General features: G+C 63.4%; 93 protein-coding genes (2 of these 93 cut by a window edge). 40 read left to right on the top strand and 53 right to left on the bottom strand.

All coding sequences use genetic code 11. From position 1 onward, the window contains the following. On the bottom strand, positions 1–1,396 hold the 5' portion of the coding sequence (gene mtrB, locus AC25Y4_RS08570; protein ID WP_488120455.1) for an MtrAB system histidine kinase MtrB. The gene continues 173 nt to the left of window position 1, outside the view; only the first 1,396 of its 1,569 coding nucleotides appear in the window; it begins with the start codon at positions 1,394–1,396; the stop codon falls past the left edge of the window. Positions 1,397–1,480: 84 nt separating this feature from the next. Then, entirely contained in the window at positions 1,481–2,161 is a 681-nt protein-coding gene (gene mtrA / locus AC25Y4_RS08565; RefSeq protein WP_488119971.1) for an MtrAB system response regulator MtrA, read from the bottom strand. 130 nt (positions 2,162–2,291) lie between these two features. On the opposite strand from mtrA, the gene AC25Y4_RS08560 reads away from it, so the two are divergent. The 5 genes from AC25Y4_RS08560 to AC25Y4_RS08540 all read left to right on the top strand — a co-directional run bounded on the left by AC25Y4_RS08560 (position 2,292) and on the right by AC25Y4_RS08540 (position 8,052). Then, complete coding sequence (locus AC25Y4_RS08560; protein WP_488119970.1) at positions 2,292–3,554, top strand: DUF7847 domain-containing protein; 1,263 nt, start codon at positions 2,292–2,294, stop codon at positions 3,552–3,554. Next, entirely contained in the window at positions 3,551–4,279 is a 729-nt protein-coding gene (locus AC25Y4_RS08555) for a DUF4129 domain-containing protein (protein ID WP_488119969.1), read from the top strand. The genes AC25Y4_RS08560 and AC25Y4_RS08555 overlap by 4 nt, the downstream gene beginning before the upstream one ends. Beyond that, on the top strand, positions 4,276–5,619 hold the full coding sequence (locus tag AC25Y4_RS08550; protein WP_488119968.1) for a DUF4350 domain-containing protein: 1,344 nt from the start codon (positions 4,276–4,278) through the stop codon (positions 5,617–5,619). The genes AC25Y4_RS08555 and AC25Y4_RS08550 overlap by 4 nt, the downstream gene beginning before the upstream one ends. Before the next feature lie 77 nt (positions 5,620–5,696). Beyond that, positions 5,697–6,725, top strand: coding sequence for an AAA family ATPase (locus tag AC25Y4_RS08545; protein ID WP_488119967.1), 1,029 nt, complete (start codon positions 5,697–5,699; stop codon positions 6,723–6,725). Between the two features lie 19 nt (positions 6,726–6,744). After that, the gene (locus tag AC25Y4_RS08540; RefSeq protein ID WP_488119966.1) at positions 6,745–8,052 is read left to right on the top strand and encodes a DUF58 domain-containing protein; all 1,308 of its coding nucleotides are present in this window, start codon (positions 6,745–6,747) and stop codon (positions 8,050–8,052) included. 322 nt (positions 8,053–8,374) lie between these two features. Here the strand turns inward: AC25Y4_RS08540 and AC25Y4_RS08535 are convergent, their stop codons facing one another. After that, positions 8,375–8,602, bottom strand: a complete 228-nt coding sequence (locus AC25Y4_RS08535) for a DUF3499 family protein (RefSeq protein WP_488119965.1) — start codon at positions 8,600–8,602, stop codon at positions 8,375–8,377. 174 nt (positions 8,603–8,776) lie between these two features. Here AC25Y4_RS08535 and AC25Y4_RS08530 point away from each other — a divergent pair, with 174 nt between their 5' ends. Continuing rightward, positions 8,777–9,094, top strand: a complete 318-nt coding sequence (locus tag AC25Y4_RS08530; protein ID WP_488119964.1) for a metallopeptidase family protein — start codon at positions 8,777–8,779, stop codon at positions 9,092–9,094. 264 nt (positions 9,095–9,358) lie between these two features. On the opposite strand, the gene AC25Y4_RS08525 is transcribed toward AC25Y4_RS08530, so the two are convergent. From AC25Y4_RS08525 to AC25Y4_RS08505, 5 genes are all read right to left on the bottom strand, one after another. Beyond that, a complete protein-coding gene (locus tag AC25Y4_RS08525; RefSeq protein WP_488119963.1) occupies positions 9,359–10,822 on the bottom strand; it encodes a DUF5719 family protein in 1,464 nt (487 codons plus the stop codon). Further along, entirely contained in the window at positions 10,812–14,021 is a 3,210-nt protein-coding gene (locus AC25Y4_RS08520) for a glycosyltransferase family 2 protein (protein ID WP_488119962.1), read from the bottom strand. The genes AC25Y4_RS08525 and AC25Y4_RS08520 overlap by 11 nt, the downstream gene beginning before the upstream one ends. Before the next feature lie 91 nt (positions 14,022–14,112). Then, a complete protein-coding gene (locus tag AC25Y4_RS08515; RefSeq protein WP_488119961.1) occupies positions 14,113–14,433 on the bottom strand; it encodes a WhiB family transcriptional regulator in 321 nt (106 codons plus the stop codon). 149 nt (positions 14,434–14,582) lie between these two features. Beyond that, the gene (gene galE, locus AC25Y4_RS08510; protein WP_488119960.1) at positions 14,583–15,560 is read right to left on the bottom strand and encodes a UDP-glucose 4-epimerase GalE; all 978 of its coding nucleotides are present in this window, start codon (positions 15,558–15,560) and stop codon (positions 14,583–14,585) included. Between the two features lie 276 nt (positions 15,561–15,836). After that, positions 15,837–15,974: a hypothetical protein gene (locus AC25Y4_RS08505; protein WP_488119959.1), complete on the bottom strand. Its 138-nt coding sequence runs from the start codon at positions 15,972–15,974 to the stop codon at positions 15,837–15,839. A 134-nt stretch (positions 15,975–16,108) separates the two neighbouring features. Here AC25Y4_RS08505 and AC25Y4_RS08500 point away from each other — a divergent pair, with 134 nt between their 5' ends. Next, complete coding sequence (locus tag AC25Y4_RS08500) at positions 16,109–17,068, top strand: GlxA family transcriptional regulator (protein ID WP_488119958.1); 960 nt, start codon at positions 16,109–16,111, stop codon at positions 17,066–17,068. A 259-nt stretch (positions 17,069–17,327) separates the two neighbouring features. Here the strand turns inward: AC25Y4_RS08500 and manA are convergent, their stop codons facing one another. Next, positions 17,328–18,611: a mannose-6-phosphate isomerase, class I gene (manA, locus tag AC25Y4_RS08495; protein WP_488119957.1), complete on the bottom strand. Its 1,284-nt coding sequence runs from the start codon at positions 18,609–18,611 to the stop codon at positions 17,328–17,330. A 146-nt stretch (positions 18,612–18,757) separates the two neighbouring features. Between manA and AC25Y4_RS08490 the strand changes: the two genes are divergently transcribed. After that, positions 18,758–19,936 (top strand): acyl-CoA dehydrogenase family protein, encoded by a 1,179-nt coding sequence (locus AC25Y4_RS08490; protein ID WP_488119956.1) that lies wholly within the window; start codon positions 18,758–18,760, stop codon positions 19,934–19,936. A 162-nt stretch (positions 19,937–20,098) separates the two neighbouring features. Here the strand turns inward: AC25Y4_RS08490 and AC25Y4_RS08485 are convergent, their stop codons facing one another. Beyond that, positions 20,099–21,625: a hypothetical protein gene (locus AC25Y4_RS08485; RefSeq protein ID WP_488119955.1), complete on the bottom strand. Its 1,527-nt coding sequence runs from the start codon at positions 21,623–21,625 to the stop codon at positions 20,099–20,101. Between the two features lie 333 nt (positions 21,626–21,958). Between AC25Y4_RS08485 and AC25Y4_RS08480 the strand changes: the two genes are divergently transcribed. From AC25Y4_RS08480 to AC25Y4_RS08470, 3 genes are all read left to right on the top strand, one after another. Further along, complete coding sequence (locus tag AC25Y4_RS08480; protein WP_488119954.1) at positions 21,959–23,386, top strand: O-antigen ligase family protein; 1,428 nt, start codon at positions 21,959–21,961, stop codon at positions 23,384–23,386. Between the two features lie 18 nt (positions 23,387–23,404). After that, the gene (locus tag AC25Y4_RS08475; RefSeq protein ID WP_488119953.1) at positions 23,405–24,712 is read left to right on the top strand and encodes an O-antigen ligase family protein; all 1,308 of its coding nucleotides are present in this window, start codon (positions 23,405–23,407) and stop codon (positions 24,710–24,712) included. 176 nt (positions 24,713–24,888) lie between these two features. Next, on the top strand, positions 24,889–26,775 hold the full coding sequence (locus AC25Y4_RS08470) for a DUF4012 domain-containing protein (RefSeq protein ID WP_488119952.1): 1,887 nt from the start codon (positions 24,889–24,891) through the stop codon (positions 26,773–26,775). Positions 26,776–26,784: 9 nt separating this feature from the next. On the opposite strand, the gene AC25Y4_RS08465 is transcribed toward AC25Y4_RS08470, so the two are convergent. Then, positions 26,785–27,306 (bottom strand): VanZ family protein, encoded by a 522-nt coding sequence (locus AC25Y4_RS08465; protein ID WP_488119951.1) that lies wholly within the window; start codon positions 27,304–27,306, stop codon positions 26,785–26,787. 270 nt (positions 27,307–27,576) lie between these two features. Here AC25Y4_RS08465 and AC25Y4_RS08460 point away from each other — a divergent pair, with 270 nt between their 5' ends. The 4 genes from AC25Y4_RS08460 (at position 27,577) to AC25Y4_RS08445 (ending at position 32,643) form a co-directional block, all read left to right on the top strand. Next, positions 27,577–28,788, top strand: a complete 1,212-nt coding sequence (locus AC25Y4_RS08460) for a glycosyltransferase family protein (protein WP_488119950.1) — start codon at positions 27,577–27,579, stop codon at positions 28,786–28,788. A gap of 204 nt (positions 28,789–28,992) precedes the next feature. Beyond that, positions 28,993–30,015 carry a glycosyltransferase gene (locus AC25Y4_RS08455; protein WP_488119949.1) on the top strand — a complete coding sequence of 341 codons (1,023 nt, stop codon included), beginning with the start codon at positions 28,993–28,995 and terminating at the stop codon, positions 30,013–30,015. Then, positions 30,012–31,118, top strand: a complete 1,107-nt coding sequence (locus tag AC25Y4_RS08450) for a hypothetical protein (protein WP_488119948.1) — start codon at positions 30,012–30,014, stop codon at positions 31,116–31,118. The genes AC25Y4_RS08455 and AC25Y4_RS08450 overlap by 4 nt, the downstream gene beginning before the upstream one ends. 37 nt (positions 31,119–31,155) lie before the next feature. Beyond that, positions 31,156–32,643 (top strand): MOP flippase family protein, encoded by a 1,488-nt coding sequence (locus tag AC25Y4_RS08445; RefSeq protein ID WP_488119947.1) that lies wholly within the window; start codon positions 31,156–31,158, stop codon positions 32,641–32,643. Between the two features lie 217 nt (positions 32,644–32,860). Here AC25Y4_RS08445 and AC25Y4_RS08440 read toward each other — a convergent pair whose 3' ends face one another. The 8 genes from AC25Y4_RS08440 to AC25Y4_RS08405 all read right to left on the bottom strand — a co-directional run bounded on the left by AC25Y4_RS08440 (position 32,861) and on the right by AC25Y4_RS08405 (position 43,028). Then, entirely contained in the window at positions 32,861–33,823 is a 963-nt protein-coding gene (locus tag AC25Y4_RS08440; RefSeq protein ID WP_488119946.1) for a hypothetical protein, read from the bottom strand. Positions 33,824–34,453: 630 nt separating this feature from the next. Continuing rightward, the gene (locus tag AC25Y4_RS08435) at positions 34,454–35,704 is read right to left on the bottom strand and encodes an oligosaccharide repeat unit polymerase (protein ID WP_488119945.1); all 1,251 of its coding nucleotides are present in this window, start codon (positions 35,702–35,704) and stop codon (positions 34,454–34,456) included. Positions 35,705–35,849: 145 nt separating this feature from the next. Next, on the bottom strand, positions 35,850–36,854 hold the full coding sequence (locus AC25Y4_RS08430; RefSeq protein ID WP_488119944.1) for a polysaccharide biosynthesis protein: 1,005 nt from the start codon (positions 36,852–36,854) through the stop codon (positions 35,850–35,852). A 215-nt stretch (positions 36,855–37,069) separates the two neighbouring features. Further along, positions 37,070–37,990 (bottom strand): glycosyltransferase, encoded by a 921-nt coding sequence (locus AC25Y4_RS08425; RefSeq protein ID WP_488119943.1) that lies wholly within the window; start codon positions 37,988–37,990, stop codon positions 37,070–37,072. Next, positions 37,987–39,219 carry a hypothetical protein gene (locus AC25Y4_RS08420; RefSeq protein ID WP_488119942.1) on the bottom strand — a complete coding sequence of 411 codons (1,233 nt, stop codon included), beginning with the start codon at positions 39,217–39,219 and terminating at the stop codon, positions 37,987–37,989. Before AC25Y4_RS08420 ends, AC25Y4_RS08425 begins: the two co-directional genes overlap by 4 nt. A gap of 52 nt (positions 39,220–39,271) precedes the next feature. Further along, positions 39,272–40,234 (bottom strand): glycosyltransferase family 4 protein, encoded by a 963-nt coding sequence (locus tag AC25Y4_RS08415; protein ID WP_488119941.1) that lies wholly within the window; start codon positions 40,232–40,234, stop codon positions 39,272–39,274. Next, the gene (locus AC25Y4_RS08410; RefSeq protein WP_488119940.1) at positions 40,231–41,328 is read right to left on the bottom strand and encodes a glycosyltransferase; all 1,098 of its coding nucleotides are present in this window, start codon (positions 41,326–41,328) and stop codon (positions 40,231–40,233) included. Before AC25Y4_RS08410 ends, AC25Y4_RS08415 begins: the two co-directional genes overlap by 4 nt. A gap of 98 nt (positions 41,329–41,426) precedes the next feature. Further along, positions 41,427–43,028 carry a sugar transferase gene (locus AC25Y4_RS08405; RefSeq protein WP_488119939.1) on the bottom strand — a complete coding sequence of 534 codons (1,602 nt, stop codon included), beginning with the start codon at positions 43,026–43,028 and terminating at the stop codon, positions 41,427–41,429. A 516-nt stretch (positions 43,029–43,544) separates the two neighbouring features. On the opposite strand from AC25Y4_RS08405, the gene AC25Y4_RS08400 reads away from it, so the two are divergent. Continuing rightward, a complete protein-coding gene (locus tag AC25Y4_RS08400) occupies positions 43,545–45,293 on the top strand; it encodes a glycosyl hydrolase (protein ID WP_488119938.1) in 1,749 nt (582 codons plus the stop codon). Between the two features lie 93 nt (positions 45,294–45,386). On the opposite strand, the gene AC25Y4_RS08395 is transcribed toward AC25Y4_RS08400, so the two are convergent. Next, positions 45,387–46,856 carry a sugar transferase gene (locus AC25Y4_RS08395; protein ID WP_488119937.1) on the bottom strand — a complete coding sequence of 490 codons (1,470 nt, stop codon included), beginning with the start codon at positions 46,854–46,856 and terminating at the stop codon, positions 45,387–45,389. A 487-nt stretch (positions 46,857–47,343) separates the two neighbouring features. On the opposite strand from AC25Y4_RS08395, the gene AC25Y4_RS08390 reads away from it, so the two are divergent. Then, the gene (locus AC25Y4_RS08390) at positions 47,344–49,452 is read left to right on the top strand and encodes an acyltransferase family protein (protein WP_488119936.1); all 2,109 of its coding nucleotides are present in this window, start codon (positions 47,344–47,346) and stop codon (positions 49,450–49,452) included. Positions 49,453–49,516: 64 nt separating this feature from the next. Here the strand turns inward: AC25Y4_RS08390 and AC25Y4_RS08385 are convergent, their stop codons facing one another. Beyond that, positions 49,517–50,791, bottom strand: coding sequence for a lipopolysaccharide biosynthesis protein (locus tag AC25Y4_RS08385; RefSeq protein WP_488119935.1), 1,275 nt, complete (start codon positions 50,789–50,791; stop codon positions 49,517–49,519). Between the two features lie 10 nt (positions 50,792–50,801). Next, a complete protein-coding gene (locus tag AC25Y4_RS08380; RefSeq protein ID WP_488119934.1) occupies positions 50,802–51,611 on the bottom strand; it encodes a glycosyltransferase family protein in 810 nt (269 codons plus the stop codon). A gap of 108 nt (positions 51,612–51,719) precedes the next feature. Between AC25Y4_RS08380 and AC25Y4_RS08375 the strand changes: the two genes are divergently transcribed. From AC25Y4_RS08375 to AC25Y4_RS08360, 4 genes are read left to right on the top strand one after another with little or no spacing between them, the layout of a single operon-like run. Beyond that, positions 51,720–52,682 carry a GDP-L-fucose synthase family protein gene (locus AC25Y4_RS08375; protein WP_488119933.1) on the top strand — a complete coding sequence of 321 codons (963 nt, stop codon included), beginning with the start codon at positions 51,720–51,722 and terminating at the stop codon, positions 52,680–52,682. A gap of 28 nt (positions 52,683–52,710) precedes the next feature. Then, positions 52,711–53,664, top strand: a complete 954-nt coding sequence (locus AC25Y4_RS08370) for a glycosyltransferase family 2 protein (RefSeq protein ID WP_488119932.1) — start codon at positions 52,711–52,713, stop codon at positions 53,662–53,664. Positions 53,665–53,674: 10 nt separating this feature from the next. Next, positions 53,675–54,403, top strand: coding sequence for a glycosyltransferase family 2 protein (locus AC25Y4_RS08365; RefSeq protein WP_488119931.1), 729 nt, complete (start codon positions 53,675–53,677; stop codon positions 54,401–54,403). Positions 54,404–54,408: 5 nt separating this feature from the next. Next, on the top strand, positions 54,409–54,774 hold the full coding sequence (locus AC25Y4_RS08360) for a DUF2304 family protein (protein ID WP_488119930.1): 366 nt from the start codon (positions 54,409–54,411) through the stop codon (positions 54,772–54,774). A gap of 190 nt (positions 54,775–54,964) precedes the next feature. On the opposite strand, the gene AC25Y4_RS08355 is transcribed toward AC25Y4_RS08360, so the two are convergent. Then, positions 54,965–56,866, bottom strand: a complete 1,902-nt coding sequence (locus AC25Y4_RS08355) for a hypothetical protein (protein WP_488119929.1) — start codon at positions 56,864–56,866, stop codon at positions 54,965–54,967. 141 nt (positions 56,867–57,007) lie between these two features. On the opposite strand from AC25Y4_RS08355, the gene AC25Y4_RS08350 reads away from it, so the two are divergent. Further along, positions 57,008–58,606 (top strand): DUF2142 domain-containing protein, encoded by a 1,599-nt coding sequence (locus AC25Y4_RS08350; RefSeq protein WP_488119928.1) that lies wholly within the window; start codon positions 57,008–57,010, stop codon positions 58,604–58,606. Positions 58,607–58,655: 49 nt separating this feature from the next. Here the strand turns inward: AC25Y4_RS08350 and AC25Y4_RS08345 are convergent, their stop codons facing one another. From AC25Y4_RS08345 to AC25Y4_RS08320, 6 genes are all read right to left on the bottom strand, one after another. Next, the gene (locus AC25Y4_RS08345) at positions 58,656–59,639 is read right to left on the bottom strand and encodes a GDP-mannose 4,6-dehydratase (protein ID WP_488119927.1); all 984 of its coding nucleotides are present in this window, start codon (positions 59,637–59,639) and stop codon (positions 58,656–58,658) included. Beyond that, a complete protein-coding gene (locus AC25Y4_RS08340; protein ID WP_488120454.1) occupies positions 59,636–60,670 on the bottom strand; it encodes a glycosyltransferase family 4 protein in 1,035 nt (344 codons plus the stop codon). Before AC25Y4_RS08340 ends, AC25Y4_RS08345 begins: the two co-directional genes overlap by 4 nt. 71 nt (positions 60,671–60,741) lie before the next feature. Then, positions 60,742–61,770, bottom strand: coding sequence for a GDP-mannose 4,6-dehydratase (gene gmd, locus AC25Y4_RS08335; protein WP_488119926.1), 1,029 nt, complete (start codon positions 61,768–61,770; stop codon positions 60,742–60,744). Positions 61,771–61,898: 128 nt separating this feature from the next. Then, complete coding sequence (locus AC25Y4_RS08330) at positions 61,899–62,690, bottom strand: glycosyltransferase (RefSeq protein ID WP_488119925.1); 792 nt, start codon at positions 62,688–62,690, stop codon at positions 61,899–61,901. A gap of 167 nt (positions 62,691–62,857) precedes the next feature. Continuing rightward, complete coding sequence (locus AC25Y4_RS08325) at positions 62,858–63,886, bottom strand: glycosyltransferase family 2 protein (RefSeq protein ID WP_488119924.1); 1,029 nt, start codon at positions 63,884–63,886, stop codon at positions 62,858–62,860. Beyond that, complete coding sequence (locus tag AC25Y4_RS08320) at positions 63,886–66,372, bottom strand: glycosyltransferase (protein ID WP_488119923.1); 2,487 nt, start codon at positions 66,370–66,372, stop codon at positions 63,886–63,888. Before AC25Y4_RS08320 ends, AC25Y4_RS08325 begins: the two co-directional genes overlap by 1 nt. Positions 66,373–66,591: 219 nt before the next feature. Between AC25Y4_RS08320 and AC25Y4_RS08315 the strand changes: the two genes are divergently transcribed. The 6 genes from AC25Y4_RS08315 to AC25Y4_RS08290 all read left to right on the top strand — a co-directional run bounded on the left by AC25Y4_RS08315 (position 66,592) and on the right by AC25Y4_RS08290 (position 74,130). Further along, entirely contained in the window at positions 66,592–67,944 is a 1,353-nt protein-coding gene (locus AC25Y4_RS08315; RefSeq protein ID WP_488119922.1) for a glycosyltransferase family 4 protein, read from the top strand. Positions 67,945–68,086: 142 nt separating this feature from the next. Beyond that, complete coding sequence (locus AC25Y4_RS08310) at positions 68,087–70,090, top strand: glycosyltransferase (RefSeq protein WP_488119921.1); 2,004 nt, start codon at positions 68,087–68,089, stop codon at positions 70,088–70,090. An 86-nt stretch (positions 70,091–70,176) separates the two neighbouring features. After that, a complete protein-coding gene (locus AC25Y4_RS08305) occupies positions 70,177–71,079 on the top strand; it encodes an ABC transporter permease (protein WP_488119920.1) in 903 nt (300 codons plus the stop codon). Between the two features lie 15 nt (positions 71,080–71,094). Further along, complete coding sequence (locus tag AC25Y4_RS08300) at positions 71,095–72,348, top strand: ABC transporter ATP-binding protein (protein WP_488119919.1); 1,254 nt, start codon at positions 71,095–71,097, stop codon at positions 72,346–72,348. Positions 72,349–72,382: 34 nt separating this feature from the next. Then, the gene (locus tag AC25Y4_RS08295; protein WP_488119918.1) at positions 72,383–73,228 is read left to right on the top strand and encodes a glycosyltransferase family 2 protein; all 846 of its coding nucleotides are present in this window, start codon (positions 72,383–72,385) and stop codon (positions 73,226–73,228) included. Further along, on the top strand, positions 73,225–74,130 hold the full coding sequence (locus tag AC25Y4_RS08290; RefSeq protein WP_488119917.1) for a hypothetical protein: 906 nt from the start codon (positions 73,225–73,227) through the stop codon (positions 74,128–74,130). Before AC25Y4_RS08295 ends, AC25Y4_RS08290 begins: the two co-directional genes overlap by 4 nt. 67 nt (positions 74,131–74,197) lie before the next feature. On the opposite strand, the gene AC25Y4_RS08285 is transcribed toward AC25Y4_RS08290, so the two are convergent. The 7 genes from AC25Y4_RS08285 to AC25Y4_RS08255 form a co-directional block, all read right to left on the bottom strand. Further along, a complete protein-coding gene (locus AC25Y4_RS08285) occupies positions 74,198–76,156 on the bottom strand; it encodes a cell wall-binding repeat-containing protein (RefSeq protein ID WP_488119916.1) in 1,959 nt (652 codons plus the stop codon). 81 nt (positions 76,157–76,237) lie between these two features. Then, positions 76,238–77,797: a DUF2142 domain-containing protein gene (locus tag AC25Y4_RS08280; RefSeq protein ID WP_488119915.1), complete on the bottom strand. Its 1,560-nt coding sequence runs from the start codon at positions 77,795–77,797 to the stop codon at positions 76,238–76,240. A gap of 135 nt (positions 77,798–77,932) precedes the next feature. After that, positions 77,933–78,796 carry a glucose-1-phosphate thymidylyltransferase RfbA gene (gene rfbA, locus AC25Y4_RS08275; protein ID WP_488119914.1) on the bottom strand — a complete coding sequence of 288 codons (864 nt, stop codon included), beginning with the start codon at positions 78,794–78,796 and terminating at the stop codon, positions 77,933–77,935. A 2-nt stretch (positions 78,797–78,798) separates the two neighbouring features. Continuing rightward, positions 78,799–79,407, bottom strand: coding sequence for a dTDP-4-dehydrorhamnose 3,5-epimerase family protein (locus AC25Y4_RS08270; RefSeq protein ID WP_488119913.1), 609 nt, complete (start codon positions 79,405–79,407; stop codon positions 78,799–78,801). Positions 79,408–79,484: 77 nt separating this feature from the next. Then, positions 79,485–80,480, bottom strand: a complete 996-nt coding sequence (locus tag AC25Y4_RS08265; RefSeq protein WP_488119912.1) for an acyltransferase family protein — start codon at positions 80,478–80,480, stop codon at positions 79,485–79,487. Positions 80,481–80,571: 91 nt separating this feature from the next. Then, entirely contained in the window at positions 80,572–82,662 is a 2,091-nt protein-coding gene (locus AC25Y4_RS08260) for an acyltransferase family protein (RefSeq protein WP_488119911.1), read from the bottom strand. Between the two features lie 54 nt (positions 82,663–82,716). Beyond that, on the bottom strand, positions 82,717–84,654 hold the full coding sequence (locus AC25Y4_RS08255) for a cell wall-binding repeat-containing protein (RefSeq protein ID WP_488119910.1): 1,938 nt from the start codon (positions 84,652–84,654) through the stop codon (positions 82,717–82,719). A gap of 201 nt (positions 84,655–84,855) precedes the next feature. On the opposite strand from AC25Y4_RS08255, the gene rfbB reads away from it, so the two are divergent. The 4 genes from rfbB to AC25Y4_RS08235 are packed head-to-tail and all read left to right on the top strand — an operon-like array spanning position 84,856 to position 88,590. Next, positions 84,856–85,842, top strand: coding sequence for a dTDP-glucose 4,6-dehydratase (gene rfbB / locus AC25Y4_RS08250; RefSeq protein WP_488119909.1), 987 nt, complete (start codon positions 84,856–84,858; stop codon positions 85,840–85,842). Positions 85,843–85,854: 12 nt separating this feature from the next. Beyond that, positions 85,855–86,709 (top strand): dTDP-4-dehydrorhamnose reductase, encoded by an 855-nt coding sequence (gene rfbD, locus AC25Y4_RS08245; protein WP_488119908.1) that lies wholly within the window; start codon positions 85,855–85,857, stop codon positions 86,707–86,709. After that, positions 86,706–87,872, top strand: a complete 1,167-nt coding sequence (locus tag AC25Y4_RS08240) for a glycosyltransferase family 4 protein (protein WP_488119907.1) — start codon at positions 86,706–86,708, stop codon at positions 87,870–87,872. Before rfbD ends, AC25Y4_RS08240 begins: the two co-directional genes overlap by 4 nt. 40 nt (positions 87,873–87,912) lie before the next feature. After that, on the top strand, positions 87,913–88,590 hold the full coding sequence (locus AC25Y4_RS08235) for a Pr6Pr family membrane protein (RefSeq protein ID WP_488119906.1): 678 nt from the start codon (positions 87,913–87,915) through the stop codon (positions 88,588–88,590). Positions 88,591–88,684: 94 nt separating this feature from the next. Here AC25Y4_RS08235 and AC25Y4_RS08230 read toward each other — a convergent pair whose 3' ends face one another. The 4 genes from AC25Y4_RS08230 to AC25Y4_RS08215 all read right to left on the bottom strand — a co-directional run bounded on the left by AC25Y4_RS08230 (position 88,685) and on the right by AC25Y4_RS08215 (position 93,308). After that, complete coding sequence (locus tag AC25Y4_RS08230) at positions 88,685–90,121, bottom strand: flavin monoamine oxidase family protein (protein WP_488119905.1); 1,437 nt, start codon at positions 90,119–90,121, stop codon at positions 88,685–88,687. A 90-nt stretch (positions 90,122–90,211) separates the two neighbouring features. Beyond that, on the bottom strand, positions 90,212–91,573 hold the full coding sequence (locus AC25Y4_RS08225) for an LCP family protein (protein WP_488119904.1): 1,362 nt from the start codon (positions 91,571–91,573) through the stop codon (positions 90,212–90,214). Beyond that, on the bottom strand, positions 91,570–92,037 hold the full coding sequence (gene purE, locus AC25Y4_RS08220) for a 5-(carboxyamino)imidazole ribonucleotide mutase (RefSeq protein ID WP_488120453.1): 468 nt from the start codon (positions 92,035–92,037) through the stop codon (positions 91,570–91,572). The genes AC25Y4_RS08225 and purE overlap by 4 nt, the downstream gene beginning before the upstream one ends. 104 nt (positions 92,038–92,141) lie before the next feature. Continuing rightward, on the bottom strand, positions 92,142–93,308 hold the full coding sequence (locus tag AC25Y4_RS08215) for a 5-(carboxyamino)imidazole ribonucleotide synthase (RefSeq protein ID WP_488119903.1): 1,167 nt from the start codon (positions 93,306–93,308) through the stop codon (positions 92,142–92,144). Between the two features lie 144 nt (positions 93,309–93,452). Here AC25Y4_RS08215 and AC25Y4_RS08210 point away from each other — a divergent pair, with 144 nt between their 5' ends. Beyond that, on the top strand, positions 93,453–94,010 hold the full coding sequence (locus tag AC25Y4_RS08210) for a GtrA family protein (protein ID WP_488119902.1): 558 nt from the start codon (positions 93,453–93,455) through the stop codon (positions 94,008–94,010). Here AC25Y4_RS08210 and AC25Y4_RS08205 read toward each other — a convergent pair. Continuing rightward, the gene (locus AC25Y4_RS08205; RefSeq protein ID WP_488119901.1) at positions 93,987–94,550 is read right to left on the bottom strand and encodes a PH domain-containing protein; all 564 of its coding nucleotides are present in this window, start codon (positions 94,548–94,550) and stop codon (positions 93,987–93,989) included. The genes AC25Y4_RS08210 and AC25Y4_RS08205 overlap by 24 nt on opposite strands. A gap of 7 nt (positions 94,551–94,557) precedes the next feature. Then, entirely contained in the window at positions 94,558–95,430 is an 873-nt protein-coding gene (locus tag AC25Y4_RS08200; RefSeq protein WP_488119900.1) for a biotin--[acetyl-CoA-carboxylase] ligase, read from the bottom strand. A 231-nt stretch (positions 95,431–95,661) separates the two neighbouring features. Between AC25Y4_RS08200 and AC25Y4_RS08195 the strand changes: the two genes are divergently transcribed. Further along, a complete protein-coding gene (locus AC25Y4_RS08195; RefSeq protein ID WP_488119899.1) occupies positions 95,662–97,275 on the top strand; it encodes an acyl-CoA carboxylase subunit beta in 1,614 nt (537 codons plus the stop codon). Positions 97,276–97,284: 9 nt separating this feature from the next. Then, positions 97,285–97,530, top strand: a complete 246-nt coding sequence (locus AC25Y4_RS08190) for an acyl-CoA carboxylase subunit epsilon (RefSeq protein ID WP_488119898.1) — start codon at positions 97,285–97,287, stop codon at positions 97,528–97,530. Between the two features lie 282 nt (positions 97,531–97,812). On the opposite strand, the gene AC25Y4_RS08185 is transcribed toward AC25Y4_RS08190, so the two are convergent. From AC25Y4_RS08185 to AC25Y4_RS08170, 4 genes are read right to left on the bottom strand one after another with little or no spacing between them, the layout of a single operon-like run. Beyond that, positions 97,813–98,847, bottom strand: coding sequence for a hypothetical protein (locus AC25Y4_RS08185; protein ID WP_488119897.1), 1,035 nt, complete (start codon positions 98,845–98,847; stop codon positions 97,813–97,815). Then, positions 98,844–100,178 (bottom strand): sensor histidine kinase, encoded by a 1,335-nt coding sequence (locus tag AC25Y4_RS08180; RefSeq protein ID WP_488119896.1) that lies wholly within the window; start codon positions 100,176–100,178, stop codon positions 98,844–98,846. The genes AC25Y4_RS08185 and AC25Y4_RS08180 overlap by 4 nt, the downstream gene beginning before the upstream one ends. Next, on the bottom strand, positions 100,165–100,866 hold the full coding sequence (locus tag AC25Y4_RS08175; RefSeq protein ID WP_488119895.1) for a response regulator transcription factor: 702 nt from the start codon (positions 100,864–100,866) through the stop codon (positions 100,165–100,167). Before AC25Y4_RS08175 ends, AC25Y4_RS08180 begins: the two co-directional genes overlap by 14 nt. Before the next feature lie 42 nt (positions 100,867–100,908). Beyond that, positions 100,909–102,237: a class I SAM-dependent RNA methyltransferase gene (locus tag AC25Y4_RS08170; RefSeq protein WP_488119894.1), complete on the bottom strand. Its 1,329-nt coding sequence runs from the start codon at positions 102,235–102,237 to the stop codon at positions 100,909–100,911. 33 nt (positions 102,238–102,270) lie between these two features. On the opposite strand from AC25Y4_RS08170, the gene AC25Y4_RS08165 reads away from it, so the two are divergent. Then, positions 102,271–102,918 carry a Maf family protein gene (locus AC25Y4_RS08165; RefSeq protein ID WP_488119893.1) on the top strand — a complete coding sequence of 216 codons (648 nt, stop codon included), beginning with the start codon at positions 102,271–102,273 and terminating at the stop codon, positions 102,916–102,918. 98 nt (positions 102,919–103,016) lie between these two features. Beyond that, on the top strand, positions 103,017–104,801 hold the full coding sequence (locus AC25Y4_RS08160) for an acetyl/propionyl/methylcrotonyl-CoA carboxylase subunit alpha (RefSeq protein WP_488119892.1): 1,785 nt from the start codon (positions 103,017–103,019) through the stop codon (positions 104,799–104,801). Positions 104,802–104,944: 143 nt separating this feature from the next. Here the strand turns inward: AC25Y4_RS08160 and AC25Y4_RS08155 are convergent, their stop codons facing one another. Beyond that, entirely contained in the window at positions 104,945–106,381 is a 1,437-nt protein-coding gene (locus tag AC25Y4_RS08155) for an NAD(P)H-quinone dehydrogenase (RefSeq protein WP_488119891.1), read from the bottom strand. 114 nt (positions 106,382–106,495) lie between these two features. Here AC25Y4_RS08155 and AC25Y4_RS08150 point away from each other — a divergent pair, with 114 nt between their 5' ends. Both AC25Y4_RS08150 and AC25Y4_RS08145 read left to right on the top strand, forming a co-directional pair. Then, on the top strand, positions 106,496–107,329 hold the full coding sequence (locus AC25Y4_RS08150) for a purine-nucleoside phosphorylase (RefSeq protein WP_488119890.1): 834 nt from the start codon (positions 106,496–106,498) through the stop codon (positions 107,327–107,329). Positions 107,330–107,454: 125 nt separating this feature from the next. Then, positions 107,455–109,131, top strand: a complete 1,677-nt coding sequence (locus AC25Y4_RS08145; RefSeq protein WP_488120452.1) for a phospho-sugar mutase — start codon at positions 107,455–107,457, stop codon at positions 109,129–109,131. Positions 109,132–109,168: 37 nt separating this feature from the next. On the opposite strand, the gene AC25Y4_RS08140 is transcribed toward AC25Y4_RS08145, so the two are convergent. Further along, on the bottom strand, positions 109,169–110,152 hold the full coding sequence (locus tag AC25Y4_RS08140) for a DMT family transporter (protein ID WP_488119889.1): 984 nt from the start codon (positions 110,150–110,152) through the stop codon (positions 109,169–109,171). Here AC25Y4_RS08140 and AC25Y4_RS08135 point away from each other — a divergent pair. Then, a complete protein-coding gene (locus AC25Y4_RS08135) occupies positions 110,151–111,554 on the top strand; it encodes an aminotransferase-like domain-containing protein (RefSeq protein WP_488119888.1) in 1,404 nt (467 codons plus the stop codon). The genes AC25Y4_RS08140 and AC25Y4_RS08135 overlap by 2 nt on opposite strands. Before the next feature lie 39 nt (positions 111,555–111,593). Here AC25Y4_RS08135 and AC25Y4_RS08130 read toward each other — a convergent pair whose 3' ends face one another. From AC25Y4_RS08130 to AC25Y4_RS08110, 5 genes are all read right to left on the bottom strand, one after another. Further along, the gene (locus AC25Y4_RS08130; RefSeq protein WP_488119887.1) at positions 111,594–111,866 is read right to left on the bottom strand and encodes a PTS sugar transporter subunit IIB; all 273 of its coding nucleotides are present in this window, start codon (positions 111,864–111,866) and stop codon (positions 111,594–111,596) included. Next, positions 111,863–112,375: a PTS sugar transporter subunit IIA gene (locus AC25Y4_RS08125; RefSeq protein ID WP_488119886.1), complete on the bottom strand. Its 513-nt coding sequence runs from the start codon at positions 112,373–112,375 to the stop codon at positions 111,863–111,865. The genes AC25Y4_RS08130 and AC25Y4_RS08125 overlap by 4 nt, the downstream gene beginning before the upstream one ends. A gap of 41 nt (positions 112,376–112,416) precedes the next feature. Next, positions 112,417–113,538 (bottom strand): adenosine deaminase, encoded by a 1,122-nt coding sequence (locus AC25Y4_RS08120; protein WP_488119885.1) that lies wholly within the window; start codon positions 113,536–113,538, stop codon positions 112,417–112,419. A gap of 87 nt (positions 113,539–113,625) precedes the next feature. Beyond that, the gene (locus AC25Y4_RS08115; RefSeq protein WP_488119884.1) at positions 113,626–114,945 is read right to left on the bottom strand and encodes a thymidine phosphorylase; all 1,320 of its coding nucleotides are present in this window, start codon (positions 114,943–114,945) and stop codon (positions 113,626–113,628) included. Continuing rightward, positions 114,942–115,343: the 3' portion of a cytidine deaminase gene (locus AC25Y4_RS08110; RefSeq protein ID WP_488119883.1), read on the bottom strand. It continues 33 nt past the right edge of the window; only the last 402 of its 435 coding nucleotides appear in the window; its start codon lies off the right edge, out of view; it ends in the stop codon at positions 114,942–114,944. The genes AC25Y4_RS08115 and AC25Y4_RS08110 overlap by 4 nt, the downstream gene beginning before the upstream one ends.

The raw sequence follows: 115,343 nt of genomic DNA, 5'->3' as shown, positions 1-115,343 counted from the left end.
GTGAAATGGCCAGGCCGAGACCCGTGCCGCCGATGGTGCGCTGCCTGGAGGGGTCTGCGCGCCAGAACCTGTCGAAGACGTGAGAGACGTCGGACTCGTCCATGCCGAGCCCGTAGTCACGCACCGACAGCGCGACAGCACTCTGGTTGCTGTCGACAGACACCACGATCGGCCGTCCTTCCCCGTGCTCGATGGCGTTGCCGATCAGGTTCAGCAGGATGCGACGGATGCGACGCGGGTCGACTTCTGCGTTCAGATGCCCGCCAGGAGCCACGAAGCGCAGGTCGCTGCCCTTCGACTCTGCCAGGGTGCGCATGCTGTCGATGGCGTCTTCCGCGAGGTGGACCAGGTTGGTCGGCTCTGTCTCCAGCTGCACAGATCCGGCGTCGTAGCGGCTGATCTCCAGTAGGTCACCGAGGAGCCCCTCGAAGCGTTGCACCTGGGTGTGCAGCAACTCTGTGGTTCTCCGGGTGGCCGGGGGGAACGTCATCCGCTGGTCGTACAACACGTCACCGGCCAGACGAATCGTGGTCAGCGGCGTGCGCAGCTCGTGTGACACGTCGGAGACGAAGCGTTGTTGCACCTCGGAGAGTTCTGCAAGCTCCTTGATCTGGCTTTGCAGGCTGTCGGCCATCCCGTTGAACGAGCGCGCCAGCGTGGCGATCACGTCTTCGCCCTTTTCTGGGATCCGCACCTCCAGGTCACCGGAGGCCAGTTTCTGGCTGGTCTCCGCCGCAACCCTGATCGGTGTGACGACGAACCTGACCACGATCCAGGTGACGGCGCCGATGAGGAGGATAAGCACGATGTCGGCGATCACGAGCGTGCGCTGCACGAACGCCAGGGTGTTCTCCGCGTCGGCCATGCTGTACCCGATGTACAGCTCGTAGCTGCCGGCGACGGGCACCGTGAGCTGGGAGCCGACCACGATGCCGGGGATCGTCGTCCCGTCGGCCGTCGTCAGCGTCACCGACTGCCAGAACTGCTCGCCAGGGTTCTCCTGAACGGATGTCCGCAGCTCCTCCGAAATCACGCTGCGGGATTCCCCGAAGGTGGAGAAGTCCTGCGGGGTTGCCACTGACGGCTCCTGGCCTGGCACGCGGAACACCGCCATCAGGCTCGACGACGACGCAGCGGTGATGGTGGTTTGCGTGGTGCGGAGCAGCGACTGCACCTGCACTTTGTCGGCGGCATCCGATGAATCGAGCAGGCCCTGTGCCGCGGTGGTCGCCCGGTGGGAATCGGCGAGCACCTGGTTGAGGCGCGACTGGAACAGGTCGTTGCCGATACTGATCGACATGTAGACGCCAACCAGCACGATGGCAACGCCAGACAGCACGAGGGTGACGGAGACGGTACGGAAGTGCAGCGACGACCGCCAGGTCGCCCTGAACATGGCCGGCCAGGAGCGCCACGAACGCCAGAAGGTCGACCGGGTAAAGGGGAATCCGCTCGATTCGTGCTGCAGAGTCACAAGGTCCTAGACGACAGCGCCGGCCCGATAGCCAACGCCGCGCACCGTCATCACGATTCGGGGGCTGTCCGGATCGTCTTCGACCTTCGCCCTGAGGCGCTGTACGTGCACGTTGACCAGCCTGGTGTCGGCTTTGTAGTGGTAGCCCCAGACCTGCTCGAGGAGCATTTCCCTGGTGAAAACCTGTTGCGGCTTCGACGCCAGCGCGAGCAGCAGGTCGAACTCGAGCGGCGTCAGGTTGATGCGCTGGTCACCACGCGTCACCTCGTGGCCGGCAGGGTCGACGACGAGGTCGCCGATCTGCAGGTTGACGGATGTCTCGACAGCGGCCGGTCGCAGCCTGGTCCTGATCCTGGCAACGAGTTCCTTGGGGTTGAACGGCTTGACGATGTAGTCGTCTGCGCCCGACTCCAGTCCCTTGACGACATCTGTGGTGTCAGATCTGGCCGTCAGCATGATGATGGGGGTGCCGGACTCTGCGCGGATCAGGCGGCACACTTCGATGCCGTCGAGGCCGGGCAGCATCAGGTCGAGCAGCACGAGATCGGGCTTGGCCGCACGGAATGCCTCGAGGGCGCTGCCGCCGTCTGCGCAGAAGAGCGCGTCGAAGCCTTCACTCTGCAGGACGATGCCAATCATCTCTGCCAGAGCGGTGTCGTCATCGACTACCAAAATACGAGCGTTCATAGATCCGTTTCCCTGAGCCGCACGCGACAAGCGCGTGGTCGGCGACCATTCTTGGCATAAGAGTAGTCGAGTAGGCAGAGCCTAGCCGCGTCCACCGGATTCTGCGCCACGAATATGCCAGCATGAGTACGTGACAGACGCACAGAACTGGCAACCACCGACGGATGGCCAGCCCGCAGATGCTGCGGGCGTTCCCCCCGTCGTTCCACCGACCGTGCCGGCAGCCCCCCAGTACGGGGAGTATCTGCCGCCTGCGGGCGCGCCGCAGCCCGCGTCGTATCCCCCGGCGTCGCCATACGTCCCGCAATATGGGCAGCAGTACGGCCAGCAGCAGCCAGGGTGGACCCCGCCGCCGAAGCCAGGACTGATTCCGCTGCGCCCACTCGGGTTCGGCACGCTGCTGTGGGCGCCATTCCAGGTGCTGAAGCGCAACCCGAAGGCCACCTTCGGTAGCGCACTGCTTGTGCAGGGCATCATCACCCTGGTGTCGCTCATCGTGATCGGGCTGGCCACCTTCTTTGCCGTCAGCCGCATCGACGCCGCTCCACTCGACGAGCGTGACGCCGTCGAAGCCGGATCCATGGCCATGATCGTGGTGTCGGCCATCATTCCCGTCCTCCTCTCTGTCATTGCCTCCGCCCTGCTCCAGGGCGTCATCGTGATGGAGGTCGCCAGGGCGACGCTTGGGGAGAAGCTGAAGCTCGGCCCCCTGTGGCGGGCCGCTGGCAAGCGACTGTGGCCGTTGGTCGGCTGGACGCTGATCCTGTCATTCGCGCTGTTGATCGCCATCGGCATCCTGGCTGGCGGCATCGCGCTGCTCGCCATGGCCGGCGGCATCGGTGTTGCCATTGCCGTGGTCGTCGGCATCATCGGCGGGCTCGGACTCATCGCCCTGGCGGCCTGGCTCTACACCCGCACTTCCCTGGTGCCGAGCCTCATTGTGTTGGAGCGTCTCAGCATCCGCTCGGCGATTCGCCGGTCGTGGGCGCTGACGATCGGCTATTTCTGGCGCACGCTCGGCGTGCAGTTTCTGGTGGCGGCGATCGTCAACGTCGTCAGCCAGGTCGTGAGCACGCCGCTGTCGCTGTTGTTCTCTGTCGCGATGTCGCTCGTCGACCCCAATGCCTCGTTCGACGCGTACATCCCGTCCATCGTTCTCTACGTGCTGATCCTGTTCGTGGCGCTCGTGCTGGGGGCCGTCGCCGCCGTGGTGCAGTCGGCGACGACCGCGCTCATTTATATTGACCTTCGGATGCGCAAGGAGGGCCTCGACCTCGACCTGCAGCGGTTCGTCGAGCAGCGGGCAGCCGGGGCCAATCCGGCCGACCCGTACACGTCGCCGGCCGGCTACGTCTCGCCCACCGCTGCTGCCCCTGGTTCGCCCTGGGCATGATTGGTGTCCTGGCAATACCCGTCGACCCGAACGCCCCTGACGCCAGGGAGCTTCTGCGGGAAGAGCTGGCCAAACCCGAGTATGCGGCGGCGAGGCCGACCTGGTTCGACACGCTCTCCCAGGGCTTCTTCGACTGGTTGCAGTCGCTGACGCTGCCGAGCGGGGAGGGTCTCGGCGCCTGGATCCCCGTGATCCTCACGGTGCTGTTCGCCGGCATCCTGGTCGTGGCCTTTCTGATCTTCGGCCTGCCGCGCCTTCGCCGACGCAGCCAGCTCGCCGCTGAACTGTTCGGCGACGACGATCGGCGCTCTGCCGCAGACATGCGTCGCGCCGCGCAGGCCGCGGCGGCCGCCGGCGACTGGAGCCTGGCGTGCGCAGAGATGTTCCGCGCCATCGCGCGCGGACTGCAGGCGCGCACCATCGTTGTCGTCTCCCCCGGCACGACGGCGCACGATTTCGCCCTGACCGCCGCCGCTGCCTTCCCCGCAGAGCATCACGAGTTGCAGGGCGCTGCCGCGGTCTTCGACGGCGTTCGCTATCTCGGGCGTGATGGCACGGAACCCGAGTTCCGATCGCTGGTTGCCCTGGACGAGCGCCTGCGTGCGGCCCAGCCGACATTTGTGGACGCCATGGCATCCGCTGCATCGTCCGCATCCACCGCATCCTCCGCATCCTCCGCATCCTCCGACGAGCGTTCCACCACGGATTCGGCGGCGCACTCGTGACGGCGGGCCCTCTCGCGACTGCTGTCGCCCCGTCGGCGACTGCCGCCCCGTCGACCACGCTCACCGTGCGTGCGTTCAGCCGCAAGGCCGGCTTCTGGGTACTCGCCGGCATCGTGGCCATCGTGGTCTCCATCGTCGCCGCGCTCATTGCCGGCGGGAGCGGGACAACCGGCGTGCCGCTCGGCGCCACGAATCCGGCACCGGCTGGCAGCAAGGCGCTGGTCGAGGTGCTGCGAAACCAGGGCGTCACGGTCACGGTCGTCGACACCCTCGAGCAGGCGACGGATGCCGTCTCCTCCGAATCGAGCACCATCTTCTTCTCCGACCCGGCCGCTTACCTCACGGCAGAGCAGCTTTCAGAGCTCGGCACCCTGGCGCCCCGGCTGGTCATCGCCGCGCCGGATTTCACCATGCTGCAGACCTTGGCGTCCGGCGTCGGCTTCGGCGGGGTGTCCGACGCAGACACGCTGGCGGCAGAGTGCGACGTGCCTGTGGCCGAGCGGGCAGGCAGCATCACCCCCGGGGGCAGCACGTTGTCGCTGGCCGGCGTCACTGCCGGAGCAACTACGAACGGGGCTGCCGACGCGGCATCCGCTTTCGTCGGGTGTTTCCCGAGCTCCGCTGATCGCTACTCTGTGGTGCAGGGGCCCGTCGTGCTGGCCGGCGTCGCACAGGACGGCAATGCCGCCGCTGAGCGCTCCCTCACCCTGGTCGCAACGACAGAGGTCTTCGACAACGAACACATCGTCGAGTACGGCAACGCCGCCCTCGCCCTCGGCCTGCTCGGCGAGAGCGATTCGCTGGTCTGGTACCTGCCGACCATCGCCGATGTGCCAGCCACCGGCCCGCCGTCGCTCGGCGAACTCACCCCCGGCTGGGTCACCCCCGTGCTGGTGCTCCTGGTGGTCACCGCTCTCGCTGCCTTCGTCTGGCGTGGGCGCCGCTTCGGTGCGCTCGTGGCGGAGAACCTGCCCGTCATCGTCACCGCGAGCGAAACGATGGAAGGTCGCGCGCGGCTGTACGCCCGCAACTCTGCGCGGCTGCGGGCCGCCGACTCCCTGCGCGTTGGCACGGTACGCCGACTGGCCTCCCTCGTCGGGCTGCCCAGAACGGCCACGCTGGGCGAGGTGATCGGGGCCGTTTCCGCCCTCACCGGCCGCGCTCCTGCCGACGTCGGCACCATTCTCGTTGGAGCCACACCGGCCTCCGACCGCGAGCTCGTCACCCTGTCTGACCAGCTGGAGGAACTCGAACGCCTCACCAGACGACTGACCGACCCCGGCCAGATATCCGACCCCGGCCAGGCATCCGTCACGCCGCAGCAACCGACAGACCGATGACCGCCTAGACCTCCGACAGACAGACCCGCGACCAACCAGACCAGCGCATCCGCTCGCCCAACCGGAAGAATGGACACATGACCTCTCCAGCACCGACCTCCGCAGCGTCCCACGCCGCACCGTCCCACGCTGCATCGTCCGGCGGCACGGCGAGCTCCGACGATCTGCGCCAGGCCCTCGCCCAGGTGCGTACCGAGGTGGGGAAAGCGGTTGTCGGCCAGGACGGCGCCGTCACCGGCCTGATCATCGCGCTGCTGGCGCGCGGGCATGTGCTGCTTGAGGGCGTGCCTGGGGTGGCGAAGACACTGCTGGTGCGCTCGCTCAGCCACGCGCTCAGCCTCGACACCAAGCGTGTGCAGTTCACGCCGGACCTGATGCCGGGCGACGTCACCGGCTCGCTCGTCTACGACGCCAAGGTCGGCGAATTCGAGTTTCGCCGCGGGCCGGTGTTCACCAACATCCTGCTGGCCGACGAGATCAACCGCACTCCTCCGAAGACGCAGTCCGCGCTGCTCGAAGCGATGGAGGAGCGCCAGGTGAGCGTCGACGGGCTGTCGCTGCCACTGCCCGATCCGTTCATCGTTGCCGCGACGATGAACCCCATCGAGTACGAGGGCACCTATACGCTGCCGGAGGCCCAGCTCGACCGCTTCCTGCTGAAGCTCGTACTCGACGTGCCGGAGCGTGACCTCGAAGTCGAGGTGCTGCGCCGGCATGCGGCCGGGTTCAACCCGCGCGATCTCTCGGCGGCCGGCGTCACGCCGGTGCTCGGCGCCGCGCAACTGGCCGCGGCCCAGGCGGCCGTGGCATCCGTTGCCGCCAGCGCCGATGTGCTCGCCTACCTCGTCGACCTGGCGCGGGCGACCCGGCGCAGCCCGTCGGTCAAGCTCGGCGTGAGTCCCCGCGGCACGACGGCACTATTGGCCGCGGCCAAGGCGTGGGCCTGGCTCGGTGGCTACGACGCCATCACACCCGACCACATCCAGGCCATGGTGCTGCCCGTCTGGCGGCACCGCATCCAGCTGCGCCCTGAGGCTGAGCTGGAGGGCGTGGCCAGCGACACGATCCTGCGCTCGATCATGCAGCAGGTCCAGGTTCCGCTCTAGTGCCGGTGCGCCGCCTCTCATGACCGTAACCGGCCGATTCGCCCTGCTCCTCGCCCTCGGCGTGGTGCCGATCGTGCTGCTCGGGGGTACGAGCGCGCAGGCATTCACGGTGCTCTGGCTATGGCTGCTGCTGGTGGTCGTCGCCGGCTGCATCGACCTCGCCCTCGCCGCCTCCCCCCGTGCGCTTGCGCTCGCCCGCCGGCTGCCGGCCCGTGTCAGGCTCGGCGAGAGCGTCACCAGTGAGCTGTACATCACGAACAACGGCAAGCGGATGCTGCACGCCAGCATCCGCGACGCCTGGCAGCCGTCGGCCGGCGCCGGCAACAACCGCACCCGGCTGGACATCCCCACCGGCGAACGGCGCCTCGTCACGCTCACGCTCACGCCGTTCCGGCGCGGTGAGCGCCGGGTGGGCCAGGTCACCGTCCGCTCGTTCGGCCCGCTCGGCCTCTGGGCCAGGCAGGCCACCCTGGTGGCGCCCGGGCGCATCCGCGTGCTGCCACCATTCAACGCGCGCAAGCACCTGCCGTCGCGCCTGGCCAGGCTGCGCGAGCTCGACGGGCGCACGAGCGTCATGATCCGCGGCCAGGGCACCGAGTTCGATTCGCTGCGCGAGTACGTTCGGGGAGACGATGTGCGCTCCATCGACTGGCGCGCAACGGCACGCCGGGGCGACGTCGTGGTGCGCACCTGGCGCCCGGAGCGCGATCGCCGCGTGGTCATCGTCGTCGACACCGGACGCGTCTCCGCCGCCAGGGTCGGCGACGAACCGCGGCTCGACACGGCATTCGAGGCTGCACTGCTGCTCGCCGCCCTCGCCACTCGCGCCGGCGACCGGGTTGATTTCGTGGCCTACGACCGCCGGGTGCGGGCGCGAGTCCAGGGCGCGCAGGGCGCAGAGCTGCTCTCACGCATGGTGGATGCCATGGCGCTCGTCGAACCGGAGCTCATCGAGATGGACTGGTCCGCGGTGCCAGGCCAGGTGCGCAGCATCACCAACCAGCACGCCTTCGTGGTGCTGGTCACCCCGGTCGACGCAGCAGGCGCATCGACGAGCCTGCTCGCCGTGCTCCCCCAGTTGACGCGCTCGCACACCGTTGTGGTGGCATCCGTCACCGACCCCCTCATCGTGCAGGCCAGTCGCGAACGCGGCAACCGCGAAGAGGTGTACCGGGCCGCGGCGGCCGAACGCTCGATGCTGGACATCACGCGGGTGTCGGCGGCGATCAGGCAGCAGGGCGCGGAGGTGGTCTCCGGAACACCGGATGCCTTGCCGCCCGCGCTGGCCGACCACTACATTGCGTTGAAGGCGGCTGGCCGGCTGTAGCCGCCCCGCCGGTCGAGGAGCGAGCGCTAGCGAGCGTCTCGAGACCCGCCGCCGGTCGAGGAGCTCGCGCCGCGACCCCGCCGGTCGAGGAGCGAGCGCCAGCGAGTGTCTCGAGACCTCGCTGGCCGTCCCTAGAACTCGCCAACGCGCATCCGTTCGGTCGGCCATCTGAGGCGGCGGTCCGGCATGTAGTGAAAACAGGATGAATCGGCCATGTGTCATCGAAAACAGGACGGATCGGCCTGTTTCAGATCGCGCATCCTGTATTCGCGACACCGCCGCCGCCCGAAATTCGGTGCGGGTTCGGCCCATCGTGTGGCGGCTACGCCTCCACGTCGCCGAACAGTTCGCCCATCACTCTGTGGCGGACAACCTGCCACCCCTTTGGCGCCGACGTGCGCTCACTGTGCCTGGCGCACAGGTCGTATCCGTGCGGCTCTGGCATGGCGGAGAGCGGGCCGAGCACCGCCATCGAATCTGCGTAGACAAACGTCATCGTCGCCACTGCGGGGGCAGCGCAGGCGATACGGGAACATGGCCGGGTAGACATCGTCATTCAGAGTACTCCGGCAGGGCGCCGAAGTAGGATGGCGACATGCAAAGGTCGAGCGGTTCTGTCTTTCCTGAGCCGCAGCCTCGGGCTCGCGGGTTCGACAGGCACGGGCGTGGTTTGCGCAGTTCGGCGACGGGCCCGTACCTTCCGCCGCTCCGCACACGCACCGATTTGTTCGATCTGACGGTGGCATCGACGGTCGACTACCTGCGTGGTGTGTGGCCGGCTGAACTCTCCACCGCACGCTTCGAGGTGGCCGCCGGACCGGCATCCGTCGTTCCCGACGCCGGCGTTGAGCGCTGGGCAGTGTTCCCCTCGGAACGCCGCGTCGTGTTCTACCGGCTGCCCATCCAGCGCCTGAGTCACCTGCACCGCAACGACGAACTCCACCAGCGGATGGCCATCGAGAGTTGCGTCTTCCGCGGTATCGCCGAGCTGCTCGGCAAGGATCCGTGGGACCTGGCGCCGGAGCGGTTCCGCCACTTCTAGGTCGCGCGCGGCATCCGCTCACTTCATTTGTCTCGGCTCGCATTTCACACAGCGGATGCCACTCCAAGCGGAGATTTTGCGACTCGCCGAGGCGCGGCGCCACTTTCACGCGGCGTGTCGCATTTTCTCCGCCTGAACGCGCGGAATTCGTGACGCGTGCTCCTGAACGCTGAACGCTAACGCGCAGATTTCGAGACGCGTGCTCCTGCGTCGCGCGCTCCTCAATCAGCGGGGAGGGCCAGCGAGCAGCGCCTGCTCTGACGGCTAGTGGGCGAAGACGCGGATCTCCGAGGCGAGCGAGCCGGGCGGACGAAGGCTGAACGCCGAGATCTGTCCATCGCCGAGATAGCTCACCGAGGCGGAGATTCCCTCGCCGCCCGTCACCGCATAGATACCGGATGCCTGCACGGTAGCCACCGCAGAGCCGCTGGCGGGAACCGTGACCGTGGTCGCATCCCCACCGGCGTTCGGGGTGATCGTGATGGCGGCATCCGCTGTGTCTGGATTGAAGAGGTGCAGCGTCGGCGATGGGCCGGGGGCGACGGCGACCAGGAAGTCAGCGGCCAGGGCCTCTGAAGCGACGAACCAGGCGAAGTCCTGCGCGGTGGTTCCGGCCGCCTGCGTCTGGGCCGCGGCAACGATGGGTTCGTCGGAGTCGATGGTAACCGTGAAGCTGCCGGGCGACAGCGATTCAAGCGGAACCTCGGTGGCGACACCGGGCTGCAGGTCAACCTGCAGCGACGTGCCCGTGGCAGAACCGTCCTCGCTGGCGAGTCCGATCTGCACGGTGGAGCCCTCGTCACCCGGCACCAAAAGGCGGATGCTCGGGGCAGCCGTTCCCCCGCTGTCAGTCGAGCTGGCGCCGGCCGCTGCGGCAGACACCGTCATTCCCGTGATGACCTGGCTCGTCGCCGGTCCTGACGTCGCGCCGATCATCTCGACGCCGCGCGGCACGATGCCGTGAATGACGCTCTGCTCAAGCGTTGCGGTAACCTGGCCGCCACGTGAGGACACCTGCACGACGGGCGACTTGACGTTGGGAGCGAGACCGGCGAGCGAAATGATCCGCTGCGTTCCCGGCTGGACCAGGATGCCGGTCGCGCCCGGCGCACTCACGACGCCGGTCTCCGAGTACACCACGAGGTCGACGGTCGCGGCGACTTCCGTCGGGTTGCTGAGCAGCAGCAGGCTGGTGTTTCCGATGTCGGTGGAGCCGCCGACCAGCCACGCGTCGGCCGACGCCTCTGTGCATGCGGCAGCCGCGAAGCCGCCGATCGTCTCGCTGGCTGCGGTCTGCGACTGGCTGCCAGCGACGAGCGGCACCGTCATGTCGCCGTCCTCCGCGGGCACGGTGACCAGCACGGGTGCGCCATTCTCGGCGCCCTTGGCGTTGTCGACCGCGTCGATATCAGCAGCGGATGCCTCAATCACCTCACCAAGATCGGCGCTGTCGGTCACGGCTCGCGCGGCGTACACGCTGGTGGCGGCGCCAACGGAGGTGGCAGCATCCGCTTGGCTGGAATCCTCAGCCAGGGTCAGCAGGGGACCTGGACACACCCGCTGCAGCTCAGCGGGTTGCGGCACCACGAGAGCGGATGGCGGCGAGGCCGCGACGCTCGGCCAGGTGATGAGGGTCGATGCGCTGACGGCAACGACGGCGATACCAATACCGATGACTCCGGCGACCGCTCGAGCGCCCGCCAGGGCAACTCCGCGCTTACTTGGCATCGTGGTTCTCCTCGTGCTGAATATGCGGGTATGCGCCGGTGGGGGTCGCCGAATCGGCTGCACCTGAATCGGCAGCGTCTGAATAGGCAGCGTCTGAATGGGCAGAGTCTGAATAGGCAGAGACAGGCGCAGTGCCAGCAGCATCGATGGATGCCACCTCGACCGAACGCGTATCGACGTCGCCCTGGTCGCGACTTCCGGTCTCAATCGCCCCGGTGTCAATCGCGCCCGCATCGATTTCCCCGGTATCGACGGGCCCAGTGCCGTTCGCACCGTTCCGCGCGCGCCTGCCGGTGCCCGAGCCCACATCCCGTGAGCGCTCGGCGCGCTTCAGCTTGGCCGTCGCCCGCGCGTTCTGGCGGATGGCATCGCGGTTGGCCTGGCGAACAGCCTCGCGGCCTGCCCCGGTGGGAATGGAGAGCAAGATGGTCGCACCGATGACCACGAGCGCAATGATCGTGAAGATGAGGCCGATGACGCCGCCGGCATTCACCGGGATCGCTCCGGCGTCCGGGTCGACTGCACCGTCGTTCCGCCACAGCTGGCCGAATGCGGTCTCGCCGACCTGGGCAAGGGCTGCGTTGGCGTTCAGCGCGGTGTTCGCCCTGAGCTCGGTCGCTGCAGCATTGCTCGTGGGCTTCACCGTGGTGCCCAGCACGCCGGGCTCGACCGCCGGCGGCCGAAGCAGCACGAAGCGGATGCCGAACTCGGCAAGTCCCTCAGAGGCATCCAGACCGCTGCGGGAGACGAGGTTGCCGGCCAGCACAGCCAGCTCCTCCTGCTCGCTACTCAGCGCTGTTTCCGTGCTGGCGAGCGTTGACTGGGCGTCGAGGGTGTCACCGTTGCCGCGGATGACATTGGCCAGGATGCCGCCGTCGGGCTGCGGCACGATTTCGAGCGTGCCGAGGCGCGGGTCGGTCTGCGCCTCAGCGCTGACGAAGGCGGGGAGAGTGCGCTCAGACCCTGCGCTGACCACCGAGGTGCCGAGCTGGAGGGAAGCGGCCAGCGGCGCGGCAACGACGGCGACCGTGAGCGCGACGACGAGCGCGGGCACCAGGGCGAACCGCCTGATGTTGCGGAGCGTGTAGATGACGGCACCGATGATGCCGAGCCAGTAGAGGCTGAGGCCTGAGCCCGTCCAGACGCCGACCGACTCTGAGCCCGCGGTGGCGACCGCGATGTGGCTGGCGGCAACGGCCGTGCCGAAGCCCAGCAGCGCGGCGACGAGCGAGAACGTTGCGGCCCGGGAGCCGGGGAGGAAGAGCGCGGCCAGGGCGAGCAGTGCCAGCGGGGCCAGCAGCGCTGGGATCACGATCTGGGCCGTCGCCAGGGGCACGCCGGCCGCAACCAGCAGCGTCGCCCAGCCCCCCAGGTCGCCGGTCGGGAAGCCCATCAGCAGTTGCCACACCGAGACATCCGCTGAGGGAATCGGCACGCCGGGGTCTGCGATGAGGGCGAGCCAGTTGCCGCGGAGCGTCTGGTCCCAGATGAGGGGCAGCGCCAGGGCCAGTGCCGGCAGCGGGATGCCGATGAAGCGCATAATGGAGCGGCCGCTCGTCACGACGCAGATGAGCCAGCCGATGAGCAGTGCGGGTGCGAGCGACGGCGCGCATGCCACGATGACGGCGAAGAGCAGTGCGGCAGACGCAGAGGCCGACCAGGAACGAGCGGCGGCCAGCCCGGCGAAGAACAGCCACGGCAGCACGAGGTGCACGATGATGTCGGCGGGGCGCCCGGTGGCCAGCGCTGTCAGGAACGGCGGCGACAACACCCACAGCGCTGCGGCGATGGCGCGGAGGCTGCCGCGCTGGGTGAGCCGGGTGGCGGCCATCCAGGCCCCGAATGCCGCGAGCGGAAGGGCCAGCAGGTACAGCAGCACGAGGGCGAACGACGTGTCCCAGAATGTCAGCGAGCCGAGAATGGCCACAACGGCCGCGAACGGGTCGGCCGCACCGACGAATCCGAGCCCGATGTCACGCCAGCCATAGAGCGCGTTCTGCCACAGCGTCGTGAGCTCAGCGCTGAGTGGCAGCAGCCCGCCGCCGGTCAGCGAACCTGCGCCGAGCAGCGGCGCGAGCAGGATGACGCCGGCAAGCGCGGCAACGATGATGGTCCAGGCCCCGCCGGTGGCGAAGAAGTGGATTTCAGGACGCAAGCCCCGAAGCGTGGTGGCGCTGGCCTCGCGGCGCAGGGCGTTGCGGCGGCGCACCTCGGCAGACGGCACCCGCAGTGGCGCGAGCGCTGCCCAGCCGACCTTCTTCGTTGCCGCGAGCTTCTTGCGTGCGTTGCGCACCCGCATCCCGTTGAATGCTGCCCCGAACGCGGCAGCGAACTCACCGAGAATGGCGCCTGGCTCCTTGCGCAGCAGCTGCCACACCGAGCGGATGATGGCGAGCGGCACCAGGGACAGCCAGTGGAAGATGAGCGCTCCGACGGGCGCGTAGACGAGCCGGCGGTGTAGCTGGGCCGAGCGTTCTGCCCGAATGCGCTTGCGACGTTGACGCCCGCTCGACGAGCCGTTCGGACCCGCGACACCGTCGCCGGCCGAGGCGACCCTGGCGGCGGGAACAACCGAGACACGGTGGCCTGCGAGGCGAACGCGGATGCAGAAATCAAGGGAATCGTCGACAACGGGCAGTCCGGGGTCGAAGCCGCCGAGCTGGTCCCAGACGACGTGGCGCACGAGCATTCCGCCGGCGGCCACGGCCATCACGTCGCTCAGTCCGTCGTGCTGCGCCTGGTCGAGTTCGTTCTCCACCAGGGTGACAGTCGCGCCGAGCGGCGTGACGGATTCGCCGAATTCGTGGATGTAGTCTGCCGCATCCCATTCCATGACCTTCGGACCGGCAACGGCAACGGATGGCGCAATCTCGAGTCCGCCGAGAAGCTGCGCGAGGGCATCCGCTTCTGGAGCGCTGTCCTGGGCTAGCAGCCACAACATCTCGTGATCTGACTCTGGGTGCCCGGTCATCCGCACGGCGACGGCGATGGCCTGCCCGAACGTGAGGTCGGCATCCGCGCTCAGGAAATGAGTGGGACCGAAATCAGCGAGCAGCGTGCTGGTGGAGTCGGTCGACCCGCAGTCGACGACGATGACCGTGTCTGGCTGGCGCGTTTGAATGCTGAGCGCCTCGAGAGTTCGCTCAAGGTGCTTCGCGCCATTTCGCGCGACAAGGATGGCGGTGACTCTCGGTTGCATAACGGGGACAGCCTAGATCGGAGAGTGCCTGGCATCGATGATGCGGGTGGGCGCGCCACAAATAGACCCGCGAATGGGTGTGAAAAGTGGGCTAAACAGCGCGCTTCCGCAGTTTGCGACGCTCGCGCTCCGACAGGCCGCCCCAAATTCCGAAGCGCTCATCGTTGGCGAGGGCGTACTGCAGGCACTGGTTGCGAACCTCGCACGAGGCACAGATCTTCTTGGCGTCCCTGGTCGAGCCACCCTTTTCAGGGAAGAAGGCTTCAGGGTCGGTCTGCGCACAAAGCGAATCAGACTGCCAAGCGAGGGAGTTGTCATCCCCAGTGTTCGGTCGTACCCCGGGTACTCCCAGACGAACAGGATCGATGAACCAGTCATCGGGTACCCCGGGACGATATTCTGATGCCGACATATCGCCTCCCCCCTTGTGCCATCGTCCACGAATTGAACGACACGACTAATTACACCCGTGTAGTTCATGTTTCGTCAAGTCGCAGATGCTAAACCCTCAATAATGAATAGAAGGTTTAGGCGCGCCGGGAATGGTCGGGGAGTTTAGTTTCAGACGGCGGCACCAGCGGATGCGGCCTGCCGGGATTCCCACGCGCTCTGCACCATCTCTTCCAGGGTGTGCCGCATGGCCCAATCCAGGTCGCGGGCGGCCAGCTCCCCAGAAGCCACGATGCGGTCGGGGTCGCCGGCGCGACGCGGTGCGATCTCCGGCGTGAAGTCGATGCCGGTGACCGCTGCAACGGTGCTCATGATCTGGCCGACGGACACGCCGTCGCCGCTGCCGAGGTTGTAGACGGCCTCGATCGAGTCGCCGGCATCCAGTCGACGGGCGGCAGCCACGTGGGAGATGGCGAGGTCGGCCACGTGGATGTAGTCGCGCACGCAGGTGCCATCCGCCGTGTTGTAGTCGTTGCCGTTGATGCGCGGGGTGCGGCCGGCCAGCAGCGCCTCGAACACCAGCGGGAAGAGGTTGTGCGGGCTGGTGTCGCGGAGTTCACGGGCTCCTGAGCCGACAACGTTGAAGTAGCGCAGCGAGGTGTGGGCGAGGCCGGCAGCGACGCCCTGGTCGCGCAACAGCCATTCGCCGATGAGCTTGGACTCGCCGTAGGGCGATTCGGGGCTCTTCGGGGTGGCCTCGGTGACGAGGTCGGTGTGCGGCGTGCCGTAGACGGCGGCGCTGGAGGAGAAGACGATGCGGGAGACATCCGCTTCTGCCATGGCGGCCAGCAGCACGGCTGTCGCGGTGACGTTCTGCTCGTAGGTGTGCAGCGGGCGCTGCACTGACACTCCGGCGTACTTGTATCCGGCCACGTGCACAACGCCTGAGATGTCGTACTCGGCGAAGGTGCGGCGCAGGAGGTCGGCGTCGAGGATGGTGCCCTGTACGAAGGGAACGCCGGCAGGTACGAACTCGGCGTGGCCGCTCGACAGGTCGTCTACGACAACGACATCGATTCCATCAGCGAGGAACGCACGAACCACGTGCGACCCGATGTAGCCTGCTCCGCCGGTGACCAACCATGCCATGTGTGCCTACTCGCATTCCGTCGACGCCCAGTGCGATCGACGTCACCACCCTATCGGGGGGTGCAGCACTCTCCCGTGATTGAGGAACGAGCGCCAGAGAGTGTCTCGACATTTCGTTGATTGCGGAGTGCCCGAGGAACGAGGCCACGTCTCGAAATCATCGCGGGCGTCGTTGGTTGAGGAGCGCCCGAGGAACGAGGCCGCGTCTCGAAACCACATCTGCTCACGACACCACATCTGCTCGCGAGGTTTCGAGGCGGCCGTGACCGGCCTTCCTCAACCGGCGGAGTGGTGCATGCCGCTGTTGCGTTCCCGCAATTCCGGCGTGCCATAGCCATCGCCACGCAGCCGACGCACGCTCTCGATTGCTCCCCACAACCCAATGGCCCCGAGGGCCAGCATCAGAATTATCATGGCAGAAACGCTATGCATTGCGATTAACTGCCGCGAGTGGCAGGATTGCCAGTAATCGACATATTCCTGCCATCTGCGTGACCGCTGACGGCATCCGCTCTCCAGGTCAGATTCGTCAATCAAGGAGCGAGACAATGCTCAACAAGATCGTCTGCGTTGCACTGCCAGGCATGGCGCCATTCGAGTTCGGCGTGATCTGCGAGGTCTTCGGCATTGACCGGAGCGACCAGGGCGGCCCGGTCTTCGATTTCCACGTCGGCGCCGCAGAGCCGGGCCCCATCCGCACCAAGCTCGGCTTCGACATCGTGGTGCACGAAGACCTCTCAGGCGCAGCGGATGCCGACCTCGTCGCCATCCCTGCCTACCAATACGGCACCGAGGTTCACCCAGAGATCCTGCGGGTCGTCCGCGAGGCAGAGGCACGCGGCGCCTGGGTGCTCAGCGTCTGCAGCGGGGCGTTTGTGCTGGGGGCCGCCGGCATCCTTGACGGCCGCCGCAGCACAACGCACTGGATGTACACCGACCAACTTGCCCTCGAATACCCGCAGACGATCGTCGACCCCGACGTATTGTTCGTCGAGGACGGCAAGGTCGTCACCGGCGCTGGCACGGCGGCCGGCATTGACGCCGCGCTGCACATCGTGCGCAAAGATCTCGGCGCCGCAGCCGCCAACATCATCGCCAGGCGCATGGTGGTGCCGCCCCAGCGCGACGGCGGGCAGTCGCAGTTCATCCAGACGCCGGTCGTCGAATGCCAGAGCGACTCGTTTGCGGCCATCACAGAGTGGATGCTCGGCAACCTCGACCAGGACCTGACGGTCGACCAGTTGGCCCGCAAGTCGCTGATGTCATCGCGCACGTTCGCCCGTCGGTTCAGGGCCGAGCTCGGCACGACCCCGACGGCGTGGCTCAACCGACAGCGCCTACTGCGCGCGCAGCAGCTACTGGAGGAGACCACCAGCAGCCTGGAGTCCATCGCCGCCGACACCGGCTTCGGCGGGGCTGCGGTCATGCGCCATCACTTCGTGAAGGTGCTGCAGACCACACCGACGGCGTACCGCCGCACCTTCGGGGCGCGCGTTCTCGCCAGCTGACGGGTCTCGAGACGGCCTGGCGGCCTCCTCGACCACCGGCATCCGCTGATTGAGGAGCGACCGAGGAACGAGCACGCGTCTCGAAATCCGCTCTCGCCGCATCCTGGCGCGCGAAAACGCGCTGGGCGCGCGTTTAACCGCGCGCCCAGCGGAAAAGCGCGCGCCCAGATGAAATCAGCACGCGAGGCCGCGTCTCGAAATCGCCGCGACGAAGGGTCTCGAGACGGCCTGGCGGCCTCCTCGACCAGCGGCGGGAAAGCTACTGCGGCATCGCCAGGAAGACCTCGCCGACGCCGGCGAACGTCACGGTGCCCTCGTCGGGCGTGATGAAGACGGCCTCGCCGCGCTTCAGTGCCATCGACGATGACTCCCCCGCCACCAGGAACCCACCCGTGAGGCACAGGGCGATCGCCGGTCCGGTCAGCTCCACCTGGCGCATGGGAGGGAGGGCGCCGGCGGCAGCGGCATCCGCTTCAATGTGCACGAGCTGGAATTCGGGCACAGGCGGCGTGAAGACGCTCACGCCGGGCGAAACCTCACGCGGCGCCAGGTACGGAACCGGCAGCGGTGCGAAGTCGAGCACGTCGAGCAGTTCGTCGACGTCGATGTGCTTGGCGGTGAGGCCGCCGCGCAGCACGTTGTCGGAGGCCGCCATCAGCTCAACGCCGAACCCGAACAGGTAGGCGTGGATGTTGCCGGCTGGCAGGTACAGCGCCTCGCCGCGCTTGAGGGACACGCGGTTGAGCAGCAGCGAGAGCACGATCCCCGGGTCGCCGGGGTACGCGACAGAGAGCGAGCGTACGGTCTCAAGCTCGCTGAGGAAGCTGATGTGGGCGCCGCCGTCGGCCAGGAACAGTGCCTGCTCGGCGAGCGCCACGACCCGTTCGACCAGCCAGACGACTTCACCGCTGTCTTCGCCGCGTCCGTCGCGCAGCAGCCACTCGACCACGTCGTGCAGGGCGTCGTCGCCCACCAGTCGGCGCTCGAGGGTATCGAGGGCTTCGGCCTGCGGGGCATCCGTTGTGGCGTCGATGGCGCGCAGTTCGTCGAAGATCCGGTGGATCTCGGCGATGGTGCGGAACCCGCAGAGCGCCTCGAAGGTCTCACTCAGCGCGTAGATGAGTTCTGGTTTGGGGAACGGATCTTTGTAGTTGCGGTCGAAGCCGTCGATCGGCATCCCGGCGGCGTTCTCCAGCGCGAAACCGAGGCGCGCCCGTTCTGCTGAGGGGTGCGCTTGCAATGAGAGGGGCTTGGCCGCCGCCAGGAGCTTCAGCAGGAACGGCAGTTGCGGCGTCTCTCCGGTGGTCGTCGTTCCGTGCTTCTCGCCCAGGGTGTCAACGGGGGCCGCGGCGATCCACTCCTTGAGGTCGCGGGCGCCACCGACCTGCACCGGCTCAGCAATGATCGAGGGCGACCCGATGTGGGCGCCCAACCATAGTTCGGCTTCCGGGGCGCCCGACGGCGCGCGCCCCAGGGCTGCGGCGATGGCATCCGTCGCGCCCCACGCATACCCGCGCGGTGTATTGGTGATGCCCACAAACATGGTTGGCTCCTGACCTACTCCGTTTAGACCAAACTACCAATCGCTTTGAGCGGACATGCCCGGACTTCTAGGCTGACCTCGGACGGGGGTCACCCCTCGGCTACGACCGCACGAGGCGGCCGCATACTATGCAACGGAGCGCAGGCATGACATTTGAGCTACTCGACAGCGATTTCTACAGCTACGAAAGCCTCTTGACCGAACGGGAGCAGTCGGCGCTGGCCGACATCCGGGCCTACCTCGACACCGACGTCAGGCCCATCGTGAACGGATGCTGGGATCGTGCCGAGTTCCCCTCCCAGATCATCAAGCCCCTCGCCAACCTCGGAATCTTCAGCTTCGCGTGGCCGGAGACCGCCCCGTTTGAGTCGTCAGCCGTGTTCCGTGGTTTCGTGGCCATGGAACTGGCGCGCGTCGACGCATCCGTTGCCACCTTCGTCGGCGTGCAGAACGGCCTGGCCATGGGCTCGATCTCGGTGACCGGGTCGCAGGAGCAGCGCGACGAGTGGCTGCCGAAGATGGCGTCCGGCGAGATTGTCGGAGCGTTCGCACTGACCGAACCACTGTCGGGCTCCGACTCGGCACAGGGGCTCACCACCATCGCCACGCGCGACGGGGACAGCTGGATCCTCAACGGCCAAAAGCGCTGGATCGGCAACGCCACGTTCTCCGACATCACCATCATTTGGGCGAAGGATGCCGAAGACGGGCGGGTGTTGGGGTTCATCGTCCCGACCGACACCGAGGGCTATTCCGCCACGAAGATCGAGGGCAAGATCAGCCTGCGCAGCGTGCAGAACGCTGACATCACGCTTGAGAACGTGATCGTGCCTGAGCGCAACCGCCTGCAGAACGCGAATTCGTTCAAGGACACCGCCAAGGTGCTGCGCCTCACCCGCGCCGAGGTTTCCTGGGCGGCTGTCGGTAATGCCATCGGAGCATATGAGGCGGCCGTTGCATATTCCAAGGAGCGCATCCAGTTCGGCAAGGCAATCGGCGGGCACCAGCTGGTTCAGGACCTGCTGGTCAAGAGCCTCGGCAACATCACCGCGAGCCTTGGCATGGTGGTGCGCGTCTCGGAGATGCTCGACGCCGGCACCCAGCGCGATGAGCACTCCGCGCTGGCCAAGGCATATACGACGTCACGCATGCGCGAGACGGTGGCCTGGTGCCGCGAGCTGTTCGGCGGCAACGGCATCACGCTCGACTACGACGTGGCACGCCACTTCGCCGACGCAGAAGCGATCTATTCCTACGAGGGCACCCAGGAGATGAACACCCTGATTGTGGGCCGCACCATCACGGGCAAGGCCGCGTTCGTCTAACCCGTCGTAGCCATCTCCCCCGCTGATTGAGGAGCGACCGAGGAACGAGGCCGCGTCTCGAAATCGGATCACGGTGGTCTCAAGACGGCCGCGAGCGGCCTCCTCGACCCACGAAGGAGGGCCCGGTTCCACTGGAACCGGGCCCTCATCGTGTCTGCTGCTCTATCGAGCGGATCGTACCGAACGCCAGCGGACGATGAACCAGGCAGCCGTGCCTGCCAGCAGCAGGGCGAGCACCAGCACGATGGCGGGTGCGGCTCGCCCGGCGGTCACGCTTTCTGCACCGTCCTTGAGCTGAACGGTGCCGGCAGCAACCTGGCTATTGCCATCCTGGAGCTTCACGGTGCCGACGGCGAGTTCTGATGCGCCTGCCGAGAGTTCACCGGCCCCGGCGGAGAGCTTGCCGGTTCCAGTGGCCAGTGTCGCGGAGCCGACAGCTAGTGCCTTCGTGCCGCCCGCGAGGGTGGTTGCACCGGCGGAGAGCGTCTGCGCCCCGCTCTGCAGGGTGCCCGCACCCGTTGCGAGCTTGTCTGCCCCTGTGGAGAGTGCACTGGCTCCGATAGCAACGGTGTCGACGCCGGTTGCCAACGAGGAGGCGCCGACGGCGAGTTTGCTTGTTCCCTCGTTGAGCGACTGCGCCCCGGCGGAGACAGACCCGGTCCCTGTTGCGAGAGTTGCAGCTCCCGCGGACAGTGAGCCGGTGCCTGCGGCCAGGTCTGTGAGACCAGAATTGAGGTTCTGGGAGCCGGTGGTGACCAGTCCTGCACCTGCACTGAGCTGCTGGAGTGCGCCGTTCAGGTCGCTGGCACCCGTGCTGACCTTGGCCGCGCCGGCGTTGACCTGCTTCGCTCCCCCTGACAGCTCTGCAGACTTGACCGCGAGCGCCTGCAAGTTGGCGGTGACGGTCGCGGCGTCGATAACGCCGGCTTGTGCACCTGCGGCCAGATTGGCGATCGCTGTGGCGAGACCTTCCGCACCGACAGCCACGACGTTCGCACCGGCAGCCACGTTGGCCGCCCCGACAGCGAGGCCCAAATCAGGGTGCGCCGTGGCACCGGATGCCTGAGCGAGACCTGACGAAACTTGGCTCGCACCAGCAACGAGGCTGGCCGAACCGTCACGCAGTTGTACCGCGCCCGCGTCGACAGCGCCAGCACCAGCAGCGAGTGCGGCAGCACCGGCAGCGGCCTGACCGGCGCCCGCAGCCAGCGCGGCAGCGCCGTTCGCTGCCGACGATGCGCCTGAGGCGACAGACTGCGCTCCTGCGTTGGCGGTTCCTGCGCCGATGGCGAGCCGGTTGGCGCCGTCGAGGCTGGTGAGCGAGCCGTTGAGCAGGTCATCGGCGCCGGCTGCTGCCTTCGCAGCCCCGGCAGCAACGCTTTGGGCGCCGACATCGGCCCGGGTTGCGCCCGCTGCCAATTCAGCCGCGCCGCTCTCGGCCGTGGCGGCTCCGTCACTCAGGGTCGACGCTCCGGCCGCGAGCTCTGTCGCACCGTCGGCGACCTGGGTAGACCCGTCCTGGGCCTTGCTGGCGCCCGAGGTGAGTTCGGCGGCGCCGCTGGCCAGCTTCCCCGTTGTGAGGAAGAAGAACACCAGCATGGCGACCAATAAGAGGCTCACCGCGATGGCGGCGATGCGAAGGCCGACGCCGCTGCGGCTGGCGGTGGGAAATGCTGCAGAACTCATCATTGAGTACTCCTGATAGTGGGTTCGCGAAGGCGCGCACGAAGGCGCGCGCACGCTCTTATGCGGAGAGGGTGCAGGAAACGAAAAATCAGCGCTGGTCGGGTGAAAAAGTGGTCCGGGTCGAGGGTCAGGCACTGAAGTGTGATGACCGTAGCAGCACACATCACACCCCGTCTGGCAGTTGCAAATTTTCTGCGATCCGCTCCAACACAAGCGGATACGGCTGCGTTCACGTTGTCGAGTTCCTACAAGGAAAAAGTCAAACTGTGATCTTTGCCCACCGGACACTGCGAGCGGTCGCCCAAGGGAGCGGCTCGACCGCACTACCCTAGGAACATGCCAGCCGTCCGCAGCCGCTTCGCCGTTCGTACGCTTGCGACGCTGACGTTCTTCACGCTGCTGGCCGGCCAGTTCTGGCGCAATCTGCTCGGGTGGTGGGGTTTCGGCGCCGTGGGCGTGCTCGTCCTTGTCTGGTGCATCGTGGCGCTGGTGCAGCTGAAGCCCGACTGGATGTGGCGCAGCTTTCCCAAATCACTCGTTGCCTTCGTCGCATTGTCTGCGCTGTCGATTGCCTGGTCGTTCTACCCTGGGGCAAGCGCGATCGGGGTGCTGCTGCAGCTGGTCACCACAATCGTCGCCCTGTTCCTCGCCCTGGCTCTCACCTGGGCAGAACTGCTCCGCACCCTGTCAGCGGCACTGCGCTGGATTCTCGGACTCTCCTTGTTATTCGAATTCGTCGTTGCCGTGTTCGTGCGTCACGCCGTGCTGCCGTTCTGGGTGGACTACGGCACGGAGAAGATCCCGATGGCGTTCTACTGGTCTCGCGGACTGCTGCTCAGTGGCGGACCGATCGAAGGAATCGTTGCCAACCGCAACCTGCTCGGATTTGTGGCGCTGCTGGCTGTGATCGTTTTCGCCATTCAGCTGCGGGCCCGAACGGTGAAACGCAGCTGGGGCATCGTCTGGCTGGTTCTTGCCGTCGCCATGCTGGCGCTCACCCGGTCGGCCACGGTGACGATTGCCGGTGTTGCCGTTGTCGTCGTGCTGCTCTTTGCACTGTGGACGCGTGCCGCCGGTCCGAACCATCGTCGACCTGTCTATGCGACGGCCACCGCGCTCATCGTCGTCGGTATCGCGGCCGTCGCAACGCTCAGCCCATTCGCGCTGAAGCTGCTCGGCAAGAGCGAGGACCTCACCGGACGCTTTGACATCTGGAACAGCGTGATCGCCCTGGCGAGCCAGCGCCCCGTCTTAGGCTGGGGATGGGTGAGCTACTGGGCGCCATGGGTCGAGCCGTTCAACGGTCTCGCCGTGCGGAAGGGCGTCACCTACCTGCAGGCGCACAACGCCTGGCTGGACGTGTGGTTGCAGCTCGGCATTGTCGGGTTGATCGTGTTCGCCGCTCTCGTGCTCTCCACGCTCTGGCGCTCCTGGTTCCTCGCAGTGGATGCTCCGCTGGTCGAAACCCCCTCGCTGGTCGAGGAGGCCGTCCACGGCCGTCTCGAGACCGGCTCACGCGATTTCGAGACGCTCGCTGGCACTCGCTCCTCAATCACCGGGGAGGCTCCCTCCCCAATCAACGAGGGTCGATACGTACCGGGGCCTGTCCCGGCATCCGCTCTCATGCCGCTGCTGATCATGGCCGCGCTGGTCGCCCAGAGCGTGGCGGAGAGTCGCATTTTGATTGAGTCCGGTTGGGTGCTGCTCGTGGTGCTGGCCGTGACGACGAAACGGCAGCAGCGCACCAATGCGCCGATGCCGTAGCGGTAGCGTAGATCCCCTATGACCACGCGCCGCAAGTTCCCCGCAGTGGAGCCATTGTGGCTCTTGCTGGCTTCGCCGCGGTTTGCGTCGTCGCTCACCCAGGTCATCATCGGCGTCGCGTTCTCCACGCACCTCATTCGCAGCACGATGGGCTGGCCAGGCCTGATCGGCATTCTGGTCGCCACCGTCGTGCTGGCCGCGCTGTCGATGGTCGCTCGCCGCGACACCATTGAATGGCATGGCTTGCTCCCGGTCTCGATCTTGCTGTTCCTCGGCTGGGCGGTGGTGTCGCTCGCCTGGAGCAACTACCCCAGGTCCACAGCGGTCGGCGTCGCCTATCTGCTGGCGGTGGCCTTCCTCGGCATCTACGTCGCGCTCGTGCGCGACACCATTCAGATCACGCGGGCCGTTGGCAACGTGCTTCGCGTGCTGCTCGGCCTGTCCATCGTCCTTGAGGTGCTCTCGGGGCTGCTGCTTGATGTGCCGATCGCGTTCCTCGACATCCGCGGCAACATCTCGCACCTCGGACCCATTGAAGGCATCTTCGGTTCGCGCAACATGCTGGCACTCGTCGCCCTCATCGCCGGCGTGACCTTCGTCATCGAGTGGCGCGCCAGGTCGGTGCCGCGCAGCGTGGGGATCGGTTCCATCTGGCTGGCAGCCATCTGTCTCGTGCTCACCCGCTCACCCGTGATGATCCTGGCCGCGCTGGCGATGCTCGTTGCTGCCGCCGCGCTGTACTGGTTGCGACGAACCCCGGCCGAAAACCGATGGATGCTGCAACTCGGTCTGCTGACGACGGCCCTCGTCGTGCTCGTCGTGGCCTGGATCAGCCGCACACGCATCCTGCAGGCCATGAACGCCGGCAGTGAGTTCGACGTGCGATACACGCTGTGGCGCGAGATGTGGCGGATGACGAAGGTGCATCCAATTGAGGGCTGGGGCTGGGCCGGTATCTGGCCGCACGAGGTGACGCCCTACGGCTGGCTGGATTTCAGCACCAACCAGACGCACGCATCCGGTCTCAATGCATACCTTGATGTCTACCTGCAGCTGGGCTTCGTCGGTTTCCTGCTTTTCCTTGCGTTGGTGATTCTCGCGTTCGTGCGCTCGTGGCTGTTGGCCTCAGACAAACGACCCGTCGTTTTTGTCTGGCCGGCACTCGTGTTGGTGATCCTGCTCACGACGAGCCTGGCCGAGAGCAACATCCTCGGGGAGTTTGGTTGGCTGCTGCTCATCATCTGCGCGGTCAAGGCTGCGCAGGGCATGAGCTGGCGCACAGCGCTGATGCGCAAGTCACAGGTCACTCCTCCGCCGGTCGAATAGCCTCACTGCTCCCCCTCCCCCGCTGATTGAGGAGCGCCCGAGCCTGCGAGGCCGCGTCTCGAAATCCCGCAGCACTCCCCGCGCGAAATCCCCGATTGCTGGGCAAATGCCTCGATCTCCCGACCCACAGCCTTCCTTCAGGGAGGATCGCCAGCTCATGCACTAGCGTGCATACAGTGACCGATTCCAGTACCGGCCGCGCACGACGCGCGCGCAAGAGCAGCGACGCGCTTTCGTCGACACCCGAACCCACTGCGGTGGGGCGCCACGCGCGCAAGCACCGCGGATCGCGGAAAAAGGTCATCATCCTCGCGACCAGCGGGCTGGTCATCGTGGGTGTGCTCGTGGCCGGCGGCTGGCTCGCCTCCCGTGTACTCACCGCTAAGACGGCTCTCGAAGAGGCCCAGGGTCTCGTCGGTACCGTGAAAGACCAGGCCACCAGCATGGACTTCGCCGGCATCGGCGACACGTCGAAGAAGCTGTCCGTACTCACGACCACGGCCGTTGAACAGACCGAGGACCCCACCTGGCGAGCAGCTGAGCTCATCCCGGTGCTCGGTTCCAACCTGACGGCCGTGCGAGAGCTCGCTGAAACCGTTGACTCAATTGCTCAGGACACAGTCGCACCCCTGGCCAGCGTTGCAGCCGGCCTCAGCATGGATCTGTTGAAGCCCGTCGACGGCAAGCTCAACATCGACCCGATCGTGCAGCTGAGTAAGGCCATGGGCCCGGCAGCGACCGCGTTCCATGCGTCAACGGTGAAGGCGGCCGCGATCGACTTCGACGGCACGATCGGTCAGGTCGAGGCTGCCGGCGAAAAGGTGAACGGGATGCTGGCCACGGCCGACCCGCTCGTTGCCCAGGTGAACGAGATCCTGGCCGTCGCGCCAGGAATGCTCGGTGCGGAGGGCCCTCGGAAGTACCTCCTCATCTTCGAGAACCTCGCCGAGACCACGGCCCTCGGCGGGACCGCGGCAGCGCTGTCGGAGGTCACAGTCGACAACGGCGGCATCAGCATCAGCCGACAGGCGTCCAGCCAGGACTTCCCGTGGCGCACCGACAACCCCGTGATTCCGATCGACCCCGCAGTATCCGCGGTGTTCAACCCCAACATGTACCTGGCTCTCAACTTGGCGACGAGCCGGCCCGATTTCCCGACGGCCGCACAGATCGCATCCGCTTTCTGGCAGCAAGATATCGGCGGCACGCCTGATGGGGTCATCTCAATTGATCCGGTAGCCCTCTCCCACATTCTCGGCGCTACCGGCCCGGTTGCAATGGCCTCGGGCGAGCAGCTGACCGCTGAGAACGCTGTTGCGCTCCTCCTCAACGAGGTCTACTTCCGTTACCAGGGCGAGGACGGCCCCGATCAGACGGATGCGTTCTTCGAAGACGCGGCCAAGACTTTGTTCGGCGCCATCATGAGTTCAGGCTCAGACCCGAAGACCCTGCTCGAGTCCGTCATGAAGGGTGTTGAAGAGCACCGCATCATGGCGTGGAGCTCACACCCCGCGGAGCAGGCGATCCTCGCCGATTCGCCGATGTCGGGCATCTTGCCGACCACTAACCACGAGGCCAGCATCACCGGTGTCTTCTTCCGCGACATGTCGGTGTCAAAGATGGACTTCTACCTGAGGACCGCTGCAACTCTCACAACGGATGCCTGCACGTCACCTACGCCCACATTCACCACCTCGGTTGACCTGCACTCGAACATCACCGAGGAGCAAGCCGATGAACTGCCCGCATACGTGGCTAGCGGCGTGTTGAAGGATGGGAAGTTCAAGACCCAGGTGTTCGTGTACGGCCCGCCCGGCACGACGTTGTCAGCGAACTCCGTCACCGTTGGCGGAGATGCTGAGACTTTCGTTGACATCACCGGCACTGATCTCGGCCGCCCTGTCGCTACCTTCTTTGTGATGCTGGCACCAGGAGAGACCAAGACGGTCAGCGCCACGTTCACCGGCGCCGAAGACACCTATGCGGCGCCCGCCGTCTGGACGACACCAATGCTGAACCCGACGGCCGTCACCGTCCAAGCCGAAGGTTGCGCGGCCCAGTAGGGCCGGCCGCTACCGAGCGAATTCTCGCTGCAGGGTGCGCTGCTCCCACAACGCCCGTTCGATGAGCTTCTCATCGCGGTGATAGACGAGCGCGCGCAACACGACGGCGATCAGGACGCCAACCACGGCGCCGATTGAGTTCGACAGGATGTCTCCCCAACTTGCGAAGCGTTCGGAGAGCAGAGCGCCCTGGGTGAGTTCGATGGCACCGGATAGCGCGGGGCAGATGATGAGCGCCAGCCACCACACCTTGGTGGGTAACAGCAGCGTGATCAAAAACCCAAGCGGGATGAACATCACGATGTTCGCCGAGAACTCGAGCTTGTTGTAGCCGAACCATTCGGGTACACCATTGCGGTGCAGCACTGCGAGCACCTTGTCGATCGCGCCCTGATAGCCCTGGTCGAGTGGGGTCGGCGACAACGTCGCGGCCAACACGACGACGGCATAGGCCAGCAGCGCAAAGAATGCCAGCCATTCCCTGGTCCGGCTCTTGGGCGGCGCCTCGTCTTGCAATCCAAATCCACGCATGCGGACCATCGTATGCGCACCGTCACGGTGCTTCACGATTTGCAGGCGATGGGATCCGCTGAGCTGTTGCAGCACCCGGCACCCGGGGACATGTCTTGCAGAATCAGAGGGACTGGTAGATTGTGACACGAACTGTTAACTGTATGGTTTTTCCCTTGTCACTCAGTGTTTCTGACTTCCTGACAGGCGTGGCGTTACGTGCCCGGACTAACGTCACCCTGCTCCGCAGACGACGACTCAAAGGGGAGATGCGCTTGGTTGACTACTGACATGTCAACGGCACCACTGATCGCGAGGGCACAATCATGGCATGGCCATCGGACAGATTCAACAGACGATGGGACCTTTATGGTTAGTGACGGATCCAGCTCCTCCACGCACGTTCAGGTTCTGTTCGCGAGCCACACATTTGATGGCGGAGTCTTCAAAGTTGGCAGTCATCACCTGGCAAAGCACCTCTCAGCCAGTGGCTTTAAGGTCGCCCACGTCTCCACGCCGGTATCTCCATTCCACTTCACGCGGAAGTCGATTGACCCGGCTCGGCTTGCTATCTCCCGGGCGGGTGCCCATAAGGATGACTCCGGAGTCCTCCAACTCATCCCTCGAGTGGTGCTTCCATTGCAGCTTCATCCTGCCCCGCTGACAGTCCAGCGCATTCTCCGCCGAATTGGATGGGATCATCCTGATTACCTGTTCATCGACCAACCGCTCTTCAGCGGTCTTGTCACGCCACAATCGACTTCTACCGTCATCTATCGGCCGACAGACATCTACACAAGCGGGGTGAGAGCCAAGCGTCAAAACGACATACTACGCAGCGCGAACGGGGTTGTCGCGACATCGAGCGCCGTCCTTGAGAGCCTGAATATTGGCCCCGATATTCCAACTCTCGTTCTGGAGAATGGCGTCGATTCCGAACATTTCTCTGCTCGATCAAACCGCCGGAGACAGGGAATCATATATGCAGGATCACTCGACCACCGCTTTGATTGGGAGGCCGTCATGTTGGTGGCGAATGAGTTCCCCGAGGTCGAAATCACTATCGCTGGGCCCGCAAGAGTTGACTTTCCTTCCCTCCCCCAAAACGTAAACTGGATTGGCAGTGTTGCCTACGAGGAGCTGCCGGCCCTCCTTGCTCGAGCTTCAGTGGGGATGCTGCCGCTCTCTGGCGCCACCGAAAACGCTGGCCGGAGTCCTATGAAGTACTACGAGTATCTAGGTGCGGGGCTACACGTAGTAGCGGCTTCGACGGAGACCCTGAAGACTCGCCTCGCCGCAGGGGTCGAACTGTATTCGACGCATGCCGAGCTAATTGAGATGACACGACGAGCGTTGGCTCAGCCACACGAGAATTCTTTGGGCGCCGTCGATGCCGCCGCGCAGGACTGGTCGATGAAGGCGAGTACGCTGATGTCCTTTGCACATGACGTTCGTCGCCGCCAGTTCAGCCTGAACCGAACATCGGAAAGCACTACATTTTGACTAATGAATGCGCGTGCTCCAACCTCGCCGCGCTCGAGGTATCGGCCAGCCGACAGGTTGACTGTGGTAGCTGAAATCTCAAATACGGACAACCATCAAGCACCAATTGTCGCGGTGTGGCGTTCGACGTGGTTGCAGGGTTCTGAGACGTTCATACGCAGCCAGATGGAATCCCTGTCCCGATGGGTGCCGGTGGCCATTGGTGTGAAGAAACTGGACTCCCCGACTTCAGCATCTTCTGATCGGATCGTCTTCTCTGGAGGACGGATCGACACATTGAATCGTAGATTCTTCAAGATCGTGGGCCACCATCCGCGTCTGAGAAATGCAATAGTCCAGAGCAAGGCCAAGCTAATCCACGCACATTTTGCGGACGACGCAGCTTTCGTGATGCCAACTGCCCGGAGGCTTGGATTGCCACTGGTAGTTACCGTGCATGGATACGATATCGGGGTCATCCCGCAACGCCCCGGAATTGCCGGTCGAGTCCAACGACGGCGCTTACAGTCGGTCTTCAAATACGCAACACAAGTTATCGCTGTGTCCCAAGCTATCGCTGATCGGCTATTGGCCTTCGGCGTACCCCAGGGAAAGGTCGTGGTGCACCACATCGGGATTGAAATTGGGGAAACGACGGCTACGGAGACTCGCTCGAAGAACCTCCTGTTTGTGGGAAGGCTTGTTGAAAAAAAGGGACTCGACGACCTCCTAGACGCTCTCGCAGGATCCTCGTTGTCCGATAGATCTTTGACTATTGTGGGCGACGGCCCACTTCGGCCGCGATTGGAGGCAAAAGCGAGGTCGCTTGGATTGGAGGCGGCCTTCCTTGGGCACCAGTCGGCTCCAGCGGTGCGCGAACTCATGCGTAGCCACCGAATCCTGGTGGCGCCGTCAAAGACCGCCCCGAACGGTGACGTTGAAGGGCTTCCTATCGTATTGCTTGAGGCTGCGGCGTCCGGAATGGCAGTCGTTGCCTACGATCACAGCGGAATTCGCGACGCGGTTGATGCAGGATCATCAGGAATCCTCGTCGACGAAGGCAACGTCGATGCCCTCCAGAAAGCAGTCGAAAAACTCGTGAGGGACAGCAGCCTCACCAGCCATCTGGGGCAACAAGGAGTCGCCTGGGTCCAAAGCGAATTCAACATTGCAGAGAGAACACCCTTTTTAGAAGCCATATATGACTCAGCAATTCTGAAATACGCGAACAGAAAGCACTCGCAATGAACGTTTTTCAAATGGGCAGCATACGCATAGCATTCGACGGGGAGGACGAGGTTACCCAGCATCTCCGAGATGAGTTCTCAGTCTTGCCAAATGCTGATTCTGCGGCCGACATTGTCTGTGAGCGCGTTGGATCGCTCTCGGAGCTCGGCGCCTTCGGCGCGAAGTTTGGGCGCGTCTGGGTGTCTGATACCGGATATCGCGTGGATATGGGGAATTGGTCGGCATCGGTCGACTTTCAGCAGTCCGTAACCCGGGTGCGGTTCGTGATACTCAATACCGGACGTCGTCATCGAGTGTTGAAGCGCTCCCCGATTGCCATTCAGCGAGTCGCGAATTGGAACTACCTCACTGTTGATGAAGAAAACGCAAAGGGACTCGTCTACGACGTTCTTGATCAGGCAATTCAATTGACACAATTGAATGTCGGACAAACATTTGCCCATTGCAGCGCAATCGAGAAGGACGGCGCGGTTACTGCTATTGGTGGTTGGGGCGGAGTAGGAAAGACCTCAAGCGTTATGTCCTTGGTTTCGAGCGGCGAATACCGGTTCCTGAGTGACGATCTCGGACTAATTGGAGCCGACGGCACCTTCTATCGTTCGCCAAAACGTATGCAAATTTACCCGTACAATCTTGTCGACCTCGACGCAGCTTCAAATCGTCTCTTGGATTCTCGGAATCGCATCGATCTCGCGCAATGGCATGCTCGTTCAAATGTACTGGGGCACAAAGCAGTACGCCGCCGGGTCTCCGCGGAGGATTTCTTCGGCCCATCCGCAGTGGCGAAGCAAGGAACCGTTCACTCATATGTTCATCTAGAGCGAGGAGATTTTGAGGCTCCTACTTTGATTCGCGTGAGCCCGGTCGACATAGCAACTCGCACAAGCCATGTCCTTCTGCACGAGCTGAACCCGCTGGCAGAGGTTGGCGCGGCCGCTGGGGGATCTGGGACGTTGCAGCGCTTGCAGAGTGAAACGTGGAGAGCGCAGAGCGAGACGATTCTGACGAAGGCCCTTTCAGATTCAGAGTGCTACGTCCTCAACGTCCCCGAAGCGACACAGCCCAACGCGCTTTCAGCCGTTGTGCGGAATCTCATCCCGTGAGGCTGCCGGGCAGTGATGCAAGAGGCGTCCTGGCATCGTGAGCCTGCGACTACGAGTACTGAAAGCGGCTAAATGGACGACGATGTCATTCGTCGCGGTTTTTGTTGCTCAGTTTCTTCAGTACGTTGTCCTCGCACGCTTTTTGGAAAGTTCCGCACTGGGCCTTGTCGCCATCGTCACGTTGATCAACGGCCTTGCCGAGATTGTCCTGGGCATGGGCATTTCGCAGGCTGTAATCCAACGAGCTCGCATCAGTTCACGCGAGCTTTCCTCTTTGTTCTGGCTGAACCTACTGATCGGCGCTGCAATCGCTGGCTGCGTCTATCTGAGCAGCGATGTGGTTGCAGGCTTCTTCGGTACCCCTACCGCGGCACACCTCATACAACTCACCGCTGGCATCTTCGTCTTGTCGAGCCTCGGACAGGTACACCGCGCAACGCTCGAAAAGCGACTCCAGTTCAGACGAGTAGGAATCATTGAGACTTGCGCAGCTGCGATTCTGCTGACGGCGACACTGGCCTTCGCATTCACCGGATACCAGGCCTACTCAGCGGTACTTGGACTACTCATAAGCACTGGATTCCGCTCAGCCGCGATGCTGGCCCTCGGGCGCCGCTTTTTTCGTCCTCGTTGGCATTTCCGACTTGTGGAAACTAGGAGATTCATCTCGTTCGGCTTGTTACAGACGGCAGATTCTCTCCTCACATATGCGACATCGAACATAAGCACAATTGCTATTGGTCGCTCCGTAGGCGCCTCCGCGATGGGTGGATACAACCTGGCGTACAACGCCGCAGTGAACATGCCCTCTCGAATAAACCCAATCGTTACGCGGGTCATGTTCCCGGTCTTCGCAAGAATCCAGGATGATCGAGAACGTATGTCTGACAACTACGAAAAGGTAATGACCGTTGCGGGGCTCGCGAGCATCCCCGCGCTTGCCGGATTGTCCATCGTGTCGTCCGATTTTGTAGTCGCTGTATATGGCGAGAAATGGGCTTGGATTGCGCCATTGATACCGATCCTTTGCCTGGTCGGCATGCTGCGTTCGCTTGGCAACCCTGTTGGCTTTGTTCTCATGGCTACGGACAACATGGCGCTGAGCCTAATCATGAACGCGGTTAAGGCTGTGATAGTCATCCCGCTAGTAGCCATAGGCGCGTCCATTGCGGGAACCTTTGGCGCCGCTTATGGCCTACTCTTGTCGCAGATCGCAAGCTACGCACTGACTTATCTTGTTCTTCGTCGAGTCCTAGGTATCAGCGTCCCCCGTTATCTTCGTGCCCCCCTCATTGCAGGCCTAGTGACCCTTCCGATGTGCCTTGTCCTAACGGCGATCGGCCTTTGGACCTCCATCTCGGATTTGGGGACTTGGCCATCGCTAACGCTAAAGGTGGCGGTTGGCGTGTGCGCACTGATCTCGACAATCCTCCTTGCCAAGAAGACCATTCTCGCTGAGCTGGGTCTTGTGCCCAATCGTATGAATGGTCGAGAAGCCCTGCCCCGCCCGGCAAGCACCCCATAGCCGCGGTTTCACCTAAGCCCTGTGGTATACAGCGTCGACGGCCGCCAGGACAGATAGGTAAGAAAGAGCGCGTATCGGGGGGCGGGCGGTCAGGTCATGGCTCACGCGGGCGCCGACTCTTCCCAACACGACTGAAATCGCTGCCTACGCCACGAACGCCGTTGCCTCCACCATCGATGAGACATGACCGCGGCTGGACAGGCAGTCCCCCGCCGTACTACTTCGATAAAGTCTTTACAGCCGCTTTGGGGCCACGAAGGGACCGCAATGTCCGCACGATTGTGGGCCAATATAGGGCAAAAGCTAATCCTGCCATGGAGACCAGAACGAGAAAAAGAAGCACTCCCTGGTTGAACAGGAAGCCTCTCCAGAAGTCAGCGAACCCGTAGAGCAGAACTGCAGAGATAGCGGCAGCGACGGACTTGTACTTTGCGAAAACCCCGAATACGAACCCGGCGATTGCTAATGCACAAAGTATGTAAAACAGACCCCACCAGCCGAACTGGGCATACGTGTCGGCAAAAGCCGAGTTTGCATTGAAATTCTCTGCGACGCTGACGAGGTCGTCATACCTACCAGAAACTGTCCCGTCACCGAACGGCAGTTTCTTAAAGTCAAGGAACGTGGGCAGGATCGCATGCAGAGAAGTAATAGGACCGCCCCAAACGGTAAAATCACCCTCCGCGATTGCAGTCGACACACCGATCGATACTTGAGCAGGCGCGCCTAGATAAGCCGCGATTTGAAAGAAATTCATCGCAATCGGATTGTCCACCCCATACTCCTCGTACGTTCCCGCGGTCCTCACGTAATTGAGAACCGTCAGGACGAGACCAAGTACAACGACAGCGGCGATCAGCACCCACACTTTTATACGAACAATCTGCGCTGTTCGAACAAATAGGAAGAGGTAGACAACGACCGCCACGATTAGTGAGAGTCTCGAGGCTAGCGTGACGCTGGCTAGGAGAAGCAGGATATTCCAAATAGCGAGCCCAAGGGGTGCGCGCTTCCGTTGCCAGAGTAGAACACCGATGGGAGCAGCTATCGCCGTCGCATATCGCAGAGTAGCAAGACCAGTCCCATGAGGAAGCGCTGCCGCGGCGACATTGACGTTCCGGGTAACTATCATCTGCCATAGCGAAACCTCGCTGGCGATCACAACGACAGAAAAGACCACGCCGATTGTCGCCGCGACCGACAAGAACCAGTAGAAGCGAAGCTCAAGACTCGGGGATGTTTGGAATTGCTCCAACTGCGGAACTGAAGGAGTTCGGTTCCCAAGTCTCACAAATTGCCAAATAATAAGGAAACAGGCGCTGTACCATCCGATCAAGATGACTACGCCCAAAAAGCTGACTTGACTGCGAGACGCAAATCCTCGCAACAGCTCTGATTGGCCAGGGATTATCCAGACGGCAAAACTTGCCAGAACCGATACAAGAAGTAGCGTGGCCGGTCTAAGAATCCACTCGAATCGCGTCAACTGCCGCGGCCCCCAACTGTTGCGGTCTAACGGTTCGCGACCAATAGCAGCCACAACCAATCAATCAGATATCTTTGATCACGATACTGCACGACCAGCCCTCCTCCCGACCAGCGGCGTGGCCGCGGGACACATGTTTGTTGCCGACCAACAGCAACAAGGTGTTCCGGCCACTAAATGCCGTGAGGTTGAATGTTGGTCACGAGTTCGGCCACCACGACGGGTGCGACTGACACCGTGGGAATCGCTCCGAGCACCTCGTCGGAGCGGAGGGTCGAGCACCCGCTCGCGCGGCACCAGGGCGATAGGCGACCCGCTGGGTTGTTAGCCGGCTTTAACTACCCGATTTCCGCGCTTGCGGGAAAAGTCGACAAGTCGAGGCACGGTCAATGCGAACACGGCGGCAGCCCCAATCGCGAACAGTAGGAAGAGTAGGAACCCCTTGTTAAACATGAAGATCCGCCAGTACTCAAAGAAGCCGTAGAGCAGAACAGCAGAGAAGCAAACTATGACTGATCTATATCGAGCGAACACTCCAAAACCAAATGCACCGAGGGCCAGGACCACAAGGGTATAGAACAAACCCCATGCTCCAAAAGAAGCGTACGTATCGGCAAAGGCAGAGTTTGTCGAGAGATTGTTGGCGATGCTTACTCGGTTGTCGTAGCGATCTGAAACCGAACCTGATTGCGTCGAGCTCTTGTCGATAATGAGAAAACTTGGCGTGACCGCCCGCAACGAGCTGACAGGATCGCCGCTGACACTAAAGCTGCCGTCGGCGATCAGATTTGAAACCCCGACGGAGACTTGAGCCGGCGCACCAAGATAGGACGCAACCTGGTAGTAGTTCATCGCTATCGGGTTGCTTATCCCGTTCTCTTCATAGTCATTCGCACTTCTGATGTAGGTGAAGGCCGTCAAACTCGCACAGGCCACCACTATCGCGACGACTACAGCCCAGGGCTTGAACAACTGCTTACGAGACGTTCGGAAGTGGATCATGGCGTAGGCCAGGACCGCGACAATTAGCGATATTCTCGACGCGAGAGCAATGTTTATGACAAGCAAAACAACGTTAATAATCGCCAGACTCGCGGGTGCCGTCTTGCGTTGCCACAAGTAGATTCCGACAGGTGCCGCAATAGCAGTTGCATAGCGAAGGGTTGCCAGACTCGTCTGCCCGGGAAGAGCATGTACCAGCTTATTAACCTGGCGACCAGAAACTGCATCGATTATCGAAACTTGTTGGGCGATGCCTATGAGTGCGGCAAATATCCCTACGATCGCTAGGCCGGTTAGGAACCAATAGAAGTAGCGAGCCAGTCTCGGCTCATTTTCAAAGCGGAGTAGGGACTGAAAAGGACGAACTCGCGCGCCGACCGCTACCGCAATCACAATGATGAGAGCACAGAGGCCATACCAGCCGACCAAGATAGAGATACCGCCGAGTGTTGGCTGGCTTCGCTCGTCGAACCCTCTTAGGGCCTCTGAACTTCCCGGTATCAGCCAGACTGCAAAGCTCGCCAGAACCGTGGCGGCGAGAATAACTGACGGGCGCAACAGCCGTTCAAACATGAGCTTCCCTGACCTTTGGCATACTACCGACCGCATGGACAGGGTGGCGTTTGGATATTTTAGCGCTACGCGGGTTTTCGCAGTCATGGGTCAGCTGTTGGGTTAAGCGCAGGACCGACCGTATGTGGTAATTGGACGGACCCATTCACGACTTCCTGTAGAGATTCCAGAGCAGAAGTACCTGCGGGACAAGGGCAACGGCTTCACCAAAGACTAGCGCCCAGGCAGCACCCTGCGCCCCAAAGAAAATCGAACCGACGAGGACAGCGGGGATTGCTGCAATAACCCCAATCGTGGTGAAAATGGCGAGGTTTCGAGCTCGTTGCAAGGCGAGAAGGCAGACTAAGCCGACCACCTGCGCCATAACAAGAAACACAAGCACGAGCGCGAACGCCACGGAGATCGAAGCGTTGGGCAGAATCTCCCCGTCACTGAGTACCCCCGCGAACCAGGGGAGGCAATACGCGAAGACGGTTCCGGCGAACGCTGTTGCGATCAGTCCGGCCATGAACGCAATCTTTATCCTCCGCCGTACGGTGCGAGAGTCCGGACCAGGCACCCACCCCTGAAGAAACTGCACGACCGGAGAGAATGCGGTCGTCGCGAACCTCAATACCTTGTCGGCGAGAGCGTAAACGGGGAGTGCCGTCGGCGCCGCGACCGCGACAATCGCCATCGGGAGGCTGATGTACACCGCCGACACTCCGGCAATTGCTATTCCATGGGACTGTCCGCGGAGGAGCGTGAGCACTGTAGGACCGTTGTGAAGCGACTTATAGAACCCGACTCCACGGCAGATTCGCCGCGAAGAGAGCACTATCCCGGCCGCAATTCCAAGCAGCTGCAGAGTCGGAAAGACGAAAAGGTCTGCGCCAAATACTAAAGCAAGTGTTCCAAGAATCGTGCCGACAACTCGTGGAAGTGAATCAAAAAGCAGGAATCCGTATGGTTGACCAGAGCCTGTGAAATACCAGCCGGCCAGCAAACCTGTGCACGTGAAGGCGGCTGCGGTCAGGGCCGATTCCAGCTTGTACTCACTCGCAAATAGCGTTGCGAGGACAATTGCAACGATGAGCCCAGGAACAGCCAAGAACAGTCGCGCCTTCAACGAGTTCGCATAAATCGCAGCCCTCTCTGCCGTGTGTGCCATTGCAACCGCGGTGGGGCCGGTCGTTCCCCAGCCAAAGCCGACAGCGACACCGCACCCAGTTCCAATCGCTTGCCCAAGTGCCAAACTCGCCCACGGAATTGCGCCTGAGTGCCCAATTACTACCGGGATCGATAGAAGAGTAACTACTGCAGTGAGCCCGACGGACAGTCCGTAGCCCAATACTCGCCCGACGTTGCTACGCATTCTTACCTGCGTCACTGCGGGCGCCCCAGCGAGGCCTGCCTCGAAAGCGCGGCCTTGCCGAAGTTGCCAGCCAGTCCGTCATACACGCCCAACAACACCCCGAGTAGCTGCGTTCCTTTCCGTGGTCCGAACATCAAAGACAGGAGAGTCGTCCGCGCCTCGAGCACCCATTCGCGCAACATCCACGCCGGATCGGTCCAAAAGTATTTCCGATATAGAGCGACGCGGTTTCGGGAAATATAGTAGCGACGGAGGGCAGAGTGATATGAGAATCTCACGGGCTTGCCACCGATCCTTACAGCTCGCCCGCGCACGCGCACATGCATAAGCGTGCCTACCTCGTGAAGCATCTGACAACCCGCGCCGACCAAAACCATCGATCCCGCTGCGAGCATCCTAAAGACGAACTCTGTGTCGACGCAGTCAATGAACAATGACTCGTCAAGCTCACCATGGACGCGAAGAGTTTCCGTGGGAATAAGCATTCCCGACGCGGCGACTTCCAGCGTGGTGTTAAATCCACGAGAGGTATTGCGGATCGTAACGTGCCAGTCGTTGAACTGTTCGGCGCACACTGCTCCCACGCTCACACCCGCTTCAATCGCCGCGTTGTATGTAGCAATTGCATTGCGGCAGTAGTTCTCACCGATGGTCGAGTCCTGGTCAACAGTCAGAATGAATGCCAAATCTGGGTCTCGAGCACATGCTAGCTGGAAACCGCGATTTGAGGCAGCAGCGATTCCGGCGTTGTCCTGGACGAAGACTACGACCCGATCCATCCCGGTAAACGGCGCCAAAATGTTCCCATCATCCGACCCGTCGTCAACGACTACCACGAAGTCGACCTGTCGAAGTACCTCTTGGACGCGAATTGGAAATTCGGAATCAGGATTGTGTACTGGGATAACTGCGGCAACCCCGCTCACGATCATCGACGTACCTTTGAGGCCCCCAAAAGGCGTCCCCTGAGCCAAGAGAATTGAGCTGGTAGCGATTTTTTGAGGCTGTTGTACTCGTCGGGGAAGGCGTATTTCATCGCGATGGCTGCGTCGCCCGCGCTCGTGCCGATCCTTGAAGCCCAAGATCCTCTCTTCCAGCTCTTGAACGCCTTCGCATCCGCTGGGATGAACGGCGACGGGAGGCTCTCCTCGGCCAATAGTGCTTTGCGATACGCGCGACGCGTGCGCTTCTTCAGCACCTTGCCGCTAGTGTCCCGCTCGAATCCATAGCGAGGGCTTGTGCCCAGGGTTGCTCGCGCCTCGAGCACCCTCTTTGCGTAGGTCCGACTCAGCTGGGAGAGCGCGTCGCTTCCAATCCCGGCACTCTTCAGGTCGATGTTGAGGCGGACGCTTATGGCTTCCGGATCGAGGGGGTCGAATCCGCTGAAATGGAAAAGCCGCAGCGAATCGCCGGATTCTCGAATCAGCCAGTCCTCGCAGCTCTGTTCAAAGGACCTCTCGTGTAAGTTCCAAGGCCCCACGTTATATCCGTAGTGGCGAAGCGAATGCGCGCCGTAGAGCGTTGCTCCGATGTCGGTCCACTTCTGATCGACGAAGATTCCGAGCAGCGGGTATATAAGGCACTCACGTTCCAGGTGGCTCCACCACCAGTCGAGGAAATCAATACCATTTCGCCCCACCGCACAAAACCCGAGATTGTGCACGCCAACAGTCAAACTGTGCACTTCCGTGATGTGTGCATCTCCAGGTTTGATCGGCTGCAGAAAATGCGGAGTCAGCACGATACCAAATTCATCGAGAAGTGGCTCAAGTTCCGTGAGCGGCGAAACCACGAACGTGTCGGGATCCAAATACACTGCTTGCTCGTATACACCGAGTAGCTGTTTAAGGAACAAGGGCTTAACTGCTGTCGAAAACTCGACCACGTCGTAGATCGTTGCGAGATTCAAAACTTCCGCATCCGTCAGTCCCAAGGCTGCGGTGGATACAACGCTCAGATGCGGCCGGCCTGCTTCCAGGTCCTTCCGGTCAGCATCGACCACGAGGATAACCAGATCCCGCTCCGGCTCGATCTCCCGGATGCTTGAATATAGGGCCATCGCCTGAGGCAAGTAATTCTGCGCGACCACCGTGCAGTAGACACCGCGCGGACCTTCCGGTTTGTGCGCGTTTTGCAGACCTACAAGTGACAAAATATCCAACTCCCTTAACCGACCAAAATTCTTACGTGGACCGCTCGCTGGCCCTTCGCGCCTAATCCCCAAGCTGTATGAGAGTAGTTGACACGACAGCTGCGACCTTTGACCATGTGAAATTATTTGGATCTATGTGTCCAGCTGGAAAACGCTCCTCGTCCGCGATCTCGCTCATGCAGGCTGCCCAGCTCTTTGCATCATCTGCCAGAGAGATCGCATGCCCACCGCCCGCGCAGATCTCGCGAACGCTATCGCAGCCCTCGTAGAAAATGACAGGGCTACCGGACAGAGCTGCTTCAAGTACGGGGAGCCCAAATCCTTCAAGCAAGGAGGGCTGGAGTGTTGCGCGAGCGCCTCGATACAGAGCAGCGAGGGCCTCATCGTCGAGGCCAGAAAACACCTTCACCCGCTCTACGACGTCGTGTCGGGCGGCCAACTGTTCGACGCCCACACGGTCAGGCGTGACCAGGTAGAGGTCGACCCCATCAATGAATTTCAACGCCCTAACGATGGTGTCGACGTTCTTATGTCCTCTTAGATTTCCGACGTATAAGAAGTAAGGGCGAGCTGCGAAATATGTATTCCCGGCTGGCGTGAACACCGGAGCGCTCGCATTTCCTGCATTAACCACGTTCACCGCCGGGTCGTCGATCCACGCCTCAATGTGCCGCTTCGACGTTTCCGACACCGTGATGACATGCCGGTTCCTCTTTATTAGGGGCTTCAGGAACAGGTTGTAGTACGGCTTGTATTTCCCAGCACCAGGACCCTGAAGATGGATCAGGTCGTGGACGGTGACCGTCTGTGGAACGTTTCGAAGAAATCCGTTGTAGCCCGGTGAATAGATGGCTGACGGCTTCGCCCCGTGCACCTTCACCCTCTTGGTGAGAAAGTCGTGAGGCGACGAAGGACTTCCTGACGGCTCGATCTGAGCCCAGGGCACAGTCAAGCGCGCAAGCACCTCGGTCGCATAACGCCCAATGCCGTTCTGGCCACTCCAGCGACTGTCAGCGACGATCATGCCTGAATCCAATCTCGTACTTTTTGCTCAAAGACGCTGGTGTCGAATTCCCAAGCGCGAGAAACGCACGCTGAAGAATTAGACAACGCTGCCCTGTCAACGGCTTCGCGTAGCGCAGACGGCGCAAATGAGTGGACCAAGGCCCCGGTGACGCCATGAATGACGCTTTCGGAAGCGCCTCCGATTGCGTTGGCTATGACTGGCGTGCCCGTGGCCATCGCCTCCACCGGCATGATCCCGAAATCTTCAACGGACGGGAACACATATGCGAGTGCCCGACGATAGAGCTGATTGAGGAGTGCATGTGACGGTCGCGGCACAAAGGTAACGACTCCGGGGTGCTCGTTCGCAAGTGCGCGGAGGCGCGGCTCGTCCGGTCCCTCGCCAGCCAGAACTACTTGAACCCCCGCTGCGACACCAGCCGCTATCGCCACTTCAAGGCGCTTGTACGGAACGAAGCGGGATGCACCCAGGATGAAGGTCGACGGGAGACTGGCCAGGACCAATTCCTCGGCAATGGTCAATGCGTCACGCGAGTCATCAGCAAATGCGGCTACACGCACGGGCGGATAAATTACTTGGCTCTCCCGACCCCACGCCATTTCAATGCGCTGTTGAATGAAGGCGCTGTTGGCTGCGATGCTGAATGCGCCTTGAGCGCGCCTTCTATCTAGTGTTTTGAGCGGCATTGAGATGGCTCGCGCCATCAAATTGTTGCCCCTGCCGTCGAGCTCTGGAGCCCAGATGTAGCGTGCAGGAGTATGCACATATACATACTTTCGTGCGGTCTTCGCGGGGCCGGAGAACCGAGCATGATGAGCGAAGAGATGGCTGCTGCACAGCACCCAGTCGGCATCCGCGTCAGGCAGATTTCTCCACACTGCGGGCATGAATGGAAGAGCGAGTGCCTTGCTCCGTCGAAGCGGAGTACGGGCAAGCCACGTCTCGCGCACCCTGCCGGCCTCGAACCGTGACGGTAAGTCGTCCCACAGACACACGATCGGCGCGTCGGGAAAGACCGCGGCGATTGTCTCGACGACGTTCTCCGAGCCGCCGGTCTTGGCCAACCACTCGTGGACGATTAGTCCTGTCATCGATAATTTCCTATGTGAATGAGAATGCAACTGAGAGGGGAGACTCCGATTAGATTATCCAGATCTGAAGCCGCTACCAACTTGTGAACTGTGAGCCACTAGTGGGCGTCGTCTCCGGGAGCAACGACTGCTTTCACCGTTCGCCACAAGATCACGAGGTCACCGGTCATAGACCAGTTCTCGACGTAGTACAGATCAAGTCGGATCGAGTCTTCCCACGAGAGTTTCGACCGGCCGCTCACCTGCCATAGGCCACTCATCCCGGGCTTCATAAACAGCCGTCGATGCGCCGCGTTGTCGTACAGGGCAACTTCCGCTTCCCGTTGCGGCCGAGGACCGACGAGACTCATTTGCCCTCGAAGCACGTTTATGAGTTGAGGTACTTCGTCGAGAGAATACTTGCGAATGAATCGGCCGACCGGTGTGATCCTCGGGTCGTTCATTACTTTGAAAAGCGGCTTGTCAGACGTGCCCTGTGCATCGAGAAGGCTCGCCAGTTGGTCGTCCGCGCCTTGCACCATCGACCGGAATTTCAGCATCCCGAAAGGGTTCCCACGCAGCCCGATCCGCTCTTGGGTGTAGAGGATGGCGCCGGGGCTCGAGGCTCGCACCGCAATCGCGACACCAATGAGCACGGGAGAGCTCACGAGCAGAATCGCAGCTGATCCGACGACGTCGAAGATCCGCTTCGCCACCTGCTTGCGGCCAGCGAACTCTGGAAAATCAACATGGATGAGCGGCAGGCCCGCGACGGGGCGTGCGTGAATACGTGGCCCGGCAACGTCAGTGAGAGCGGGGGCCACGATGAGGTTCACGTCTCGATCTTTGAGACGCCACCCAAGCTCTCGCATGTGCTGCGGGCTCAGGTCATCCGCGGCAGACACGATCACGGTATCGATCTGGTGGGCGTCGATGGTGCGCAGAGCGTCGGCGAACGTTCCAAGCACCGGCACGCCCGGGATAAGTTCGCGGTCAACTGCTCCTGATCGCGTCAGGGCTCCAACGGCATGGAGGCCTGTTGAGCCGTCCCGTTCGATCGATGAGGCAACGTGGTGCGATTTATTCCGCTGGCCGATCAACAGCGTGCGTGAAACATACGCGCCGCGCCTTTGTTGGCGCCTGAGCCACTGCCGCCAGACCCAACGACTGAGCAAAAGTAGCAGGAGGCCGCCGGGGAGGGCCGTAAGAAAGTATCCGCGCCCCAGATCGGCTTTGAGAAGAAATGCGACGATGGCGAGAATGCCAAAGAGACGCACCGTGGCATCAGCGAGACGCTTGTACTCCGTCGTACCAGAGCCGATGTTCTTATGGTCTCTCGTGGCAAAGAGATCGAGAAAAATCAACCACAGGAGTACCAACAGGAGCGAAACCACGGTGTAAGTGAGGCTCAGATCTCGTGCCGGTAGTTCCTCAAAAGAAAGCGCAGAACCGCGGTCGCTGATCCAAAACAGTTGTGAGGCAAAAACGGCGAGCGCTACGACGGCAAGGTCGCTGACGAAAAGCCGTTTTGCATAGGCGCGCTGCCAGGTATTGCGAATCGTGGACGTAGCGACGGCCTGGATTGTCATTGTGAGTTGCTCGCCAGACCGTGGCTGCGTACACGCCGACCGCTCTCGAGCACGCCAGTCCCCCTGCAGATTGCTTGTCCACCCAACGCCAAAAGGCGGTCCCACCAACAAATCAGGTTCATTCTGACACATACCCCGCCCTCCCATACTCGGCGCGCCGCCGGCGCCTTGTGCCTTGCCGCGACAAAACATGACATGCGCTTCGCTGGGAGCATCGTTGGCGCGAGCTACAGATAGCCTGTGAAGCACATTGACCGCCGAGCGACCGTGACTGCGTTTTGCTCAAACTCGCCCAGGAGATTGATGAACATCGTTGCTCGAATCCGCACGTGGCCCCGCCTGCGCGTGATTGTTGTCAGTGCCGTCGTTGTGGTCGTGGTCGGGGGTGTTCTCGTGGCCCTGAATTTTCCCTCCGCGAGTTCGAAAGCAGAAACATCCCGCACATCGACGAAGTCAGCAGAACCGGCTCTCCCTCAACCTGACACCGCGTATGTAAACGCGACTTTTGCTGGTTGGACGCCTGACGAGAATTCGGGCGCGGTATATAGCGCCGAAGTTGGGGCCGCAGATGATGGGGGAATCTCGCTCCGGGTCGATCAAGCAGCGGCCGCAGGAGACTCCGCAGCCTCGCTCCACCAAACCGTTGTGGTGAAGCCGTCCACCACGTACGAGTTCCACGCACTTATTGCAGCGGCTGATCTCGATGCAACGGAGTCGGGGGTCGCCATCCAGATGGGGTTGGCTGTCCCTGAACGCTTCGAGTTTCCAACGGCGACAGCTGGCTGGGCCGAGGTGACGTGGTCGTACGACACTGCCGAAGACGAATCAGAGTTGCCACTCGTCCTCGCCGCGACGGGCTCAGTCACTGGCTATCGGATCGACAATCTCAGGCTGACCGAGGGCGCGACTTCCGACGATCTGCTGGTGAATGGCTCGTTCGAGGAGTACTCGGCACCCACCCAAATCACCAACAAGTCGCTCATCATGGAGACGTCCCTCGCCGGCATCGGACTGGCCTGGCGCACCTCGAGTGTGGCGTGGAACGTCACTGACGAAACTGGCACTGTGGTTGCAAACGGAGACCTTCCCGTAGCCAATGGGTTGGCACTGATCGCTCTCAAGGAATTGTCCCAGGGTTACTACAGCGCAAACCTTGCCAGCGGTGATGGTTCCATCACAGCACAACAGGTCAGCTTTATGATCTTGGATGAACCAGATGCGCCGTCCACTACCGACGACCGCTTCGGCATCGGCGTGCACATCAATGTTCCTCGATACGACAATTCTGAGACTGCCGCAGCCCAGCTCGGGTTCCGTCACGCTCGAACCGATGCGTACTGGTCAGAGTCAGAGTTTTCACCGGGCGACTATCTATTCCCGCTCGACGAGGACGCCAAAACTGAGGCATTCAAAGCCGCCGGTGTTTCAATGCTCCCTCTCAGCGTTTACGCCAATCCGCTCTACGACGCTGGGCGAACTCCGAGCAGCCTTGCGGGAATCAGCGCATACGCGAACTACACGTCCGCACTTCTCGGCCATTTCCAGCCGGACGCGGTCGAGGTCTACAACGAGTTCAACTGGAATCTCAACACGAGCGCGTGTGGCAAGACAGCCGACTGCTACATGCAGCTGCTGCAGCCCACCGCCGACAAAATCAGGGCCGAGCACCCTGGAACTACAATCGTCGGCCCGTCAACTGCCCACTTCGACGACACCTTCATGACCGAGTTCTATCAGGCGGGCGGCCTGAACTACCTGGATGCGGTCAGTTTCCACCCATACGACGAGCTCAACGTCGGCGCTGAGACTTTGTTGCCCATCCTCAAGCAGGCGAACGAGCGAATCAGGGAGTACAACGACGGCCAGCCGAAACCGATCTGGCTCACCGAACTGGGATGGACATCCGGGAAAGTCGGAGAACTAAACCAAGCGAACTACCTCGTTCGCGGCCAGACTATCGCCTTCGCGAACGGAGTCGAACGTTTTTACTGGTACGACCTCGTGAATGACAACCTCGACCTCACAGATGGAGAAGGAAACTTCGGCCTGTTGCGACAGTTCAATGACGCGACTCCGGCCTTTGCCCCGAAACCCGCTGCAATGGCGCAGGCCATGCTCGCGCGCAAGATTGCGGATAAGCCATTCGCGGCTCAGGATTCCCTCGACGGCTCGACATTCTCGTACGTGTTCGGTGACGGTGCAGCTGCCACGCGCGTGGCGTGGGCCACATCGCCGGCAACCGTGACGTATGCGACAACCAAACCGGTCACCGTTACCACGGAGTTTGGCAAGACGTCAATGCTCACTCCCATTGACGGCCACGTCAGCGTCGAGTTAAGCGATCAGCCTGTCTACCTTGACGGCTCGCTCACTGGCGCGGCAATCGCAGCGCCGTAGAAGGACGCATCAACTGGGGCTGCTTGTGCGGAGAAACCCGAGCGGCCCCAGCCGGCTGCGCTGCTAGACAGGACTGCAGCCGGCCCGGATTGCCTAGTGCGCGTCGATTCCCGGGGCGACAACTGCGCGCACCGTCCGCCACAAGATCACTACATCGCCCGTCATGGACCAGTTTTCGACGTAGTAGAGGTCCAGGCGAATAGCGTCGTCCCACGACAGTCGCGAACGTCCGCTCACTTGCCACAACCCGCTCATGCCCGGCTTCATGAAGAGTCGGCGGTGAGCCGTGTCGTCGTACAGGGCCACTTCGGCCGCGCGCTGCGGGCGCGGACCGACGAGGCTCATGTGGCCGAGCAGTACGTTGAACAGCTGCGGGAACTCATCGAGCGAGTACTTGCGAATGAACTTACCGACAGGAGTGATGCGCGGGTCATTGAGTACTTTGAACAAGGGCGTGTCCGACGTGCCTTGCGCGTCGAGGAGGCTGGCGAGCTGATCGTCAGCGCCCTGCACCATGGAACGGAATTTCAGCATTCCAAACGGGTTGCCGCGCAGGCCGATGCGCTCCTGGGTATAGAGAATGGGTCCTGGACTCGTGCTGCGCACGGCGATGGCCACCGCGATGAGCACAGGCGAACCCACGACGATGAGGGCAGCAGAGCCGACGATATCGAAGATCCGCTTGGCCGTTTGCTTGCGTCCCTCGAACTCGGGGAAATCAACGTGGATAAGGGGTAGACCGGCAACGGGGCGAGCATGAATTCGGGGCCCCGCGACGTCGGTGAGGGCCGGCGCGACGATGAGGTTGACCTTGCGCGCTTCTAGGTCCCAGCCCAGCTGGCGCATGTCGGCCGGACTGATGTCATCAGCGCCGGTAAAGACGACGGTGTCAATGTCCAGCTCGTCAATACAGCGCAGCGCGTCGACGAACGACCCGAGCACTGGTACGCCCTGGACGAGATCATGCGTTGAATCGCCCGATCGCGTGAGCGCCGCGACGGCAAACAGACCGGTTGAACCGTCGCGTTGGATGGACGCCGCGACATGCCGTGCCTTGTCTCGTTGCCCGATGAGGATTGTTCGTGACAGGTAGAGACCGCGCTTCTGCTTGCGCCGCAGCCACTGCCGCCAGGCCCACCGCGACGCCAGAAGCAGGACGATGCCGAGTGGAAGGGCCGTCAGGAAGTATCCTCGGCCTAGTTCAAGCCTGAAGAGAAATGCAGCAATTGCGAAAACACCGAAGAGTCGAATAGTGCCGTCGGCTATGCGTTTGTATTCGATTGTTCCCGAGCCTAGGTTCTTGTGCTCCCTGGCTGCGTAGAAATCGAGGAACAACATCCATGTGACCACCACGACGACTGACACCACTGTGTAGGTAACGGCAAATGCGAAGGGGGACGTAGCGTCCAGGGCGAGCTGTGCCACACCGTCACCAACCCAAATTGACTGCGACAGGAAAACAGCAATGACGAGAACGACAAGATCGCTGACGAACAGGCGTTTGGCGTAGGACCGCTGCCACGTATCCTCGCGAGTAGTGAAAGTCGATTCCTCAACTGTCATGAGGCACCGTGGCTCGGCGTTAAAAATCGCGGATGCTTCGGGCTCAAATCGGGTTCCCCTCAAACTGCGAGCGACCCTCAGCTCTGAGATCCCCCAAGGCCGCATTTTGTCACCATCCTTACACAGGCAACAGCCAGGGCTTTCTCCTGAGATCAGGGGTATGCGGCGTGTCGCATGAATGCAACCCGCGCGCACCCCGACTTTTCGCTATCCGATTCTCCCCGAAGTGGGGCCAACGCGCGATGCGCAGCGCAGCTAGCAGAGCCACGAAGTGCACGATCAGCCCGGCAATCAGCCCGACCGATAGCGCCAGTGCTGCGCCGTATTCAATGCCCACCGGTACGAAGAGCGCGGCCGGCGCTACGAGCGACGCCACTCATCGAAAGCCTCGCCAGCATCGGACTAGCTGAATTGTGGCATGGCGATAGAGGAAGGGCACGAGCCGATAGGATCACCGAGTGGCCGCCACGGCCGACTCGGGGGAACATTGACGACGACACTGCTGCCGACTTCAAAACGGCGCGGCCATACGCGTCAGGAAAAGAAGCCACAGCGCGGCGATATTCAGGCACTTAGAGCGCTCGCGGTCGGCCTGGTTCTGCTCAACCACTTGTGGCCAGAGCACCTGACAGGCGGCTACATCGGGGTCGACATCTTTTTTGTGATCTCGGGGTTCCTCATCACGTCTCATTTGCGGCGCGAAATCACGTCAACCGGTCGAATCAAACTCGCCAACTTCTGGGCGCGACGCGCAACGCGCCTGCTCCCTGCCGCAATGACCGTGCTGCTCTTCTCGGTAGTCGTCGCAACCTTCTGGTTGCCGGTGACGAATCGTCAGGCTGCTTTCGATCAGATCGGCGCGGCCGGCGCATACTTTCTGAACTGGATGCTGGCAGCGTCATCGCTCGACTACTTTGCTCAAGGTGCGGCGCTGTCGCCGGTGACTCACTACTGGTCGCTGTCGGTGGAGGAGCAGTTCTACATCGTCTGGCCGATCCTGCTCCTGCTCGGCGTGCTCGCCACAATGAGGAGCACGAACCGTGTGCGCAATGCGGCGCTCATCGCAGTGGTTGCGGTTGTCGGAATCGCCTCGTTTGCATGGGCCGTGCACAGCGTCTCGACACAGCCGGCTGCAGCGTACTTCGAGACGACAGGACGAGCGTGGGAGTTCGCGGCTGGTGCCCTGGTCGCGTTTGTCCCGGCAGCCTCGCAGAAGGTGCGCGCGGTTGCGATCCCTGGCGCATGGGCCGCGTGGGGCGCTCTCGCACTGGCCGCATACTTCTTCGGGCCAGAAAGCGGTGTGCCAGGATTCAAGGCACTCGTGCCCGTCCTCGCTACGGCAGCGATCATTTGGGCCGGTGACATCAAACATCCGTGGGCGCCGCACGACCTGACCTCGTTCAGGCCAGTGCAGGTCTTGGGCGACCTCTCTTATTCGGTGTACCTGTGGCACTGGCCGCTGATCATTGCGGCACCGTTCTTCCTTGACCGCGACATCACCGCCCGCGACAAAATCGTCATCATCGCGATAACCGTCGCGCTTGCCTACACCACGAAACGATGGATCGAAGATCCCCCTCGAGAAATTGCACGCACCCGGAAATGGAAGCCGCGCTGGATCCTCGTCGGCACCGCAGCGTCCGTGGCGATCCTGCTCATCATCACCAACATCGGATCATCGTCATGGGACCGACGCGCGCATGCCGCAGCGGAACGTGTCTACGAACTGTCCCTGAACCCCGATGAGTGCTTCGGAGCTCAAGCGGCCCTGTCGGGCGCGAACTGCGGCGCCTCGAACGTGCTGACAGATCCCGACCTCCCGCTGATACGGCCGCAGCACCAGGTGAATCCGCTCAGCAATGGCGGCCTCTGCATGGCCGACCGCGGCGAGTCTGAAGTGGTGTCCTGCTCATTCGGCGCCGCCGAAGGAAACCAGATCCACAACGTCGCCCTCATCGGAGATTCACACGCCGGCGTCTGGTCGACCGCGCTCAATGCGATAGCTGAGCAGCGGGGCCTCCGCATTACCGCGTACCTGGCATCCGCGTGCGCACCGACGCTTGATCGATCAGTGCAATACCCAGACGCGTTGAGCGCGGAGGGATGTCAGACATGGCGCGAGGCAGCGATCGCTGCAGTGACCAACGATCCGTCGATCGATGTGGTGGTCACGTCTAGCAACGACCGTAGCCACGCGCACGTCGCGACCGATGGTGAACGCACAATGGACAACGGAGACGGATACGTGGCCGCGTGGAACCAGTGGATCGACGCCGGCAAGGCCGTCATTGCAATCAACGAAGTTCCGCAGCACCCGTCGAACGTGCCGGACTGCATTGCGAGCAGCCACGAGAAGACGGACCCGTGCACAATGCCTGCCGACACGGTGAACAGTCCCGGCCCTCTCGCTCAGGCCGCAGCGAAGATGCACTCCGACGCATTCACCTTTCTCAACTACCAGTCCGTGTTCTGTGACGCCGAGAGCTGCCACAGTGTCATTGGCGGCATCCCGGCGTATCTGGATTCCGATCACATTAACTCAGCATTCGCGCGAACCTTCGCGCGCGAGCTGTTGACGGCTACGGCTTTTGGTTAGCGGAGTCGCGACAGCACCGGTGCGATCCCCAACGATAGTGCGATAGGGAGGCCCTGTCTGCAACCTATCCGGACAGTGGTGAGTTGGGGGCGACACGCGCAGCCCGCAGCGCAATAAAGTGCACGATCAGGCCAGCAATCGGTCCGATTGACAGCGCGAGTGCTGCGCGGTATTCGATGCCCACAGGCACAAAGAGCACAGCCAACGCCACGACGGATGCCACGATCCAGCCGAGGGTATAGGCGCGGTGATTGTTTTGGGCGAGCAGGGCCGGCCCCGTGACGCAAAGGGCGCCGATGAAGCCCGACGACACAACCAGAGGCACCAGCGCCCCGGCCGGCAACGCATAACCAGCACCCATGAAGGTGCGCAGCGCCCACGTGCCCCAGAGTGCGGTGACTGCGGCGCCCACAACCATCACGGCGGCGATCAGCACCGAGGCTTGCCCGATCAACTTTCCGACTCCGGCAGGGTTACTGGTGAACCGAGTGATCAGATAGCTCTGCAGCGCCATCATAGGCACCAGAATCGGTGCCCTGGTCAGGGTAATTGCGAAGATCAACTTCCCAAGCATTGTTGCTTCGTTGTCGCTGGCATAAAACGCCAGCACCAGCGGGAAACCATTGATGAGGACTGCCGTCGCGGATGCCGCCACCAGCGTATGGCCGGAGTTGATCGCCAGTTGACGGTACGTCATCCGCGACCGGGCGACCACGCGGAGCGTGCGCGGAGCGCAGAGAAAAACGATCAGGATCGACAACGGGAACGGCAGGATGACGACCCAGGCGAGCGCTACCGGGTCTCCCCCAGCGGCGAGCACGATGAGCACACCCGCGAGTCGGAGAACTCCGTCGAGGACGATGGTGCCGGCGAGCAGGCGCCACCGCTCTGACCCGGCAAGTGCACCACACATAGTCGCAACGACCGCGTTGCAGGCAGAGCCAATGGCAATCTGCAACGACAGGCCGGAATAGCCCTCGCTGAGGGTTGCCGGCGCCCACCAAAAACTTGAGGCGAAGACGACAACGCCGACGATGAGGCCGGCCACAGCGCCGAACACCCAGAGAGAACTGCGGGGAGGAGCGACATCCGCAATCGCCAGTGATTCAGCGGTGGCGCGGGTGGATTCCTGCTGCAGCCCAAACAGGATCCCGACGACCAAGTAGAGACCAGACCAGAAGACGCCGAAGTATGAGTAGAGCTCGGGGCCGAGCCCGCGCGCTGCCGTGAACGTCACCAGGAAACCGGCGACGCCCGTGATGCCCGTCGCCACCAGAACCCACAGCACGTTCTGCGCGCTCGCAGGTCGCTGTGGCGTTGAGATCTCGGCGGTCATCATGATGCCGAGTCTACGATCCGACGCGGGCAACTCGCCGTGCACTCGCTGTAACCCGCTTGGCCGCGAACTGTGACGCCCATCGGATCGGGAGCACCCAGAGCGGTGAGATGGGTCGGAGCGCGGCCGGGAGATGGCGGCGCTTGATCAGCTCAGACTCCGCGCCGGATGCATCCCGGTTGGCCACGGTCAGCGACTCCGGATGCCAGCGGAACGCTGAGACGGATGTGCGAGTCCACACAAAACGGCCCACTTTACGCAACTTGAGGAAGACATCCAGATCCATCGCGTATTTGTATTCGACGTTGAAGTTGCCGACGTTCGCGAGGGCATCCAGCCGAATCATGGTGCCGGGGTGCGGAATGAGGTCTGGGCCCCAGGCCAGCAGAAGCGGGGCCAGCGGCCCGGCATTGCTCACCGCGATGGTGCGTCCCTGAGGATCGATGTAGTCGCAACCGCCGAACGACAAGACGGCGTCTGGGTTGGCATTGAGCAGGGCGCGGAGGGTTGCGAGGCCGTGGGGCCTGAACAGGTCGTCGTCGCCGATCCAGGCGTAGAACTCTTCGTCGGTTCTGGCCGCAATGCCAGAGTTGATCGCGCCGGTCAGTCCCTGCCTGGGATCGTCGATGAGCACGGCGCCGAACGACTCAGCGAGGGCGCGCGCTTCGGTGGCTTTCGGTGGAATGACAACCGCGAGGGTGAGGTCGACACTGGCGCGCTGCGCCTCAATCGTCTTCAGCGTGATGGCCAGAAGATCGAGTCGATCCCCGAGTGTGGGAAGGACAACGAGGACCTTGCCGCTGCTAGTGACACCGATTGCCAAGTTTGACGTTCCTTCGCTTGATAGGCTGCGAGTTGAATTCGCCGAAAGACGGAGCTGCTGGCCGCCTGCCAGAGAGAACCGATGACAACCCATGAGAGTCTACCGACAATGAACTTCCACCAGCCGCTCAACCGTGCCAGCCGAGTCTATGTTGCCGGGCACAGAGGCCTCGTCGGCGGCGCCATCTGGCGCCACCTGGAGAACTCCGGCTTCACCAACCTCATTGGGGCCACCTCGGCCGAGCTCGACCTCCGCAACCGTCAGGCCGTGTTCGACTTCTTCGCCGACGCCAAGCCGGATGTCGTCATTGACGCCGCAGCCCGCGTCGGAGGCATCCAGGCCAACAACACGTATCCGGCTGAGTTCCTGAGTGACAACCTGCAAATCCAGGTGAATGTGATGGATGCCGCCAACAGCGTCGACGTCGATCGCCTGTTGTTCCTCGGCTCCAGCTGCATCTATCCGAAGTTCGCCGAGCAGCCGATCCGCGAAGATTCCCTGCTGACCGGCGCCCTCGAGCCCACGAACGACGCATACGCGATCGCGAAGATCGCCGGCATCATGCAGGTGCAGGCCACCCGGCGTCAGTACGGCCGAAACTGGATCTCGGCGATGCCGACAAACCTCTATGGCCCTGGCGACAACTTCCACCCCGAGCACTCACACGTACTGCCGGCGATGATGCGCCGCTTCCACGAAGCAGTAGACACCGGCGCTGACGACGTCGTGATCTGGGGCTCTGGAACGCCGCTTCGCGAGTTCCTCTTCGTTGAAGACCTCGCCGCTGCCAGCTTGTTCCTGCTGGAGAATTACGACTCCCCAGAGACCATCAACGTGGGCGTCGGTCACGACCTCTCCATCGCAGAGCTCGCACGACGCGTGGCAGACACCGTCGGCTACACCGGCAGCATCAGCCAGGACCCCACAAAGCCAGATGGCACGCCGCGAAAGCTGCTAGACGTCTCCCGCATCAACGACCTGGGCTGGACGGCGAAGGTCGACCTCGATGAGGGCCTGGCCCGCACCTACGCCTGGTTCCTCGAGAACGCCGCGTCACTGCGATCCAAATGACAGGCATTAGGCCGTGGATGAGAGCGGCATGAGCAGGGACGACGCGCCGACGCCAGGCATCCTGGACATCATGATGCCGTTCTACGGCGACCCGGCACTGTTTCGGGCTGCCGTCGAGAGCGTTCTGGCCCAGACTGATCCGCACTGGAGACTTGTCGTCATCGACGACCTGTATCCGAGTGCGGAACCCGGCGAATGGCTGCAGGCACTCGGCGACAGTCGCATCGAATACCACCGCAACGAGACGAACCTCGGCGTCGCCGGCAATTTCGCCCGTTGCGTTGAATTAGCGGATGCCTCCCACGCCGTGATCATCGGCTGCGACGACATGCTCCTGCCCGGCTACGTCGGCCGAGTGCGCGCGCTCATCACGCAGTTCCCTGACGCGTCGTACATTCAGCCCGGCGTCCACGTCATCGATTCGGCGGGGAAGCTTGGCCTCCCCCTCACCGACCGGGTGAAGGCGTACTATCGCCCCCGCCTGTCGCACCCCACAGAACTCCGCGGTGAGCGACTGGCCACCAGCCTGCTGCGCGGCAACTGGACGTACTTTCCCTCGATCTGCTGGCGCACAGACACGCTGGCGAAGCACGGCTTCCGCGCCGACCTCGACGTGGTGCTCGACCTGGCCCTGCAGCTGGAGATCATCAGCGCCGGCGGCTCGATGGTCGTCGACACCGAGCCGTCCTTCCTCTACCGCAGGCACAGCGCCAGCGTCTCATCGTGGAAAGCGAACGACGGCTCTCGCTTCACCGAGGAACGGCGCTTCTTCCTGGCGACGTCCATCGGCCTGCAGGTGCTCGGCTGGAACACGGCGGCGCGTGCCGCCTCCCGACACTTCTCGTCACGGTTGAACGCCTTCACGCGGCTACCGGCGGCTGTCGCGGCCGGCAGCGGGAGCGGCATCCGCTCACTGCTCGGGCATGCATTCGGACGTGGGCAGCTGCGCCCGTCCGCCAACCGTTCAGCCACGGATTGTTAGGATGGACGCCATGCCGTCCCCGTTCGAACGCACCCTCATCGTCATGCCCGCGTTTAACGAGGAAGAGTCCGTCGGGGATGTAGTTCGCGAGGTGTACGCCAAACTGCCCGGCGTTCGCTGCCTCGTTGTAAACGACGGATCATCGGACAACACCACTGCCGTCGCACTTGCAGCAGGGGCGTCTGTGGCCGACCTGCCGTTCAACCTCGGCGTCGGCGGCGCTATGCGCCTCGGGTTCAAGTACGCCCTCGACAACGGCTTCGACAACGTCGTGCAGATCGACTCTGACGGCCAGCACGATCCAAGCAACGTTCCGGCCCTGCTTGCGGCCCTGGATCGCGCCGACCTCGTGATCGGCGCACGCTTCGCCGGTGAGGGCAACTACGAGGTGAGCGGCCCGCGCAAGTGGGCGATGATCGTGCTCTCTGGCATCCTGAGCCGCACAGCCCGCACCAAACTCACCGACACCACCTCCGGTTTCAAGGCGTGCGGACCGCGTGCGGTACGCCTCTTCGCGACTCACTTCCCAGCCGAGTACCTCGGCGACACGATTGAGGCGCTGGTGATTGCATCCCGCGCCGGCTGCGTCGTCGATCAGATCCCGGTGGCCATGCGCCCCCGCGCCGGCGGCACACCCTCACACAACCCGTTCAAAGCAGCAACGTATCTGGGGCGCGCATTCCTCGCACTCGGTTTCGCACTGATGCGGCCAGCTACGACCATCGCAACGAAAGCCTGACGCCCATGAGCGTAACGTCCTACATTTTTGGAATCCTTGCCGCGCTCATGACGCTCGGCGTCGTGATCGAGATGCTCCGTCGTCGTCGCCTGCGCGAGCGCCACGCGATCTGGTGGCTGATCGCCGGCACGCTGGCGCTCATCGTCGGTGTGTTCCCCGCCGTACTCGACTGGGCTGCCGCGCTCGTCGGCGTCGGTGCACCCACCAACCTCGTGTTCTTCGTGAGCATCGCGGTGCTGTTCCTGGTCTGCATCCAGCACAGCGCTGAGCTCACCGATCTGGAGAGCAAAACCCGCACACTGGCTGAGGAGTCGGCGCTGCAGGAGATGCGCATCCGCAACCTGGAGCAGAAGAGCGGCGTCTCGCAGTAAGGCTCTTCTCCTGCCTACCCGCGTTCGCCTGCGCATTCGTCTGGCCCTGGCCGACGTTCAGGCGGAGAAATTGCGAAACGCCGTGTCAACGCGTCGCTTTCAGCCAGCGTGTTGCAAAAACTCCGCCTGGACGTGACTCGCGCGCGCCTCGATCAGCAACTCGACCTGGGAGGAGAGCGGGGAGCTCGAGTTAGCGGAGATCCACCGCGACGGCCGGGCAGGCATCCCGCAGCTCCGCCTCGAACGCGGGGTCGCGGGTGACCACGACGGTATCGGAGCCCCAGACGGCGGCGGCCGCGCAGACATCCGCTGGATTCGTCGAGTCGAGGGTGTACGCGAACATGCGGATGGGATCGTTGCTCGTCGTCGCGGGCAGCTGCAGCGACCAGTAGTTGATGAAGGCGTCGTCCTCTGGTGCTGCGGAGTACTTCGCGAAGATGGTCTTCTCGCCAGCGTCGGTGGCGGTGGCCGCGAACAGCGCGTCTTCGCGCGCGGTTTCCGCCGCGGTCTCCGGCGTCAGCCCAATGCCGATCAGCGGCACGATGCCGGCCAGATCGCGGTTGATGGGCGGGACCTTGGCCATTGCAAGGCCGACCACCGCGGCAGCCGCCAGCAGCACGGCCAGGGTGTTCACGCCGCGTGCGCTTCCGTGCCCGAGCCAGCGCATCAGCGAGGCCGCCAGCAGCACGATCAGGAGCACCGTCACCAACCAGCCAAGCTTGGCCGGGTAGTAGCCCCAGAGCGTGTCCATGCCGCGGCGCTGCAGCGCCAGGTAGGCCACGCCAACGCTCGCCGCGAGCAAGACGACCACGATGCCGAGCAGTTCATGCCGCTGGGCAAGGCCGACGGATGCCACGGCCCCGAACGCGAAGATCAGCACGCCGACGAGCACAACATCGAGCGGAGTGATCTCGGGCACGCCACCGTTGGCCGACAGCGCTCCACCGTCGCGGGTGAGGTCTGGCAACGTTGCCAGCAGCACGTAGAGCACCAGCTGCACAGCCGACAGCACGAAGAGCGCGAGCGGCCAGCCGCGCAGGGTGGATTTCGAGACACTCGCTGGCGCTCGCTCCTCAATCACCGGTTGCCGCCCGAGCAGAGTGCGCCAGTTCATCAACGCGGCTACGCCCGCGAGTCCGAGCGACAGTGCGGCCAGCGGCGCCCACGCGGCCAGGAGCACCGTCGTGGCAATCAACAGCAGTCCGATCGACGCAACGCTGTGCCGCGGCAGGTCTGTCCAGATCAGCCACACGCACAACAGCACGGCCACGGCGACGGCCACGTTGAAGAACCCGAAGCGGATGACAAAACCAGCCATGTACCAGGTCAGCGGCAGGAGGCTGCCGAAGATGCCGGCCACCCAGCGGAGCACCGGACGCTGCGCGGAGACCACGCGGGCCACGACGATGCCAGCCAACACGCTGCACAGCAGGAACAGCAGCACCAGCAGCTCACTCTGCCGGGTCACGTCATGGCGCAGCAGTTCCTCTGCCGCTCCACGGCCGGGCGCGTACCAGGTGGCCATCAGGCCGTTCACGAGTGGTGACGGGTTGGGGTTCAGCCACGGCGCGATCCCGTTGTCGTTCAGGATGTAACGGGAGGCGACGGTGTTCCACACCGTGTCTGTGCCGGTGCCCATCATCCAGCCGACCCGCATCCGCTCTCCGACGCCGAGCGTGACGAGTGCGACGATCCCGGTGACGGCAGGCACGACAGCCGCTGCTCCGGCGATGGTGAGCGCGCCGCGATTCGGCAAGCGGATGCTCGCCCCCTGCCGCACAAGCCAGGCCAGCAGCGCGAGGCCGGCGACCAGCAGGCCGAGGCCGTTCGCCAGCCCGAGGTCGATGCCGGTGAGCGGGACCAGGCGCAGCAACACAGTGTTGCCGAACAGCAGCATGAGCACGGAGGCGGCAACGCTGGTGGCCCAGCCAAACCGCTGGCCGAAGAAGAGCGTGGCAGTACCAAGCACAGCGATCACGCCAACGGCTGGTGAGAACCCAAGCAGCATCAGCACGCCGCCAAGGACCACGGCAACGGCCAGAATGATGGTTGCTACGCGCACGCGACGCGGTGCTCTCTCGACGAATCGCATGGCACTGACTCCCTCTTGGCTGCGACCGCCAATACTACCGCCCTGCCGCTGCAGGGTTTTCTGAGTCTCGCTCGGTACAGTGGACTTCAGCGTGGCCATCGTCTCGCAGTAGCAACCCGTCACGCGAAGGCACCTTCTCCTATGACTGCGTCAGCCCACTTAGACCTCGATCCGGCAGATACCGATCGGGCACAGGCGGCACCCGTTCGACCCCACCGCTGGAAAGTCTTCGGCGCCAGCTGGGCGATCCTGTCGTTGCTGTCGATCATCTGGGCAATGTCCACCCCGATTTCCGCGTCTCCGGATGAACCGGCGCACATCATCAAGGCCGCATCGGTGGCCCGCGGACAGTTCATCGGCGAGACCACATCCTTCGGCCAGGAGGTGCAGGTGCCGCGTTACGTCGCCTCCACCCACTACGAGACCTGCTACGCCTTCCACTCAGACATTTCGGCGGCGTGCTCCGCCCCGATGCCAGGCGACCCTGCGGACGTCGTCGACGCACCGACATCCGCTGGCCTCTACAATCCCGTCTTCTACATGCTCGTGGGCTGGCCGACGCTGTTCTTCGGAGACGATAGCGGCATCTTCGTGATGCGGGCGCTGAGCGCGGTACTTACCTCGCTGTTCCTGGCCTTCACCGTGATGATCGCGTACGGCTTGCGCCGAAATGCGATTCCGCTCGCTGGCGTCGCCGTTGCCCTGCCACCCATGCTGATATTCCTGGGCGGGTCGGTGAACCCGAACGCCGTGGAGATCACCGGCACCCTTGCGGTGTTCGCTGCGATGCTCGCCATTGTGACCCAGCCGAATTCCCGGTTGCTCACCGAGCGGGCTGTCATCGTTGGCGCTGGGGCCGCCATTGCGGTCAACACCAGGGGCCTCTCGCCGCTCTGGGTGCTCATCGCGATCCTGGTGCCGCTGCTGCTGACCAGCTGGAGCCGCATCTGGACGCTCGTGAAGAAGCCCCCGGTGCTCTGGGCCATCGGCGTCACAGCGGTCTCGACAATCTTCGCGCTGGGCTGGCTCATGAGCACCAATAACCTCACGGCCACGCAGGACGACCCCGATTACTTCCAGTCGTTCCCCGGCGTCGGTCTCAGCCCGATTAACGGGTTCATGATCACCGTGCGAGACACTCTCGGCTACGCCCAGGCCATGATCGCCAACTTCGGCTGGCTCGACACCCCGCCGCCCATGGTCGTCTACTTCCTGTGGGCAGCGCTCGTCGGCACGTTGCTGCTCGCCGCCTTCAGCATCCTGCGCGGTCGAGCCCTGGTCTTCGCCGCGGTACTCGCCGCCGCTTTCGTGTTCATTCCTGCACTCATCCAGGGCGCGTACATCACGAACGGCGGAATCATCTGGCAGGGCCGCTACGGGCTGCCGCTGTTCGTCATGCTTGTCTTTGGCCTCGCCGTGCTGGTGTCGGAGCGGATCACGCTCCCCTCCCCCAGCGCGCTCAACCGGCTGACGTTCCTCGTCTGGGGCATGTGGGCCATCGGCCAGTACGTGTCATTCGCCAGCGCGCTGAAGCGCTATGCCGTCGGCTCCGATGGCATCTGGAAGAACATCATCGCCGCACCGGAGTGGAGTGCGCCCGGCGGTAACCTGCTCTGGCTGATCGTGTTCGGGCTCGTGCTGGCGGCAGCCACCGTCGCCGGGTGGCGGCTGACGTACGCGCGCGTGTCGCGGCTGCAGGCGGCACAGCCGGCAGCGCTACCCGCCGAGCTCACCGTCTAGCGAGATTCGAGACGCGGCCGACTTCGTCGGGCGCTCCTCAATCAGCGGGCTACTTGCTGTCGGTGATCAGTGCCACGTCTGAGTCGACCATCAAGGTGACCAGCTGAGTGAAATCGACGCTCGGCTCCCAGCCGAGCCGGCGAAGCCGTGCCGGATCGCCCACGAGGGACTTCGGATCAGCCGGGCGATAGAAAGCCGGGTCAATGAACAGGTACGGTTCGTAGTCGTCGATACCAATGTGCTGGAAGGCCGCCTGCACGAAGTCGCGTACCGTGTGTGAGACACCGGTCGCAACAACGTAGTCGTTTGGATGATCTGCGCGCCCAATGCGAAGCATCGCGTCGACATAGTCAGGCGCGTAACCCCAGTCGCGGTGCACATCGATGTTGCCAAGTACCAGGCGTTCCGACAGGCCGAGCGAGATCCGGGCGACCTCACGGGAGATCTTGCGCGCGACGAACGACTCAGGCCGCTGCGGCGACTCATGGTTGAACAGGATCGCCGAACTGGCAAACATGCCGCGCTGACGATAGACGCCGACCATCTCGTGCGCGAAGGACTTCGCGACCCCGTACGGCGTCACCGGCGCGCGGGGCGTCGATTCGTCCTGGGGAACGACCGTCGCATCACCGAAGATCTCTGCGCTGGACGCCTGCACGAATCGCACGGGTAATCCAGTGCGCTCCCCCAGCTTCCAGGCGGCCTCGATGAGGCGCACAGGGCCAACACCGAGCACATCGGCGGTCTCCGCCGGATACTCCCAGGAGCGGGCAACCGACGTATTGCCGGCCAGGTTGTAAATGTGGGTCGGCTCAACGCTCGCGACGAGCGCCGCAATGGCGTCACCGTCGCCGAGGTCTGCCACGTGCGCGACGGTCTCAGGGAATGCAGCAGAGAGCCGTGCCGCTCCCTCGCGGGAATGGCACATGCCGTGCACGTCATGTCCTTCGTGCGCCAACCGTCGCACGAGGTACGTGCCGTCCTGGCCGTTCGCACCGGTGACCAGCACCCGTTCGCGAGGTGTCACGCTCATCCGTGGACCTCAACCGCAGCAGCATACGCGGCGAGGTGCACATCGAGGCAGCTCTCCCAGGTGAACTTCTTCACCTGTTCGAGGCCGGCAGCGGTCAACTCAGAAGCACGGTTCAGCGCCTGGTCAATACCCACCGCAATAGCGTCAGCGTCACTCGGATCGAAGAGTACGGCCGCATCACCGACCACCTCTGGGAGGGAGCCGGCGTTGGAGACAGCCACGGGGCATCCGGACGCCATCGCTTCAAGCGGCGGCAGGCCGAAACCCTCGTAGAGGCTCGGGAACACGAGCGCACTGGCCGTGCGGTACAGGTTCAGCAATTCTTCTTCTGAAACGAGACCCTTACGGTCGACCCACTCGGGAAGATCGCCCAGCGTGTCAAGACCGCCGCCAGTGAGCACGAGCCGCAGGTCGGGGCGCGTGCGCCGCGCAATCTCCATCGCGGCGATGAGCTTCGCGTGGTTCTTGTGCGGCCAGCCCCTGGCCGGGTACAGCACGAAGTTCTCGCGCTCGCCCAGGTTCGGCGTGTACTTGGCGGTGTCGACACCGAGGTGCGCCACGTGAATGCGGTCTGCGTCCATGCCCAGCAACTCCACCATGCGACGCTTGGCGAAGTGGCTGATGGTGATGACGGCATCCGCTTTCTTGGCGAAACCCTCGTAGTAACGCTTGCGGTACAGCAGCTCAGCCTTGCTGAACATGTGCGGCAGTTCGAGGTGCTGCACATCGAGCAGGGACTGAACGGATGCCTGCGAGCGGCCCGGCCTCGGCACGGGCACCGTAAACGGATAGTGCACGACGTCGGCGCCCGACATGAGCTTCCGCAGCTGCGGTGCACGCAGCGCAAGGCTGGTGACGGCGCGCAGGCGGTCCTTGGTCGACCCGCCGTCCGGCAAGCCAGTCACGATGTGCTCTGGAAGTCCATCGCCGAAGCCACGGGCTATCTCAGGAATAAAAGCGGTCACCTGCACGGCGTCCGTGGACGCCAACTGCGAAGTCAAAGCACGTGCGTACGTCTCGCTTCCACCCATTCCACCTGGAACGAGTGTGAGCATGGACAACGCTACGCTCAGCTTCGGTTGGCCATCAACCGAGCTGGGCGTCACGCGAACTGGACGCGATCGATCCACGGTTCGCCGGTGGCGTTGAGCGACGCGATGTCGGCGTCGACCATGAGACGAGCGAGATCGGGCGTGAGGGTCTTCGGAACCCAGCCGAGCTGGTCCTGGGCCTTCTGGGCGCTGCCGACGAGAGCGTCAACCTCTGTGGGACGCAGGTAGCGCTCGTCGAAGCGCACGTACTTCTCCCAGTCGAGCCCAACGTGCTCGAACGAGAGCTGCAGGAAGTCGCGAACGGTGTAGTTGGTACCGGTCGCCACGACATAGTCGGTGGGGGTGTCGTGCTGAAGCATGCGCCACATGGCTTCAACGTACTCCGGCGCGTAACCCCAGTCACGAACCGAGTCAAGATTTCCCATGAACAGTTCGGTCTGCGACCCGGCAGCGATCCGAGCAACGGCGCGAGTGATCTTGCGCGTGACGAAGGTGTCGCCGCGGCGCGGGGACTCGTGGTTGAACAGGATGCCGTTGACCGCGAACATTCCGTACGCTTCGCGGTAGTTGCGGGTGATCCAGTAGGAGTAGACCTTGGCGACGCCGTATGGCGAACGCGGGTAGAACGGGGTGTCCTCGTTCTGCGGCGGGGGCGTCGCGCCGAACATCTCTGAGCTGCTGGCCTGGTAGAAGCGGCAGTGCAGGCCGGTCATACGGATGGCTTCGAGCAGACGGATGGTGCCCATACCTGTCGTGTCACCGGTGTACTCGGGCTCGTCGAAGCTCACGCGAACATGTGACTGTGCAGCGAGGTTGTAGACCTCGTCAGGGCGGATCTGGTCGAGCAGCGTGACGAGGCGTGAGCCGTCGGTCAGGTCGCCATAGTGCAGGAACAGGCGAGCGCCAGACTCGTGCGGGTCCTGGTAGATGTGATCGATACGACTCGTGTTAATGGTCGATGAACGGCGGATGAGGCCGTGCACTTCGTACCCCTTGGACAGGAGCAGCTCCGCGAGGTAGCTGCCGTCCTGACCGGTGATACCGGTGATGAGAGCCCGCTTCGGCTGTTGTTCGGTCATAAAGATACTTCTCCGCCACTTTTCCGGGGCATGCCAGATCGCCAACCGCCCACTCGTCAAAACAGAACAAGCTTACCCCAGCAGAGTTTGCGACCCGGCAAGGTCTCTATCTGCTGGGTCGCTGCTGGCTACTGCTGGGCCGCGAGCGTGCGCGCTCGTGCGCTCACACGCTTGGCTGCAACCGATGACGCCCAGCGCACGGGAAGCAACCACAGCGGGCTGATCGGCCGTAGCGCCTTCGGCAGGTGGCGGCGCTTGACCAGCTCGGCTTCCTTGCTGGAGTTCAGACGACCAGCGACCGTGAGTGAATCGGGGTGCCAGCGGAACGCCGACACCGTCTCACGGGTGGAGATGAACTCGCCGTGCGAACGGAGGGTGAGGAAGGCATCCAGGTCCATCGTGTACTTCAACGTTGAGTCGAAGCCGCCGATGGCCTGCAGCGCGTCGAGCCGGATCATGGTTCCGGGGTGGGGAATGAGGTCTGGACCCCACGGCAGGAGGAACTTCGCCAGTGCGCCCGCGTTGCTGGTGCCAATCGTCAGCCCGTTGGGATCGATGTAGTCGCAGCCACCGTACGCGAGCACGGCCTTCGGCCGGGCATCGAGCATCCGCTTGAGTCGAAGCAGACCGCCGGGGCGGAACAGGTCGTCGTCGCCGATCCAGGCGTAGTACGTCTCGACCGTGCGCTCGGCCAGGCCGCAGTTGATCGCGTCGGAGATGCCCGTCTTCGGGTCATCGACCACGACTGCGCCGGCCGCGAGTGCGAGCTCGCGAGCCGCGGTGGCACCGGCAGGCATGACAGCGACGAGGGTGAGCTCGACATCCTTGCGTTGCGCAGCCACCGTCTCCAGGGTCTCCGCCAGCATTTCCAACCGGTCGCCGAGCGTGGGCAAGACAACGAGCACCTCTGGGTGAGGCATTGAATAGATCCCTTCGATTTGCGCAGAGTTGGCGCCCGCGATGACAGGGGCGGAGAGCTTCTGCAAGCTCAAACGAGTATAACGAGGCGGTTGATAGCGAGCTGGGCGGGCACAGGGTCTCGAGACGGCCTGGCGGCCTCCTCGGCCACCGGGCCGAGAGCGAGGAGTTAGGCCGGCTGCAGCAGGTCACGCAGGATGTCGGTGCTGCCCTGGCTCGCGTATCGACCGTAGTCGCGGCTGAGTGCCCGACCGAGCACCGGGAAGATGCGACGGATGCGCCCAGCCGGCAGGTCAGCACGGAATTGCTCGAACGATGCCTTGCCCCGCGCCGTCTTCACCAGCTGGGCGCCCCGCTTGCCATCCAGCTGTCCGTCGCGCTGCAGTGCCTCGCATCGCTCTCGCAGCAGGCGTGAGCGCACGGCGAGATCGCGGTTGCGCTCCCCGCGTGGCTGCAACACGCGCCGCGCCTTGTTGCGGAAGGTCGGCTCCCGCACGCCGATCTCATTGTTGCCGTGCTGGCGGTAGTCGGTGAGCTCGAGTTCGATGAGGTCGACCCTGCCGGTGGCCGCCGCGATGATGGCGAGCCATTCGTCGTGGATCCACTCCGCCGGAAAGGGCATCGCCCGTTCGAGCAGGCTGCGCCGGAACATGACGGTGGCCCCCGTGACGATATTGCGTCGCAGGAACACGGCGAACGCGTCACCGTGATGCACGGCAGTACGGGTCTCCGGGCCGACCTCAAGCGTGGTGAAGAGAGAGGTACCGAGCGGCGCCCCCGCCTCGTCGACCAGGCGAGCATCCCCGAATACCAAAGTCAGCTCTGCCTGTGACTCGAACGCGGCCAGCTGCAGGGCGATGCGGTCCGGCCTCCACACGTCGTCCTGGTCGCTGAGCGCGATGAAGTCATACCGGCAGGCCGCGACGGCCCGCTCAAAGTTCTTCGTGACGCCGTTTCCGCCAGGGCCGTCCAGGATCCTGAACTCGATCGTGCTGCCTGCAGCCTTTGACTCTGCGGCGATGGCACGCACGATGTCGAGCGTCGCATCCGCTGATCCGTCGTCTGCCACAACGATCTCGGCGATGCGCTCACCCTGCGCCAGGATGCTTCGCAGCTGCGGCGCGATGAAGCGCGCGCCGTTATAGGTGCAGAGCGCGACAGAGACCATGGCGCCCGGCGTTGAACCAGATGTCGGCATTACCGCAGGCGCCGCAGACGGCTCTGAACCTTCTTCACAACGACCTTGGGGCCGCCGTGCCTCAGGTAGTGCACGAAGAGGCCAGCGTCGTGACGGATGCCGTGCTTCTTACGACGGATGGCGGGCTTCCGCGCTCCCTTGCCTGAACCGCCAGTGACAGCGCCGCTGGCGACGAGGTCTGGGGCGTGCTGCGGGCTGGCCACGAAGTCAACGAGCGGTGCGAGAACGGTGTCCCACACGTAGTCCTCGCGCACCCGTGTGATGTTCTTGCGGGTCTCCGCTGCGAAGGCGTCGTCGTACAACACCTTCTCGAGGGCGTCGGCGAGAGCGTTGACATCGGTCGGCGGGACGACAACGCCCAGCTTCTCGGCGGCGATGAGCTCGGCGAAGTGATCGCCTTCCGTGACGACCATGGGCAGTTCGGCCCACAGGTAGTCGAGAATGCGAGTGCGGAACGAGAATGTGGTCTCGACGTGGTCGAAGTGCGTGCTGACACCGGCATCCGCTTCAGCGAGATAGTTGTGTCGGTCTGCGTAGTCCACCCAGGATGCGTTGAAGAAGACTGACGTGTCGAGCACGCCCAGCTCCCTGGCCAGAGCACGTGACTCGGCAACGATGCCCATCTCTGGAACACCAGGGTGCGGGTGCTTGGTTCCCTGGAAGAACAGTCGCACGTTGTCGTGCGTCTCTGACAGCTTGGCCACGGCGCGAATGAGGGTCTTCGGATCGAACCAGTTGTACAGGCCGCCGCTCCAGAGCAGTACCTTGTCGTCTGCATCGATACCGGGCAGGACGCCGCGGAGAGCCGGCTTGGTCTGCGCAGGGAACGTCTCGTTCAGGCCGAACGGCACAACGCTGATGAGGCTGGTGAGGTCGGGGTCTGTGGCGTAGTTGGCCGGGTTGATGCGGCCAAGCGCGGCCAGCTGACCGAGGTAGAAGTGGCGCTGGCGTTCTGAAGCGCACAAGAAGAAGTCGCCGCGCAGGAGCTGCTCGTTGAGCACATCCGTTGCATCGCCCACCTGCTTGTTCCACTGCTCTGAACCCAGCTCGCGACCCTGCTCCAGCTGCTCGAGGTGCATGGGGTCATAGATGTCGGCGACGATAATCTTGTCGCTCGTGCGCAAACTGTCGAACAGCGCCATGGCCAGGCCCTGGAAGACGATGACATCTGCGTCGCGCTCCAGTTTGCCCATCGCGCGGTCGTCACCGGGGCGCACGTGCACAATGTCGAACGGGGCGGAAACCGGCTCTGCGCCGGCCAGCGTCACGAGCGTGACGTGGTTGTTGTTCGAGAGCGCTTCGGCCATGTTCCAGGCGCGGATCGCAGGACCGGCCATCTTGGCGCCGATCGGGTCGCCCGTGATCACGAGCACACGAGTGACAGCCGGTGACTCGGTCACGCCGAAGGTCGTGACGATCTTGTCGTACCCCTCGAGGTAGTGCTCCGACTGGTAGGAGGGGGCATCCGTTTCACCGAAGAGCCGCCAGAGACGGTTGTCGGTCACGACACGGGAGGACTGGATCTCGTCGCGTGATTCGCGCAGCGATGGCAGGTTCTCGACGAACTGGTCGATGGCGTACACACCGGCCATCGTCTCCTTGGCGACCTCCATAGTCGGGCCGTTGTCCGCGCCCTTCCGCAGGTCGAACTCGGTGGAGTCGAGGCCGCCCCGGGCGACAGCGCGGCGAACGGCCAAGGCGAGGGTGGCAGGGAGAGCCTGGGCGAGGGCTTCGTCGCCGAGGTTCTTGTACTGCGTGAAGAGCGCGTTGCGCTCGAGCAGGTAGGTCTCCTTGAAGGAGCCGAACGACGACATCGACGCGTGGTGCTTGTGGTACGCCAGCGATGCCGGCTCGTACACGTAGCGCCAGCCGCGCAGGTTGAGACGCCAGCCGAGGTCGACGTCTTCGAAGAACATGAAGTAGCGCTCGTCGAACCCGCCGAGGGCTTCGTAGACGGAGCGGCGCACGAACATGGCGGATCCGGTGCCGAAGAGCACGTCGTGCACGCGGTCGGGTTCGCTGGGAACGGGCTGCGCGGTGAGCGGCTTGTAACCCTGGCCGAACCAGGTCATGGCCGAGCCGATGTAGTCGACCAGGTTGCCATCCCAGTCGAGAACCCGGCTGGCGACAGCGCCGATGACGGGGTTCTCTGCGAAACGCTCGACGGCGGCGCGCACCCAGGCGGAGTCCGGCTTCGCGTCGTTGTTCAGGAAGGCGATGAACTCGCCGGATGATGCCTTCACGCCGAGGTTGCAGCCGCCGGCGAAGCCGAGGTTCTTCTTCGACTCGATCAGCAGCACGTGGGGGGCGGCGGCACGGATGCGCTCTGCGCTGTCGTCGCCAGAGGCGTTCTCAACGACGACGATCTCCAGCAGATCGGACGGCCAGTCCAATTTGCCGAGTTTGTCGATGGCTTCGATGGTGTCATCGGTCCCTCGGAAGTTCACAAGGACAACGGAAACGACACCGGGTCGCAGCTTAGGCATGCGGGCCTTTCTATAAGGGAATGGCAGATTTGAGTGTACCAATCGGATTCCTCGTAATCTGAGTGGCACCTTACTTCTGCGCGCAAGTGCTTGACTTCTGCGTTCAGGAGGTAGCAAGAAACCCGTGTTAGTCTCCTGAATTGCCTTGCCGACCGACTCGATCCCCGTTTAAGCGGCCCGGCCACACACCGCTCATCACGTGTAGAACGAGGTATCCCGTTGCAACGCAAAGTCCTTATCATCACCCCGGACTCGATCGGGGTCAAGATGGCCGGTCCTGCGATCCGCGCATTTGAGATGGCGAAAGTCCTCTCCGCCTCCAACGCGGAAGTCCGCCTCGTGTCGAGCGTTCATGCTGAGTTGTCGCATGATGCGTTCTCCATTGAATTTGCACCAGAATCCTTGATGCGCGTCTACGCCGACTGGGCAGACGTCATTGTTTTCCAGGGGCATGTACTCGCCAGCTTCCCGTGGCTGCTTGACCCGCGCTACGTGCTGGTCGCCGACATCTATGACCCGATGCACCTCGAAGTTCTCGAGCAGGGCAAGGATCTCAGCCCCACTGACCGCTACGCTCTCTCACTACAGACCGCCGAAGTGCTGAACGTGCAGATTGAACGCGCTGACTTCATGCTGTGCGCTTCTGAGAAGCAGCGCGACTTCTGGCTCGGCCAGCTGGCCGGGCTGTATCGCATCAACCCGTCGACATATGACACCGACGAGAGCCTCCGCTCCCTGCTGGATGTTGCGCCGTTCGGTATCGAAGACAACGCACCCGTGCAGACCAGGCACGGCATCAAGGGTGTCGTACCCGGTATCTCTGAGACCGACACTGTGGTGCTCTGGGGCGGCGGAATCTACAACTGGTTCGATCCGCTGACGCTCATCAGGGCCATTCACGCCCTGTCGCAGCGGCACCCCGACCTTCGCCTCTTCTTCCTGGGCGTGAAGCACCCGAACCCCAGCGTTCCGGAGATGGCTGTCTCGCTGCGCACCCGCGAGCTCGCCGAAGAACTGGGCTTGCTGAACACCGTTGTGTTCTTCAACGAAGGCTGGGTGCCATACGAGGAGCGCTCCAACTTCTTGCTTGACGCCGATCTCGGGGTCAGCACGCACTTCGACCACCTGGAAACCGCGTTCAGCTTCCGCACGCGCATCCTCGACTACTTGTGGGCATCGCTGCCGATTGTGAGCACCGACGGCGACACGTTTGCGAGCATCATCAGGGAGCACGATCTCGGCCGCATCGTCCCGCCTGAGGACGTCCCGGCACTCGAAGCCGCCCTCGAAGACGTGTTGTACAAGGACGGCGAGAAGGAGCGAATCACGGCGAACGTCGAGCGCTTCGCATCAACGATGAAGTGGTCAACTGTGCTCGCACCGCTGGTGGCCTTCTGCACCAACCCGCGCCCTGCGGCCGACAACGTCCGTACCGTGATGACCCCGCGAAACGTGCTGCTGCACGAATTGCAGCTGCGCGTTGACGGTCTGGAGCAAAGCACCTCGTGGAAGATCACCCGTCCGCTCCGCTGGGTCACGTCGGCCATTCGATCTCGTACGCTTCGTCGCTGAATCGCGATGCCCTCTGTTATCGGTAGTCTGATGCCAGCTGTCACGGGGCAGTCGGGGCGGACACGCCGAGACAGGGAGATCAATGACGATCGCACGTCGCTCAACCGCGCGCAGGATTCGCACCCACATGAGGCGTTACACCATGATTAATTCCTACCTCCTCCCTCTCGACCGCTACCGGCAGATCACGGCCATTGAGCGCTCGCCACTCGTTGACCAGGAGTTCTACGAGGTACAGGCGGAAACGACGTTCCGCACCCGTCGTGACGCCGTCATCCACTTCTTCGACACCGGCCTGGCGGCCGGGTTGTCCCTGACGCCGCTGTTCCAGGATGAGTGGTACCGCTTCCACACGTCCCGCGATGAGGAGCCCAGCTTCCTCTCCTTCTTCTTCGGCGCGGAACATCTCAACACCACCTCGCCATTCTTCGACGCCCGCGTGTTCGCCACCCAGTGCGACAACGCAGGACGGCCGGTTCCCGGAAATGTGCGGGAGGCGATGGAGCAGTTCATCACGACCGCCTCGGATTCCACGGTATTGCCGACGCCGCACTGGGCCGTCGGCACGCCCACCTGGGGAGAAGCCAGGGCTTTGGCGCTGACCTCAGCGAAGCTCATCAACAAGCGCTCACACTACGTACGCCCGAGGCTCACCTCTGAGTGGACACCAGACCCCTCCCTGCCGACATCGGTTGCGCCAGCGCAGTCCGAGCTCGTGGTCTCTGCGATCATGCCCGTGCGCAACCGTGCCGGCATCATCGCGGATGCCATCCGCTCTGTGATCGGGCAGACGCACGCCGCGTGGGAACTCATCATTGTCGATGACGGGTCCACCGACGACACGGCCGATGTCGTCAGAAAGTTTGCGGCTGAAGACTCGCGCATCCGGCTGGTCGAACAGTCGCAGAGCGGCGTCTGCGCTGCACGTAACAACGGATTGGATCGCGCCGCCGGCGAATACGTCGCCTTCATCGACTCCGACAATGCCTGGCTGCCCGACTTCATCGAGGTGAGCCTGCCCGCGTTCGCCGACCCCGGTGTCGTCGCAACCCACGCTGCCGTCGAACTCACAGACGAGCGCGGAGAGCACTCGTTCCTCGCCATGAGCGGCGACCGCGACGATCTGGTCAACGGCGGCAACTTCATCGACCTCAACACCCTCATCGCACGCCGCTCCGCGGCCATCGAGATCGGCGGGTTCGACAACGACCTGCGACGCTGGGTGGACTACGACCTGGTCATCCGTCTCAGCGCGCTCGGTCGGATGCAGTTCGTACCGGCGATCGGGGTCGCTTACAGCCACCGCGGCGACATCAAACGCATCAGCACCACAGAGCCCAACGGCTGGGAACAGGTTGTTCTCACGAAATACCTGCTCGACTGGCCGGCCATCAAACGCGGTGCAGCAGAGCGGAACGCTGGCCTCGTTTCGATCGTGATGCTGACATATGCCGATTGGCGCATGACAGTGGATGCCGTGCGATCCATCATCGAGAATTCTGGCGATATCGACTTCGAACTCGTCGTGCTCGACAATGGCTCGCCCCGGTCCGTGCGCGAAATCCTGACGGCCAGTCTCACCGGTAATCCTCGTGTACGCCTGGTTTCCGTTCCCCGCAACACGAATTTCGCGCTCGGTTCAAACCTTGCCTTCGCCGAGACGACGGGTGGCCTCGTGGTGTTCATCAACGACGACGTCGTCGTCGAACCAGGCTGGCTGGCACCACTCGTCGCGGCCATGAACGACGATGAGACGCTCAACGGTGCGCAGGCGGTCATCCGCTCACCTGCAGGACAGATCGAAAGTGCCGGCCTTGTTGTTGATCCAGGCACGGGTCTCCCCCGCGACCTCGAAGAGCTCCCCGCTGACGAGGTAGCTCCGCTGGCGGTCTCCGGGGTTGCCTGCATCTACCGAGCAGCCGAGTTCGCAGCGGTACGGGGTTTCGATCCGCTGTACTCGAACGGCTTCGAGGATGCCGACCTCGCGCTGCGTCTGGACGCGGCATCGGCACGCACGCCGCGCTTCGCCGTCGTACCCGACTCACGGGTCACCCACTTCAGCGTCTTCAGCCCCGGCCGATTCGCACAGGAATTCAACAACGAGCGGGTCTTCCGCGCCCGCTGGGACAGCGTTCTTCAGGGGTGAGTGTGCGCCACAGCGCAGTCAGGGTCTTCGGAGAGTGCCGCACTATAATCGTGACAGTCCATTGCCCCGAAATGAAATGAACCCGAATGTCAGCTCAGGACCGCTACACCGCTCTCGCCCAGCAGGAGTTGGTGACGGTGGGCTCCGGTGCCGGCTCAGGCAAAGGAATCATCGCCTCGATTCGTGAAATTTCGAAGCAGCGCGAGATGCTGTCGCTGCTCATCAGGCGCGACCTGAAGTCACGCTACAAAGACAGCGCACTCGGCTTCCTCTGGACGCTGGTGCGACCCATCACGCAGCTGGTCATTTACTACGTGGTGATCGGCCACTTCCTGCAGGCAGCGAAGGGGATCCCCGACTTCGCGATCTATGTCTTCACCGGCCTCACCGCGTTCGGTCTCTTCAGCGAGATCATTGCGAGTTCGACCTCGTCGATCGTAGGCAACGCCGGCTTGATCAAGAAGGTCTACCTTCCGCGTGAGATCTTCCCGCTCGCCAGCGTGGGCTCCGCAGTCTTCAACTTCGTGATCCAGCTCGGCATTCTCCTCGTTGCCACGATCCTCCTTGGCGCTTTCCCGATCTCACCCGAGCTCGTCTACTTCATCCCGTCCCTGGCCGTCCTGCTGGTGTTTGCCACCGCATTTGGCATCCTGTTGTCGGCGGTCAACGTCTACCTCAGGGACATCCAGTACCTGGTCGAGGTCGCGCTGCTCCTCATGATGTGGGCTTCCCCCATCGTGTATGCGTGGGGAATGGTCAAGAACGCCCTCGGCCCTGGTCTGCTCCTTGAGATCTACACCAACAACCCGGTGACCCTGGCCGTGCTCGGCTTCCAACGGACATTCTGGGTTGCTGGCCACGATGTTGTGCCATACCCCGACTTCCTGATGCTCAGGCTCGGCATTGCATTCGTCATCGGCGTGATCCTGATCGCCGTCTTCCATCGAGTCTTCGCACGGTTGCAGGGCAACTTCGCGCAGGTCCTGTAGCAGGAAGGCGAGTCAATGACGCAGGTATACGAAACGGAATCCAAGCCCATGAGTGAAGCCCCCGACATCATCACGATTGACGATGTGTCCAAGCGCTTCGTGCTGCGCAAGGACAACTCGCTCAAGGAACGCCTCACCGGCTTCGGTCGAGGCAAGAAGCACAAAGAAGAGTTCTGGGCCCTCAAGGGCGTCAACATCACCATCCAGGCCGGCCACACCGTTGCCCTCATCGGCCACAACGGATCTGGGAAGAGCACGCTGCTGAAGGTCATCGGCGGCATCATCGACCCGAGCAGTGGCCGAGTCGCGCGGCGCGGTCGTATTGCCGCCCTCCTCGAGCTCGGCGCTGGCTTCCACCCTGACCTGACCGGGCGCGAGAATGTGTTCCTGAACGCGTCGATCATGGGTCTCAGCCGGGCCGAAGTCGAGTCGCGTTTTGATGACATCCTCGATTTCTCTGAAATCGGCGAGTTCATCGACACCCAGGTGAAGTACTACTCGTCTGGCATGTACGTGCGCCTCGCATTCGCGGTCGCCGTGCACACCGACCCTGACCTCCTGCTCGTCGACGAAGTTCTCGCCGTTGGTGACGAGGCATTCCAGCGCAAGTGCCTCGACAAGATCCGCTCCTTCCAGGAGGAGGGGCGCACGATCATCCTGGTCACGCACTCGCTCAGCCAGGTGCCCGAAATGTGTGACAGGGCCATCCTGCTCAACAAGGGCGAAGTCGTTTTCGACGGCGAACCGCACGAGGCTGTCGCCGAATTCCGTGACATTCTCGAAGATCGTCGCGTCGCCCACGTGGCCGCCGTCGCCGATCACACCCCGGAAGCTGCAATGCCCGCTGCCCGTGAGGCCGTCATCCATGACGTGGCGGCATACGCCGACGGTCGCGATCCAGACGCCGACGTGAAGCAGGGTGACGACATCCTGATCACGATGGACATCGAACACTTCACCAGCACGGATGACTGGATGTGCGCCATCCAGATCGACAACACCATGGGCCAGGTTGTGTACGGCACGACCACCAAGCGCCTCGGTATCGCGCTCGGCCATTTCGAGGGCAAGCGTCGCGTGCAGTTCCGCTTGAGCGACACGCACTTCGGCACTGGCAAGTACTTCGTGAACGCATCGATCATGGATTCAACCGGACGACACATCTTCGACCTGCCGCAGGGCTGCTCCTTCGACGTCGCTGACACTCCACTGGCCGTCGGAACGACCTACGCGACACCTGCGTTCGTCGACCTGGGTGCAATGGCCTAACGGTCATTGGCATCGCATGAATCGAAAAGGCAAGATGTCTCCGTCTGTACTCGTCGTCACCGTGACCTACAACACGGGACAGACGTTGGTTCCCTTCCTCGAGTCGTTGTCGACCGCCAGCGTCAACCCGCTCACCGTGGTGATCGTTGACAACGCCTCGGCCGACCTGACGCTGGAGCGCTCTGTCGCGGAGGCTCACGGTGCGATTCTGCTTGAGCTCACGGAGAACCGCGGCTACGGCGGGGGCGTCACCGCCGGTGTCGACGCCTATGGGGCATCCGCCGACTACATTCTCGTCACCAACCCCGACGTCAGCTTCTCCCCCGGCTCGATTGACGTGCTGGTCTCGGCAGCTGAAGCGACTCTCGATGCCGGTGCCATCGGGCCTCGAATCCTCGACGCAGATGGGACCGTGTACCCGTCGGCCCGTAATCTGCCGTCGCTTCGAACCGGAATCGGCCATGCCCTGTTCGGACGCGTCTGGCCGAGCAACCCGTGGTCGACCAGCTACCGCGCGGAGCGCGACTACGACAACCAGGCCCGCGACGCCGGCTGGCTCTCCGGAGCATGCCTCCTCGTGCGAAAGAGCGCGTATGAAGCGATTGACGGCTTCGACCCGAAGTACTTCATGTACTTCGAGGACGTCGACCTGGGCGCACGGCTCGGCAAGTCCGGCTGGCGCAACGTCTACCTTCCCGCGTCTACGGTGACCCACACGGGCGCCCACTCGACGTCGCGGAGCGCGAAGCGCATGGAGCAGGCGCACCACAGCAGCGCATACCTGTACCTGGCGAACAAGTACTCTGCCTGGTACCTGGCACCACTCCGCGCAGTTCTGCGGGTTGGTTTGGCTGCGCGAAGCTGGTGGGTCACGCGTTGAGCGGGCTCTATCGCTATGCTCGCTCATTCGGTGGACGCGCACTGCGGTCGCTGCGCCGTCGGGCCGGCGTGGCCAAGCGGCGCACAGCGGCATCCGCTCGCCGCCTCGGCGAGAGTGCTGGCACCGCAAAAGACACACTCGCCTGGAACACCGCGAACTTCAGAGGCCGCACTGGCCTGTTCAGAGTCGAGACGCTGCTCGGGACGCCCAACCGCGACGCGATTCCCGTCATCCTGTGCCTGTGGAATCGGGCCGCGCGTATTGACGACATTCTCGCCCAGCTTGATGCGCAGTCAACCGACCAGCGCGTGCGCGTGCTGCTGTGGAACAACAATGCAGCGGATGACGCGTATTACCGGGAACGCATCGCCGCCTTCTCGCCTTCCGGCGCTCTCGACAGCGTCGAGTACGTGCTGAGCCCGCGCAATGTGGGCGGTATGGGCCGGTTCTACCTGGCTCGCCGGCTCCTGACGTCTGGGGTGCACGGACATTTCATCACCCTCGACGACGACCAGGACATCACCCCATCGTTCGTCGACACGCTCAGGCGCTATGCCGCTCCGCATGAGTTCGCCGGGTTCTGGGCCTGGAATTACATCGACTCGCACTGGAATCGCAATCCGACGGCGCCAGGCGAGCTAGCTGACTACGCAGGAACGGGCGGCGCGATCTGCGATATCGAGATCGTGCGGTCGTCGCGCTTCTTCACCGAGCTCCCTCGGCGCTACGCGTTCCTGGAAGACCAGTGGCTCTGCGGCTATGCCAGGTCACTGGGGTGGCGAGTACGGAAGGCCGATGTCGACATCACCTTCGTGCTCCACGAGACCAACCAGTTCCCCCAGCTCGCCGATCTGAAGAACGAGTTTCGCGAGTACCTGATCGCTCACAACGGCGGCCGCTGATTGACAGCACCCGAGGGGAGGCCACATGCGGCCTCAGCTTCGGCTGCCGGCCGCGATCTGCCTGCACCTAGCAGGCGGCCAGGACAGCGACCGCATCAGTGAGCGATGCCGGGCCACCCAACATGATCAGGCTGCCGATCTTCTTGTTCAAGACGTCTGCCCTGATTTCCGCAGAGACACAACCGGGGTTCGTCACATAGAGCGGGCTGCCAACCGAACCGGCCGCAGCTGCACCAGCCACGGCGTCCGGGAAGGCAAGGCCCGACGCGAGGTACATGGTCGAAGCCGTCGGGAAGGCATCCCGATTGATTGCGACGCTGGTCTGGAATCGATTTTCGCCCCAGAGTCGCTTCGTAACAATTCCGCGGCCTTGAACACTCGCCTCCTGGCTAGCGGAAATAGAAACTGTTCCGCCAGCGAGCTTGACCGAGGTCATTTTCCCGAGCGCAGAAGCTGTCGCAGCATCGATCGTCTGGCTCCCGTCAAGCAGCAAGACTGGAATATCTTGCGCACCGGCCGCGACGCTAGCTGATAACGCGTCGGGGAAGTTGAGCCCTGATGCCAAGTACGCGTTGGTTGCGTTGGGGAATACCGCCACCGCGATCTTCCTGGAGGTATCGAAACGGTCAGAGCCTGCGATACGCGTAAGGTTCGGTTGAATGCGTGCCAGCGATGCGATCACAGAGTCACCGATGACCTGAGGACCGCCAATAACGACAATCCGCTGCGCCTTGAGCCTATTCAGCTCTGTAATCGTCTCAATCGGAGCGGACCCCGCAGTCACCATCAGAATTGGTCCGCCCTGCGAGGCCGCTGCTGGAGCAGCACTCAGCGAATCCGGGAAATTCTCTCCGGACGTGATGTAGACAACCGGGACACCGGATGACGGGTACGTCGCCTTCGAGATTGCGGCAGCGGTCGAATACCGTGTGTCACCGGACAGACGAGAAACGGTGGGTGAATTTGCTGTGGTTGGATTCCCGAACCAGTCGTTGTACATCTGAAAGAAATTGCGGTTGCCGAACGACGAACATCCGTCATTCTGGCTGCCATACATGTTGGACAGTGCCACGGCATTCGGCTGGTACGGCGTGTAATTATAGAGCGCATGGGTGGCATCGTTTTGAATAAAGACGTTAGACGTGCCACACGAAGCGTTGGGATGAAACTGCACTGGCGACGTCTGGCCTGTTGGATACTTCTTGAACATTGACGCCTCTGGATTGCTATACCAGGTGAGCTGCCGAGCGGCCGCGTAAACCTGATTGAAGAACCCATAGAAATTCGCATCGCAATCACTCGTGTCCGGGCATCCATAACCCATCGCCTTTCGAAGGATTGCCTCTGACGGTGAGGTCCGAGAAACAAGCGTCTGTTCCTTCTGGAGCGTGACCAGAATTACCTTTGCACTGATCCCGCAGGCGCGCTGCACCTTAAAGATGATCCGAGCCGCGGACTCGTTTGCTTCACCCTGATAGGTGGCGCACGTACCAAAGCTCCATGTCCTGGTCGGTGTTGTCACACGATAGTTGTTCAGGCAGCTAGCCCCCGAGCATTTGGCGTTGAGAAAGTTTTGAATCTCACTCTCGGTCATTGCCCACGAGTTGTAGAAGTTGTAGTCGCTGATGATGTTGCCGGGGTTGAACGTCGCGGACGCGGCGGCGGCGAACAGGCGTGCGGAGTTTGGGTCCTCGGCTGGTGGGGGTGACTCCAGAGGAGTGTCCGTCGCGGCGGGTTCGTCAGTCGGTGCAAGAACGGCGCTCTTGGTGGGTTCAGGCGTCCCGGTGGGTTCCGGCGTCGCTGTGGGCTCAGGCGTCGCTGTGGGCTCTGCGGTTGCTGTGGGCGTCGGCGTCTCGGTGGCGACTCCGGTGGGAGTGGGAGTGGCAGTCGGCGTGGCAGTACTCGCGCCCGTGCCGGTTCCTTCTTCGGCCTGCGCTGCACCTATCGGCGTGAATGCGACGCCGGTGGCAACCAGAATGGCGCAAATGCCGACAACCACGGACCGGAGCAGATGAGGGGGGAGCATTTGGCGATCCTATCCTCCTTGTCTACCCCGCGATGGGCGACAAGCCACCCGACCCGAAAATAGCTCAGCAGATAGCTGACCTCACTCCACGAGGGTGGGCAACTCGCTCGCACTCGATCGTTTGCGCTGATCCATGCTTCCCCGCCAGAGGAGAAAAATTGCCCATGCCCAACCGATGCACGTCACTGCCGTAAGACCAATCCAAGTCAACGGAGGTTGCCAAAGCGGCGAACGTAGCATCGCGTCCCAGTCGGTGTTGCCAATCACGTAACGCCGCAGCACAAAAACAAAGGTTGCAATTTGGGCCAGCGCGAGTACGACTACGCCGGACAACGCTACTCTCCGCCCATGCGCCCCACCGCGGTTCGGGAAGGATTCATCAAGCGCGATCCCAGCCATGATGAGACAGCAGGTGTAGAGGGCGAGTGCATAGCGCCCTTGCCACATCCAGCCAATTTCGTTGTAGTAGGACGTTTGAATGGCAGGCGGGACCACAACCGCCGCAACAATCATGAAGAGTAGAGCCAACCGAGTGCGGCCCTTCGTCAGTACGACGCCGCAGAACAATACAGCAAGGATAGTCGCGTGCCAAATCGTCTGGACCCCTGCGGGGGCTGCGTAGTCAATCCATCCGAATTGCCCAATCCAACCTGACCAGTAGTCAAACGTGTTCTCAAACATGGAGATTGCAATGATTCGTAGCCCGGGTGGCCTGGGAACGATGTCGCCAGCGTGTTGATTGGTCACGGAGCCCGAGTACGCGGTCCAGGCGATCACGGTGACGGCGGCCGCGGCCATCCCCCCGAGCGTGAACCACACCGCAGGGCGTTTGACGACCGCAACGATTGTGGCCCATTTAGATACCAAAAGCGCGGTGACTGCTATGAGTGCAAGCCAGAGAATTCCGATTACTCTCCCTCCCGTGAGGAGAAAAGAGCTCGCAACAGCAGCTGCCCCGAAGGCCCAGAGAGAAGCAGTCGATAGTCGTTCTCGGAGGAATAGCGTGGCGATTGCCAGCACCGCGCCAGCCGCAGCCATCTCAACCGCGTTCGGATTGATCGAGCCGCCCAAGAAGAACGTCATTGGCGTCAACGCAACGATCGCCGCCAATGTCGGCCACCAGGATCGCGACTGGGCGAGTAGGCCGACGAAGGTCGTGGTCATCAATAGCGAAAACAGCAGAGCACTCACTATGCGCATCGCATACAGTGCGGGCGCACCTGTCATGATCAAGCTCGGTAGCCCAACAATTGCGTAGTACACGGGGCTGTTGAACGCTGCGCTCGATTGCGAGACGATGGGCTCGTCGTTGTCAGAAACAGGCTCCTGGCAATCCGCAGTGAGCGTAGGGTTCCCCGCGAAGCACTTCATTCCATACGTCTCTTGGATGAAGGTCGGAACCTCAACCTCCGGATAGTTGTCTTCGTCATCCGCCCTGACGGTACCAATCACCTCGCCCCTGGCTACCGCAGCTGCACGAACCACATGCGCAGGTTCATCCGGCACTGCCATCAACGGCGTCGCAAAAGCCCAGGCTGTTGTCAGGACCATCAACACCCCAAATATCGACGCGATCAGTCGCAGCGAGATGGGGAAGGTGGCGCCGTCGGACAACTTGCGAGCAGCAGATGGCAAAGGCATATAACTAATCTTTTCGCTTCTTTTCGTGGAAAGTGGTGCGCATGCAGATGCACCACTCGGGCAAAGGGCCCACGGCCAGCCCGCTCGCCACCACGGTACATAACTGCGGCGGTGAACGGGCTGAGGGCTACCTTGCTACTGTGCCAAGAGTTCCTTGAGGTACCTGCCGTAGCCACTCTTCTGCAGAGGGTCGGCAAGGACGGCGAGCTGAGCGTCGTCGATCCAGCCGGCACGCCAGGCGATCTCTTCGATGCAGCCGACCTTGAAGCCCTGGCGGTCTTCGATCACGCGCACGTACTCGGAGGCCTGCATCATCGATTCAAATGTGCCCGTGTCAAGCCAGGCCGTTCCGCGGTCGAGCACCTGCACGTGCAAGTTGCCCTGCTCGAGATAGCGCTCGTTAATGGTGCTGATCTCCAGCTCGCCGCGGGCACTCGGTTCGATGGTCTTGGCGATCGCGACAACGGAATTGTCGTAGAAGTACAAGCCGGGGACGGCGTAGTTGCTCTTGGGTTTGGTCGGCTTCTCTTCGATCGACAGGGCCGTCATCGACTCGTCGAACTCGACAACGCCATACGACGTCGGGTTGCTGACGTGGTACGCGAAAATACGCGCGCCCTGTAGTTCGTGGTTTCCGCGCAGTGAGGTGCCGAGGCCGGCGCCGTGGAAGATGTTGTCGCCGAGCACCAAGGCAACGCTCTCGTCGCCAATGAACTCCTCGCCGATGATGAAGGCCTGCGCCAGCCCGTCTGGCGAGGGCTGCACGGCGTACTCAATGCGAATGCCGAGCGTTGACCCATCGCCGAGCAGAGCACGGAACTGGTCGTTGTACTCCGGCGTCGTGATGATGAGGACCTCGTTGATGCCGGCCATCATCAGCGTCGACAAGGGGTAATAGATCATCGGCTTGTCGTAGATCGGCATCAGCTGCTTGGAGATGCCCTTGGTGATTGGCCAGAGCCGGGTACCGGAACCGCCGGCGAGAATAATTCCGCGCATTGTTACTTTCCCTCATTCAGGGTCTGGTAGAACGCCTTGACGGCATCCCACGTCGGGAGCAGACCGGAAGCCGCAGCCTCGGCCAGGCCGGGAGCATCCGTGTCCTTCGGCGAGAGCAACGGCTCCCCCGCTTCCTTCGGGAAGACGAGACCCACCTGCTCATCGAGCGGATTGATGCCGTGTTCGCGTGTCGGGTTGAAGACATCCGTCACGAGGTAGCTGACGGTGGCGTCGTCGGTCAGGGACACGAAGCAGTGCCCAAGACCTTCGGCAATGTAGATGGCGCGGCGGTCGGTGTCGTCGAGGAGAACGCTGTCCCACTGTCCGAATGTCGGCGAGCCGACCCGAATGTCGATGACATAGTCAAGCACGGCGCCATGAGTTGCGGTCACGTACTTCGCCTGTCCGACGGGCACATCGGCGAAGTGGATGCCGCGTACGACACCACGCTTGGAGACCGATGTGTTGGCCTGCCGCAAGTTGATTGAGTGCCCGATGGTCTCTTCGAGCTTGTCGAAGCGGTACCACTCGAGGAAGACTCCTCGGTCGTCACCAAACTGCTTCGGCGTGATTTCGTAGGAATCTGGGATGGAGAGTTCACGGATCTGCACCGTCGAAGTGTATCAATCACGATTGAGTCAGAAGTCAACGCCGCCCAGCCGGAGGTAACAGCGCCACGAGCGTCAGCCTAGGGACGCACCATGTCCGGCGTTGGCGTGACCGCTTGCGCGTGCCGCGTTGCGGTTGGGGCGCCTATAAAGAACCGGGAGAGCCATGTTCGCGAAAGCACGAGCGCGATGCACCACGGGACGAGTACAGCAGTCACGAGGATCCATTTCGGTTGCACCTCATGGGTCCGCAGCACCCAGATCACCAGGGGGTGTGACAGCACTACTGCTATGCCAACGAGCGCACAGGACACTGTGGCCTTGCCCATCAACCCGACCAGCCTGATCCGACGAGCTAGCAGTATCAGTCCCGCGCTCACAGAAACAGCAACAAGCACCCCGAGCACTGGCACCCCCAACTGGCCGGCCTTCAGATCGATGGACGGCCCTGGGAGGATGCCGATGAGCACGGCCGACGCGCCGAGCACTGCCCAGCCGACGAGCGTTGGGCGAGTGATATGAGTCTCGAGAACCCGGAGGGCCCGTCCTGCGAGCACAAATACCAAGCATGGTAGCGCGAGACCGATGCCCAGCGGCAAAGCCGAAAGGACCGACCCTTCGGACCCTGCGAGGACCAATCCGGCGATGGCAATTGCCCATTGCACGAGCACAGGAAGCCGCTCGGCCAGACGATAGAGAATGCAGGTGAAGAACAGCACGGACACGAACCAGAACGTTCCAAACGGCCCCATCGCCGCAGCACCACCCCGCAGCGCGCCGCGAATCGGCCCCAGATCGAGCGCCCCCGTGAGAGAGGTGATACTCGCGAAGATGAGACCGATGACCACTAGCCAGGAAACATACGGTATGGCGAGAGTGTTTACTCTGGAACGCAATTCCTTCAACAGGCTGCGCTTGGGAGTCCACAAATAACCGGTCAGTACGAAGAAGACTGGAACGTGCCACGGGTAAATCCACTGGTGGGTCAGCGGGCCGGTGTAGACGTGACCAAACACGACGGCCACAATTCCCAGAACCCTGATTGCATCGATTCCGGGGATGCGGTTGCCTGTCATAGTTCTTTACGATATCGCCCTATCTGCCGTCGAACGCGCGCAGTGCCAGGGCGTTGCGACGACGTCTGGTTCCCGAAGCTCTGGTGGCGCCTCAGCCGATGAGGTCTCGAAGCCTGGATCCTAGGTATGGCGCGAGGGTGCCGACATAGGTTGCGGTCAGATGACTTGCGTCTCGGTACACGTTCACATGTCCGATGATGCTGGGACAGGCTGTCGGCGAGCAGTAGAGGTCCGTGAGATCAATTAAGAAGGAACCCGGAGTCGCCGCGACCGCTTCAGCGCTCCCATCGAAGGCGCCGAGTGCGTAGTCCCTGTCGATCGAGCACGCGTCATCTGATGCCAACCCCTGGATTTCGACGCACGACAGCGCCTCAGCTGTCGACCGCGGATTGTCGCGAATGGCAATGACCGGTGTGCCGTTGCCTACGATGGGGGCCCACGCGGCTACCAAACCATCGACGACGGCAGACTCGGGGGTCCCGCCTGGCGTGGCGGCAGGCACGTTGTTGCCTGCTGAATGGGTTGTGATCACGGCGTCAAATGGGCCGTTCTCAGCGAGGTGCTCCGCAAGGTCCGCGCGCCAGGAGGCACACGGGGCAACGTCGAAGTCGGGTACTTGCTGGATTGCTTCCGTCCAGTAGCAACCAGCCTTGCCCGCGACGTCGATCCGCCAATTGTTCTCGTCAGCGATTCGCTCGTATGCCGCAATAAGCGTGTTGTTGTGGGAATCGCCTACAGCGATGAGGTGTTTGGAATACCCGCTGGCTGGTCCAAGCTCGCAGACACTGAGCTTGGGTTCTCCGCCGGTCGCCCAGCAGGCCACGTTGTTGCTGTCGTCATCCTTGGCAATTGCGGGTGCGGGCACAAGAATTCCATCAAGCGACGGGTTGTCGCACGGAGCGCTTTCCTTGTCCATTGACTTGGCACCAAAGCATGGCGGGTCGACATCGACTACGTGGGCTTCGGCGTTGGCAAGCTGCCGCGCTTGCGAGGCCGAAACCACGACCGGCGCCATCGCCATCGCCAGCACGACAAGCATTGCCGCAGAACTCCACATTGCGACTGTCCAAGGGCGTCGCCGTCCAAGAAATCGTGGCGAGTTACGCACGGGGTCTTCAAGGAGGATTGTCGACATCCCCGCTGCGACAAAGCTCACGACAATGATTGCTACCTTGCCAGCACTATCAAGCGGTCGCCCCGCAACGTATGGGAATAGAACGATGAGCGGCCAATGCCACAGATAGACCGAGTACGACACACGTCCGACAAAAGCTATTGGCACTAACCGACCAGCTAGTGACACGACGTTTTCGTGTCCGGCCCAAATCACCAGTGCGGCCCCAGCGACGGGAACGAGCGCGGCGAATCCGGGGAACGCGGTCTCCCCCGTGAACATCAGAGTTGAAATCAGGATCGATGCAACGCCGGTGACGGCAAGCGCCGAACGCGCTTTGTCCCAGGGTCGCGCAACCACGAAAGCCAATATCGCCCCGGCACCAAACTCCCACGCCCGCGTAGCGGTCGAGAAGTAGGCGACGCTTTCATTCGTCCCTGTGAGCCAGATCGAATAGAGAAAAGACGCGCCCGTGACCAACACGATGGTCACCAGGCACGTCGTTCGGGCAGTCCACGTTGCGACGCGACGACCAACAACGGCCGCAAGAATAAGGAGGAGCGGCAGCACGAGATAGAACTGCTCCTCGACGGACAGCGTCCAGTAGTGCTGCACTGGGGACGCGATGTTATTCGCCGCCAGATAGTCAACCGAATTGGCCGCAAGCAACCAGTTCTGCACGTAGAGCGTCGCCGCCCCAATCTCGGTCAGAAACTGCACCCACAGGCTACGAGGAACCCACGCGACGACGGCCACGATGGTGAGAGCGAGGACCAATAGCGACGCAGGGAGAAGTCTCTTTGCACGCTTCGCCCAGAAGCGCCCCAGTCGAATATGCCCTGAGTGCTCTAGCTCTCTCACAAGGTGGGACGTTATGAGAAAGCCGCTGATGACAAAAAAGACGTCAACACCGACGTATCCGCCAGGAAGTCGATTGGGCCAGAGGTGAAAAGCAAGTACCGCTAGAACGGCGATTGCTCTCAATGCCTGGATATCAGTGCGGAGTCCACGCCCACGAGCAGCTCGAGGAACGACGACCGCGTCAGGCTCAGCGGCCGTTTTCGTCATGAAGCCAGTCTAGGTTGTCGCACTCTCGACACATGGAACGTGGCAACCCATGCGCTATTTGACAAAGGAGGCCAGTTTTGCGGCAGTCGCCGTGTCAACCGAAGCCAACCCACCCAGAACCACAATACGTTTGGGCTGCAACCGAGTGATCTCCGCCTGGATCTCGGCCGGGATACCATCCGTCGTCACCAACAAGACCGGCGCGCCAGCCGTGCCAGCTATCGGCGCACCCGACAACGCATCAGGGAAATTCATTCCATTGGCGATGTAGAGCACCGGAACCCCCGGCGCGAACGTCGCAGCAGATATCGCAGCAGACGTGGCAAATCGATTCGCACCCGCCAAACGCACGACCGTCCCCGTCGTAAAGGACTTCAGCTTTGCGGCAGTCGCCGTGTCAACCGAAGCCAACCCACCCAGAACCACAATACGTTTGGGCTGCAACCGAGTGATCTCCGCCTGGATCTCGGCCGGGATACCATCCGTCGTCACCAACAAGACCGGCGCGCCAGCCGTGCCAGCTATCGGCGCACCCGACAACGCATCAGGGAAATTCATTCCATTGGCGATGTAGAGCACCGGAACCCCCGGCGCGAACGTCGCAGCAGATATCGCAGCAGACGTGGCAAATCGATTCGCACCCGCCAAACGCACGACCGTTGGCTTCGGCGTGGACGCCAGCTTGATCGTCACGTTCGCAAGGCCGCTTCCGGCGCTGTTCACGACCACGGTCACGCCACCCGACCTGGTCGAGAGGGTCTCCCCCGCCACCAGATAGAGCTTGCTGCCGGTGCGCGGGGTCCTCTCTGGGCTGTTCAGCACGATCGAGGTCCCATCGGCCCGGGTGGTCAAGAGTCGAACGCCCATGGCCGTGCCCCCGGAGACCAACTTGCCCGATTCGTACAGCGAGCCGGCATCCGTTCCCCCGCCACCGCGGTAGTCGACGTAGTAGACCCGCCCGGTTTGCGGGTCGGTCACGGCAATGTCGCGCAGGCCGGAGCTCAAGCCAACGGATGCCAGGGAGTACGTCTGTGCCCAGGTTGCGCTGCCAGCAGGCAACGACAGCGCGGTCATCTCGCCGTTTGCCACAGCACCCAGGCGAATCTTGTGGGTCACATTGAGGGCGGTCGGGCGGGCATTCGTGTAGACGACACCGCCTGGGCCATTGACCGCCCAGCTCGGTCCCATCACATCGAAGTAGTCGCCATAGGCGGTGTCGACGCATCCGTCGGAGAACGCGCCGGTCGTCGCGTCGATCAGGCCCTCGCTCATCGTGGCGACGGGACACTTATGTGAGTTGGAGTGGTTCAGCCCGAGATTGTGGCCGAATTCATGCGTCACGGTGTCGATGTCGCCGTATCCCTTGATGGATACCCACATGACGCCGCCGTAGTTGGCGCTGGCGGAGCCGCTCGTGTTGATGCCGACGCTGCCAAGCCCTGATGCCGCGCACGCCTTGGGAACGAGAACGAGGAGGTGCTGGGCAGCAGTCGTTGAATACGACCTGGGCGAGCGATTGAACTTGCCCGCGGCTTCGGTCCACGTTGCGGTCTGTTCGCCACACGAGTAGACGCTGGTGTAGCGCTCAATCGCTCCGCTGCCGGCCACGGACAGCACCTGGTTGTTCGACTGCACATTCCAGGACGCGCTGACCTCGGCCAGCATCGCCGTGATTGCGGCATCGGTGATGAACGACACATCTGTACCGGCGTCGCGCGGTGCCACCACGGCCACGTTCACCGTGTGGTTCGACTGCGAATAGGCGGCAAGCGGGATGCCGTCATCCAGGGTCTGGTCCTGGGATCGAAGCCGGTCGGTCGCGCCCGTTCCGTCGTCGACGGCGACCATATCATCGCCCTGCGACCGGGTGGTCGGGACGAGCTGGTCTTCGTCACCCGCGGCAAATGCCGGTCCAGCCTGCAGGAGTCCGAGCACCAGCGCTCCGGTGACGAGGACACTGCCACGGCGCAGGAGCGTATGCACGTTGATCACGATGGCCTCTCGAACGGCAGTTCTGTGGGGTGCGGCGACGCCTCACCTGGTCTTGCCGTGGTGCCAAACTATCGGCACGAACCGTCGTGGGGGCAGCAACCACCGTCTTTTTACGCAAAATGCACGATCAGCGGCCCCTCAGCACCCGCCCGGTAGACTGACGACGCCTCTTTTACGTATACAGACAGGTTACGAACACCTATGAAGATTCTCGTCACCGGCGGCGCCGGCTTTATCGGCTCGAACTTTGTTCGCCGCACACTGCAAGACGCATACCCGGGCCTCGAAGGAGCTGAGGTCGTCGTACTCGACGCACTCACCTACTCAGGCAACCTGGCGAACCTCGCCTCCGTCGCAGATTCACCGCGCTACACCTTCATCAAGGGCGACATCCGCGACGGCGCACTGCTCGACCAGCTGTTCCCCGACATCGACGCTGTCGTGCACTTTGCTGCAGAGTCACACGTCGACCGCTCGGTGCGCGACGCCACCATCTTCGTCGAGACGAACGTTCTCGGCACCCAGCAGCTGCTCGACGCTGCCCTCCGCAACAACCTCAAGCGCTTCGTGCACGTCTCGACCGACGAGGTCTACGGCTCGATCGCAGAAGGTTCGTGGGACGAAGAGCGCCCGCTCGAGCCCAACTCGCCGTACTCGGCATCGAAGGCCGGCAGCGACCTGCTCGCCCGCAGCTACCACCGCACGCACGGACTCAACGTCTCGATCACGCGTTGCTCGAACAACTACGGCCCCTTCCACTTCCCTGAGAAGGTCATCCCGCTGTTCGTCACGAACCTGATCGATGACAAGCACGTTCCTCTCTACGGTGAGGGCAACAACATCCGTGACTGGCTGCACGTTGACGACCACACCCGTGGCATCGCCATGGTGCTGGTCAATGGCCGCGCCGGCGAGATCTACAACATTGGTGGCGGCACTGAGCTCACCAACAAGGAGCTCACCCAGTTGCTGCTCGACTCGACCGGCAAGGACTGGTCGTACGTTGACCGCGTCGCCGACCGCCTCGGCCACGACCTGCGCTACTCGGTCGACATCTCGAAGATCCAGGCTGAGCTCGGCTACGAGCCCCAGGTTCCCTTCGAGCAGGGCCTTGCCGAGGTCGTGCAGTGGTACCGCGACAACCGCGAGTGGTGGGAACCGCTCAAGGCTCGCGCGGCCCTGGCCTAACTGGCGCTCACCATGACCCGCTATCTCATCACTGGCGCATCCGGCATGCTCGGGCACGACCTGCAGACGGCACTCGCCGGGCGCGAATTCACCGCGCTCGGCCGTGCCGACCTGGATGTCACCGACCTGCAGGCCGTGACGGATGCCGCGCGCGGCCATGACGTCATCATCAATGCCGCCGCATACACGAAGGTCGACGACGCCGAGACGAACGAAGACGCTGCTTACGCGGTGAACGCGATCGGACCGCGCAACCTGGCGACCGCCGCTGCGGCGCAGGGTGCACGCCTCGTGCAGGTCTCCACCGACTACGTCTTCAACGGCAGCGCCACGTCTCCCTACCAGGAGAACGCGCCCATCGACCCGATCTCCGCCTACGGCCGCACCAAGGCCGCCGGCGAGAAGTTCGTGCTCGAAGAGAACCCTGCGGGCAGCTTCATCGTTCGCACGGCGTGGCTGTACGGCGCACACGGCCCGAACTTCGCCAAGACGATGGTGCGCCTGGCCGGCTCCCACGACACGGTCAGCGTCGTCAACGACCAGCTCGGCCAGCCGACGTGGACCGGCGACCTCGCCGCCCAGATCGTGGCGCTGCTCGATTCAGAGGCACCGGCCGGCATCTACCACGGCACCAACTCCGGTATCGCAAGCTGGTTCGACTTCGCCCGCGCCATCTTTGAGGCTGCAGGCCTCGACCCTCAGCGCGTCACTCCGACAGACAGTTCAACATTCGTGCGACCGGCTCCGCGGCCGTCGTACTCTGTCTTAGGGCACGATGCCTGGCTCGCAGCCGGACTTGAACCGATGCGTGACTGGCGCGAAGCCCTCACCGAGGCAGCACACCAGGGAGTTTTGGGAGACGCATGACCACGTTGCGGGTAGTCGTTGACCAGATGGTCGCGCCGGTGCCCGGCAGCCTGGGCCGTTACACCGAAGAACTGACGCGGGCGCTGATTGCATCGGCGCCCGCGAACTGCGATGTCGAAGGCATCGTGTCTTCGTCGAGCCCTGAACAGTATGCGGCGATCGAGAAAGCCCTTCCGGGACTCGGCGGCCTGTACAAGACGACGCTCGGCCGACGGGAGATTTCTGCGGCCTGGCAGCTGCGCGTCTCAAAGTCACCTGGCCCCGGCATGATCCATGCCCCCGGCCTCCTCGCGCCGCTTCGCCGGCACGACGTGGTGAACGACGGCACCCAGGTGGCCGTGACCATTCACGACCTGCTCGCCTGGACGCATCCGGAGTCGTTGACGCCCACCACTGTCGCGTGGAGGAAGGGCATGGTCAACCGTGCCCGGAAGCACGCGGACGCCGTCGTGGTTCCGAGCCATGCCGTCGCCATGCAGTTGAGTGAGATCGTTGATTTCGGCGACCGCCTTCGCGTGATCGGCGGCGCGGTTGGCAACGGCTTTCGGCTGCCGGGTGGACAGCTGGCCCGCGGATTCGCCGACGAACTCATCGCAGAGCGTGTCGAGGCGCTCGGCCTGCCTGAGGAGTACATCCTCACCATGGGCAGCCTCGAACCCCGCAAAGCCGTCACGGCGCTCATCACGGCGCTCGGGCTGCCTGGCGCACCCGACCTGCCCCTGGTCGTCATCGGGCCTGACAGCTGGGGCGAGCTCACCCTCGCGTCTGTCGCCGACGAGGCGGGGCTGCCGATAGGACGCGTGCAATCCCTGACCGACCTCAGCGATGAAGATCTTGCGCTCGTCTATTCGAGGGCATCCGTCTTCGTGTACCCAAGCCTGGACGAGGGCTTCGGCCTGCCGATCATCCAGGCGTTCCAGATGGGGACACCGGTGATCCACTCCGATGCGCCTGCGCTCATCGAAGCCAGTGGAGAAGCGGGCTACGTCGTCGCCCGTGCAGACCCCGCTGGATACCCGACCCGCATCGCCGAGGCCATCAGCACCGTCTTGACCGACAGCGACCTGGCCGACCGCCTGAAGATCTATGGCAGCGATCGTGCCAAGGCATTCAGCTGGCGCGACTCAGCCGAGCGAGTATGGCAGCTGCACGCTGACATCTAGGTTCTCCGGATGAGTAGTGCACTTTCCCCGCCGGACCGACATGCGTAAGGCTTTCGGGCTCCTGCGCGTGCTCACCGCCGCGACCGGACTCGTCGCGCTGGTGGGCTACTTCAACTACTCCATCGGCACCAGCCCGCTGGCGATCGGCAACTACTTCAGCTACTTCACCGTGCAGAGCATGATGTTCGCGGTCATCGTGTTCATCATTGCCGCAATCTATGCGTTCATTGCAGCGGATGACCCGCTCTGGCTCGACGTGATCCGTCTGCTGGCGACCACGTACGTGATCGTCTCCGGCATTGTCTTCGCGGTGATCCTGCTGCAGGGCACGCTGCGGGGCATCCCTGTCTGGTCGCCGTGGTCGAGCCAGCTGCTGCACTTCGTGATTCCGGTGGTTGCCCTCGTCGATTGGTTCCTGGCGCCCGGGCGGTCTGTGCCCTGGAAGAGCATCGCCTGGGTGTTGGTCTTTCCCGTCATCTGGATCGTCTACACGATGATCAGGGGCAGCTCTGTGTACTGGTACCCGTACTTCTTCCTCGACCCTGACCAGGTGGAATTCCCCCTCGAGTTCGGCATGTACGCGGTGGTGATCGTCGCCATCATCACCGGCATCACGGCACTGCTGCTCGGCATCAGCCGGCTGCCACGCGTCGAGCGGATGCGTGAGCGGGTGGCCCGCATCCGTTCACGGGAGGAAATTGCCACCCTCGTCGATTGAGGAGCGAGCGCCAGCGAGTGTCTCGAAATCTCGCTGGCCGGTTTCGAGACGCGGCCTCGTACCTCGGGCGCTCCTCAACCAACGAAAAGAACGATTAGGGCGTTGGAGTTGAGGTTGGGGTTGGCGCGGCCACGAATGGCACCAGGCTCTCCAGCGCGGCGCTCAGCGCGTCGTCGTCGCTGGCCTTCGCCTGGCGGAGTGCGGCATCCGCTCCCACCACGCCGACCAGCACCGGCTCCCCTGTCAGGGGCAGCATGTTGTACCAGAGCGGATACGCCACATCGGGGCCGACGATGGTCCAGACGGTTTCGTCCGTCGACCAGAACGGCTCGTCGAAGCGCAGGATCAGCTTCTCCTGCATGCCCATGCCGAGCGCGCTGATGGCGTTGCGGTGGCTGAACGGCAGCCCGGGTTCGAAGGTGACGGCTCCGCTCTTCAGCACACCGAGCGGCACAGTGACGACGACGCGATCGGCCGAGAGCGAGTCGCCCCGTGAGAGGCGCAGGCTCACGCCGCGCTCCGTCTGGCTGACCATGGCGACAGCGCTCGACGGCAGAATATCGAGGCCGTCGAGGGCCGTCGTGACGAGGCTCTGGAATTCTCCGGTGACGTAACGATCGTCGTCGGTGCTGCGTGTCGGGTTTCCAGGGAACCAGGCAGACAGGCTGCTCGGATCCGCACCGCTGTCGACGTCGACCCTCGTGGACAGGAAGGTGTCCAGGCGCTGCTTGTCTGACACTCCGTTGGCGTCTGGCTGGTCGCTGAGGTTGTCCGCGCCCGACTCGGTCAGTGCATCGGCCACCGATACATCGGCTGGCTGCGTGTCTGCCCAGGCGAGGGCTGCAGTGACGGCATCCGCTCCGACGGGGCTGGACTCGATGGCGATGCCCGCGGGCGTGCGCTCTCCTGGCACAGCATCGAACGGCACCGCGTCAACGCTCAGCGCTTCGAGATCTTCCAGCAGCGTGGTGCGCGAGGAATCCCGCACCCAGGCGGCGCCGAGCTCGATCGGTTCAGGCCAGTTGTCGTCGACCAGGGTTTTGATTCGACCACCTGAGCGATCGCTGCCCTCGACGATGACAACGGAGAAGCCCGCATCGGCGAGCCGCCTCGCGGCCGTTGCACCGGCGATGCCCGCCCCGATGACGGCGATGCGCTCGTCGGGCGCCGCGATCTGGGCGATTGCATCGGCGGCACGCTCACCGGATGCCTGTGCGCCCTGAACGGTGCCGGGGCTCACCTCGTCGGTGTGCTCGCCGGCAAAGAAGATGCGGCTGTTGACGGGCTGCCGAAGGGCCACCCGCTGGTCGGGCAGCGAGCCGACCGGCTGATAGCTGAACGCTCCGAGCGCAAAGGGATCAGTCGACCACGACGTGCGCTGCATGGCACTCGGCTTCGGAACGATCGTCGGTGTCGGCTTTTTCGTCGGACCGGGCGACGGCGACGGAGTCGGACGCTCGGGCACGCAGCCGACCAGGGCGACGGCAGAAAGCCCTGTCGCCGATCCGATGAGAAAGTTCCGTCGCTTCATAGTTGCCGCTTCATAGTCATTCCTCGGTCACTGTATCCGCTGGCCGACCCGGTGTGCCACTGGGCGGCATCCGCTGCCAGCTGGAGTCGCCTATTCGGCCGGCGTTTCAGTGGCCGGCGGTGTGAGCGCAGTGTCGATCATCTGACGGATGTAGTCGTAGTCGGGATCCGTCGGATCGATGTCGTTGTCCGGCGTCAGGTTGATCGAGTTGATCGGCAGCGTCTTGGTCTTCGACGAGAGATTCACGAAGTATCCGAGCATGCTCTGCGGAATATCGGTCTTCACGACCTGCTTCCCTGCAGAAGCAACGGCCTCGAACTTCGACAGCACATTCGTCGGATTCGCCTGCGCGAGGATCGCCTCCTGCAGCTGGTGCTGCCGGTTCATGCGGTCGTAGTCGCTGGTGCCGTGACGCGAGCGAGCAAACCACAGGGCGTGATAACCGTCCATGTGCTGCATACCTGGCTCGAACCAGAACGCCACATCGGTGAAGGTCTCGTCTGAGTGCACGGGAACGCGGCTCTGCACGTCGATGTCGACACCGCCGAGCGCGTCGATGAGGTCGGAGAAGCCCTGCATGTCGATCAGCACGTAGTACTGGATGCTCAGGCCGGTAATGCCCTCTGCAGCGTCGCGCATGCCTTCGATGCCGGGTTCGCTGCCTTCGGCGACCGCGTTCGGGTACATCTCGGGGCTCTTCACGTCGACCTCGGTGTACACCGAGTTGAGCTGGCAGGCGTCAACCTCGCAGCCGTCGATCGCAGCGTAGCCCTCTGGGTAGAGGTCGGCAAGCGGGCCGGCTGAGAAGGGGAACCACTCCAGATCGCGCGGCAGGCCGATCATGGTGGCCTGGCCAGATTCAGCGTCGATGCTCACGACGGAGATGCTGTCGGGTCGCATGCCATCCCGGTCCGCTCCGGCGTCGCCGCCGAGCAGCAGGATGTTGTACTTCCCGTCGACCGGGGGCGCTGAGGGTCCAGCCGAGAACACAGACGACAGGAACCCGCTGGCGGATGTCGCAACGTACGCCCCATAAGACGCCGTTCCGGCCACAACCACCATCAGGATCGTCGCAAACATGGCGATGAGCGGGCGGGCGCCAGGCGCTGCCCGCACCAGGCGAACCAGGCGAAGAGTATCGACGGTCAGGATCACCCAGATTAGGGCGTAGAAAGCGAGAACGATCGCAACGGCCCACAGGCCGATGAAGCTCGTAAAGATCGTGAGCACGGCGGCCGGCCACAACAGGTAGGACACACCACCGATGATCGCGAGCGCCCACAGTGTGAGGGTTGCGCCCAGGCCGAAGCGGCCAAGACGGCGGTTACCGGCCAGTACCTGGGCGGAACCGGGTACGAGGAAGTTCAGGAGGACCAGCCACCAGCCGCGCTTGGTCATCACGCGGGCGGAGCCGACATCCGGGTACCGGATCGGGCTGCTCACACTAGTCATAGTTTGGCTCGGAGATCCCGGCTCTTCTGCTCAACCTGCGCTGACAGCGAAGCCGCGTACTCCTCCAGCTTGATGCGGAGGGAGTCGTCAGCCGTTGCGAGAACCTTAACGGCGATCAGTCCGGCGTTCTTGGCGCCGCCGATCGAGACGGTGGCCACCGGAACGCCGGCAGGCATCTGAACAATGGACAGCAGGGAATCGAGACCATCGAGCCTGCTGAGGGGAACGGGAACACCCACGACAGGCAGGGTGGTGACAGAGGCCAACATTCCGGGCAGGTGTGCAGCACCACCGGCACCAGCGATGATCACCTTGAGGCCGCGCGCCTGCGCAGACGAGCCATAGTCGATCATCTTCTGCGGGGTGCGGTGCGCAGATAGAACGTCGACCTCGCACGGTACTCCGAAGTCGCGAAGCACCTGGACGGCGTCGCTCATGACGTTCCAGTCAGAATCGGAACCCATCACGACGCCGACGAGTGGAATCGCCTCGTCGACGAGTGTCTGGGCAACTCCTGCTGTTTCGGGTTCAGGCACGTTGTTCTCTGGCACGGAGTCGATCTTATGGGTCAGTCCTGAAAGAAAGCCGCAGTGGCACGCGCTTCATATGCGACGTCATCGAGGTTGTCCCCACCCGCCGTGACGTGACCGACCTTGCGTCCTGGGCGCGGATCCTTGCCGTAGTTGTGGATCTTGACCGTCGGATGCTCCGCCAGGGCTGCCGGGTAACGGTCGCCGAGCGAGCCCTCCGTTGGCCCGCCGAGGATGTTCACCATGAATGACCAGGCGTCCCGCACGCCCGTCGCACCCAGCGGCAGGTCGAGCACCGCACGCAGGTGCTGTTCGAACTGGCCGGTCGTCGAACCGTCGGTCGACCAGTGCCCGCTGTTGTGCGGCCGCATGGCGAGCTCATTGATCAGCACCCTGTCATCCGTTGTCTCGAAGAGTTCGACGGCGAGAACGCCGGTGACGCCAATGCCTTCGGCCACGGCGATCGCGATATCGCTGGCCATGTCAGCGACCTTGCCTGCTGAGCCAGGGGCAGGAGCAATGACCTCTGCGCAGACACCGCCCTGCTGCACCGTCTCTACGACGGGCCAGGTCACGATCTCCCCTGACGGACGACGGGCAACCAGCTGTGCGAGTTCACGCTTGAAATCGACGAGCTCTTCGACGAGCAGCGCACCACCGTTGGCGTCTTCGGCGAGCGCGGCGAACCAGTCATCTGCCTCGTGTGCATGCCTGACGACCCGCACACCCTTGCCGTCGTAGCCGCCCCTGGCCGTCTTCACGACGGCCGCACCGCCGTGCGCTGCGAGGAAGTCGGCGAGCTGCGCGGCATCCTCGACGCGTGCCCAGTCAGGAACAGGCAGCCCGAGCTCAGAGAGCTTCTGGCGCATGAGTAGCTTGTCCTGGGCGCACAGCAGTGCGTCTGGACCTGGGTGCACGGAGACGCCGCGCTCGACCAGCTCACGCAGGATCTCCTGGGGTACATGTTCGTGATCGAAGGTGATGACGTCGACAGTCTCCGCGAATGCGAGCACGACCTCGCGGTCGCGGTAGTCACCGACGGAGACCGCGGCGAGTTCCGCTGACATGCCATCGTTCTCCGCGAGCACCCGCAGTTCGATGCCCAGATTCACCGCGGCGGGGATCATCATCCTGGCCAGCTGACCGCCGCCGATGACGCCAACAATCATGCTCATATGTACACCAATTTCTGTGCGAGCTTTCATAGCGCCGCAACGTAATCTCAGGATGGGTTCCGCGGATCGACCTAGACTTCGGATGGTCTTGATCCATCTTGGCTCCATTTTAGCTTCGCGGGATTGCTCGGTGATCTACACCGGGACTCTCCCCCACACCACCCGGACGGATGCATGTCACTGAGCACGAAGAGCCGCACCCGACTTGTGACTTTCCTCACACAACTCGGCAAGTTCGGCGCGGTGGGACTCGTCGGCTTCGCTGTCGACATCACCGTCTTCAACCTGCTGCGAGCGACGATCTTTGACCCACAGGTCGTGCACGCCGGCCCCATCTACGCGAAGGTCGTCTCCACGATCCTGGCGATCCTGGCCAACTGGCTGGGCAACCGCTACTGGACCTTCGGCGAGAGCCGCCAGAGCCAGACCCTGCGGGAGGGCATCGAGTTCTTCGCCGTCAGCCTGGTCGGCATGGGCATCGGCTTGGTCTGCCTCTGGTTCACCCACTATGTGCTCGGCTACACCAGCGTTCTCGCCGACAACATCTCGTCCAACGTCATTGGCCTCGCCCTCGGTGCGATCTTCCGCTTCCTGCTCTACCGCTACTGGGTGTTCTCCCCCACCCGCAGCGCTGCAAGGGCGGCTGCTGCATCGGCATCCACCGCTTCCGCACACCCGGCAGCTGAGCCGACTACGTCGACAGGGCGCCTAGCGACCGTTCCAGAACGTTGACTCATCCGAGAGCGTTGATTGCTGGGTCTGTCGCCTCGAGCCGATCACGGTCTGTGACGACTCCATCAAGTCATGCAGCGTCCGTTGCACGAGATCGGCGTTCGGCACGTCTTTCATGATGAGCGGATGCTCGAGCCCTGAGTTGATCAACACGTTGCCGGAGCGGAACGCTGACTGCACCCAGTTGCGGCGCACCGTCACGTCGTAGCCGCGACTGTGCAGCAGTTCCTGCCTGGTGCGCACGAATACGCCCCGCTTGAAGATGATTCGCCTCGTCGTGATGGTGTACTGGTGGTTCAGCCAGAAGATGAGCGGCAGCAGCCAAAGCAGCACAATCAGCAGCGCGGCCGCCGTGAGCAACGCCACGTTCTCCCACGATTCCGGAAATTGGCCAGAGAAATAGCCGGTCACACCCGAGATGACGAAGAGCGCAATAGTCGGCCAGAACAGCACCCTGGCGTGCGGACGCAGGCGGGCCACGACCCGCTCTGTCTGCACCGGAGCCGGAGCATCCGTTGGTACCACTGGACTGTTCGTCATAAGCCCATTAATACCTCAGGTGCGTGACATCGCCAGCCGCGACAGCCTGCAGCTCGTCATTCGCCTGATTCCGGACGATCAATCGGCCGGTCGCGTCGAGCGCCATCGCGGTACCCACGAGATCATCGCCACCTGGCAGCTCGACCCGCACCTGCGAGCCAAGCGTGCCGCAGAGTTCGGAGACCGCGTCGAACACACCGCTGGCCACTGGATCTCCGCCTGCCGCGGTGAATGCCCGGTACAGGGTCGTGAGCTCTGTGAGGTAGTCGGCCAGCACGGCATCGGGATCCTGGCTGCTGCCGGTGACCAGCGACAGCGACGTCGAGGTGAGCGTCGGCAGGTCGTGCTCGTCGAGCGACACATTGAGTCCTGCCCCAATGACGAGGCCGTCTGCGCCCGGCAGCAGCTCCGACAGGACACCGGAGACCTTGTAGCCGTCGATCAAGACGTCGTTCGGCCACTTGAGCGCCACCTGGTGGCGGGGAGTCTCTGCCTCGCGCACGTCGGTGACCGGCTTGATGCTGGCGTCGACGACAGCCCGAACGGCGCGCGTCATTGCCGCACCGGCCAGCAGCGGGAACCAGCCGAAGTGCTCGATGGACAGCGGCTGCCCAGTGGGCAGAGCGGGCCGCAGCAGCACGGAGATCGCCAGCGACTTGCCCGTTGGCGCCAACCAGGTGCGGCCAAGGCGCCCGCGCCCACGGGTCTGGTTGTCGGTGACGACAACCGACAGGTCTGGCCATGACGCGGCATCCGCCCCCGTTGCATGCGACACGAGCACGTCGTTTGTCGATCCAGCTTCTGCTAAATACTCGAATCGCGCTACAGCGCCGCGGCTCTGCGTGAACAAAGGCGCGGGTCCTGTGCCGGTGAATTCCATCTGCCACTCTCTCGACTCGTGCCGCCGTCGTCCCGACTATCCGGCATAACTCCTGCAATTCTCGCCGATGCCGGCCCAAACCGGGGTTATCGGGTCCGAATCGCGCATTCTGCAGGAGTTATGCCGGGGAAGAACGAGGGGCTCGCGCCCATGCTGGGTGGAAGTGACCAGCGATTGCGCCGAGATTTGTAGACATTCGTCAACACTCTGGCCCAAGGGTTGGCCGGTAGAGTGAACCGCGTGACTGATACCGCACCTACTTCTGGCCACGACCTGTATACGACGGCCGGCAAACTCGCTGATCTCAAGGACCGCTACCACGAGGCCGTCACGGCCAGTGGTGAAGCAGCCATCGAAAAGCAGCACGCCAAGGGCAAGATGACGGCTCGCGAGCGCATCGACCAGCTGCTCGACCAGGGTTCATTCGTCGAACTCGACGAGTTCGTGCGCCACCGCACCCACGCTTTCGGCATGGAGAAGAAGCGCCCGTACGGCGACGCCGTCGTCACCGGAACCGGCACCATCCACGGCCGCCAGGTCGCCGTCTACTCGCAGGACTTCACCATCTTCGGCGGCTCGCTCGGCGAGGTCGCCGGCGAGAAGATCATCAAGGTCATGGACCTCGCACTGAAGACCGGCGTGCCGATCATCGGCATCCTCGACTCCGGCGGAGCGCGCATCCAGGAGGGTGTTGTCGCCCTCGGCAAGTACGGCGAGATCTTCCGTCGCAACACCGCAGCCTCCGGTGTCATCCCACAGATCTCCATCATCTGCGGCCCGGCTGCCGGCGGCGCGGTCTACTCGCCAGCCCTCACCGACTTCGTGATCATGGTCGACAAGACCAGCCAGATGTTCGTCACAGGACCGGATGTCATCAAGACCGTCACCGGCGAAGACGTCGGCATGGAGGAGCTCGGCGGCGCGCTCACCCACAACAAGGTCTCCGGCGTCTCCCACTACCTGGCCAGCGACGAGGCGGATGCACTCGACTACGCCCGCACGCTGCTCAGCTTCCTGCCGGACAACAACCTGGCTGAACTCCCGGTCTTCGAGAGCGACGTACAGCTCGAAGTCTCTGACAATGATCAGAAGCTCAACACGATCATCCCCGACTCCCCCAACCAGCCATACGACGTGAAGACCGTCATCGGGCACATCGTCGACAACGGCGACTTCCTTGAGACCCAGCCGCTCTTCGCGCCCAACATCGTCGTCGGGTTCGCAAGGGTCGAGGGTCGCTCCGTCGGCATCGTCGCCAACCAGCCGAACGCCATGGCCGGAACCCTCAACATCGAGGCCGGAGAGAAGGCCGCCAGGTTCGTGCGCTTCTGTGACGCGTTCTCGATCCCGATCCTCACACTCGTCGATGTTCCCGGCTACCTGCCTGGCACAGAGCAGGAATGGACCGGTGTCATCCGCCGCGGCGCCAAGCTGCTCTACGCATACGCCGAAGCGACCGTTCCGCTGATCACCGTCATCCTGCGCAAGGCCTATGGCGGGGCATACATCGTCATGGGTTCCAAGCAGCTCGGCGCAGACATCAACCTGGCCTGGCCGACCGCCGAGATCGCGGTCATGGGTGGGCAGGGCGCCGTGAACATCCTCTACCGCGCTGAAATCAAGGCAGCAGAGACCGCAGGCGAGGATGTCGCGGCCGTGCGCACACGCCTGGCAAACGAGTACACCTACAACGTGGCAAGCCCGTTCCTGGCGGCTGAGCGCGGCGAGCTCGACGGTGTCATCGAGCCGGCCGCCACGCGCGTGTCGATCACGAAGGCGCTGCGCGCTCTTCGCACCAAGCGCTCCAGCCTCCCGCCCAAGAAGCACGGCAACATCCCGCTGTAAGGGGCACCCATGACACCGACACACACGCCAGCCCAGGGCTCAGAGTTCGATCCAAGCGAGATCCACTTCGTCACCCAGCGGGTCAACGCAACCGAGGTCGCCGCGGTGACTGCGGTCATTCGCGGCTTGCTCCAGGAGGAGTCCGCCGACCTGCGCACGCCGACGCACGGCCAGAGCGCCTGGGAGGCGAGCCAGCGCCCGCTGCGCCAGCCGTTGACGCCAGGCTACGGCCAATGGCGAGGCTTCAGGGGCTGAGCGGTTGCACCAGACTCGGAGTTTGTCCCCCCAAATGCCGACTATCGCCCCTGATATCAACGGGGCACTATAGATATTGCTAGGTGTAACTCATTGAGTTGACACCACCAATCATTCGCCCACTAGGGTAAGCAGGTGAATGTTTTGGGGGCGAGTCAGGGTAATATTCGGGTTGTTGCCCTGACTCGGATTTTCGGAAAAGGGGATCGATCGAAAGATCGGTCCCCTTTCTCGTATCCGGATGCCGTCGTCTCGGACGTGCGTTGTCGTCTCTGCTATATCTCAGGAAATCAGCGCGGTACCAGGCTGTCGAGGGATCTCCAGCCAGAGTTCCACCTCGTCGTCTTGCGAGTCCTGGCCGAGAGCGCTGGCGCTGGTATCAGCGCTACTGAGGCCCACTACCGTGATCGCCGTGCGAGAGGCGTCCGCCGCGGTGCGCGCGATGATCTTGTCTGCGTCTGTGCGCCCGATGGCCGCGGCAAGCTTGCCGAGGACAACGTCGAGTTCTTCGCCCTCGAGGTCATCGATACCGCCCTCGTCGAGCAGCGTCACGATCGCTCCACGACGGCGTGCGGCCATCACCTGGTCACGCACCGCATCGTTCAACAGCTTGCGTCCGCGGATCTCGTCCCTGATCGCTGCCTCCAGGTAACGACACTCCTGGCGTTGCATCTCCGTGAGCTCACCGTGGCGGTCGACGATCCGCCGCAGCATGGGTGCTGCCAGGCGGTTGGTGTGAGCGAGCCGCAGCTGGCGCTCTGAGAAGTGCGCTTCCTGGGCGGCCTGCCATTCCGTCGCTTCTCGCTCCGCCAGGGCGTACTGCCGCACGTCCCTGCCCGCTTTGGTCAGCGCGCGCGACAGCAGGGCCGCCGCCGCCACCCAGACTGCGCTGCCGATCACGCCCATCGAGGCGAGAGAGCCGACTCCGGCCCACAACACGGTGTGCACAATCAGGAAACCGATGCCGACCCAGGCCAACTGCTGCTGCTTGCGGGTTGCCGTGATTGTCATGAGCGTCCCGACGGCGGCCACGTACCACGTCGCGTACCCGTTGTAGACAGCACCGTCGAGCTGGCTGGCCACGAGCAGCGGTAGCGCCAGGCACACCGCCACATTGAACAGCGCAAGCCACAGCGGCATCTTGGTCGGGCTTGTCGGCCACAGGCTCAGGACGGTGGCGGTGGCATACAACACCAGGCTCACCACGGCGGGCCCTGGCATGGCAGGCACCCCGATCGAATAGAGGCCGAGCACAATGTGGTAACCGGAGAACAGTGCCGCCAACCCGAGGATGAGTCGGCGAGAGAGCTTGATCATGCGCGCCCAGCTCTCTCGTCTCCATAGTCGGCCAGGTCAAGGTTCGGAAGATCGGCGGCGAACTGGCTGGACAGCGAGCTGTCGCCCTCTGGGTTCGGCCAGTCCAGCGTGACCGATGTTCCCTGGCCGATGGCCGTCTCGATGTGGGCGATACCGCCAACACTGGCAACGCGCTCCATGATGGAAATTCGCAGGCCGAGCCTGCCGCTTGGCACGGCATCCGGATCGAAGCCGATACCGGAATCGGTGATCACGATGGTGCAGCCGCCGTGGTCGTTGGCACTCATGGTCAGGCTCCTGACGAGCACGGCGTCTGGAGCACCGGCGTGCTGCATGCTGTTGAGCATCGCCTGGATGGTTGCAGAGAACAGCGCTTCGCTGGCCGCAACCGGAATGACGACACAACCGATGCCTATTTCAGACACCGTGAACGGCAGCGACAGGGTGTCCGCGGTCTGCTTGATCCTGGTGCTGAGCCGCGTGAACGGAATTGTCGCCTCATCAGCTAGCGGGGCGGCACCGGCCTCATCGAGGCGAGCGATGGCCTGCCTGGCCATACTGGCAGCGAGCTCCGCCTCCTTCGGCGTACTGACGGCAGCGGCAGAGAGCAAGGTGGTCAGCACGCTGTCGTGCACGATGGCATCCACCTGGACCCGCTCCAGCTCTGTGGCGTGTTGTCGGACGGCGTTGGCGTACTTGTGCAGGGCATTCGACTGGGCGACATCCACCTCCGCCGTCGCGTGCCTGAGCATGTGGATGATGATGACGATGACCTGGCCGAGGATCACGGCGTACACGACGTCGAGTGTCGCGAGGCTGAGACTGGCGCCGCCACCCGACGGGAGCATCCGCACGAGTCCGTAGATGACGGGTACGACGATCGTGTAGATCGCGGCCGCGGCCACCGGGAACGCCAGGGCGGCGCAGGACGTCGCCACGGTGCACACGTACCACAGCCACGGGCGGCCATCGAGGGTATGGGCGGGATCCAGCACCAGCGTCGGCCAGGCCAGCATCGCGATGGCGTATGCCACCGCGACGAATGTCGCTGCCGCCCTGATGCCCACCTTGACGAGCGTTGCCAGCACGACCATGGCGATGCCGCCGTAGATCACGACGGCGAGCACAATGCCGAACTCTGTCTTCAGCTCCGCCTGCTGATGCAGCATGAGCGTCAGCGTCTGCAGTGCGAAGACCAGGCCGATGCCCCCGATGGACCGGGAGATGACTGTTTCGATCTGGCGTTGGCTGATCGGATTCAACGGTCGCTTCGCCTCGCCACGTGCGCCGCCGAGAATCTCGGCCGAGGCTGGAAGCCTAGGCGCGACCATCCCCGCCATCCGGGTCGAGTCCCGGAAGGATGCCGTCTTCAACTGCCCGCCGCAACAAGTCCACCTTTGTGGGCGCCGGACGACCAACCTCGACATACTTCACGCGAATGCGATCAAGATATTCACGAGCTGTTGAGTGCGCGATACCCAGCTGCATGGCCACCATCTTGAGGGGCAGGCCGGATGCATAGAGGTGCAGCACGTCCCGTTCCCTGCGCCCGAGCTGCGCCTTGGCGAAGTCGCGATCCGCGTCGATGGCGGTCGCCCACTCCAGGTTGTTGAGCACCTCGCCCCGCGCAACCGTGGCAACGGCAGCCATCACGGTCGTCGTCGGCGATGACTTGGGGATGACCCCTGCCGCGCCGGCCGCGAGAGCCTCGCGAACTGACGCGACCCTGTCGGCGATGCTGTGCACCAGCACTGCGGCACCTGTCGACTGCACCAGATGCACGTTGTCAGTCACGAGGGATCCGTCACCGAGCGAGAGGTCGAGCACGATCACATCGCAAAGACGACCGTCAAGTCCCGTGATCAACGCGCGGGCGCTCTCGGCCGCGTAGATGACCTCGTACCCGGAATTCACGCACGCTGCGGCCAACCCAAGGCGCACAGACTCATGGTCATCGACGATCCCGACGCGAACAGGGCGGTCACTAATACCGGCAATGCCAGATGATGCTGTGGTCACGGTGGAGGTTATCCTTCGTTTCTATGTCTACGACAACGATAGCTAGTGCGAGAGGAGTGCGACGGCTTCGACATGGTGCGTATTCGGAAACAGGTCGAAGGCACGCAGGGACTTCATCTGGTAGCCGTGCTCCGCGAACAGGGCAACATCGCGCGCCAATGCAACGGGATCGCAGGCAACATAGACAATCTGGCTCGGGGACAGTGCACCCAGCTGATCGACGACCTGTCGACCAGCGCCAGAGCGGGGCGGGTCGAGAATCACTGTTCCGGCGGCGAGGCGGCTGCGCTCGGCTGCGCTGGCATCCTTGCTGATACGGGCCAGGTAACGGTCGACCCTGTCGGTCTGCGCGCTGGCGCCCATCCAGTCGGAGAGGTTCTCTGAAGCGAAGTCCGTCGCGGTTGCGTCGCTCTCCACCGAGGTGATGCGCGTTGCCGGTCCGAAGCGGTCGCCTACGGCCGCTGCCAGCAGCCCGACTCCACCGTAGAGGTCGAGGTTTGCGGCACGCGGATCGAACAGTGCTTCGTCGATGGTGTCCTGCACGGCCTTGTACAGCGTCTCGGCCGCACGGGCGTGCACCTGCCAGAAGCCGGTCACGTCGAGTTTGAACTCACGCTCGCCCACTCGCTCGGTGATCACGTTGCGCGGGCCAGGCTTGCGCTTGCCCTTGGCGTCGGTCTCAGCGACGATGACCTGGACACGGCCGGTGCTCGGCCCGACGATGTCGACCGATGCCGCACCGGGGAACCGTCCGTCTAGCGGCGCAGCCATTTCGACGTCGTGCGTGGCCAGCGGCAAGTCGTCCACCGCAATGATCTTGTGTGAGCGTGCGGCGTACGGGCCGACGAAACCGTCTTCTCCGACGTGCAGGCGAACCCTGGTGCGCCATCCGGTGCCGTCGAGCTCGTCGCCAGGAGAGGCGTTCGGTCCGACGGGCACGGCCTCGACCGCAACATCCGTCTCAATTTTCGCCATGCGCAACATGGCGTCGGCGAGAACCTGACGCTTCAGCTCTCGCTGGTGGGCGAGCTCAATGTGCCCGAATTCTGCGCCACCCGCACGGTCTTCAGGGGCGCGCTCGATAGCAGCTGCTGCCCAGACGTGGGGCTGGCGCTCTGGTGCTGGGGTGAGGACCTCGACGGTCTCCGCGCGCCAGAAGCTCTTGTGATTCGCTTCGGTGAGTCGAGCGCGAACGCGCTCCCCAGGCAGGGTGTCGCTCACGAAGATGACGCGGCCGTCATGGCGTGCCACGAAGATTCCACCGTGGGCTACGTTGGTGACATCAAGCTCGAGTTCGGTGCCGACCTCTGATCCCGGAGTTTTCTGTGACGGTTGAGAGTTTCGGTTTGACTGCGTGCGATTGGTGCCCATATATCGATAATCCCACACCCCAGGAGTAGCAGCATGCGCCTCTTTTTGGCCTCCACCTCGCCCGCACGGCTTGCGCTGCTCCGATCCGCCGGCATCGAGCCGCTGCTGGCTGCACCGGATGTCGACGAAGATGCCGTTGCCGACGCTGCCGCCACCGCCGCCGGCGCGCCACTGGACCCCGCCACTCTCGTCGAGTTGCTGGCCAGGGCGAAGGCAGAGGCTGTCGCCAGTTCAGCAGCGGATGATGGCGCGGGGCGCACCGGGCTCATCCTGGGCGGCGACTCGATGTTCGTCGTCGACGGCGTGATCTACGGCAAACCGCACACCAGCGAAAAGGCCACGGCCAGGTGGTTGATGCAGCGCGGCAAGACCGGGCAGCTCTACTCGGGCCACTGGCTCATCGAGCAGGTCGACGGCGTCACCGTGGCGGCCAACGGGGCCGTCGCCGTTGCAGACGTGACGTTCACCGACGATATGACGGATGCCGAAATCGATGCGTACGTCGCAACAGGCGAACCGCTCTTCGTCGCCGGCGCTTTCACCATTGACAGCCTCGGCGCACCCTTCATCACGCATATCTCCGGCGACCCGTCGACGGTGGTCGGGCTGTCGTTGCCGACGCTCCGCCGAATGGTGCGCGCGATGGGGCACGAGTGGTCGAGCCTGTGGAACCGTTCCTAGGAATCTGACGTTCTTGTAGGCATCCGCAGGAGAGACGCGTTCTTTTTTGTCGAACAGATCCAAAACAACGCACGAAGCGGGCAATAGGCTAGGGGACTGTGTCTCCTATAACGAAGGTTCTCATCGCCAACAGGGGCGAGATCGCAGTACGAGTGATCCGCGCCGCGAAAGACAGCGGGATTCTCTCCGTTGCCGTCTACGCCGACCAGGACCGTGACGCCCTGCACGCCCGCCTCGCAGACGAGGCATACGGGCTGGACGGAACAACGAGCGCAGAGACGTACCTCGTCATCGAGAAGATCCTCGCCATTGCGCGCCGCTCTGGAGCTGACGCAGTGCACCCCGGGTATGGCTTCCTCGCCGAGAACGCAGACTTCGCCCGCGCCGTGATTGCGGCCGGCATCACCTGGATCGGCCCGTCGCCTGAGGCCATCGAGAAGCTCGGCGACAAGGTGTCGGCCAGGCACGTTGCCCAGCACGTCGGCGCACCGCTCGCACCCGGCACGCTGAACCCGGTCTCCGATGCCTCAGAGGTGCTTGACTTCGTCGACACCCACGGACTGCCCGTTGCCATCAAGGCAGCATTCGGCGGCGGCGGCCGCGGCCTCAAGGTCGCACGCACCCGTGAAGAAGTCCCAGAGATGTTCGACTCAGCCACCCGAGAGGCGATCGCTGCCTTCGGACGTGGCGAGTGCTTCGTCGAGAAGTACCTCGACCAGCCGCGTCACGTCGAGACCCAGTGCCTGGCTGACGCGCACGGCAACGTCGTCGTCGTGTCGACTCGCGACTGCTCGCTGCAGCGCCGTCACCAGAAGCTCGTCGAAGAGGCCCCGGCGCCGTTCCTCACCGAGGAACAGACAGCACTGTTGTACAGCGCGTCGAAAGCCATCCTCAAGGAGGTCGGCTATGTCGGCGCCGGCACCTGCGAGTTCCTGATCGGCAAGGACGGCACCGTCTCGTTCCTTGAGGTCAACACCCGCCTGCAGGTTGAGCACCCCGTCTCAGAAGAGGTCACCGGAATCGACCTCGTCCGTGAGCAGTTCCGGCTCGCCGCCGGCGGCGTGCTCGACTACGACGACCCCATCGCCACCGGCCACTCCTTCGAGTTCCGTATCAATGGAGAGGATGCCGGCCGCGGCTTCATCCCCTCCCCCGGCCCGGTTCAGATCTTCAAGCCGGCCGGCGGACCCGGCGTGCGTGTCGACAGTGGCGTGCAGTCAGGCGATGTCATCTCCGGCTCGTTCGACTCCCTGCTGGCCAAGCTCATCGTCACCGGCGCCACTCGCGAAGAGGCCCTTGAGCGTTCGCGCCGCGCCCTCGATGAGTTCGAGGTCGCCGGCCTGCCCACCGTCTTGCCGTTCCACCGTGCGATCGTGCGCGACCCTGCTTTCGCTCCCGCCGACGGCGCACCGTTCTCGGTGTACACGCGCTGGATCGAGACCGAGTTCGACAACACCATTGAGCCATGGACCGGCACCCAGACCGACACAGAGGCGTCGCACAAGCGCCACAGCGTCGTCGTCGAGGTCGATGGCCGCCGCATCGCCGTCACCCTTCCGGTGCGTTTGCTGCCGGGAGCCGCCGCAGGCGCATCCGCTGGAGCAGCACCCAAGCGCCGCGCTGGGGCGCACGCGATCGACACCGCCACCGGCGATGCCGTCAAGGCGCCGATGCAGGCAACCGTCGTGAAGATGGCCGTCGCTGAGGGTGACACGGTCGTCAAGGGTGACCTGCTGGTCGTGCTCGAGGCCATGAAGATGGAGCAACCACTGACCGCACACAAGGACGGCATCGTCGGCAGCATCACCGCGGTTGTCGGAGCAACGGTGGCGTCGGGTCACCTGCTGCTCACCGTCGTGGACGCCGCAGCAGACGCCGCGTAGGCGTTTCGGCTCTTAATACCGTTCGGCCCGCGCACTGCGCGGGCCGAACGCGTTAAGCGCGTGTCGTTCTGAGCTCGTTCTTCTGGGCTCGTTCTTCTGGGCTCGTTCTTCTGGGCTCGTTCTTCTGGGCTCGTTCTTCTGGGCTAGAGGACGACGTGCATGGCGCGCGCGGCATCCGAGATGGAGCCGGTGAGGGACGGGTAGACGGCGAACGCCCGAGCGACCTCGTCGACGCTGAGGCGGTGTTCGACGGCCAGTGCCAGCGGGAAGATGAGCTCACTGGCCTTGGGGGCGACGATAACGCCGCCGATGACCGTGCCGCTGCCGGTGTGGGCGAACAGTTTCACGAAGCCGTCCTTGATTCCCATCATCTTGGCGCGCGGGTTCGACGCGAGCGGCAACTTGTAAATCTCGCCCTGCACGAGGCCGTCCTGGATCTGCTTCTCTGTCCAGCCGACCGTGGCGATCTCCGGCTGGGTGAATATGTTCGACGACACGTTGCGAATCTCGATGGGGTTGACCGTGTCACCCATGGCGTGGAACACGGCGGTGCGCCCGGCCATTGAGGCAACGGATGCCAGGGGCAGCTGTGTCGTGCAGTCGCCGGCCGCGTAAATGTTGGGGACGGACGTGCGGGACACCCGGTTGACCCTGATGTGTCCAGAGTCGGTCATCTGCACCCCGGCCTCTTCCAGCCCGACGTCTGCGGTGTTGGGGATGGACCCGACGGCCATCAGGCAGTGGGTTGCCTCGACGGTGCGGCCGTCTGACAGGGTGGCGATCACGCCGGTCTCCGTGCGCACGACCGAGTCGGCACGCGACTTCGACAGCACGACCATGCCGTTGCGCTTGAACACGTCTTCAATCACGCGTGCGGCATCGACGTCTTCGCCTGGCAGCACCTGGTCGCGGCTGGAGATCAGCGTCACCTTCGCACCGAGCGCACGGTATGCGGAGGCGAACTCTGCGCCAGTCACGCCAGACCCAACGACGATGAGGTGCTCAGGCACCGCCTTCAGGTTGTAGAGCTGGGTCCAGGTGAGGATGCGCTCCCCGTCGGGAATCGCAGACGACAGGATGCGCGGGCTCGCACCGACGGAGACAATGATGGTGTCGGCGTCGAGACGTTCGAAGTCGGTTCCGGCGTCGCCGGGGGCGGTCGAGACAATCACACCGCTGGGCCCGTCGAGTCTGCCCTGTCCCTGGATGAGGCGCACTCCCGCCCTGATGAGGCTGGCCTTCATATCTTCGGACTGCTGCCGCGCGAGTCCGAGCAGACGCTTGTTGACCGTGGCAAGGTTGATGGCAACCTCTGGGCGCGTCGGCTTTCCATTCTCTCCGCGTACGAAGAACTGCACACCGAGCTCGGACGCTTCCCCAATGGAGTTGGACGCCTCTGCCGTTGCGATCAGCGACTTGGAGGGGACAACGTCGGTGATGACGGCCGAGCCGCCGACGCCGACTCGCTCGACCAGGGTGACATCCGCTCCCTGCTGGGCGCCGGCAATGGCAGCTTCGTATCCGCCAGGCCCTCCGCCGAGTACAACAATTCTCTGCTTGCGTTCGAACTCGTAGGGCATGCCCCCATTCTTCCCTACCTGTGGACGTGCCGACAAACGGCTGGGGCCCGTGCTCTTTCGCGCGCGCCTGCAAAAACGCGCTGCTCAAAATCGATCGGGAATTAGAGTGGTGGAATGCTTACCCTTCTGACCAATCCTCTTGATGACCCCCAGACTGACCCGTTCGACGTTGCGCGGATTGCTGCAGAGCAGATCAGTGCCGCCACCGGTGTCGAACGACACGACATCGCGCTCACCCTGGGCAGCGGATGGGGCAAGGCCGCCGACTTGATCGGTGAGACCACCCACACCATTCCCGCACAGGAGATCACCGGATTCAGCGCACCGGCACTCGAAGGCCACGTCGGCACGCTCCGCTCTGTGCTGCTGCCGAGCGGCAAGCGCGCGCTCGTCATCGGCGCTCGCACCCACTACTACGAGAACCACGGCGTGCGTCGCGTCGTGCACAGCGTGCGCACCGCAGCGGCGACCGGTGCGACGACGATGATCCTCACCAACGGTGCGGGCGGCATCCGTGAGACCTGGACGCCGGGAACCCCCGTGCTCATCAGCGACCACATCAACCTGACGGCCGACTCACCGCTCGAGGGCGCCACCTTCATCGACCTCACCGACCTGTACTCGACGCGCCTGCGCGACCTGGCCCGCGACATCGAACCCAGCCTGGACGAAGGCGTCTACTGCCAGTTCCGCGGCCCGCACTACGAGACGCCGGCCGAAGTGCAGATGGCGAAGACCATCGGCGGTCACATCGTCGGCATGTCCACCGCCCTTGAGGCAATTGCCGCCCGCCAGGCCGGTATGGAAATCCTCGGGATGTCGTTGATCACCAACCTGGCAGCTGGCATCCAAAAGACGCCGCTCAGCCACCAGGAAGTCATTGAGGCCGGCCGCGACGCCGAACCCGTGATCACCGCGCTGCTGGCGAAGATCGTGGCCGCACTGTGACCGGCGACCTGAGCCGCGGCCGGCACGCAGCAGGCCCAGACGAGAATTTCGAGCCGAACGACACCCGCACGGCGGCGCTCCCCGTCGTTCCTGACGAGGCGTCGGCTGCGGCACCAACCGACGACATCACCGCGATCGCGACGGCCTGGCTGCTGCAGGATCCAGACCCGGAGACCCAGGCCCAGCTCCGCGCCCTGATCAATGCATCCCGCGACGGTGACCAGGCGGCGACAGCCGACCTGCACTCCCGGTTCGACCAGCGCCTGGCGTTTGGCACCGCCGGCCTCCGCGGCGAGATCGCCGCAGGCTCCAACCGGATGAACCGTGTGCTCGTGTCCCAGGCCGCCGCCGGTCTCGCCGCGTACCTGATCGGCGCTGCCCCTGCCGGCACCACGCCATCCGTCGTCGTCGGCTATGACGGCCGCAAGAACTCCCAGATCTTCGCCACAGACACGGCAGAGCTGATGGCGGGAGCCGGCGTCCGCGCCATCCTGCTGCCGCGCCTGCTGCCGACCCCCGTTCTCGCGTTCGCGGTACGGCACCTGAACGCCAGCGCCGGCGTCATGGTCACCGCCTCGCACAACCCGCCGAATGACAACGGCTACAAGGTGTACCTCGGCGGCGATGACCACGGGTCGCAGATCGTCTCCCCAGACGACGCCGCGATTGCCGCCGAGATTCTGAAGGTCGCCTCAGAGCGCCTCGTTCCTGAGCTGCCCCGCGCCGCGTACGAAACTGCGGATGAGAGCGTCGTTCAGGCGTATGTCGACGCGACGGCGAGTCTCGCTCCTGCGCCACGCGCCCAGGTCAATTCCGTGTACACCGCTTTGCATGGTGTCGGCTGGGACACCACCAGGCGCGTGCTCGAGAAGGCCGGCTTCGACCAGCCGACGCTCGTCGACGCGCAGATCGCCCCCGACCCTGCGTTCCCGACCGTCTCCTTTCCGAACCCGGAAGAGCCCGGGGCCATGGACCTCTCCTACGAGACCGCGCGCGAGGTCTCGGCCGAACTCATCATCGCCAACGACCCGGATGCCGACCGCCTCGCTGTCGCCATCCCCGACGCGGCAGAAGAGAGCGGATACCGTCGCCTGAGCGGCAACGAGGTCGGGGCGATCCTCGGCTGGCGCGCCGCGCGCATCGCCGCCGACGTGCAGGGAGATGGTGCAGCCGAAGGCACACTGGCCTGCTCGATCGTGTCGACCCCAGCGCTGAAGGCGGTAGCGGATGCCTACGGCCTCGGCTTTGCAGACACGCTCACCGGTTTCAAGTGGGTGTCTCGTGCCCCCGGCATCATCTTCGGCTTCGAGGAAGCCCTCGGCTACCTCGTCAACCCTGGCACGGTGCACGACAAGGACGGCATCTCCGCCGCTGTCGCGCTGCTCTCCCTGGTCAGTGAGCTGAAGGCTGATGGCTCAACGCTGGCGGAGCACCTCGACCACTTCGCAGAGACGTTCGGCTACTTCGCGTCAGGGCAGATCTCGGTTCGCGTGACCGACCTGTCCCAGATCAGCACCGTCATGACCAGGCTCCGCGACACTCCCCCGGCATCCGTCGGGTCTGTCGCCGTGTCGCGCATCGACGATCTGAGTGGCGGGTTCGCCGGGCTGCCGCCGAGCGACGTGCTGCGCATCTGGCTGGCAGACGGCTCCCGCGTCATGGTGCGGCCGAGCGGCACGGAGCCGAAGCTCAAGGTCTACCTCGACACCCAGAGCACCGATGGCACCGTCGCCGAGCGCAAGGCTGCGGCCACCGCGACCCTCGCAGAACTCGACCGCGGAATGCGCGCACTGATCGGCTGACGCCTGCGTGCACGGCATCCATTCGCAAGAAATCGACCTATACGTGCGCGTTTAGGTCGATTTCTTGCGATCGGAGCGCATTCGTCGAGGCGATGACCGGCGCACGGCGCCCCTTCCTGGCCCGCACGGCGATGCCCGCGCACAGGATGACAGCCAGGCCACCGACGATCGTCGGCCAGGTGAGGTCTTCGTGCAGCAGCAGGAACGCCCACAGGATGGTCAGCACCGGTTGCACAAGCTGCACCTGGCTCACCTGCGTCATGGGCCCGATCGCGAGCCCGCGATACCAGGCGAAGAAGCCGAGGAACATGCTCACCACGGCCAGATAAGCGAATGCGGCCCACTCCGTCGGCGTTCCCGTTGGTGGTTGCTGCACCGCAGCGGCGATGGTGAGGCCGAGCATCAACGGTGAGGCCAACACCAGTGCCCACGAGACGGTTTGCCAGGCGCCGAGTTCGCGGGCGAGCAAGCCTCCCTCTGCATAGCCGATCGCCGCGGCGACCACAGCGCCGAACAGCAGCAGGTCGGACGCCGTCAGTTGCGCGAAGCCACCGCCCTGCAGCGAGGCGAACGCGATCGCGACCATGGCGCCCACCCCGGCCATCACCCAGAACGATACCGGTGGGCGTTCCTTCCCACGGATGACCGCCATCACCGCTGTGGCAGCGGGGAGCAGGGCGATGACGACGGCGCCGTGACTCGCCGGAGCTGTCGTGAGCGCGAACGAGGTCAACAGCGGGAAGCCAAAGACGACGCCTCCGGCGACAACCGCCAGACGGACCCACTGGATACCGTGTGGACGTTGCTGCTTCGTCAGCGCCAGGGCGGATGCGGCGAGCACGGCGGCGACGACAGCCCTGCCAGATCCGATGAACAGCGGCGACAACCCGCCGAGGGCGATCCGCGTGAATGGCACGGTGAAGGAGAACGCGAGAATTCCCGCGAGTCCCCACCAGAGGCCCGCGTGAGACCGGGATATCACTGGCAACGCGATACGAGTAGCGCTACTGTCTACATTCATGGACAACGATAGCACCTCTCGGATTGTCGCCGACCTTCGCACCTGGATCTCCGCCGCTCCCGCCGGAGCGAAGCTTCCGTCGACACGTTCCCTGGTCGCCAGGTACGAGGCAAGTCCGGTGACCGTGCAGAAGGCGATGCGGGCGCTCACCGCGCAGGGCTTGATCGACAGCCGCCCTGGCGTCGGTACGTTCGTCCGTTCGGTGCGCACCGCACGCCCGCTCGACTACGGCTGGCAAACGGCGGCCCTGCGCCCACTCCACACCCGCTTCTCCACGTCGTCGTCGACGATGCGAACCGGCACGCACGGAGCGATCGCCCTGCACGCTGGATACCCCGACCGTGAGCTCCTGCCGGAGCGACTCGTTCGGGCAGCACTCACCCGCGCGGCGCGGGGCGACGCAGCACTCTTCCGCTCGCCAGCTTCTGGGCTTCCCGAATTGCAGTCGTGGTTCGCGACAGAGCTCGCTGCCGCCACTCCGGTCGGAATCACGCCCCCCACACCGAGTGATGTCATCGTGCTCCCCGGTAGCCAGAGCGGTCTCAGCTCGATATTCCGAGCCCTCGTCACCGCCGGACAACCCCTGCTCATGGAGTCGCCGACCTACGGCGGGGCGATCCTTGCGGCCGCACAGGCCGGCGTGCAGGTCATTCCCGTGCCCAGCGGCCCGAACGGACCTGAGCCCGACGTGCTCGCACGCGCGTTCGAGGAGAGCGGGGCTCGGGCCTTCTATGCCCAGCCAAACTATGCCAATCCCACCGGTGCACAATGGTCGCCGGACACGGCGAGCCAGATTCTGGACATCGTCCGCGCAGCCGGCGCCTTCCTCATCGAGGATGACTGGGCTCACGACTTCGGCATCACCACGACACCGACCCCCCTCGCCGCCCAGGATGACGCTGGACATGTCGTCTACATTCGCTCGCTGACCAAGAGCGTGTCTCCGTCCATCCGAATCGCCGCCGTCATCGCTCGCGGGCCGGCGCGTGAGCGGATCCTCGCCGACCGCAGCGCGTCGTCAATGTATGTGAGCGGCATCCTTCAGGCTGCTGCACTCGACGTGGTGACCCAGCCAGGATGGCAGACCCATCTCCGCGGCCTTCGACAGCAGCTGCGCTCACGCCGCGATCTGCTCATCGACAGCCTTCAGGAGCATGCGCCTCTCGCCCATCTCACCACCATCCCGGCAGGCGGGCTCAATCTCTGGCTCCGACTTCCGGACGGCACGCCTCTCGACCGGCTCGTGCGCGAATGCGAAGACGGCGGCGTACTCATCGCCGCCGGCAGCGAGTGGTTCCCGGCAGAGCCGGCTGGCCCGTTCGTCCGCCTCAACTTCTCGGGCGCCAATCCTGGCGCTTTTCCGGCGGGCGCACGCATCCTGGGCCAGGCCCTCGGTTCCTAAGCCAGCCGCATAAACCAGCTGCAGCCATACCGGCGGTAGCTAGCCCAGCGCCTTTTCGAGCTTGTCCGACAGCTCATCGAGGTCGAAGTAGTTGTCGATCACGATGACATCGGCGTTGGTCTTACCGATGAAGCCAACAAGCTCAGATGATGTCAGGATCACCTGCGCGTCGGCGGCCACCAGCGCAACGCTCGCGACATCGGTCGCCGTGACGTCGGCCTGGATGTCCAGCCGGTCGAGGGCGCGCTCCGCGTTTGTCTTGAGGATGGCGGATGTTCCGATTCCCGCTCCACAGATGGTTACGATTTTCATTCTGAATCCTCAGGTATGGAGCCGGCATCGGGAGCATTTTCGGCACGCGGAACGGCTGCGTCAGCCGAGATGGCACCGAGCAGAGAGCGAATCTCGTCGGCGTGCGTGGCGGCCCGAATGGCCGGGATGACGCTCGGGTCGTTGAATACGTTGGCGAGTTCTGACACGAAGCGCACGTGTTCGTCAGAGCTGGTCACGGCCAGGCCAAGCACAACGCCGACAGGGTCATTGTGCGGATGCCCGAACGCCACGGGCTCGGCCAGGGTCACGACGCTCAGTCCCTCGGCCACGACGTCCCCACCCGGCCGCGCGTGTGCAAGGGCCAGCCCGGGCGCAATCACGATGTAGGCACCGAATTCGTCGATGACGCCGATCATGCGGCCGGTGTAGTCGGCGGTCGTTGAGCCAGACCGCTGCAGCGCATCACCGGCAAGCGTGATCGCTTCGCGCCAATCGGACGCGTGCGCACCAATTGCGATTGCGGAGTCAGGCAGTGGAGGAAGGGACATGGCTGCTTTCGAGGAGCGCGGCACGATGGACGAACGCGAGGTTAGGCGCGGCTGAACCCGGCGACGATGGCATCACTGAGTTCTTCACGGTCTTCCAGCGCCAGGAACGATGCGGAGACGGCGTTGTGCTGAAACACTTCGAAGTCGTCGAGGTCGTAGCCGAAGGCATCGCTGAGCAGCGAGAGCTCACGGCTCAGCGAGGTGTTGCTCATGAGTCGGTTGTCCGTGTTGACCGTGACGTGGAAGCCCAGCTGGTACAGCAGGTCGAACGGGTGGTCGAGCAGGTCGTCACCCCACGCGGCGATGGCGCCGGTCTGCAGGTTGGAGGAGGGGCTGAGCTCGAGCGGGATCTCGCGGTCGCGCACCCACTGCGCCACCGAACCGAGCGTGACGTAGGTGTTGTCGTTGTCTTCGCGTTCGATCGAGATATCTTCGGCCAGGCGCACACCGTGGCCGAGGCGCAGTGCGCGACCGTCGACCAGGGCGCTGCGGATGCTCTCAACGCCGTCTGCCTCTCCGGCATGAACCGTGACGGGGAACAGCTCGCTGGCCAGGTAGTCGAACGCAGCCTTGTGGTTGCTGGCGGGGAAACCAAGCTCTGCACCGGCGATATCGAAGCCGACGACGCCGTTCGCGCGGTGGCGCACAGCGAGCTCCGCAATCTCGAGGCCGCGGCCCGCGTGGCGCATTGCGGTGATGAGCTGGCCAATGCGAATGCGGGCGCCAGCCTTCTTGACACTCTCGATGCCGGCCTCTATACCCTCCTGCACCGCCTCAACGGTCTCGTCGAGGGTGAGCCCGCGCGCGAGGTGCTGCTCTGGCGCCCAACGAATCTCGCCGTAGATCACGCCGTCTACAGCGAGGTCTTCGACGAACTCGCGTGCGACCCGTACGAGACCCTCGCGGGTCTGCATGACGCCGGTCGTCACCTCGAAAGTCTTCAGGTATTCAACGAGCGAACCGGAGTTCGACTGGGATGCGAACCACTCGCCGAGCGCTGCGGCGTCGGTGACGGGCAGTTCCATGCCGATCGCGTCGGCCAGCTCAATAATCGTCTGGGGGCGCAATCCGCCATCAAGGTGATCGTGCAGGGAGATCTTGGGCAGCGCGTTGATGCTGATGCCCGTGCGTGGCAACAGGAATACCTCTGAGTTCGTGTTCACGTCACTAATCTACCGGCGTGAGGCGAACTGAGTCGCTCTGAAACCTGAACGAGCGCTGCACGTTCTCCCCGATGGCGGGGCGTTGGCCTAGCGACCGATGCGCTCGGCGATCAGGGGGCCACCATCGAGAATCGGCTCACCTGGATCACCGATGCGCCAGGCGCCCTCGATGGCCTCGAGTGCGCGAGCGAAGCGCTCCGGCTCGTCGGCGCTGAGCGTGAACAGTGGCTGGCCGGCGCGCACAGGAGCACCGGGCTTCACGTGCAGGTCGATGCCGGCAGCGTGCTGCACTGGGTCCTGCTTGCGTGCCCTGCCTGCACCGAGACGCCAGGCGCCGATTCCGAAGGGCAGCGCCTGCTGCTCGACGAGCACGCCGTCGCGATCGGCGGTGACGACGTGGCTTTCACGCGCGACGGGCAGCGCGGCATCCGGGTCTCCACCCTGCGCGCGAATGACCGCACGCCACTTGTCCATGGCGCGTCCATCGGTCAGTGCTGCCTCAACGTCGACATCCGTCTTGCCGACGAGCGCCAGCATCTCCCGCGCAAGTGCAACGGTGAGCTCGACGACGTCTGCTGGCCCGCCGCCGGCCAGTACCTCCACCGATTCGCGCACCTCGTTCGCGTTGCCGATGGCCAGGCCGAGTGGCACATTCATATTGGTGAGCAGAGCGGATGTCGCCACGCCGGCGTCCTCGCCGAGCTCGACCATCGTGCGGGCCAGTTCGCGAGAGCGCTCGATGTCTTTCAGGAATGCGCCAGAGCCGAACTTCACGTCGAGCACCAGCGCGCCGGTGCCCTCAGCAATCTTCTTCGACATGATCGAGGAAGCGATGAGCGGAATGGCCTCGACAGTTCCGGTGATGTCACGGAGGGCGTACAGCTTGCCGTCTGCTGGGGCGAGCCCGCTGCCAGCGGCGCAGACGACGCCGCCGACATCGCGGAGCTGGGCCAGCATCTCCTCGTTCGTGAGGTTCGCCCGCCAGCCGGGGATGGACTCCAGCTTGTCGAGCGTGCCGCCGGTGTGGCCGAGGCCACGGCCGGACAGTTGGGGAACAGCCGCACCGAACACGGCGACGAGCGGCATGAGCGGGAGGGTGATCTTGTCGCCGACGCCGCCGGTGGAGTGCTTGTCGGTGGTTGGCTTCCCGAGTCCGTCGAAGCTCATCCGCTCACCGCTGGCGAGCATCGCCATGGTCAGGTCGCGGATCTCGGAGCGGCTCATGCCGTTCAGGAAGATGGCCATGGTCATGGCTGCCATCTGTTCGTCGCCGACATACCCGCGCGTGTACGCGTCAATGAGCCAGTTGATCTGCGCCGTGCTCAGCTCGCCCTTGTCGCGCTTGGCGTGGATCAGGTCGACGGCGTCGAATGCCTCGATCGCGATACCGGTGTTGGAGGCGCTCATTCGGTCTCTGCCTTGTACTCGTCAAGCTGCCTCGGCCCGAATGCGTCGGGCAGCACCTCGTCGATCGTGCGGATGCCAGACACCGTCTCCAGCAACATGCCGGCAGCTGAGTGCTCGAACAGAAGCTGTCGGCAGCGACCGCACGGCATCAGCACTCCGCCGGTGCCGTCAACACAGGTGAACGCCACCAGTCGTCCTCCGCCACCCATGATGAGGTCGGTGACCAGTGAGCACTCAGCGCACAGCGTGACGCCGTACGAGGCGTTCTCGATGTTGCATCCGCTCACCACACGACCATCGGTCGTGATCGCCGCAGCCCCGACGGGGAACTTCGAGTACGGCGCGTACGCCTTACGCATGGCGGCGTCTGCGACGGCGCGCAGCGCATCCCAATCGAT

It is taken from the genome of Leifsonia sp. Y878, from assembly GCF_057669685.1.
Note: the sequence above shows the minus strand (reverse complement) of the source record. Positions and strands in the feature narration are given on the sequence as shown.

What these genes read in the sequence shown, in the direction of transcription:
- mtrA (WP_488119971.1), bottom strand. Translation starts at nt 2,161, where the DNA reads ATGAACGCTCGTATTTTGGTAGTCGATGACGACACCGCTCTGGCAGAG.
- AC25Y4_RS08555 (WP_488119969.1), top strand. Translation starts at nt 3,551, where the DNA reads ATGATTGGTGTCCTGGCAATACCCGTCGACCCGAACGCCCCTGACGCC.
- AC25Y4_RS08545 (WP_488119967.1), top strand. Translation starts at nt 5,697, where the DNA reads ATGACCTCTCCAGCACCGACCTCCGCAGCGTCCCACGCCGCACCGTCC.
- AC25Y4_RS08540 (WP_488119966.1), top strand. Translation starts at nt 6,745, where the DNA reads ATGACCGTAACCGGCCGATTCGCCCTGCTCCTCGCCCTCGGCGTGGTG.
- AC25Y4_RS08535 (WP_488119965.1), bottom strand. Translation starts at nt 8,602, where the DNA reads ATGTCTACCCGGCCATGTTCCCGTATCGCCTGCGCTGCCCCCGCAGTG.
- AC25Y4_RS08525 (WP_488119963.1), bottom strand. Translation starts at nt 10,822, where the DNA reads ATGCCAAGTAAGCGCGGAGTTGCCCTGGCGGGCGCTCGAGCGGTCGCC.
- AC25Y4_RS08520 (WP_488119962.1), bottom strand. Translation starts at nt 14,021, where the DNA reads ATGCAACCGAGAGTCACCGCCATCCTTGTCGCGCGAAATGGCGCGAAG.
- AC25Y4_RS08515 (WP_488119961.1), bottom strand. Translation starts at nt 14,433, where the DNA reads ATGTCGGCATCAGAATATCGTCCCGGGGTACCCGATGACTGGTTCATC.
- galE (WP_488119960.1), bottom strand. Translation starts at nt 15,560, where the DNA reads ATGGCATGGTTGGTCACCGGCGGAGCAGGCTACATCGGGTCGCACGTG.
- AC25Y4_RS08505 (WP_488119959.1), bottom strand. Translation starts at nt 15,974, where the DNA reads ATGATAATTCTGATGCTGGCCCTCGGGGCCATTGGGTTGTGGGGAGCA.
- AC25Y4_RS08500 (WP_488119958.1), top strand. Translation starts at nt 16,109, where the DNA reads ATGCTCAACAAGATCGTCTGCGTTGCACTGCCAGGCATGGCGCCATTC.
- manA (WP_488119957.1), bottom strand. Translation starts at nt 18,611, where the DNA reads ATGTTTGTGGGCATCACCAATACACCGCGCGGGTATGCGTGGGGCGCG.
- AC25Y4_RS08490 (WP_488119956.1), top strand. Translation starts at nt 18,758, where the DNA reads ATGACATTTGAGCTACTCGACAGCGATTTCTACAGCTACGAAAGCCTC.
- AC25Y4_RS08485 (WP_488119955.1), bottom strand. Translation starts at nt 21,625, where the DNA reads ATGATGAGTTCTGCAGCATTTCCCACCGCCAGCCGCAGCGGCGTCGGC.
- AC25Y4_RS08480 (WP_488119954.1), top strand. Translation starts at nt 21,959, where the DNA reads ATGCCAGCCGTCCGCAGCCGCTTCGCCGTTCGTACGCTTGCGACGCTG.
- AC25Y4_RS08475 (WP_488119953.1), top strand. Translation starts at nt 23,405, where the DNA reads ATGACCACGCGCCGCAAGTTCCCCGCAGTGGAGCCATTGTGGCTCTTG.
- AC25Y4_RS08465 (WP_488119951.1), bottom strand. Translation starts at nt 27,306, where the DNA reads ATGCGTGGATTTGGATTGCAAGACGAGGCGCCGCCCAAGAGCCGGACC.
- AC25Y4_RS08460 (WP_488119950.1), top strand. Translation starts at nt 27,577, where the DNA reads ATGTCAACGGCACCACTGATCGCGAGGGCACAATCATGGCATGGCCAT.
- AC25Y4_RS08450 (WP_488119948.1), top strand. Translation starts at nt 30,012, where the DNA reads ATGAACGTTTTTCAAATGGGCAGCATACGCATAGCATTCGACGGGGAG.
- AC25Y4_RS08435 (WP_488119945.1), bottom strand. Translation starts at nt 35,704, where the DNA reads ATGTTTGAACGGCTGTTGCGCCCGTCAGTTATTCTCGCCGCCACGGTT.
- AC25Y4_RS08430 (WP_488119944.1), bottom strand. Translation starts at nt 36,854, where the DNA reads ATGGCACACACGGCAGAGAGGGCTGCGATTTATGCGAACTCGTTGAAG.
- AC25Y4_RS08425 (WP_488119943.1), bottom strand. Translation starts at nt 37,990, where the DNA reads ATGATCGTGAGCGGGGTTGCCGCAGTTATCCCAGTACACAATCCTGAT.
- AC25Y4_RS08415 (WP_488119941.1), bottom strand. Translation starts at nt 40,234, where the DNA reads ATGATCGTCGCTGACAGTCGCTGGAGTGGCCAGAACGGCATTGGGCGT.
- AC25Y4_RS08410 (WP_488119940.1), bottom strand. Translation starts at nt 41,328, where the DNA reads ATGACAGGACTAATCGTCCACGAGTGGTTGGCCAAGACCGGCGGCTCG.
- AC25Y4_RS08405 (WP_488119939.1), bottom strand. Translation starts at nt 43,028, where the DNA reads ATGTGTCAGAATGAACCTGATTTGTTGGTGGGACCGCCTTTTGGCGTT.
- AC25Y4_RS08395 (WP_488119937.1), bottom strand. Translation starts at nt 46,856, where the DNA reads ATGACAGTTGAGGAATCGACTTTCACTACTCGCGAGGATACGTGGCAG.
- AC25Y4_RS08385 (WP_488119935.1), bottom strand. Translation starts at nt 50,791, where the DNA reads ATGATGACCGCCGAGATCTCAACGCCACAGCGACCTGCGAGCGCGCAG.
- AC25Y4_RS08375 (WP_488119933.1), top strand. Translation starts at nt 51,720, where the DNA reads ATGAACTTCCACCAGCCGCTCAACCGTGCCAGCCGAGTCTATGTTGCC.
- AC25Y4_RS08370 (WP_488119932.1), top strand. Translation starts at nt 52,711, where the DNA reads ATGAGCAGGGACGACGCGCCGACGCCAGGCATCCTGGACATCATGATG.
- AC25Y4_RS08365 (WP_488119931.1), top strand. Translation starts at nt 53,675, where the DNA reads ATGCCGTCCCCGTTCGAACGCACCCTCATCGTCATGCCCGCGTTTAAC.
- AC25Y4_RS08360 (WP_488119930.1), top strand. Translation starts at nt 54,409, where the DNA reads ATGAGCGTAACGTCCTACATTTTTGGAATCCTTGCCGCGCTCATGACG.
- AC25Y4_RS08355 (WP_488119929.1), bottom strand. Translation starts at nt 56,866, where the DNA reads ATGCGATTCGTCGAGAGAGCACCGCGTCGCGTGCGCGTAGCAACCATC.
- AC25Y4_RS08350 (WP_488119928.1), top strand. Translation starts at nt 57,008, where the DNA reads ATGACTGCGTCAGCCCACTTAGACCTCGATCCGGCAGATACCGATCGG.
- AC25Y4_RS08345 (WP_488119927.1), bottom strand. Translation starts at nt 59,639, where the DNA reads ATGAGCGTGACACCTCGCGAACGGGTGCTGGTCACCGGTGCGAACGGC.
- AC25Y4_RS08340 (WP_488120454.1), bottom strand. Translation starts at nt 60,670, where the DNA reads ATGGGTGGAAGCGAGACGTACGCACGTGCTTTGACTTCGCAGTTGGCG.
- gmd (WP_488119926.1), bottom strand. Translation starts at nt 61,770, where the DNA reads ATGACCGAACAACAGCCGAAGCGGGCTCTCATCACCGGTATCACCGGT.
- AC25Y4_RS08330 (WP_488119925.1), bottom strand. Translation starts at nt 62,690, where the DNA reads ATGCCTCACCCAGAGGTGCTCGTTGTCTTGCCCACGCTCGGCGACCGG.
- AC25Y4_RS08325 (WP_488119924.1), bottom strand. Translation starts at nt 63,886, where the DNA reads ATGCCGACATCTGGTTCAACGCCGGGCGCCATGGTCTCTGTCGCGCTC.
- AC25Y4_RS08320 (WP_488119923.1), bottom strand. Translation starts at nt 66,372, where the DNA reads ATGCCTAAGCTGCGACCCGGTGTCGTTTCCGTTGTCCTTGTGAACTTC.
- AC25Y4_RS08310 (WP_488119921.1), top strand. Translation starts at nt 68,087, where the DNA reads ATGATTAATTCCTACCTCCTCCCTCTCGACCGCTACCGGCAGATCACG.
- AC25Y4_RS08305 (WP_488119920.1), top strand. Translation starts at nt 70,177, where the DNA reads ATGTCAGCTCAGGACCGCTACACCGCTCTCGCCCAGCAGGAGTTGGTG.
- AC25Y4_RS08300 (WP_488119919.1), top strand. Translation starts at nt 71,095, where the DNA reads ATGACGCAGGTATACGAAACGGAATCCAAGCCCATGAGTGAAGCCCCC.
- AC25Y4_RS08295 (WP_488119918.1), top strand. Translation starts at nt 72,383, where the DNA reads ATGTCTCCGTCTGTACTCGTCGTCACCGTGACCTACAACACGGGACAG.
- AC25Y4_RS08285 (WP_488119916.1), bottom strand. Translation starts at nt 76,156, where the DNA reads ATGCTCCCCCCTCATCTGCTCCGGTCCGTGGTTGTCGGCATTTGCGCC.
- AC25Y4_RS08280 (WP_488119915.1), bottom strand. Translation starts at nt 77,797, where the DNA reads ATGCCTTTGCCATCTGCTGCTCGCAAGTTGTCCGACGGCGCCACCTTC.
- rfbA (WP_488119914.1), bottom strand. Translation starts at nt 78,796, where the DNA reads ATGCGCGGAATTATTCTCGCCGGCGGTTCCGGTACCCGGCTCTGGCCA.
- AC25Y4_RS08265 (WP_488119912.1), bottom strand. Translation starts at nt 80,480, where the DNA reads ATGACAGGCAACCGCATCCCCGGAATCGATGCAATCAGGGTTCTGGGA.
- AC25Y4_RS08260 (WP_488119911.1), bottom strand. Translation starts at nt 82,662, where the DNA reads ATGACGAAAACGGCCGCTGAGCCTGACGCGGTCGTCGTTCCTCGAGCT.
- rfbB (WP_488119909.1), top strand. Translation starts at nt 84,856, where the DNA reads ATGAAGATTCTCGTCACCGGCGGCGCCGGCTTTATCGGCTCGAACTTT.
- rfbD (WP_488119908.1), top strand. Translation starts at nt 85,855, where the DNA reads ATGACCCGCTATCTCATCACTGGCGCATCCGGCATGCTCGGGCACGAC.
- AC25Y4_RS08240 (WP_488119907.1), top strand. Translation starts at nt 86,706, where the DNA reads ATGACCACGTTGCGGGTAGTCGTTGACCAGATGGTCGCGCCGGTGCCC.
- AC25Y4_RS08235 (WP_488119906.1), top strand. Translation starts at nt 87,913, where the DNA reads ATGCGTAAGGCTTTCGGGCTCCTGCGCGTGCTCACCGCCGCGACCGGA.
- AC25Y4_RS08230 (WP_488119905.1), bottom strand. Translation starts at nt 90,121, where the DNA reads ATGAAGCGACGGAACTTTCTCATCGGATCGGCGACAGGGCTTTCTGCC.
- AC25Y4_RS08225 (WP_488119904.1), bottom strand. Translation starts at nt 91,573, where the DNA reads ATGACTAGTGTGAGCAGCCCGATCCGGTACCCGGATGTCGGCTCCGCC.
- purE (WP_488120453.1), bottom strand. Translation starts at nt 92,037, where the DNA reads ATGGGTTCCGATTCTGACTGGAACGTCATGAGCGACGCCGTCCAGGTG.
- AC25Y4_RS08215 (WP_488119903.1), bottom strand. Translation starts at nt 93,308, where the DNA reads ATGAAAGCTCGCACAGAAATTGGTGTACATATGAGCATGATTGTTGGC.
- AC25Y4_RS08210 (WP_488119902.1), top strand. Translation starts at nt 93,453, where the DNA reads ATGTCACTGAGCACGAAGAGCCGCACCCGACTTGTGACTTTCCTCACA.
- AC25Y4_RS08205 (WP_488119901.1), bottom strand. Translation starts at nt 94,550, where the DNA reads ATGACGAACAGTCCAGTGGTACCAACGGATGCTCCGGCTCCGGTGCAG.
- AC25Y4_RS08200 (WP_488119900.1), bottom strand. Translation starts at nt 95,430, where the DNA reads ATGGAATTCACCGGCACAGGACCCGCGCCTTTGTTCACGCAGAGCCGC.
- AC25Y4_RS08190 (WP_488119898.1), top strand. Translation starts at nt 97,285, where the DNA reads ATGACACCGACACACACGCCAGCCCAGGGCTCAGAGTTCGATCCAAGC.
- AC25Y4_RS08185 (WP_488119897.1), bottom strand. Translation starts at nt 98,847, where the DNA reads ATGATCAAGCTCTCTCGCCGACTCATCCTCGGGTTGGCGGCACTGTTC.
- AC25Y4_RS08180 (WP_488119896.1), bottom strand. Translation starts at nt 100,178, where the DNA reads ATGGTCGCGCCTAGGCTTCCAGCCTCGGCCGAGATTCTCGGCGGCGCA.
- AC25Y4_RS08170 (WP_488119894.1), bottom strand. Translation starts at nt 102,237, where the DNA reads ATGGGCACCAATCGCACGCAGTCAAACCGAAACTCTCAACCGTCACAG.
- AC25Y4_RS08165 (WP_488119893.1), top strand. Translation starts at nt 102,271, where the DNA reads ATGCGCCTCTTTTTGGCCTCCACCTCGCCCGCACGGCTTGCGCTGCTC.
- AC25Y4_RS08155 (WP_488119891.1), bottom strand. Translation starts at nt 106,381, where the DNA reads ATGCCCTACGAGTTCGAACGCAAGCAGAGAATTGTTGTACTCGGCGGA.
- AC25Y4_RS08150 (WP_488119890.1), top strand. Translation starts at nt 106,496, where the DNA reads ATGCTTACCCTTCTGACCAATCCTCTTGATGACCCCCAGACTGACCCG.
- AC25Y4_RS08135 (WP_488119888.1), top strand. Translation starts at nt 110,151, where the DNA reads ATGGACAACGATAGCACCTCTCGGATTGTCGCCGACCTTCGCACCTGG.
- AC25Y4_RS08140 (WP_488119889.1), bottom strand. Translation starts at nt 110,152, where the DNA reads ATGAATGTAGACAGTAGCGCTACTCGTATCGCGTTGCCAGTGATATCC.
- AC25Y4_RS08130 (WP_488119887.1), bottom strand. Translation starts at nt 111,866, where the DNA reads ATGAAAATCGTAACCATCTGTGGAGCGGGAATCGGAACATCCGCCATC.
- AC25Y4_RS08125 (WP_488119886.1), bottom strand. Translation starts at nt 112,375, where the DNA reads ATGTCCCTTCCTCCACTGCCTGACTCCGCAATCGCAATTGGTGCGCAC.
- AC25Y4_RS08115 (WP_488119884.1), bottom strand. Translation starts at nt 114,945, where the DNA reads ATGAGCGCCTCCAACACCGGTATCGCGATCGAGGCATTCGACGCCGTC.